Origin of the sequence: Streptomyces sp. NBC_01013 (genome assembly GCF_045162765.1) — a bacterium.
In the GTDB taxonomy this organism is placed as follows: Bacteria; Actinomycetota; Actinomycetes; order Streptomycetales; family Streptomycetaceae; genus Streptomyces.
Genome location: NZ_CP108687.1, coordinates 1894398 through 2009740 on the forward strand (window position 1 = coordinate 1894398; position 115343 = coordinate 2009740).

Below are 115343 nucleotides of genomic sequence, written 5' to 3' on the forward strand. Positions count from 1 at the left end.
TGGTGCGGATGAGCATCGGTTCGCCGTCGTGGCTGGTCTTCACCTTCGAGGTGACGAGCACCGGCATCCGCTGCCCACCGGCGGTCTTGAGGTCCAGGGCGATGCCGCCGACCTCGCCGTTCATCTGCAACAGCGGGGCGAAGTGCGTCTCGTGGTAGAGCCTGCCGCCCACCGTGAGCAGATCGGTGAACCGCATCCGGCCCGCCACCTCCCGCCGGGACCGGCCGAGCCAGTCCAGCAGGGTGCTGTTGATCTTCGCGATGGTGCCGTCCATCAGAGTCGACAGGTAGCCGCACGGAGCCTGGTCGTACAGCTCCTCCGCGCTGTCCTCCAGCAGGTCGGTGAACTCCGCACCCGTGGCCTCCACGCCTTGGTCTTGCTCCCCGTCCGGGTCCTGGTCCGTGCGGCACATCAGCGGGCCGCTCCTATGAAGTCGATGATCGCCCCGGCGGTGGCCTGCGGCGCACTCAGCTGCGGGCAGTGGCCGGTCGCCTCCAGCGTGACCAGGCGGCTGCCCGGGACAGCGGCGTGGACATAAGCACCGACCTCGCGGGGGGCGATCACGTCCTGCCTGCATTCCAGCACCAGCGTCGGCACCGCGACCGTCTTGAGGTCATCACGGCTGTCGGACAGGAAGGTCGTACGGGCGAAGACCCGGGCCATGTCGGGGTCGGTCGCGCAGAACGACGCGGTCAGCTCCTGGCCGAGTTCGGGTTGGTCCGCGTTACCCATGATCACGGGGGCCATCGCCGCTGACCAGCCCAGGTAGTTCGACTCCAGCGACTCCAACAACTCATCGATGTCTTCTGCGCTGAACCCGCCCCGGTACCCGTCCTCGTCGATGTAGCGGGGCGACGGAGCAACCATCACCAGCCGGGAGAACCGCTGGGGAGCCCCGGCCGCCGCGAGGACCCCGACCATCGCGCTGACCGAATGCCCCACGAAGGTGACTTCCCGCAGATCGAGCTCCTCACAGACCTCCAGCACGTCCCGGGCGTAGCCCTCCAACGAGCTGTAGCGCCGCTCATCCCAGGCGGAAGGGTCCGAGCGGCCGGAGCCCACGTAATCGAAGAGAACCACGCGGAAGTCCTCTGCCAGCATCGGGACCACCAGGCGCCACATGTTCTGGTCGCAGCCGAACCCGTGCGCCAGCAGGAGCACCGGCCCGTCCTCGCGGCCGGTGACGGTGACGTTGTTCCTGCGACGGACGTCGGTGCCGTCCGGTTTCACGTCACCCGGGGCACTCGCGCCGGAGCGGCTGCCCCGGCCCGAAGCGGCGTCCGAGCGGGAAGCGGGGCCGGCCGGCCGGCCGCTGGAGGAGTGATCGTCCGTAGGCATGGGGTTCATTCAGAACCTTCCTTGGTGGGTACGGTTCAGGAATTTCCGCCGCTCGGGAGTCGTGTCGGGATCGCGAGAACGAGCCGAATGAAATGCGGAAACATATCTGGCAGCAGTGACAGCGGTGGCGAATGTGGGCGAGCGACCGCGACATCGAATGACTGGAAACGGGCGCCCTTTCGGGGCGAGCGCATCGCCGGATGATTCCCGCGGTCGACGTCATTCCCACGCACGATTCCACAACGCGGCATTCCCGCCAGGGGAACCGCACCCCGAAAGGTACGGGTCCCGGCGCTGCAGAGTGCTCTTCTCGGTCAGGCGGGAACGATGTTCTCAGCCATCGGGCCCTTCTGGCCCGAAGCGATGTCGAAGGTGACCTTCTGGCCTTCGAGCAACTCACGGAAGCCCTCGGCAGCGATGTTCGAGAAGTGGGCGAACACGTCGGCCCCGCCGTCGTCCTGCTCGATGAAACCGAAACCCTTTGCCGCGTTGAACCACTTCACAGTGCCGGACGCCATGTCATATCTCCTTGGGGCAGTACGCCGGGTCCCGCGAAGTGCGGACACCGGGTCGCCGCGATGATGCCCTCCCGGAACTACCGGAAATACAAAAGCGCTCCCAACGACTGAACGTAGCGTTGGAGGCGCTTGAAGTGGGGAACCAAGACTGCAACTGAGGCCGACGGTAGCATGCCGCAGTGGCGGGTGTACGTTGTACAATTCCGTTCTGCTCGTTGCGGCAAAAACACTCCGAGGGCGGCGCAATGAACCCTCACTTCGCGGCCGTAACTATTAATTCATCCGGAGCGCAGCATCTCGGCGGGAGCGGCCGTCATTCACCAACGCCTCCAGCCGTGATCCGCGCAGCATGCCGATGGACGGAGCAGCCCACGCATCCGCTGGACAGAGCGCCCCTCACCCCGCTTGCCGCCCATGGGCGCGGGAGCCGCCGGGCCCCGGCCGCACACCCTCAGGCCGCGGGCGGACCGGGCGAGGTCCTGCGGCGTTCGGCGTTGATGCGCTGCGCCTCTTCGAGCTGGTCCTCGAGGATGACGATGCGGCAGGCGGCCTCGATGGGCGTGCCGCGGTCGACGAGTTCCCTGGCGCGGGCCGCGATGCGCAGCTGGTAGCGGGAGTAGCGGCGGTGGCCGCCCGCCGAGCGGAGCGGGGTGATCAGCCGGGCCTCACCGACGGCTCGGAGGAAACCCTGGGTGGCGCCGAGCATTTCCGCGGCCCGGCCCATCGTGTAGGCGGGGTAATCGTCGTCGTCGAGACGGTCGAACGAGTCGTGTGCTGCCATGGTGCCTCTCTGTGGAACACGTGGAGGGGCCCTGGTGCCATTGGCACCAGGGCCCCGAAGGAACTGCTACACCATCTGCCGGCTTTCGAACTGCGCCGGCCTTCTCGTTCCGCACCAGCTCACGGGGGCTGAGAGGGCGTGCGGGGATCGCGGTTGCTTGACCGGAGACCACCTCACTATCGATGTCCTGCGGTACCCGGGCTCACGACTTCCACCCGGGCGATCCTGATGGCGCCTGGCTCCTCCGTTCATCCCTCTGGGATCACTGCTGATCTTGCTGGTACTGCTTGTGCGTACTGCTTCGTGGCCCGTACCGGCACCACCCTTCGACAGCCAGCCCCGTCGCCCGTCCTGCGTCTGCTCCGGCTTGGAACCCCACTGCCGAACCTCCTGGTGCGCGCGCCCCAGCAGGCGCCTTCACCAAGGTGCTGCTCACTTGCTTCGCTGGGAGTGATGCCACTGCACGTGGCGGACTGCGGTACTGCTTACGGCCGCCCCTGATCACTGCGGGCCGCCCGGTCCGGTCGTCAGTCCCGTCGCCGTCCTGCACCAGCCCTGGCTTCGAAACTCCACCACCGCACCGTCCTGCGCCTTGCAACTGCGGGTTCTGCATGTACTGCCACCTGGCAGTTCGTCCCTGCCAGGCCTTGTCGCCTCTCTTGGCTACGAGAGAAACCATAGCCACACCGCCCCCCAATGTCTACCTCAGCTGGCATAGATTTTCGGGGGCCCGGCTGCGAGATAGTCGACCTCGGCCATCGAGTGGATGCGCGGCGGCCCACCTGCCGAGGACGCCCCTCTCCGCCCAGCACCGGCCGACACGGGACGCACCCCTCGATTCGGGAGAGGCGGCCGCCTTCGCCCCCGTAGCACCGCCGCTCACACGGCTGGAGCACTGGTGAATAGAATCTGTCTCATGTCGAAGCCTGACGAGCTGCTCGTAGACCTCGCCGCCCTGGTGGAATCCGGGCAGAGCAACCAGATGTCCCTGACCGTGGTCACCGGTGGTGCTGTCATCACCGGCCGGCTGGCACCCGAAGCCGTGTGGAGGCTGAGGGTGTCGGATGTACTCACGGATTCGGACCGCTTGAGCGACTTCTCCGCCGTCTTCAAGGCCCCAGCGAAGAGCGACGGGGCGCCCACGCACCTGCACTTCCATGTCGCCCGGATCCTGCAGGGCACCGTAGGGATCCCGGAGACCGGGGGGATGTACCGCGTCGCGATCGAGGACGTCAGCGCCTGGACCGTGGGCGACTTCAGCTATTCCGACCACTGAGCAACCACCGCGAAGGGAACCCCTCGCACCGGTGGGGGCCCGACCGGCGCGCCCGGTCGGGCCCCCACCGGTGCCCGGATCACGTCCGGTCCCACGCGGTCGAGGATCACTCGCGTCCCTGGCCTGAAGGTTCGAGGTGCCAGACGCGGGCACGCTCCAGCTTCACCGATCCGTTCTCGGCGAAGACCTCCACTCCCTGGCTGGAGGGATCGGGAAAGATCTGGTCGGTGATCACCGCTTCGCCGCTGCCGCCGAAGACCTCGACGGAGGACCGGTCGACCAGGATCCGCAGCTTCACCTTGCCGTTCTCGGCCTGCAGGGGCGCGCGCTGGACGCCGGGGAAGGTGTCACTGAAGTCCACGGCGCCGGATCGGGTCCGGTCGACGTACAACTCCTGCGTCGTGGTGTCGTAGCCGATGACGGTCTCGTCTCCGTTGGCACCGGTGCGCACCTTGATGCCGAATCGTTCGGCGTCCCTGAGCGAGAAGGCCGCCTCGATGTCGAGAGCCCTGCCCTCGGCCGCGCCGCGTCCCAGGGGCTGTGACGTGCTGGTGACCGTGGTGTCGGCGGATGCCGCCGGGCGGCCCTCGCGGAGGGAGGTCAGGCTCCTCACCGGCTCGCTGGTCAGCATGATCCGGCCGCCCACGGTGCGCAGCGCCATCTGGCGGGGAATGCTCTGCCCGCCGCGCCAGGGAGACGTGGGGACGGAACTGCTGTACTCCCAGTTGTTCATCCAGCCGATCATGTACCGCTTGCCGCCCGGAGCTCCCTCCCAGGACACGGCCGCGTAGTAGTCCTTGCCGTAGTCGGCCCAGTCGGCACGCTGCACCGCGGACCTGGCGGGCGTCGCGGCAGTGGTGAACTGGTCGGCCATGATCTGGCCCCAGCCGCCGCTGTTCATGTCGACCATCTGGATCTGCGCCTCCTTGCCGGCGTACGGGCGCATGTCGATGGAGGCCCAGTCCAGCGTCTCGCTGTTGGAGCCGGTGGCGCTGCCGACGACCTTGCCGTCGACGAGCAGGTTGACAGCGGTCTCCCGGGAGACGGGCTGGGCCTGGGCGTCGGAGAGCACGATGTGGTCGACGTTGATGTGACCCCAGCCGCCCCTGTTGCCGTCGACGATCTTGATCTGCGCCTTCTTGCCGATGAGTGCGCGGACGTCCCAGGAGTCCCAGTTGAGTGCCTCGTCGTCGTGTCCGGTGGCACTGCGCACCACCTTGCCTTCGACGAGGAGCTCGACGGCGGTGGGATCGGCCTGGTTTGCGGGATGGTTGCCGCCGCCGATGAGGAAGTTGACGTAGTTCTTGTCGATGGTGAATTCGGGCGAGGCGATGCTGCCGGTCGTGGAGTCGCCGTTCAGGAACGAGTTGGCCAGACCACTGCCGAGAAAGCCGGTGACCTCCTGCTGACCGGCATGACTTCCGGTCGCCGGTGCGGTTCCGAAGGCGTCCCCCGTGACCGTCCAGTTGCCGTAGGTGCCGCCTTCGAAGTCGGCGAGGACCGTCCCCTCGGGCACAGGTCCTCGTTCCTGCACGGTGCCGGCCCGGTGGGGGTGCCGTCCGCCGGCGACCTTGAAGTTGAGGTACGGGCTGTCGACGGTGAAGGCCGGGGAGGAAAGGGTTCCGGTGCCGCCGTCACCCGCGTGGAAGCTGTTGGCGAGACCCTTGCCCTCGAAGCCGCCGACGGGTCCCTGTCCGGTCAGCGCCCCGGCCGTCGGCCCTTGTCCGAATGCGGTGCCGGTAGTCGTCCATGCGCCGAAGTCCGGGTTCTCGAAATCCTGCATGACGGTGCCGGCGGGCGGAGTGTAGGAGCCCTTGTCGTCGGCGGTGAACTTCGCGCCGTCGAAGTCACCGACGAAGTACTGGGCGCCTGAACCACCGGCGATACCACCGGGGTTGCTGTTGACCACCAGAACCCACTTGACCTTCTGCTTGTCTCCGTCGACTGCGAGAGGGAACAGGTCGGGGCACTCCCACACGCCGCCCGTCGCCCCGGCCGGCCCGAAATCGCTGAGCAGCGTCCAGTCCTTGAGGTCCTTCGAGGAGTAGAACCGCACCTTGTGCTCGGTGGAGAGCGACACCGTCATCAGCCAGCTCTTGGTCGGCGCGTACCACTGGACCTTGGGGTCACGGAACTCTGTGGAGCCGATGTCGATGACGGGATTGCCGTCGTACTTGGTGAACGTACGACCGCGGTCGTTGCTGTAGGCGAGCGACTGCGCCTGCGTGCCGGTGCCTTTGTCGTGGCTGGTGTAAATCGCCACCATGGGCGGGTTCTTCCTCGTGCCGAATCCGGTGGTGTTGTTCCAGTCGATGACCGCACTGCCGGAGAACACCATCTCCTCGTCGTCGTGGGAGAGGGCGAGCGGCAGCTCCTTCCAGTGCACGAGATCGGTGCTCACCGCGTGCCCCCAGGACATGTCGCCCCACGAGCTGCCGTTGGGGTTGTACTGGTAGAAGAGGTGGTACTCGCCCTTGTAGTACACCAGGCCGTTGGGGTCGTTCATCCAGTTCTTCTGCGGCGTGTAGTGGAACTGGGGCCGGTACGTCTCGGTGTACGGCCGGGTGCCGGAGGCGATGGCCTGAGGTACCAAGAGGGCTGCGGACAGGGCGCATGCAGTCGCCGTCGCGGCGATCATCCGCGTGCGGGCGTGCCGGGATACGCGTCTGGAGGTCATGGTGTCTCCTGGGCTGCGGCCGTCTCCGCAGCCGGGTGCTTCCCGGTGCGGCGCGGACGGAACGAGAAGGGCCTGCCGGCGCTGTGGCATCGCGTCGGCCATGGGTGTCATCGTTGACTTATGTCAGCGATGACACCCGGGTGGCCGATGATGGACGCACTCCGGCCGACGCGTCAACGGCTTGGACGCGTTTCCCCCGGCTCGACCGGACCGCCCGTCAGCTGATGATCTGCTGCTGCGATCTGAGGCAGCTGGCTCTGCCACGGAGGGTTCGGACCGACGACCGAGCAGGTCAGGGCCGCGACATGGGCGGCGAACACGCAGGATTCCGCCACCTCACCCATGCGGAGACCGGTCAGCCGCCCCCCGAGGAGTCCGCGCGTACCCAGGTGGTGCAGCAGACCCGCCGTGAAGGAGTCGCCCGCCCCGACCGTGTCGACGACCCGCGTCATCACGGCCGGCACCTGCACCCGCTCGCCGTCGAGTGAGACGAGAGCACCACCGGCGCCACGCGTGACCACGACGAGCCGTGCGCCGGCAGCGTGCCAGACGTCGCACGCCTGCTCGATGGGCGTCTCCGGCAGAAGGAGCCTGAGGTCTTCCTCGCTCAGCCGCAGCACGTCCGTGAGGTCGCACCAGTGCCGCATCTTCGCCCGGTAGGTCGCGGGATGCACCAGCAACGGCCGGACGTTGGGATCGATACTGATCGTGGCCCGGGATGAGGCCGCGGCCAGGAACTCCTCCACCGCCGCCGCCCCGGGCTCCCGGACCAGGGCGAGCGAACCCGTGTGCAGGCACGCGGTGGCGGACAGGTCCACATCGGCCAGTTCGGCGCTCGACCACTGCCAGTCGGCCGTTCCCTGCGCATGGAACGAATACGCGGCCTGCCCCTGCGCGTCCAGCTCCGCCACCGCCAACGTGCTCGGCTCCGACGCCACGACAGCGTGCGAGAGGTCCACCCCCGAAGCCTCGAGGTGGGCCCGGAACAGCCGGCCGAACACATCCCCGGACAGCCGCGCGAGGAAGCGGGACGGAGTGCCCAGACGGGCCAAGGCCACGGCCGTGTTCGCCGGGCCGCCACCAGCCAGTACACGCAGGTCGAGCTCGTTCGGGGCGCTTGCTGGCCGGGCGAACGCGTCCGCGACGCATTCGCCCAGGACGGTGATCTGACGCGGACTCATGGGCTGCTCTTCTCTGACGAACGGACGGGCAAACCGAGTACGTCACCCCACGGGCGTTGCCACTGCAGGTGAGCGACGACCGAGGACGTTGCCGATTTGTAACAGCGGTAAGGCATTGACGTGCCCAGGAGACGGAGTCCATCATCCTCGGCAAGCAGTGTCAACGATGACATAAGTCAACGATGACACCCCGGGACGGCATGCTTCGATGCCGGCCGAGCCGCACGCGATCCCGCAGGAGTCGTTCATGCCTCGCACCATTCGTCTGACCCCGTCCCTGATCAGAGCCGCCGCATGCACGGGTATCGCGGCTCTCACCCTGACGGCCTGCGGATCCGGTTCCGGATCGGATTCCGCGGGCGACGGCTCGAACGGCGTCAAGGTCGGTCTGATCACCAAGACCGACACCAACCCGTTCTTCGTGAAGATGAAGGAGGGAGCGGAGAAGGCAGCCAAGGAGAGTGGCGCCCAACTGATCTCCTCAGCAGGCAAGTTCGACGGGGACAATGCCGGTCAGGTCACCGCCGTCGAGAACATGGTCGCCTCGGGGGTGAAGGGCATCCTCATCACCCCCAGTGACTCCAAGGCGATCGTGCCCGCCCTCGAGAAGGCACGAGCCAAGGGGGTCATGGTCATCGCCCTGGACTCGCCCACCGATCCCCGGAGCGCGGTCGACGCCCTCTTCGCCACCGACAACCTCGCGGCCGGCAAGCTGATCGGCGCCTACGCCAAGGCTGCCATGAAGGGCAAGGCGGCCAGGATCGCCACCCTCGACCTGGCGCCCGGCGTCGCCGTCGGCATCCAGCGGCACGACGGCTTCCTCAAGGGCTTCGGCCTCGGCGAGAAGGACCCGGCGATCGTCTGCTCCCAGGACACCGGGGGCGACCAGGCGAAGGGCCAGACCGCTATGGAGAACTGCCTGCAGAAGTCTCCCGGCATCAACGTCGTCTACACCATCAACGAGCCGGCCGCGCTCGGCGCGTACACCGCGCTGAAGGCCAAGGGCCGGGAGAAGGACGTCCTGATCGTCTCCGTCGACGGCGGCTGCACCGGGACGCAGGCGGTCAAGGACGGCAAGATCGCCGCGACCTCCCAGCAGTACCCGCTGAAGATGGCTGCCGAAGGCGTCAAGGCCGTCGTGACGTACGCCAAGGACGGCAAGAAGGCGACCGGTTACACCGACACCGGCGTCAGCCTGATCACCGACAAGGCACAGGCAGGGGTCGCAGCGAAGGACACCGCCTATGGCCTGGACAACTGCTGGGGCTGAGCCCACCCCGGGTCGCCGCCGTCCGACACCCGTTGGCGGGGTCGCCGGCCCCTACCCGAAAAGGGACGGCCGCGCTCTGTCCTCCCACAAGGACCTCTGTTCTTCCGACAAGGACTTCGCATGACAGCCACCACCACGCCGTACGCCGAGCTCAAAACACCGACCACGGCCCGCAGACTGCTCACCGCGCCGACCACCGGCCCCCTTGCCGCCCTCCTCCTTGCCTGCGTGTTCTTCTCCACCTCCACGGACCAGTTCCTCACGGGCGGCAACTTCTCGCTGATCGTGCAGCAGGTCATGGTCGTCGGCACCCTCGCCATCGGGCAGACCCTGATCATCCTTACGGCGGGCATCGACCTGTCGTGCGGCGCCGTGATGGCGTTCGGCAGCATCGTGATCGCCAAGATGGCGGCCGAGGGCACCCTGCCCCCGCTCCTCGCCATCACCCTGGGCCTGGCCGTCTGCGGTGGCTTCGGCCTTCTCAACGGGCTTCTGGTGCAGAAGATCCCGCTGCCGCCGTTCATCGTGACGCTCGGCATGCTCAACGTGGCGTTCGCCCTGACCCACATCTACTCCGAAGAACAGACCGTCACCAGCCTGCCCGGCCCGCTGACCGCCCTCGGAGAGACCTTCCCGCTCGGCCGCACGGACATCACCTACGGCTCGCTGGTCACCATCGCCCTCTTCCTCCTCCTGGCCTACTCCCTCGGCAACACCGGATGGGGCCGGCATGTCTACGCCCTGGGCAACAGCCAGGAAGCCGCACGGCTCAACGGCATCCGCACCTCCCGCCTGACCATCGGCATCTACACCGTCGCCGGCGTGCTGTACGGGCTCGCAGCCCTGCTGCTCATCTCCCGCACCGGCGTCGGTGACCCGCAAGCGGGACAGACCGAGAACCTCGACAGCATCACCGCCGTGGTCCTCGGTGGCACGAGTCTCTTCGGCGGACGCGGCTCGGTCCTGGGCACCTTCATCGGTGTCCTCATCGTCGGTGTCTTCCGCAACGGCCTCCAGCTGATGGGTGTGGCCTCCATCTACCAGACCCTGATCACCGGGATCCTCGTGATCCTCGCAGTGACCGTCGACCAGATGTCCCGGAGGAAGGCCCGATGACCACCACCACTCCCACCCCCGTTCTTCAGGCCCGCGGTCTGGTCAAGCGCTACGGCCAGGTCACCGCCATCGACGGCGCGGACTTCGACCTGCTGCCCGGCGAGGTCCTCGCGGTCATCGGCGACAACGGCGCCGGCAAGACCAGCCTGATCAAGGCCCTCACCGGTGCGGTGGCACCGGACGCGGGCGAAATACGCCTCAACGGCGAACCCATCCAGTTCACAGGGCCGCAGAGCGCCCGCGCCCACGGCATCGAGACGGTCTACCAGGACCTCGCGGTGGCCGCCTCGATGGACATCGCCTCGAACATGTTCCTGGGACGTGAACTGCGCCGGCCCGGTGTCCTCGGGAGCGCCCTCCGCATGCTGGACAAGAAGCGCATGCGACGGGAAGCTGCCGAGCACATGGCCGACCTCAAGATCGGTCTGCGATCGCTCACGCAGGCGGTGGAGACACTCTCCGGCGGACAGCGGCAAGCCGTGGCGGTCGCGCGTTCCGTCGCCTGGGCGCGCAGCGTCGTCGTCATGGACGAGCCCACCGCCGCCCTCGGCGTCAAGGAATCCGGGCAGGTCCTCGACCTGATCCGCCGGGTCCGCGACAAGGGCATGCCCGTGGTCCTGATCAGCCACAACATGCCGCACGTCTTCGAGATCGCCGACCGGATCCACGTCCACCGGCTGGGCCGTCGCGCCGCCGTGATCAAGCCATCCGACCACACCATGGCGGAAGTCGTCGCCATCATGACCGGCGCGCTGACCCTCGACGAGGCCGGAGGTACTGTCATAGCGGATTCCGAGGCCGCCAAGGCAGCGGGGGTCCAGGCCACCTGACACCCGACGCAACACTCACAGGTTCCGGCCGAGGCCGCGGCCGGAACCGACGAGCACAGGGAGACCCCCGCTCCATGGCAGCGAACCGCCGCCCCACCCTGGCCGATGTCGCCCGCGAAGTAGGCGTCAGCGCCAAGACGGTTTCCCGGGTACTCAACGAGGACGGGCCCGCCTCGGCCCGGACCAGGGAACAGGTTCTCGCCGCCGTAGCCAAACTCGGCTTCCAGCCGAACCTCATGGCCCGCAACATCCGTGTCGGCGGACCCGACACGACCATCGGACTCGTCGTCCCCGACCTCGGCAACCCCTTCTTCGGAGCGGTGGCCGGCGGCATCGAGGACGTCGTGCGGGACCGCGGCCTGACCCTGCTCATGGGGGCATCCGCGGACGAGCCCGAGCGAGAACGCGCCCTGAGCGACACGTTCCTGGCCCGCCGCGTCAGCATCCTGATGGTCATCCCCGCCGTCGGCTCCGACCACTCCCACCTGCGGACCCACCGGAGCTCGGGACTGCCGGTCGTCTTCGTCGACCGGCCGGGAGCCGGGCTGGCCACGGACAGCGTCGTCAGCTCCAACCGCGCGGGAGCACATGAGGGCGTCACCCACCTGATCGCTCACGGCCACCGTCGCATCGGCTTCGTCGGCGACCTCCCCACCAGCCTCTACACCCGCCGTGAACGCCTGGCGGGATACCGCTCGGCCCTGGCAGAAGCCGGCCTCCCTCACGACCGCTCCCTGGTCATCAACGCCCACGACCAGCACGGGGCCGCTGTCTGCACCTCCCACCTGCTGGGGCTGGCCGATCCCCCCACCGCTCTGTTCGCCGGCAACAACATCGTGGCGCTGGGGATGGTCGCCGAACTGGCCCGCAGCAGGCGGAAGGACGTCGCCGTGGTCGCCTTCGACGACGTGGCGCTCGCCGAGGCCCTCGAACCCGGCCTGACAGTCGTGGCCCAGGACCCCGAGGAGATCGGCCGGAGGGCAGCGGTCACCGCCCTGGCGCGCCTGGACGGTGACCGCTCCCGTGCCCGTACCATCACCGTCCCCACCCGGCTGATCGTCCGGGGTTCGGGAGAACTCCCTGCTGCGAAGGCGCAGAGGGACTGAGGCGGACATCGCATCGTCGAAGGCCCGCGCGCTCTCGCACCCCACCGCCGCCTCCGCACCGGCCACACGTACACGCTGCCGGTCGGGGACGTGGTCGTGGTCCCGCCGGCAGACTGGCAGGACGCCGCTGTCGCGGCCGCCCACCGCGATGGCAACGCGCAGCGCTTTCAGCCCTGGTGGCGTCGCCGACGCTGGTGCCGGCTCCTTCGGAAGGAGCAGGGCGAGCGTCACGACCGAGGGAGCCGGCGGCATCGTGTACCCGGGCAGCCGACTGCCCGGGTACGCACGGGGCCGGGGGCATTAGGGTCGGCCTTCGGCCGCAGTGTGCGCGGCCTGCGAAGCTAAGGGCTGTCCCGCAATTCTTGGTGGATCAGCGTGCGGCGTCGGATGCGGTGCATCGCAAGGCGGAGAGGCGCCCGCATACTGGATGTATTCGGGTGTTTCGACAACGCGGCGAGGTGCCGTAGCTGTCGTCGTGCGCCCGCCAGGAATTGCGGGACAGCCCTTAGGCCTCGGCCCAAGAGGGGTACGTGTGAACAGTGGTGTGCAACGTGGTGCGATCGCCGCGGTGCAAGTGCTCGGCCTCGCTGTGTGGTTCTCCATGTCGGCGGTGGTTCCCAGCCTCCGGAACGACTGGGGACTCACTGCCGGCGGGGCGGTATGGCTGACGGCCTCCGTACAGATCGGTTTCGTCGCCGGGGCGGTGGCGTCGGCCGCCCTGAATCTGGCTGACCGCGTCCCGCCGCAGCGTCTGCTCGCCGCCAGTGCCGCAGCCGCTGCCGCCTGCACCGTGGTGCTGGCCCTGGTCGCCGACCAGTTGGCCGTCGCCATCCCGCTGCGGTTCCTGACCGGGATGTTCCTGGCCGGGGTCTACCCCACCGGCATGAAGCTCATGGTCTCGTGGGCCGGGAGCGCCGGACGGGGCAGGACCATGGGGGTCCTCATCGCCGCCCTCACCCTTGGCTCCACGCTTCCTCATCTGATCGCCGGGGTGGGATCGCTGCGCTGGCGCGATGTCCTGCTCGCCGCTGCGGCAGCCGGGTTCGTGGGTTCCGTCATCGCTCTGCTCCTTGTCCGGCCCGGCCCCTACGCAGCGAAGTCCGCGCCGGTCCGCAATCCCAGGTATGCGCTGAACATGTTCACCGAGCGCGGGCCACGGCTGGCGAACCTCGGCTACTTCGGGCACATGTGGGAGCTCTACGCCCTGTGGACGTGGATCCCGTCCTTCCTGCTGGCAACCTCCGCCTCGCGGGGACTGCCCGGCTCGGTGGAGATCACGGTGTTCCTCACCATGGGACTCGGAGGAGCTGCCGGCTGCCTGATCGGCGGCTGGGGCGCGGACCGCTTCGGCCGTCCGCCGGCCGCCATGACAGCTCTTCTGCTCAGTGGTCTGTGCTGCCTGGCCTCCCCCTTCTTCTTCCATGCTTCGTCGCTGCTTCTGTTCGCCTTCTGCACGCTGTGGGGTGCGGCCGTGATCGCGGACTCGGGGGTGTTCTCGACATCACTGAGCGAGGTCGCCGACCACCGCTACATCGGAACGGCCCTCACCGCCCAGACCGCGATCGGATTCGCCCTGACCGTCATCACCATCCAGCTCACCCCCCTGCTGGCCGATGCCATCAGCTGGCGTTACGCCTTCCTCCTCCTGGCACCCGGGCCCCTGGCCGGCGCCCTCGCCATGCGGGCGTTCGGCAGAGGCGTCGGCGCCCCCGCTGCAGTTCCGCAGGCCGACTCCTGAGGTTCGGCGGCCCGAGAGCTGTCCCGCGATTCGTGGTGGATCAGCGCGCGGCGTCAACTGCCGTGCATCGCACAGCGGAGAGGCGCCCGCATACGGGATGTGTTCGGGCGTTTCGACAACGCGGCGAGGTGCCGCGGCTGTCGTCGTGCGCCCGCCAGGAACTGCGGGACAGCCCTTGGGCAGTCCGACACCGGCCTGCCTTTCGCAGCGACAGACCGGAGCGACCCGGGCGAGTTCGTGCCGGCGTGTCACATCCCCGCCAGTCCCCCGCGCGCACCCTTCGAGCCGACAGCCACCCTTGCTCACCCCCGCACCGCGGCACTCCCGCATCGCGGCGATCTGCCGCGGCCGACAGCCGGCCGCATGAGTCATGACGCTCACCCGACCGGACCCCGCCGCTCCGGCGTCCGCTACCGCTGCGGCGCTGAACCCGGTCCCAGCCGCTGCGCCGCGTTCGACGCGAGCCCTGCGGGCGCCCCGTGACAGGCCAGGAACTGTGCCACCGTGCCGTGCCGTTCGGTGATCCAGTCCAGAGCCTGCGCCATCGCGGGGACCGACCCGGTGTTCATGGCATCGAAGTACTCCACATCCTTGCCCTTGGCGGACCAGGACGCCCGCCGGCGGGCCACAACCGGGGCGACCGCCTCGGCTGCCTCGGCGTGCTGGGCCATGACGGCCTGCCGGTCCCACCCCGCCAAGCCCAGCGCGAGAGCCACGACGAGGCCGGTACGGTCCCGGCCCGTCCGGCAGTGCACCAGCACGGCCCCGCCATGGGGCTCCACGACGTACTCAACCGCCTCGGCCAGTGCGGGGCCGTTCACCGAGAGGTGCCGGAGATACAGATCCGAAAGCGTGGCGCAGTTGTCCGGCAACGGTCGTGACGCCTCGTCACCGATGGGTATCCGGCGGTAGCTCACCCCCGCCGCCGCCGACAGGTCCTGCGCCAGCTTGCCGGCCTCCCGGTCGCTTCGCAGGTCCAGGACGGCCGCCATGCCGTGCGTGCGGAGCACCGCGATGTCCTCGGCGGTGTAGCGAGCGGTGAAACCTCCCCGCAGCAGCAGGCCACGCACGGGCTCCCCGCTGCCGCGCTGTCCGAGGACGTCATGTACCAGGTGGGGCAGCGCGAGTTCAATCGTGCGCATCAGATCCGCTCTCCCGCCCCGCAGGTGCCGGTGTGGACACGGTCGGAGCGACATCGTCTGTCCTGTTGCCGGGCGGGCGGCATGCTCACGCGTCCCGCCCGGGGAGCCGCAGGTCCTCGACCCCTACCAGGGACCGGCCCGGGTCCGTCCCGTCGCCGAGGAAGTACTGGTGGGCCTCGTGGTTGTCGGGGTCGCCGTAGGCGCCCAGCGCCGTGTGCGGCGGAACGGCGTCGTACTCGGCGAGTCGCGCCCGGATGCGCAGGCGTGCGCGGTGGTCCGCGCCCCCGACGGTGTCGAAGGACGAGCGTGACTGGACGACGGCGGTCCACGCGGGTCCCAGGTTGCGGCTGCGCCGGTCCTGGTGGCCGGGCGTGCTGAAGTTGAAGAAGAAGTCGACGCCTTCGAACCAGAACACCCAGCGGGGGTCCTCCGGGTCGAGCGGTGTCGCCTCCGGCCAGTCGTGCCGGTCCATTCTCCGCAGCAGGCGCAGCACCCCCGCCGAGAATTCCCGCTCCGCCCGGAGCGATCCGGTCCCGGGCAGGTCGGCGAAGATCACGACGATCTGCTCGGGTTCCTTCGAGATCGCCCCCGCGGCTTCGGCAAGCAGGTCCGCCGCCTCGGCCGCCTCGGCCGCCTCGGCCAGACCGAACAGCAGGGTGTCCTCGAGCACGGGGCGGGGAGCGAAAATGCAGGGAAACGCCGGGTCCAGCACACGGTGGGTGAACTCCTCGACGAGTTCCCCCAGCCGCCGTGCCCCGGTACTTTCGCTGGCTGCGACCTGTGAGGCCCGGTACAACACGTTCGTCCACCTCCAGTAATCGATGTCGGCGTGAGGCGATCAGTGGGCCGTCATCCGACGGGCCGTGCCGTGGGCCTCCCGCCGGACATGCAGTCGCGGAGGAACGACAGCTTGGAGTAGAAGGTCTTCTCGGATGTCACGCCGGCCTCCGCCAGCCACTCCCCGACCGCGTCCGCGAGCCGGTACAGCTCCGCGTCGATCGATGCCTGGTCCAGCCCGTCGTGCACCCGAGAGCGGTGGTACTCGATCTCGACCTGCTGGAGAACCGCGTCGTACTCGGGTACGACCACCTCGTCGATCTCGATCCCGAAGAAGTGTCCGGTGGACGCCGACTCCACGTTCACGTCGAAACGGCACCGGGTGAAGGAGGGGAGCCGACGACACGTCAACTCGCCGTAGTCCCGCGCCAGAACCTCGGCGAACTCACCCGTCGGGATCTCAAGGCCCTGCCGGAACGTTTCGGTGCGCCGCATCGCGTCGGCCGCGAAGACCTTGTGCTTGAGCTCGTAGCTTCCCGAGGGCTTCCGGATGAACGCGATGTAGCCGCGCTCGGCGACCGGGTCGAGGACTTCGAAGGTGTGCTGCTGGAAGTGCCAGCGCTGCAGTTCGTTGCCCACATCGGGAAGGAACCCCGGCAAGCGACCGTCACTCACGACGGACGCGATCCGTGAGGCCAGCCCCCAGGGGGACACCCGCTCCTTCAGACCGAGCTTGAGTTCGATCTCCGTCTCGGGCTCGAAGTGCGTGAACTCCTGCCATTCCACGGCTACATGGTCACGCAGCTCGTGCGCCCGGGTCAGCGCCTCGCGCGCGATCTCCGGCACGGTGGCGCCGTCCTTCGGCTCCACCGTGGCCACCCGGGCGAAAACGGCGCCCACCTCGCGCATCCGGGTGCACATCAGGACCTCGGTGCGGTCGCACCCGGTGCCGCGATGCACCCGCAGCACCGCCAGCGGTGTGATCGTGTCGAGGTCTGCCGCCCGGCCCCCGTCCGTTCGCCACGTGGCCAGGACCCGAGCGAAGTCCGGATCCATGGACGTCCCGCGCCAGACCACCAGCGGTTCGGTGAACTCCCTTGTCGCAGCCTCGCGTTCGCCGTCCAGGAGCAGCGCCCACCGCGTCGCGGTCGCCGGGGGCTTCAGGTACTCCACAGCCTGGGGGCCTGCCGAGCTGAAGGGGCTCGGTGCGATCCGCACGACGACCAGGGGCGTGCCCGGCCGGGGCGCGAGCGGATAGTGGAGACCGACGTCGCCCAGCACCAGGTAGTGCTCCGGCTCGGTTCCGACGGCGTCTTCGACCGTGATGTCGATCAAGTGGAATCCCTTCCCCTGTGTGTGTGCCGGTGCGTGCCGCCGTAGGTGTGAGCGGACCAGCGGCAAGTCGCCCATGGCGGGCGAGCCCGGCTGGACGCGGACGGCCGAGGGCGTACACCCCCGCGCCAAGGAGGCTTCAGCGAGTGACCTGCGGTGCGGTTGCGGTCAGCCGGACCGAAGGAACCGGTCGGAAGATTATTCGGCGACCGACCTCAGAAAATGACAATGCATGGATGATTGACATCGCTCCACAGCCGCTGCCGCCACAATTCAGAAAAGCCCCATGTCCGGATAGGGCATCGATCAGGAATTCAACAGCACTTTGTTTCGGTCACGACTGCATCACGGGTCATGATCGCACGTCAGGTTAGGTGGTCGCAGAGACGGGTGTCAACGGGGACCTTTGAAGTCGAGTGGAATCATTCATCCCGCCGAACAAAGGCCGCCGACCAGGGGCTTTACCTCCGCCGTGGGCCGACTGCAATTGTCCGGTGCGCCCCGCGACGACAGGATCGCCCCAGCTTGCCCCGGATCGTTTCACTGAGCAGTATCAATAGGCAGGGAGTGACTCATACACCCCAACTCCGCACTCTTCCGAGGGAAAAATTTGCCGGCAGGAGAGTCTTGAAATCGCGGTAATCACTTCGCTAGGGTCGCGCCACCGACAGCTAGCCGATTGGCTGCCCTTCCATGGAGGACTTCGTGACGCAGAGCTCGACGGACGCAGCACAGTTGGGGCAGTTCAACTTCGGCGCGGATTACATTCGCGAGCACTTCGGCAACAATGTTGCCCTGGCAACCCAGCAGATGACGCACAGCGTCTTTCGGCAGAACAGCGAAGCCCACATCGACCACCTTCTGCGCTGCCTCGCGCTGAATGGGGACGAGTCGCTGCTCGACCTGGGCTGCGGCAACGGGTTCATCCTCCGCGACGTGGTCAGCCGGCTCCGTCACGGCGGTTACGCGGTGGCGGTGGACGTCTCCCCCGCGATGCTCGAACTGGCGAAGCGCAACGTCAACGTCGCCTGGGTGCCCCTGACTTTCCAGGAGGGCCGGGCCGAGGACCTTTCGGGGTTCGAGGAGGGCACGTTCCGCCGGGTCATGGCCAACTACATCTTCCACTACATCGAGGACCCGGCCCTCGTGCTGGGCGAGATGGCCCGGGTCCTGCACCCGGAAGGGCACGCCATCGTCACCATCGAGGCCCGCCACTCAATGCCCGAAATGTATGACCTGCATTTTGAGACGATGAAGCGCGTCGGCTTCCCGAGCGACTTCATCGAGCGGCTTCCGCAAGGCCGGCGCGGTGTCATGGTGCTGGACAACGCCAAAGAGATCCTGAGCCGGACCTTCACCTCGGTCGAGGAGAAGCCGTACGTAGACGCGCTGCGTTTCGACAAGGCGGAGCAGTTCATGAATTTCTACGGCAACGGGCACCGGCTGCTCGGCGTGAAGGCCCACGCCGGGGACACCATTTCCCAGACGATGATCGACAGCCTGTACACAGCCGTGGAAGAAGCAGTCGCCAAGCAGATCTCGAATGTCGGGTACTTTGAGATCAGCAAGCAGGCTTCGGTATTCGTCTGCCGGAAGTGAGTGAGTCCACCGTGGCACTCACTGAGCGTGCAATCTCGCGGGTCGCCCTTTTCGGGCTGCCGGGTGCGGGGAAGTCGACGACCGTCTCATTCCTCACACCCGTCCTTGAGGCGGCCGGCCTCAAAGTCTCGGTGGTGAAGCTCGCCCAGCCACTCTACGACGTGCAGCACGCCTTCTATGGGCGACTCGGTGAGGAACTGGCCCCGGGGCAGCAGGACGGTGCGCTGCTGAATTTCCTCGGTTCCCATTTCCGGCGCATCTCCCCCGATTTCCTCGTGGCGGATTTTGCCCGCAGGTGTGAGGCCGCGGCTCTGTCGGGAGCCGATCTCCTGCTGTGCGACGACGCTCGGCCGGTGGATCTCGGCCCGCTGGCGGCCGGAGGGTTCCGGCTGGTGCGGGTCTCGGCTCCCGACGCGCTGCGCTCCGCGCGCAAGGCGCAGCGCGGGGACCAGACGGCGGGCCGGGACGACCACCCCACCGAACTCGGAGGTGAGTCGGTGATCCCGGACTTCGAGCTGGTCAACGAGGGAAGCCTGGCGACTCTCGAACGGCAGGTGGTCGCCCTCGGCGAGGTGCTTGCCGGTCAGTAGCGCGACATGGCGGGGACATCAGCTGACCGCAGATGATCTGACACTCTGTCGCTACTTCGCGGACAGCCTGCGCCGGGCAGCGTGGGGCGCCTCGGCGGAGCAGGGCGCCAAGGGCTGTTCCGCAGCAGAATATGAGAGCAAGAACGGGAGTTCATGTGGGTGCATTCCGGAAGTTCCTCGAGAGCGAGTTTCCCGATGCGCAGATCACGCAGCTGAGCGACACGAACAACGTCGTCTTCCAGGTTTCCTCCCCGGAGGCCGGTCGCATCGTCGCCAAGCACGTCACTGATACGGACATCCCGCTGGGCTACCTGGCCCGGGTGAACAAGGCGCTCATGGACCACGTTCCCGTACAGCGTGTCCTGAAGGTCTTCGAGACGGACCAGGGAGATCCGTTCGACGCGACGTTCTGCGAGTTCGTCGAGGGGCAGAACCTCGCGGACCAACTGGAGGCCGGCAGCGCCCCGTCCGACGACGAGATCGTCGCCAACCTCAGCCGTTACGTCAGCGCCTGTGCCCATCTGCCTCGCCTGTACGAGGGGTTCGGTCTCTACAAGCGGTCCGCCACCCCCTGGCCCACCCATCGTGAGTTCGTGGAGTACTACGGGCGCCGGTACTGGAACCGGGCGCGTCCGTTCTACGACGGCACCGATGTGGCTGTCGCGGTGGACCGGTGGCTGGACGGAGGATTCGCAGCGGCGGCCGAGCGCAACCCGGCTCCTTTCAGGGTGATTTCCGCCGACGCCAATCTGAAGAACTGGATCGTGGAACCGGACGAACGCCTCCGGGTGCTGAACGTCCCGATCGCCGGGCTGTCCACACCCGCCCACGCGGTCGGGGCGGTCAGCCTGCATCTGCGAGGCAGTGAGCTTCACAAGAAGTTTCTCGACACCGCCTCCGCAACGCTCTGCGAGGGCGACGCCGAGATGGTCCCGCACTTCGAACTGTGGGGGCTGCTCGGCATTCTCTCCTTCTACGCGGTCCGCGAGCCCGACCGGCAGGAACACTGGGAGAAGTGGGGGTCGGACGTACCGCTCGACGTGGACTTCAGGAACCTGGTGGAATCCGAGATCATGCCCGTGGTCATGTGATGATCCTCACCGGACAGGCCATCACGGAAGCCGTCTCCAGCGGCGACATCGTCATCGATCCGTTCGACACCGAGCGGATCAATCCCAACAGCTACAACTACCGCCTGGGCGAGGAGATCTACCAGGTGCACGCGGACTCGGACAGCGACGGGTTCAGTCAGGAACTGCTGGAGCCGGCGGACGGCCGGGTGCTGCTGCGCAAGGGTCAGCTCTACCTGGGGCACACACTCGAGCAGATCGGCAGCGGCCAGTACGTCACCTCGCTGATCGGCCGCAGCTCAATCGGCCGGCTGGGACTGTTCGTCCAGCTGTCGGCGGACCTCGGCCATCAGGGCGCGGTCCACCGCTGGACGCTGGAACTGCTCCCCGCGCTCGACATCTACGTCTACCCCGGCCAGATCATCGGCCAAGTGTCGTTCTGGGACAGCCAGGGCAGTGGCGCCCTCTATGTCGGCTGGTACGGGCGCCACGACCGCCCGATGCCGTCCAAACTCCACCAGGTCCCGTCGGCGATGCGAGAGTTTCAGTGATCCTTACCGGCCCAGAGATCAGACGGCAGGTCGGACGTGACGGCATCACTGTCACTCCCTTCGATCCCGACCACCTCAACCCCAACAGCATCGATCTGACGCTCGGTGACACCATCCTGCGTTACCGCAACGAGGTCATCGACCCCAGGGAGGAGCAGGAGGTCGAGGAGATCACCATCCCCCACACCGGCCTGCTGCTCGAACCGCTCGGCTTCTGCCTCGGTTCCTCGCGGGAGATCGTCGGCAGCACGGAGTTCGTGCCGATGGTGCACGCGAAGTCCAGTACGGCGCGCGCCGGCCTGTTCGTCCACGTCACCGCCGATCTCATCGACATCGGATCGATCGGCACCGTGACGTTCCAGCTGTTCTCCACCCTGCCGCTCAAGATCTTTCCCGGGATGCGTCTCGCCCAGATGACCTTCTGGAAGCCGCAGGGCGACATCGCCCTGTACTGCGGTAAGTACCAGGGCTCCAAGGGGCCGAGGAAGTCGATGATCTTCCGGGATCCGTTCTGGCAGTCCCTGCCCCCCGTCGGATGACCGTCCGAGCAGCTCGCCCTACGAAGGGATCCCGTCCATGAGCGGCGACCGACAGGTGGTTGCCTCTGCCTACGGTGCCTCGGTCCACGTGAGCGCGCCCACAGGCGTGATCGCCGGGCTCACGCAGTTGATCTCGCCCTACATCGATGTGCTGCCCGCCGAAGGCCCGGTGGATGCGCCGCACGTCCGGGTCTGTGACTCCCCCCCGTCCGAGGACGTCTGGCGGCGCATGGTCCTGGAGTCGGAGTACGAACCGGACCGCGTGGTGTGGGTCGACGACACCCGGCGACGGATGGCGCTGACGAACGAGGACGAGGGCTGGACGGTCCAGCAGCTCCTGCGCTCGGTGAGGTACCTGCTTCGCTGGCAGGTGTACGAGCGAGGAGACCTGTTCCTGCACGGCGGTCTGGTCCGTGCCGGGGACACCGGCATCGCGTTCCTCGGGCACAAGCGTTCCGGGAAGACCTCCAGCATCCTCAGCGCCCTGCTCCATGGAGGAGCCGACTTCGTCTCCAACGACGACCTCGTCCTCACCGATCCCGACGTCGGTGCCCTCATGGGTTACGGCTCTCCGCGCACCGTGAACGTCCGCACCGACGCGCTGCTGGCCCTGGCTCGCGACACCCCGGCCCTCCTGAGTCTGCTGTCGGACACCAGCCACCCCACCAACGCCTTCCCCGGCCGTCACCACACACGCGACGCCGTCCATTCCGACACCGGCAACCGGCTGCCCGGCTCCGTCTGGGTGCGCTGCGCCGAACTCGCCCACGTCACGGGGCGCTCCCTGCTGCCCGAGTCCCGGGTCGACCTGGTCGTCCTGCCCCGGTTCGACTCCACCACGGACGGTCCTGTCATGACCCGGCTGACCCCACAGGAGGCGTACCGGGCGCTGAGCGAGCACGTCGAGGACAACGCGACCAAGTACGACCCCTACCTGGCCGCTTGGTTCCCGGCTACGGACGCCGACCGCCGGACCCGGCTGCTGCGACGACTGGCGGACCGGACGCCCTGCTACCGGCTGACACAGGACATGGGGCGTCTCGCCGACGCGACGTCCCTCCTGCTCGCCACCCGTGCCACCGCCGGCCCGGTCTCGTGACCGGGCCGTGCGGGGCCGGGCACCCGCTCATCCACACCCTGGGCTGAGGACGTTCATGAACAGCGCTCCAGAAGCGGGCTCCGTAGAGGTCTCGGCGCTCGTCACGGACACCGGCGGGCGCCTCCTGCTGACGGCTTCCTCCGCCGGGGCCCTCATGCTGCCCACAGGCCGCACCGGCGCGGACACGTCTCCGCGCGCAGCGGCCGCGCGGGCGGTCCACCGGACCACCGGCCTCACCCCGCGGCTGGGCGCACTGCTGGTGTGCGACTGGCGGCCGGACGGCTCGGTCCGGCACGTCCTGGACGCGGGGACCGTCAGCCCTCGCACAGTCGACCGCCTCCGCGGGGACGGCCAAAACGAGTTCGTCGCCCCCGAGGACCTGTCCTCCGCCCTGTCCCCCGCCGACACCCGCTGTGCGCTGGCCGCTCTCCGGGCGCGGCGCGACGGACGCGCGGCCCAGACGGAGCACGGGCACATCCCTCCGGTACTGGAGGTCATGGACCGATTCGGTATCGCCCCCGCCCTGCACAGCGGCGGCGCGTGGGCGTGGCACGAGGCCCCCGTCCCCGCTGGGCTTCCGGTCCGTCAGGCGTGGGTGTGGCTGTTCGTACCGGACGGACGCGTGGTCGCATACGTCGACAGCAAGGGCACGGTGGGTCTCCCCGGCGGCACCCCGGAGATCGAGGAACGGGGGGACCCCGCCAGGGCCGCGGTCCGCGAGGTGAGGGAGGAGACGAACATCGAGATCACGCAGCCGGTCCACTTGGGCTATCTGATGGACCGGCGACCGGACGGCCAGGCCGTCGCCCGGGTGCGATTGGCGGCTGTGGCCACGGCCGTCGGTCCCGTGACGACCGATCCGGCCACCGGCACGGTCCACCGCCGTCTGCTGGTGCCTGCCCACCTCGTGCCGGACCTGTGCGGATGGGGGGCGGCTGCCGACCCCCAGGCTCACGCGGCGGTGAGGGCGGTGTCGCGCCTGGGGGTGAGGCCCGAGTCCGCGCCGGAAGCCGTCGAGGAGCTTCCTGTCGCCGGACTTCCCGCCGCCCGCCCGCCGTCCTGAGGGCCCGATCCACCGGGAGCAGCTCTCGGACACCCGTGGACGAGGGGCTCCCCGCTCCACGTCACAACCGGAGGAGACACATGGCTCTGTTGCTCATCGGGGCGTCCCCCAACATCCTGCGTGCCGGGCAGGCGGTCAGCCCTCGGCTGCTGATCGTCGACCGGACCGCTCCCGACCTGGTGAACGTGCTGCGGGGGGAGGACGACCAGTTCTACCTCGTGGACTACCCGGACCCGGCGGCCGTCGACGCATTCGCCGACGTGCTGGCGGTCGGACCACGGCCGACCGCCGTCGTCTCCGTGACCGAGCAGGGCCTGATACCGGCCGCACGCCTCGCCGACCGGCTCGGGCTGCGTGGACCGGGCGAGGACGTCGTACGGAGCACACGCGACAAGCGCCGGATGCGCGAGCGCCTTGCGGCACACGCCCCGCACCTGTCCTTGGCCTCCGCGCCGGGGACCGACCGCGAGGCGGTGGGCCGGATCCTGAAGGACACCGGTCAGGCCGTGCTGAAGCCGGCCCTGGGGACGGCCAGCCGCGGCATCCGGCGCCTCGGTTCGCTGGAGGACCTGGACCGCCTCCCCGGGGACGAGCTCCGCGACGGCCTGGTGGAGGCGTTCGCTCCCGGCGTCGAGGTGAGCGTGGAATCGCTCAGCGTCGACGGCGAGCACCGGGTCGTCTGCATCGCGGAGAAGCGCATCAGCCCCGGATTCGTCGAGGTCGCGCACCTGACACCACCGCCGTCTCTCAGTGAGGCCGACGTGGCGCGGGTGACACGGGCCACCACCGAACTGCTCGACGCCCTGGGGATCACCGACGGACCGGCGCACACCGAGCTCATGGTCGGCTCCGGACGAGTGAGCGTCATCGAGACCCACAACCGACCCGGCGGCGACGGGATCGTCGACCTCGCCGAAGCCACCACCGGTATCGACTGGAGACGCGCCTCGCTGGCGTGGTCGCTGGTTCCGGAGGGATCGGGCCGCGCGGCAGTCGACCACGTGATCCGGGACTGCACGGGACCGGCCGTGGCCGGCGCGGCGGCCATCGTCTTCTTCACCGCGCCGCCCGGCACCGTCACCCGCGTACTCGAACGACCCGACCGGGTGGGAAACGCGGACATCATCTCCTGGCGGGTGGACGTGGAAGTGGGCTCCGAGGTCGGCCCGCTGCTCAGCTCGGCCGACCGGCTCGGCGCGGCCGAAGTCCGCGCCGCCGACGCCCGCACCCTGCGGGACGCGGTCGACCACCTGCTCACCGTCGGCGTCATCGAGGTAACGGAGGGGACGTCAGCATGAAGCCACTCGTGGTCAACCGGCACCGGCTCGACTGGACGGTGGGAACCGGCGGGACCCACGTCCCAGGCACGGGATGGGACCGCGCCCTGCTGACCCGCACCTACGCGGGCGGCCTGGCTGCCTGGTCCCGGGAAGCCTTTCCCGATGTCGTCGTGACGGACATGACCAAGCCCCGGCAGCTGGAGGCGGTCTGTGACTGGATGGTGAGGACCCGGCACGCCACCCACATCGTCTCCCTGCACGAGAAGGATTTGCTCATGGCAGCCCGGGTGCGCGCCCGGCACGGGCTGGAGGGACCCACCGAGAAGCAGATCCTTCCGTACCGCGACAAGCTGTTCATGGCCCGGACCGTGGCAGCGGCCGGATTGCCCTGTCCACCGGTCACCGAGGCCACGCACGGCACCGCGGAGCTGCCGTGGACGGGACGCACGGTGGTCAAGAGCCGCTGGGGGCTGGGTGCCACGGAGGTCGTGGTCGTCGACCGGGCGGAGGACATTCCCCGGGCGGTGGACCGGCTCGGCGGTCAGGCCGAGAACCTGCTCCTGCAGGAGTTCGTCGAGGGCACGATGGCCCATGTCGACGCGGTGGTCCACGACGGCCGCGTCGTCTTCGCCTCGGCCAGCAGATACCTGCAGCAGCCCGGTCACTTCGACCGCATGCCCTACCAGGGCTCGGTCGTCCTCACCGACGGGCCGTTGCGCAGCGCGCTGCTGAACCTCAACGAGCAGGTCCTGCAGGCTCTGGGACTGCACGACTGTGTGACACACGCCGAGTTCTTCGTGACCGAGGACGGTCTGCTCTTCTGCGAGGCCGCCGCGCGCCCCGGCGGAGGCGGGATCGACGACATCGTCGCCCGGACCCACGGCGTCGACCTCGTACGCGCCGCGGTACGCCTCCAGTGCGGCCTCGATCCCCTGATCCGGCCGGGTGCCGTCGACGGGGCGACGCATGGTGTCATCGGCGTGTTCCAGAACGTCAACGACCAGGACCTCGCCGTACCGCTGAGCGAGGTGCCCGGTCTGGTCTCCTACCGGCGCGTCGTCGCGGACATCCCGGGACCGGTGCAGCACGCGACCGACTACGGACACGTCGTGGTGCTGCGCGCCGCCGGGCAGAAGGAGTTCGACACCGCACTGGCGCAGGTGCTGGCCGTCGTCGGGAAAGAAGGATCACGTGCCTGAGAGCGGCAGGGACACCGACTCACCGGCCACCGGCCAAGAGGCCGCTGAACGCCCGGTGCTACGCGTCCTGATCGGCACCTCGGTGATCGGGAAGATCGCGGACTACGGGCTCATGCTGGTGGCACCACTGGCGGTGCTCAGCGCCACGGGCTCCGTCGCCGGCGCGATCCTGACGTTCGCGCTCCGCGGCATCGCGTACGCCGTCTCCCCGGTCATCGGTGTCTACCTGGACCGGTACGAGCGCCGCGGCATGTTCGCCGCGGCACAGGTCCAGCAGGCCGTGTGCGTGGCGGTCGCGGCACTGTTCCTGGACCAGGCGTGGGTGGTGGCCGGCGCCCTCTTCCTCTCCGGCCTCGGCGGCGTCGCGGCGTCGCTCAGCAGCCAGTTCGTGCTCATCCCCGAGCTGATCAGCCCGGCCAACCGTGTCCGTGCGGTCGCGCGGGTGTCGTCGTCGATCGAGTTCGCGAAGGTTCTCGGCTTCCTGAGCGGCGGCGTGGTGCTGGTGGCCCTCGACGCCCGCGCCGCGGCGCTCGGCATCGCGGTGCTCTACGCCGGCGCGGGAGCCTGGGCGATGCGGCTCCCTCGGGTTCCGGTCGAGCCGGCGGACACGAGCCTGCGCGATGACCTCGCCGTCGGCTTCCGATGGCTGGCGAAACCGGAGATCGGGTGGCTGGTCCTCAGCATGACCGTCTCCAATCTGGCCCTGGGCGGACTGGGATCGGTCCTGGTGACCCTGATGGGTGACCGCGGCACGAACCCGACCGTGATCAGCGCGACCCTGGCGATCGGCCTCTTCATAGGCGCATGGGGTGCGCAGCTGACCCCCAGAGCGCTCCCCTCGTGGTCGCTCCAGTCCCGCATCCTGGTGTTCCAGGCGGTGGCCGCCGCAGGATTCGGACTTCTGGTGCTGGAGCCACCGATCTGGGTCATCGTCCTGGCCTGGTCGGTCAACTCCTTCGCACTGGGCCTGAGCAACGTCGTGTCCATCACCTACCGGCAGGAGACCATCCCGGTTCATCTCTCGGGCCGGATCAACAGCGTGATCCGCATGTTCATAGCGGGGGCTGTCCCGTTGTCGGGCATGACCTACGCCCTGGCGGCGATGCAGGGGTGGTGGCTGTGGGGGCCGGCAATCCTGCTGGAGGCTGCGGCCCTGCTGATCTGGCTCTTCCATACCGTCCGCGTGAGCGACAGCCGGCCGCTCGGGCCCGAGGGCTCACCCGACTCGTGAACGGGCGCGGGAGGAAGTGGGGCCGGCTCCATAGGACCTGCGACTCGGCCGCAGCCACGGGCCGGTCGTGGACCTGGTGCTCGAACTCCGCCCGTTGATCCGTCCGTTGCTCCGTCCGTTTATCCGTCCGTTTATCCGTCCGTTTATCCGTCAGGCCGGTGGAGGCTGCCTCGTCGAGTCGGCGATGGAGGCAACTCGAGACCTGCCGGCCCTGTCCCGCCGGGGAGCGTGCTGGTCACCGCAATTCCTGGCTGGCGCAGGCCGACAGCTACGGCACCTCGCCGCGTTGCGATGCACCGCATCCGACGCCGCGCGCTGATCCACCAGGAATCGCGGGACAGCCCTTAGGTGGTCGCACAGGGTGGGTCGTACGGCAGTTCGGGAACGTATCGGGTCCACTGCTGACGGCTCAGGGCGCCGGAGCTCGCGGCGCAGATGCGGCTGATGGCGGACTCGACCTTCAGGTCCCAAAGCGTGGCCACGCCGTCGTCGGTGGTGGCGGCCAGGGTGTGGCCGTCCGGGCTGAACGCCAGAACGGCGACGTATCCGGTCTCCACTGTCAACGGTCGGCCGATGGCGGCGGGGTGATCGGGATCGGTGACGTTCCACAAGTGGATGGTGCCGTTCCCGGTATGGCCGGCCGCCGCGAGGGTGTGCCCGTCCGGGCTGAACGCCACCGACCACAGGCTGCCGCCGGGCACAGTCAAGGGAGTGCCCCTGCGCGTGAGGTGGTTGGGGTCGGTGGCGTTCCACAGGGTGACGGTGCCGCGGCTGTTCCCGGTGGCGAGCGTGCGGCCGTCCGGGCTGAACGCCACCCAGGTGCTGACGGTGATCGGCTGGTCGATCGGCTCGCCGATACGGACCCCCTGGTCCGTCGTGCTCCACAGTCCGACCGTGTGCTCGCTGCCGTCACCGCCAGCCGCCAGCATTGTGCCGTCGGGGCTGTACGCCAGGGAGAAGACGGACTTCGTGTCCGAATTGGAGATGCCGGGCTGAGTGCCGGGCTTCGCGGGGTCGCTGACGTCCCACAGGGCGATGGTGCCGTGCACGTTGTCGTCGCCGGCCGCGGCCAGGGTCTTGCCGTCGGGACTGAACGCCAGGGAGAAGATGAGCCCGTTCGCTCCGGTGAGGGTCTCCGGGAGGGGAACGGGATGGCTGGGGTCGGCGGTGTTCCACAGGTGGACCTTGCCGACGCTGTCGCCTGCGGCCAGGGTGCGCCCGTCCGGGCTGAACGCCACGGCGTCGACCGCGCCCTTGGGGCCGGTGAGCGGATCACCGCGGGGAGCGGGGTTGCCGGGATCGTCGGTGTTCCACAGCGAGACGGTCCTGTTCTGGTTTCCTGCGGCCAGGGTGCGCCCGTCGGGGCTGAACGCCACGGATGCCACATTGCCGCCGTCGCCGATGATCCGGGTGGACGGCAGACTCCACAGATCGACGTTGCCGTCGCTGTTCCCGGCGGCGAGGGTACGGCTGTCGGGGCTGAACACCACGTCGGTGACCGCGATGCCGGGGCCGGTCAGTGGCCGGCCCAGCGGGCCGATGGCCCCGGGGCGCGAGACGTTCCACAAGCGGATGGTGTGGTCGGCGCTGCCGGCCGCCAGAGTGTGACCGTCGGGGCTGAACGCCACCGACATGACGGCCTGGGCGGGGCCCGTCAGCGGCTTGCCCAGGGGGGCGGGGTGGCCGGGGTCGGCGACCTTCCACAGGTGGACCTTGTTGTCGGTGGATCCGGCAGCCAAGGTGTTGCCGTCGGGACTGAACGCCAGGGAGTTGACGTCATGTCCGGTCTTCAGGGAACGGCCGTGGACGGGGTGGCCCGGATCGGTGGTGTTCCACAGGCTGATAGTGCCGGCGTCGTCGTCGCAGGCGGTGGCCAGGGTGTGCCCGTCGGGGCTGAACTCGACGCGACGGGAGAAGACGTCGGGGCAGTGGAGGTTCAGGGGCGCTCCCGCGGGCTTGACGTCATCGGGGCGGGTGACGTTCCAGAGGCTGACGAGTCCGGCACTCCGTCCGGCGGCCAGGGTTCGGCCGTCGGGACTGAACGCCAGCGATTCGACGGAACTCAAGGCATCCCAGTCCTGAATGCCCGGACTCTCCGGCCGACCGAGCAGAACGGGGTGGCTGGGGCTGGTCAGGCTCCACAGATCGACGAATCCGCCGGAACCGGCGTCACCGTTGTGGCTGGTGTGGCCGCCGACGGCCAGCACCTGCCCGTCCGGGCTGAACTCGAGCGACAGGATCGAATTGACGGAACGGTCCACGGGCACGGGCCGGCCCAGCGCGACCGGACGGCCGGGATCGGAGACGTCCCACAGCCGGACCAGGTTCTGGTGGACGTTCCCGGCCGCCAGCATGTGCCCGTCGGGGCTGTAGGCCACCGTGTACACCGCGCCGCTTGGGCCGGGAAGCCGGGTGTCCAGCGGGGTGTTCTGGGTCGTGATGAGCCGGGAGGCCGCATCCGGGGTCGGGTCCATGCGGTAGGACGTCATCGCAAGTTGGGCGGACAGCGAGGGATCGGTCGGGCCCAGTTGCACGGACGCGGAGGTGACGGCGGCGTTGATGGCCTGGTCGCGGGAGAGCAGGGCCTTGGTGGCGGCGGCCCGGGCGTGGGCCTCCTGTCGGAAGGCGAACACCGCGGCCAGCGAGGCGACCACGGCCAGGGCGGTGATAGTGGCGACCGCGCCGCGCCGGAGCCGTTGCCCGCGCCGCTGGTGGTGGCGGGCGGCCGCCAGGAAGGCCCGGGCGACGTCGCTGAGTTCCGGACCGCGCGTCTCGGCCCAGGCGAGGGAGGTCTCCAGACGGTTACCGCGGTACAGGGCAGCTGCCTCCCGGCCGGCATCCTCCCAGAGCGCGGCCGCGTCTTCCAGATCCTGTCGTACGAGGTTTCCGGGGCGGTCGTGCCCGATCCAGTCCCGCAGCCGGGGCCAGGCACGGATGAGCACCTCATGGGTCATCACCACCATGTCCTGGTCCAGGGTCAGCAGCCGGCCACTGGTGAAGTCGTTCAGGACTCTGGCGGCCGCAACGCGGTCCGGCGCCTGGCGCAGCAGCTCCTCGTAGCGGACGCGTCGGCGGGTGTCGTCGGCGTCGCGCCCCACGATGACCAGCCGCAGGAACACCCACCGTGCGGCCTCCTGGCAGGGCGGCGGCAGGGTGTCGTAGAGCCTGTTCGCCGTCATGGCGATGGCGCCCTGGATGCCGCCGGTGACGCGGTACCCGTCCACGGTCAGCGTGTGGCCATGGCGCTGTTGCCAGGTGGCCCGCAGCGCGTGTGCGAGCAGCGGCAGCCGGCCCGTGGTGCTCGCCCCGAGGGAGCCGCCGACCGTGCCCAGCTCCGTCAGCAGCACCTCGACCAGGCCCTCTTCGACGTCGAGTCCCACGCTGCCTGCCGGGCGGCGGATCGCGTCCTTGAGTTCGCCCTCCGTCATCGGCTCCAGCAGGACCGGTCCGGCCCTCAGCGCCGCCCGGAGCTGCGGATGGGCCGTGCACTCGGCATAGAAGTCCGCGCGTATTCCCAACACCACGACCGCACCGCCCGTGGGCCGGGCCAGACGGTCGAGCACGTCGATGAACCACTGCCGTTCGGTCTCGCCGCAGGCCGTGAAGATCTCCTCGAACTGGTCGACCACGACGACCAGGCCCGTGGAGGGGGGCTCCTCGGCGGGCGCCGGATCGCCGGCTCCGGTGATCCGGCGCAGCTCGGCCAGGCACTGTGCGGGATCTTCCTGCCAAGCCGATGCCCTGCGCGCGGCGGTCTCGGTGTCGAGGCCGGCGGCGGCCGCCAGGGCCAGGGCCGGGGTCGCCGTCGGGGTCAGCAGCAGCCGCGGCCAGGTACTCGACCCCGCCACCGGAAGCCGGCCGTCGCCCAGGGCCGGCAGTACCCCGGCCGCGAGCAGCGACGACTTCCCGGCCCCCGAGGGGCCGATCAGCATCAGCGGGCCGCCCTCACGCATCCGGGCGTCCATTCGCTCGCACACGAGGTGAACCATGCGCTCACGGCCGTAGAACCACTGCTTGTGCTTCGCGTCGAACGGGACCAAGCCCGGGTACGGGCAGGGCACCTTGTCGGCACCGGGGCCGGGCTCGGTTGTGCGCCCCTCGTCGCCGAGCCGGACGTGGAGATCGCGGCCGGCCATGAAGGCGCTGCCGCCGCCGGTCACCCGCGCCTCCTGACGTCTCGGCTGCCAGATTGGCGGCTCGTCGGGGGTCGAGGCATCGGTGCTGCGTTCGGTCACGCCTGTCCGTCCCTGGTGACGTTCATGTCCCGGCCGGCCAGGAACGCGTCGCCGCCGGAGACATGTGCCTCCAGCGTCATCGAGCCCGTGACCTGCTGTTCCGGCCTCCCGGCAGGGTGCGGTTCCCCGCCGAACAGCGCGCGCAGTTCGTCGACTGCGTCCGGCCGCGTGGCCACGAGCCGGATGATCCGGGCCTGCCACTCGGCGGCCAGTAGACCCTGGAGCTCCTCGCCCCCGCCCGCCTGCCGCGCCTGAAGCAACTCGGCCCGTGCGTCGATGAGATCCTCCTCGACGCGCTCCGGGTGCGCGGAACGCCACAGGGACAGGACCGAGGACTTGACCGCGCCCCAGCCGTCCGTCGCCAGCAGATCGATCAGCCGCGCCGCGGCTGCCGATGCCAGGCCGGCGAGTTCCACACTCGTCTCCATGTCTTCTCCTTGTCCCTTACCGCCCGTGGGCCGCGATGGCGGTCATGGTCAGGTGGGAGGCAATGAACACGTGGTCGCCGCCCACCGTCCACATGAATCCAACGTCCGGCTGCCCGGGGTCCGTGTATCTCCACCGGGCCCTGCCGGTGGCCGCGTCGATGGCCCACAGTGTTTTGGCGCTGTCGGTGGCGAAGACGGTGTCGGCCGAACACTGCGCGTTCTTGCCGCCCAGCTTGAGGGAGGCGTTGAACAGGTTGGAAGTACCCATGTCACTCTCCCCGTCGAGTACCGCGACCCACTGGATCGTGCCGTCGGCCGCGGCCAGGGCGGCCAGATCGCTGCCGACCGGTACGTAGACGGTCGCGCCGTCCTGGCTGGAGAACGGTGTGCCGATCTGGACCTGGTCCCCGTTCTTGGCGTCGAAGCGCTGATGCCACTTCTCGCGGCCCGTGGCCGCGTCGACGGCGAACAGTGTGTTGCCGTTGCCTCCGGCGAACAGGAACAGCCCGGCGGCGTAGCACGTCAGCGGCCAGCCGGTGGAGAAGTAGTACGAGGCATGCGGGATGGACACTTTCCAGCCACGGGCACCTTTCCTGCCGGCGTCGATCATCTGGACGCGGCCGGGCTTCTTGCCCGGAACGGCCGAGGTGGCCAGCAGGTGAGAACCGGATGCCGGCACAAGCACGTTGTTGATGTCCGTGCCCTCGACCTGCCACAGCCGCCTGCCGGTCGCGGCGTTGAACGCACGGATGTAGCCGGTGGTCGGATCCTTGGCCGAGAACTCCCCGTCAGTCTTGCGTACCGTCCCGCATACATAGACCGTGTTCCCCGCGACCGCCACATAGGTGCTCCGGTACATCGATATCAGCGTGGCGCCGCCAGGATCGGAAGCGGCAAGGTTGGTCGCCCACTTCGCCTTCCCGCCGACGGCGTCGAATGCCGCCAGCACGCCTGGCTGACTCGGTGTGTCGCAGAGCAGGTAGAACACACCGTCCGCGTAGGCCGTCGGGTACGTGTAGCTGCTCGCGCGGAACTCGTTGGTCGTGTTCAGTGGGGGGAACATGGATTTTCCGGTTGCGGCGTCCAAGAAGGACGTGGCCGTGTCCGTGACCACCATGACCACCTTGTCGGACGCCTCCAGGCAGGTGGGAGGGTTCTTTCCGGCTCCGGACCAGGCTTTGACGGCGTCGGGTCCGGCCAGAACGACCGGCTCCGGTCCGTCCGTCGAGGACGGCGACGCGGAGGCGGGCGCCGTGGATCGCCCGCTTGACGGAGAGGCCGGCCGCGCGGTGGACCCGGGCCTGGCCCGGCCCTCGGGCGCCGGTGACGAGTCGCCGGAGAAGGCGAATGCCGCCGCGGTCCCGCTGAGCACGGCCGCACCCCCGGCCAGAGCGATGATCAGCTTCCTGCGGCTGACGCCCGCGTCGGCAGCGGTCTCCGGCGGCGAGGGAAGCGTGCCCCGGCCGCCGCCTCCGGCGGACTCCGACCCCACCGCCGCGGTTGCGGCGGCCATGTCGGCGGTCACGGCCGGCGGCAGCCAACTACCTTTCAGTGAAGGCAGGTTCTGATGACTCAGGTAGGCGATGAGTTGCTGCGCGGTGGGACGGTCCGACGGTTCCGGGTAGAGACAGCCGCCGATCACGTCGCGCAGTGACACGGGGAGTGCATCCGTGTCGGGTTCACCTCCGGAAGACGCGAACTGCACGGTCGACCCGAGGTCGAGCATGTCGTCCGTCGGCGAGGGGGCCGGGCTGCCGGTGGCTCCTCTCATTCCCAGGGCGGTGATGCGGGGCCCGTCCATGGTGAGCAGCACCGAGTCCGGGCTCACCTCGCCGTGGACCGTCCCGGCCGCGTGGAGCGCGGTCAGCGCCCGGGCGAGGCCGTCTGCGAGCACCCGCAGTGCCGGTTCGGACAGTGGGCCGTGCCGGTCCACCGCCTGCCGGAGCGGCAGCCCAGCGGTGAACCGGGTCGCCAGCCAGGGAACCGGCGCTTCGGCGTCGGCATCCACCACCGGTATGAGGAAGGCATCGGACAGCGTCCGCGCCGCCTCGACGGCGACTCGGAACCGGTCCCGGAACCCCGGTTCCGCGGCGAGTTCAGGCCCCACGACCGTGACCGTGATGAGGCTCCCCTCGTCCGTGCGGGCCGCGAAGACTTCGATCCCGCCGACCGTGCGCTCTCTTCCGAGCAGTGCATATGGCCCGATCCGATGGGTGCCGTCTGCTCCGGGATGATCCATAGTCCGCTCCTCACGCCAGCCTGATCGTCTGATCACGGGCCGCCTGGTAGGCGCTGCCGCCGCCGGACACATGGGCCGTCATGGTCATGGACGGCTCCGGATCGGAGGCCCGCGCCGTACTGAGCCCGGGTCCGTCAGCGGGGTCGGTATCGGACAGGAGAGCAGTCAGCTCGTCGCCCAAGTGCACCAGCCCATCCGGCAGATGGGTCTCCGGAACGCGAAGGAACTGCAGGCGCGCCAGCTCGGCGATCTCGTGCGGCAGAGCCGAGGCGTCGGGCAGCGATGTCGCGTCCCCCAGAAGGACCGGGACGACGCGGTTTCCTGCCCGCAGAGCTGTCGCGATCTCCACGCGGACCCAGTCGTGATCCCGGTCCAGAAGCCGCACGCCGTCTTCGCCCCGCAGGTCGAGCCATCCTGGACCGATCAGTACGCACATGACCTCGCATTCGGCTGCCTGGCGCCGCAGAATCTCGGCGAAATCCGCCCCGGGCGGTATCGACTGGCCCGACTTGAAAATGGCGTCGGTGCCCAAGCGTTCGGACAGTGCGCGGTAGACACGGTCTCGCATCCATCGGGAGTCCGGTTTGCGAAAGCTGAGGAAGATGCGCGGCACAATTGCCCCCTCTCTGGCAAGCCTTGATGTCAGGGATCGTGCTCACCCTAGGGGTGGAGTACCCACGCGGTGGCTATTCGCCGGGGATTGAATAGCGGCCGCACGCCTTACGCTGACGGGTATGGATCCGTCGGACAGCGCGGCAGGAGCGGGCTCGGCAGGGAGATCGGCCGGCACGCGTCTGCCACCGGGCGACTTCGGCGTCGTGCTGGCCACACTCCGGGCACGTCGAGGGTGGAGCGTGCGCGAGCTCGCTCGGCGTACGAACGTGTCCGAGGGGCAGATCTGCAACCTGGAGAGCGGATTGCGCAATCCGACGCCCGCTGTGGCGGCGGCATGCGACACAGCTTTCGGCGCAGGCGGGGAACTCGTCGAATTGGCCGGCGCCGGCCGCCGCGATGCCCGGTCCGAGGATGTCGTTGAGGCTGGCCCCGTGGTCGCCGGATACGAACGGGTCCTGTGGGAGCTGAAGGACATCGGCAGATCCACCGGACCGAGGTTCGTCACCGCTTCGATGAGATCGATCACGCGGATCCTGACGGACGCCGGTCCGCACGCCGTTGGCGAGCAGCGTGCCGAGATCTGGCTGCTGGCCTCAAGGTTCGCCGAATACACGGGGTGGATGGCACAAGAGGCCGGAAATCCCGCCGAGGCGTTGCGCTGGACCAGTCTCGCCGTCCGCTGGGGCGCACAGGGCGGGGACGAAACGGTGGCCGCGTACGCCCTGGTCCGCAAGGCGTTCATCGCCCAGCACCGCGGCGACACCGGGGCGGCGATCGGATTCGCCGACCAGGCGGCCGGGCACCCTGCGGCCAACCCGGTGATCCGCGCGCACGCCACGCGACGCGCGGCCCAGGGGCATGCGCGACGTGGCGATGCGGGGGCCTGCCGGGAGGCACTGGAGCGCTTCAAAAGCCACGCCGCCGAGGTCATCGGCGACCGGACCCCTCGCTGGGGTCCGCGCATCGAGAACGGCAACCCCCGGCTCATCGAGGCGTCCTGCATGCTCAGCCTCCGCCGCTTCGAGCTGGCCGCCGACCTTTTCGCAGCGGAGCGCCGACGCAGGCCGGCCGTCCCGGCGGACAGCAACTCCCAGGCCCGTTTCGCGGTCCGGCAGGCGACAGCCCTGGCCGGTGTCGGCCGCCTCGACGACGCCTGTCAGATCGTCGAGGCCACGCTGCCCGTGATCAAACGCATCGACTCGGCCACCGCCCGCGCGGAGTTGGGCCGTTTCGTGGAACAGGCCCGGATCCGGAGAGCCAGCCCGGGTCAACTCGCGGTCGTCGACGCATCGGCCGCCCTCACGATCGGCTGACAGCCGCGACGGCACCCGTCAAGGCAACGAGACGAATGTGATGCTATGAATCTCTTTCGGTTAGGGTCAGCTCGCCACATCGATGACGTCGTGGAGGTACTGCACAGCCAGCTTTTCGGCGTGGCGGCGACGTTCGATCGCCGCTCCTGTTTCGCCGAGCCACCGCCGGTAGAGCTCGATACTTGCGAGGAGTGCCTGACCGGCGTCGTGCCGGTTGTGACCGCACAGCGTTGCCTGAAGGTCACCTGCCTCATCCGGAGCGATGGATTCGAGGTGGCGCACGCCGCGGGGTGCCGCACCCACCCGTACCGCGGCCAAGGGGCCCAGCACCGTCTCGCGCAGGTAGCTGAGAAAGCCGATGACCTCGAGCAGTTCACCGCGTCCGAGTTTCGTCGCACCGTAATGCACCCAGATCCAGAATCGGTCCTCGATCCACTGGAGGTCGGGCGACGGGGATGTCGGCGGATGCTCCGCAAGCACGTCGGCCAGGCCGCCGTCTCGGTCCCACAGGATGTCGGATTCCTCAACGCGCTCGGCGAAGTCGGCGGCCCGCACGAACTTGAAGTCGACATGGAGGAGGGGCGGCCCGACAAGTGTGATGATCAGGCGTGGTTCGCCGACGTGTTCCCCGGTGAACCCGGCCACAAGCGAGGCCCATGAGCCGATCAGCATGAAGCGTTCCTTCATGACCGCGTCGAACGCATCGTCGTCGATGACCACGATCAGGTCGACATCCGAGTAGATGTCGACCTGGCCCCCCACGATTGACCCCGCGACGGCAACACCGGTCACACGCGGATCCTGCTGGATGCGGGGAAGCACGTCGCTGAGGAACCCGCTGTGGAGGGAGGGTAGGGGCATGGCATTCCTTCCGGTCGGAACAAAGTTTTGCAACGTACCACGCCGCAAAGCCCGATCCACCAGGAAATAACGACACCGAAGGCCGCCGGACCTGCACACGGCTCCCTCGGACGGAAAACGACAAGGCCGATCGGCAGAACGGCCTGCACGAGCCCATTCCGGGACAGCCCTTGGGGAACGCAGCATGTGACGCGTGCAGAGCAGGTCGGTTCCGCATGGCTCAGGAACCCGCCGCAGCCTTTGCCGGCCTCTTTTCGGAGGGCGGAGCGTGGACGTGGTCCTGGCCGGTACGGCTCTTCGCCCTCAGTAGATGTCGGAGTGCCCGCACGAGAATGCACTCAGCCGCGTACCCAGGAACGCGCTCGTCGAGTTGGGACCGGGGACCGGCAACGGTGTGCGGTTTCAGAGGACGACAACCACCTTGCCGCGGATCAGGCCGGCCTCACTGCGGCGGTGGACTTCCGCAAGGTCGGCCAGCGGATGTGACGCGCTGATGTCGAGTGCGACCTTCCCTGCGTCGACGAGTTCCACGAGCGCCGCCAGGTGCGTCGCGTCGTTGCGGGCCACCATGTGTATCGCTTCCACTCCGGCGTCTGCATGGGGTTCGACAGGCGTGGCGATCGAGACGATTCGCCCGCCCGGCCGTACGGCGGATGCCAGAGCAGTGGCATCACGCGGACTCAGCGGAACGAGATTGAGCAGAGTGTCCACGGGGGCATCGAGAGCGGTGGCGACCGGTCCGGCGGTGTAGTCGATCACGTGGTCCGCCCCGTGCAGGCGGACTGCCCGGTCGCTGCGGGCACTGGCCGTGGCAATCACCTCAGCGCCGGCATGCTTGGCGAGTTGCGTCACGAAGCTGCCTACCCCTCCTCCCGCGCCGTTGACCAACACACGCTGGCCGGCGATCACTCTCCCGTGCTCGAAGACCGCCTGCCAGGCCGTCAGGCCCGCAACCGGCAGGGCCGCAGCGTGCACGAGAGGAACACGGGCCGGTGCCGGTACCAGCAGTGCGGCCGGCGCACGAGCGAAGCCGGCGGCCCCGCCGGCTTCGTCCAGCCGTCCCACGACCCTGTCCCCCATGGTGAACCCCTCGGTCCCCGGGCCGATCTCGGCCACCGTGCCGGCGACGTCCCAGCCCAGCGTGTAGGGGAGATCCACGGGCAGGAACGTCTGCAGCATGCCGGCGCGCAGCGCGGCCTCGGTGGGGTTGAACGAAGTCGCCGCGACGCGGACAAGCACTTCACCGGCGACGGGTCGCGGTTGAGGAACTTCGTCGAAGCGGATGATGGAGGCATCGCCGAAGGCGTGGATACGCGCGGTCTTCATCTTCATATCCCTGAACTTACGGTCGCCGACGGAGACGATCCATGTGTCAGGGTGTCTCGTATATACGCGTGCGTCTCATACGTACGCTGGTCCCGTGGATGTACTCAGCGACGTGATCACGGTGGCGCGCACGGGTCGGCCCCGGTCGGCGTACGTGCGATGGCATGCACCATGGAGGCAGCAGTTCGCGTCGGTACCGGGTTCGGCCGGCTTCCAGGTGATCCTTGAGGGCCGCTGCTGGCTCCTGTCGCCGCACTCGGAGCCGCTCCAACTGGCCGCGGGTGATGTCCTGTTCCTGCCGCACGGCAGCGGGCACACTCTGGCCGACAGCCCGGCAACCGCGGCTACAGGTGCGGTCTGCAGCCCCGAGGACGCCGAGTTGCCGGGGCCCTACACCTCGGACAGTGTTGACCGGCTCGGTCGGAGAGGTCCCGCTACCGTGGTGCTCTGCGGTGCCTACCGGCTCGACCCGTCCCAAACCCACCCGCTGCTGCTGACCCTGCCCAACCTGATCCACCTTCCGGCCGATCAGGACCGCCATGCCGAATTGCACGCGGCGGTGCGACTCCTGGCCGCCGAGGTAGGAAATCCGCGCCTGGGTACCAGCGCAACCGTGCCAGCGCTCCTGGACACGCTCATGATGTACATCCTGCGCATCTGGCTTGCCGAACAGCCCGCCCGCGACAACACCAGAGGCTGGGCCGCAGCACTCAACGACCCGGCGGTCGCCGCCGCCCTCCACGCAATCCACCGGGACCCTGCGGAACCTTGGACCGTGGCGACACTCGCCGTGGAAGCCGGCCTGTCCCGGGCAACGCTCGCCAGGCGATTCGCCTCGATGGTCGGTCAACCACCACTCAGCTACCTGACCTGGTGGCGACTGACGACGGCAGCCCGGCTACTGCGGGAGACGGAAGCGCCCTTGAGATCCATTGCCGCCCGGGTCGGATACACCTCCGAGTTCGCCTTCGCCAACGCGTTCAAGCGCGCGCACGGGCTGGCCCCCGGCGCGTACAGACGCCGGAGGTGATGCGGCCGCAAGGAAAGCAAGGAGTTCGTCACCTCTTCGGCGCGAAGTCCGCCCGGACGGAGGGCGGGTGCGGCGGGAACGCGGGCACAGTCCTCAGTGTCGGCGGCCTCGTCGGGTAGGCGGAACGCCGCACCGACCGGTTCCCGGCCGTACCGGTCGAACCAGAGCTCGTCGGGGTCGTCCCACAGCCGCTCCTGGCTGCCGAAGGTGTCCCCGAGGGATCGCTGCCATTCCTTCAACGTCCGCGTACTCCGCGACGCGCATGCACCGGCCCCGGGAGTCGAGGCACGGGGAGACGCACAGGGCGTTGTCCGTCACCGTCGCACTCCAGTCGCCGTCGCGGAGGAGTTTCATCGCCCGTCGCCGTACGGGTCATGAGTCGCCCGGCGCCCGGCGCCCGGCACAGCACCGTACACATCTCGTGGCGAAAATCCCGGACCTCGTCCGCACGGAGTCCGCCCGGGCGAACCTCGGGCATGACGGGGACGTGAGGCACAGTCTCGGCGTTCGCGGACACATAGGGCAGCCGGAATTCGGTCCCGGCCAGTTCCCGGCTGTCCGGGTCGAACCGGAGGACATCCGGGGCGTCCCACAGCCAGTCCTGGCTGCCGAAGGTGTCCGAGTGAAACCGCGCACGCCCCTTCACGTCCACGTACGTGGCCACATCCAGGGAGTCGCCCGTGAAGCGGGGAGTAATGCACAGCGGGTCGTCCGTCACCGTCGCATACCAGTCTCCGTCGAACGACGGTTTCATGGCCACTGTTGCCTCATCCGATCCGTTGGCCGTGCGGGCGATGGTCAGATTCCCGTCGATCTGGAGGTGCCGCCCTTCCGTCACTTCAAGTAGTCCAGAATCCCCGCATCGCTGTCCATCAGCTCGGCCAGCACGTCATCGACTTTCAGCTCGGCCCGATTCCGGGCGTCGCGAAGGCCTCAATGGCGGGCTCCTGCTTGCTGCGGCGCTCCCGACGAGCCTGAGGCCGGGACGCCGCATGCAGCAGAACAGGCAGAGCAACCCACCCGGACCTCAAAACCGCAGATCAGGCACCCTTGTCAGGCTCCAGAATCGCCACGCCCTCCACGTGATGCGTCATCGGAAAGGTGTCATAAGCAGCGTCCTCCTCAACGTAACCGCAGGTCAGTTGACATTTGACGGCTCCATCGAAGGGCCCTTGAATGCTCGGAGCGTCAAACGAACGTCACGGCCGAGGTACGTTCCGGAGACCCATCCACCGCGGTACCGCACCGGGTGTCGACCGTCCATCCCAGCTGTGCCAGGGACTTCCGCCGGCACCGGTGTGCAGTCGAGCCATGACCCCGTGATCTTTCAACGCTCGTGTGATCCTCATGAGCATCGAGCGGAACAAGGAGATCGCCCACCGGCTGGTGGAGGGCTTCTCCGCAGACGGCGACATCAACGCGACCTTCGCCCTGCTCCCGCGAGGACGCCGTGTGGACCGAGGGTCCCCCGACGGCCCGTGGTCACGAGCTGTCCGGCCTTGGTGGACAGGCGGAGCCGTAGTCGGCGGGCTCCCGGAGCCTGGCCCTGCCGGTCAGGGCGAGCATCGGCATCCAGGCCAGCAGGTCGAACCGTCACCACCAGCTGGTAGAGCTCGGCGCCGTCCACACCACGCTGGTAGGCCTTGACGTGCTTGCGCCCGGTCCGCAGGACGAGGGCGTCCTGCCCATCGGCTCCCGCCGCTGGCTACCCGTCACCACCCGGATCACATGTTCTCTTCAGGCGGGCAGCGCACGTCGTCGCCTCTCAGCCCGTCGCGTGCCATGCCGTTCTGCCGGGGGTGGTCACCGGCTCCGGGCAGAGAGAGGGCGGTCCGGAATTCATGCCGCGCCTCTGCGCGACGGCCTGCCGCCGCGTACGTGTTACCGAGACGGATGCGGACCTCCATCTCCAGCCATGTGCTCGCGCTCTCTGTAAGGGTGGACAGGGCTTCGTGATGGATGTCGACGGCAGAGTGCAGACTGCCCTGGACATGTTCCGCAGTGGCGAGACGGGACAGGCTCGCCGCGTGCAGTGGCAGGTCTCCGGCCTCGCGGGCCAGTTCGACCGCCCGCCGCAGCAGGTCGGTGGCCTCCGTGTGCCGGCCTAGAGCCAGGTTGGCATCGGCGGCGAAGCACAGGGCGTTGCTGATCGTTCTGGGTCGGCCGTTCCTTTGAGCGATGGCGACGGCGACGGTGTAGTGCTCGAGCGCCTGCTCGTGCCGCCCTTGCTGGGATCGGATCGCGCCGAGATTGCAGAGCGCGATCCCGGTCAGCCAGTCGTCGCCGAGCCGGGCCGCCAGCTCCACCGCCTCACTCAGGTGAGCAACCGCGTCCTCGATGCCGCCCAGCATCCACTCCGCGGCCCCCATCCCGGCGACGGTCCGAGCATGGTTCCGCAGATCGTCGTGGCCGCAGCCGTGGCGCCGCGCTTCGGTGAACCATGTGTGCGCCTGCCGGAACCGCCCCTGGTAGATGTCGACCATTCCCATGCAGTTGCGCAGCGAGGAGTACATCCGCCGGTCGGCGGCCATGTCCGCGCACGGCAGCGCAAGCTCCAGGGCTGCACGGCACTCGTGGAACCGGCCCTCGTGGACCAGGTGGTCGACCAGGGCTTCGGCGATCCGGCAGGCGTGGTCGAACTGCCCGGCGGCGGCCGCGTAGGCCACCACGTCGACCAGTTCTGCGCCCGCCGCCTTCAGCCATGCCGAGGCTTCCCGCCAAGTCGGGAACGGGGAACCGCCCGTGCCGTCGTCGGAGCCGGTTGAGAAGCCTTCGGGGCCCCAGTCGCTGGCGATGCGGCCTGCGGCCGTATAGAGGTGCAGGACAGCGGCGCGGTCTGCGGCCGCCTCCTCGGGCGCTTCGGTGGCGAGTCGCCGCGCGTGTGCCCGTACGAGATCGTGCAGCCTGTAGTGGCCGGGATGCGGCTGCTGCAGCAAGCTCGCGTCGACCAGGTCTTCCAAGATGTTCCCGGCGTCCTCACGGGAGTTGCTCAGCATGGCGGCGAGGGTGAGCACGTCGAAGCGTGCGGTCGGAGCCAGCCCCAGTGCGCGGAATCCGCGCCGCTGTTCGGGCGTGAGCTGGTCGTACGACATCCTGAAGGCGGCTTCCACGCTGCGGTCCTCGGCACGCAGCTCGCCGAGGCTGCGTGCATCGTCGGACATCCGGCCGGCCAGGAAGGCCAGAGTCCAGGACGGGCGGTTCTGCAGCCGAGCGCTCGCGATGCGCAGCGCCAGGGGTAGGCCGCCGCAACGCCGGGCAAGCTCGAGTGCTGCCTGGGGCTCTTGGTCCGCGCGGAACTCCCCGATGAGCTCTCGGAGCAGGCCGACGGCCTCGCCCGTGCCGAGTGGCTCGACGGTGAGCCGCAGATCGGCGTCAAGGCCGGGCAGGTGTTGCCGGCCTGCCACCAGAACCCGGCTCCCCGGCCCGGCGGGAAGGAGCGGACGCACCTGCTCGGCACTGCGGGCATCGTCGACGACCAGCAGCAGCCGTAGTGCACTCGTGGCCGCACGCCAGGCCGTGACCAGGTCCACCACGTCATCCAGGTCGTCCGGGATCTCGTCACCGCTGGCGCGGACCGCGCGCAGCAGCCGCCGCAGGGCCCGCTGCGGGCCGACGCTCTCGTGGGCGGCGCCGTGCGTGTGCAGGTCCACGAACAGGCAGCCGTCGGGGTAGGCGTCGTCGAGCGCCCAGGCGGCGCGTACCACTAGGGCGGTCTTGCCGACACCCGCCGTGCCATCGACCGTCACCACGGACACACCCTCTGCGGACACCGGTGCGGTGAGCAGGGCAAGTTCCCGTTCGCGGCCAACCAGACAGGCGGTGTCACCGGGAAGGTCGTTTCGACGGGGGCGGGGGCCGCTCGGGTGATCGGATCCGTCGGGGAGGCGTTGCTCGGGCGGAGATTCCTCGGGCTGCGTGTCATGGGGAGTCGGGGTGCCGGACGCGGGCGACCCCACCGAACGGGTGGGCAGCAACTGGTTGTCCCGGCGCAGGACTGCCTGGTGCACGCCGCGCAGTTCCTCTCCGGGCTCCATACCCAGCTCGTCGAGGAGCCGGCGCCGCATCTCCTGGTAGACGGCCAGCGCCTCGGCCTGCCGGCCGGTGCCGTACAGCGCGCGCATCCGCAGGGCGGCGAGCGGCTCGTCGTGCGGACGGGCCAGGGGCGCTGCCATGAGCGCGTCCAGGGCCTCCGGGTAGCGCCCGAGCAACACCAGACACTCCGCCCGGTCCTGGTGCAACGTGCGTCGCTGCCGTGCCAGCCGCTGCCGCTCCGTGTCGGCGAGCGGCCCGGGCAGACCCGGCAGCGGCTCGCTGCGGAGCAGGTCCAGGGCCCGGCCGCCGTGGTCGAGCGCCGCGTCGAAGTCACCGTCAGCTTTGGCGCCTTGGGCACGGGCGACCAGTTCGACGAGGTCTTCGAGGTCGGTCCGGGCTCCGCCGGGCACGAAGCGGTAGCCGCCGCGCCCACCGTGAATCACCGAGTGGACCGGCCCGGTGCTCGCCCCGTTCAGCGTCTTGCGAAGCGCATAGACATAGCTCGACAGGACCCGGTGGCCCGTCCCCGGGGGCTCGGTTCCCCATACGTCGTCGAGGAGTTGCCGGTATGTCACGAAGGCCGGTGCCCGCAGAATCAGGGCGGCGAGAACCGCCTGCCGTCGTACCGGTCCGAGTGCGAGCGGCGAATCGCCGCGTCGGGCCCTGACCGGCCCGAGCAGGTCGATCCGCAGGTGCCCCCTCGGATCGACCGGGCTCGCGCCCGAATCCACTGCGTCCACGCCCACTTCGAAGTCCCCACGTCCCCGTGCGCCCCGTGCCGGGGCAGATCTCAAGTCCCTGCATCAGCAGGATTTCACCGGCATTTCAGCGCGTCGCGAAAGAGTTTGCCAGGTTGCTTCGGTGCCGGCGCCCGGACGGGGGGTGAGCTGCCCCATGCGTCACCGAACGGTCGGGCATCGGCGGAAGGGTCAGCCAACAGACCCCCTCGTGAGCGAGGTTGCGGACGGCAGACGCCCGGCCGACACGACATCAAGAGAGAAAGAACACCATGTCGCATATCAATCGCACCCCCGGCACACAGCCCACCCGCCGCGGTGGGCGTTGGGAACGCTACCGGGTCGCCCACCCGTTCTCCGCCCAGGACCAGGCGGGCCTGTGGGGCTTGATCCTGGGCGTCGTAGCACTGGCCGCCCTGCTCGGCTGGGCGCTCGACATGAAGGGTGGTGTGGTCATCGTCGCGGCGGTCCCCTTCATCATCACCTGGTTCGAAAAGCGACGCACCGCGTTCCAGTTCGACGCAGCTGGCGCCCGGTTCGGCCACGTCCTGCTGCCGTGGACGGACGTCACCCAGTTCGTCGTGGCCACTCCGCCGAACGACCAGCACGCGCTGATCGGCGCACGCCTGCGTCCCGGCGCGACCTTGCCGGCGGGTGCCGTCGGCCCGTCGCAGAACCCGGCCATGCCCGCACCGATCCATGTCGCCGTTCCGCGTACCAAGTTCGATCTGGCGAAGATGGTCCGCAAGGCGCGTAAGTACGCCCCGCCGCACATCGAGATCGTCGTCGCCGATCCGTCCGGTGAACGCGCAGCAGGCTAGGAGCCGCCCCATGCCCGCTAATCATCAACATGCCATTGCGACAGGAGAGAAAGTCGTGACGTTCCGAGTGCGGCGGGGCAAAGACTGATGCCTCGCTCGCCACAGCCCTGGGACATGCCACCCCCGGAGCAGCGACCGGTGCCGGGCAACCCGTACGCCACTGATGGCTACGGCCCTCCGGTGCCGCCGGGCCACCGCAGGCGCTTCGGCACGATGCCGGCGATCGCCGCGGCCGTCGTCCTTATGCTCCTGGTGGCAGGTGGAGCGGTGTACGCCGGCTCCGGCGGCCGGTGGGGCGGCTCCACCGCGCCCGAGGCGGAGAAGGCAGCCCGTCCCTCCGGGACGCCGACCGCTCCCCGTACCCCCGCGGTCCGTACACCCGAACCGAAGCGGATCCCGACGTCGAAGGAGATCAACGCCGCGCGCGAGCCGGGGGATGCCACAGCGTGGATCGTCGACGACCGGACCGATCTGCCCGGCCGGAACATTCATCTCAACGATCTGTGGATCGTCGGCGACACCGTCGTCCAGGCCGTGTACAGGAAGGTTACCGCCCACCGGCTCTCGGACGGTGCCGAGCTGTGGAGCGTGCCGTTGCCCGCGCCCGTCTGCGAGACACCGGTCAACCCGACCCCTGACGGCAAGGTCGTCCTGGTGTACAAGAACAGCCAGGCCCGGAACGGGAACCGGTGCAACCAGCTCCAGATGATCGACCTGCGGACCGGGAAGGCCGGGTGGCACAAGGAGCTCACCGAGACCGGCTCCGGGGACGACACGATCATCGTGCACACCGCCATCAGCGGGGGCACCCTCGCGGTCGTGCAGGACATGAGTGCCGCCGCGTACGGGGTCGGCGACGGCGCCAAGCTCTACGACATCCCGATGGAAAACCCTGGGAAGTGCTACCCGGACGACGTGGCGGGCGGCTCCCGGCTCCTGGTGAGCTCCGACTGCGCGATCAGTTTCGACCGCAGCAAGACCTACAGCCAACTCCGCGAAATCGACCCGCGCACCGGCAGGGTTCTCTGGCGCTTCCGGACCCAGCCGGGCTGGAAGGTCGGCAAGGTGCTCTCCGTCGCCCCTGTCGTCTTCACGACGCTCCACACCGAGGAACGCACCGACAACTGGCGGATCGTCGCCCTGGGACCCGGCGGAAAGATCCGCACCACCATCGACGCGAGGCAGAAGGGCTTCAAGTACTGCGCCGACATGGGAGACGCGGGCGAGGGCATCCAGAACTGCGACGGCACCGCTGTCAGCAAGGACACCGTCCATCTGGGGGGCACCGACCAGGTCGGCGCGTACGACCTCACCACCGGGAAGTTCCTCTGGGGCGTGAAGTCCGATGACAGCACCCTTCACCCCCTGTGCGCGGATGGCGGCACGTACGCGCTCGTATACGAGGCGGCCTCGCTGCGCCGGCCGGGCGGGATCATCCGGTTCGGCCCAGGTGGCGTGGACACGGACAAACAGGTGCTCCAGCATCCCGAATCGGCCCGGGCCTCGGAGTACGGGATGCTCGCCGGGAACCTGGCCTACGCGAACGGCCGGATCGTCATCACGCCGTCGTTCGTGAACGGCGACGAAGCGCGGCCCGCGGCCCGGATGCTGTCCTTCGCCCCCGAGGTCCCGTGAGCGAGCCGGCCGTACGGGCGCTGGTGTCTGGCACCGGCACCGCGCCGCGTTCTGGAGGCGGGCAGATGATGGACCACCTTGCCGATGGTCCGGTCCGCAGGACCCGAGCCACAGAGAGTTCCGGGCGGTCAAGAATTCCTGTTCAAGCGTCATATGAGCGTCAAGAGTCTCCGACGAGACCCTGAAGGCGTCGCCGACGCAAGCGCCTCCCTGATGAATTCGCAGGTCAAGAGACTACGAGGGACAAGCCGCCCGCTCGACCCGCCGCACGGAGGAAAACAGGTCGAGCGACCCACCCAAACCACGAAACCGCAGGTCAGGCACCCTTCTCGGCAGGCTCAAGAATCGCCACGCACTCAACATGCGACGTCATCGGGAACAGATCGAACGCCCGCAGCGTCCGCACCTTGTAGCCGCCCTCGGCGAAGTACGCCAGGTCCCGCGCCAGCGCCGCCGGGTCGCAGGCCACGTACGCGATCTTGCGTGCCCCGAGGCCCGACAGGCGCTTGACGACCTGCTTGCCGGCGCCCGCGCGCGGCGGATCCAGGACGATCAGGTCGCACTCCGTGATGCCCGTGCGCGGCAGGACCTGGTCGACCTTGCCGTGCTCGATGCGGACCCGCTCCAGGTCCTTGAGGTTGTGGCGGGCGTCCTCGACCGCACGCTTGCCGGACTCGATGCCGAGCACCGCGCCCTTCTCGCCGATGCGCTGACCGATGGCACCGGCGAACAGTCCGACGCCGCAGTAGAGGTCGAGCGCCGTGTCGTTCTTCCGGGGCAGCAGGCCCTGCATGACAGCGCGCACGAGCGTGTCCGCGGCCTGCGGGTGGACCTGCCAGAAGCCGCCGGAGCCGACGCGGTAGGTGCGGTCGTCGGCGCGCTCGCGGACGAAGCCTCGGCCGTGCACGCGGTGCACTCCGCCGTCGCGCTCGTCGACGCGGAGGACCGAGACGGGCTTGTCGAGCTCGACCAGGGGGAGGCGGCCCCCCTCGCGCGGGGTGAGGATGACCTGGCGGTCGTGGGAGCCGGTGGCGGCGATGGCCTCCACCGTGGCCATCTGGGGCCAGTCCTGCTTCTCGATGCCGAGCTCGGTGACACCGGGCGCGGCGATCATGCACTGGTCGATGATCTCGATGTCGTGCGAACGGTGCTTGCGCAGACCGACGCGGCCGTCCGCGTCGATGGCGTACTGGACGCGTGTGCGCCAGGCGGGCACCTCGCCCGGCGGGAGCTTGTCGCCCTCGGCCGGCATGACGGTGCCGTCCCAGCCCGCCTCCTCGGGGGTAAGGCCCGCGAGGCGCTGGAGCTGTTCGGCGATGACCTCGCCCTTGAGCCTGCGCTGGGCGCCCGGCTTGGCGTGCTGCCAGTCGCATCCACCGCACTTGCCGGGGCCGGCGAACGGGCACGGGGCCTTCACGCGGTCCTTGGACTCCTCGATGATCCGCACCGCGTCGGCGCGCAGGAAACGGGAGTCGGTGGCGCCGTCGGTGACCTTGGCGACGACCTTCTCGCCGGGCAGCGTGTGGCGTACGAAAAGCACCTGGCCCTCGGAGGTGCGGGCGATGCAGTGGCCGCCGTGGGCGACCGGGCCCACCTCTACCTCGTACTCCTGCCCCACGAGAGATTCCCCGGCCTGCGCGTCTTCAGCCTGCGTGTCGTCGGCGGCCTGCGCCTCCTCGGCCTGCGTCTCCTCGGCCTGCGTCTCCTCGGCCTGCGATTCCCCGGTCTGCGGCGAAGTGGATTCGTTCTGCATGAGGGGGTGGCTCCAGAGAGAGAAGGGAATTAGGGGAACGGCGCAAAAGGAGAAGTGGCCGGACAACAACCTACGAGTCTACGTGGGTGTCGTCCGGCCGCTTACCAGGAGCAGAGGATGCGGGGGTCAGCCCTTGTGCGTCGGCTCCTTCTGCCTGCGCTCCACAGGGCCGCGTCGCACCGAACCCGGGGCGCTCCAGTCAGCGCGCTTGCGGGCACGCTTCTTGGCCGCCTCGGAGGACTCCAGCTGGTACGGAACGGAGGTGACCATCACACCTGGGGTGAAGAGCAGCCGGCCCTTGAGCCTGAGGGCGCTCTGGTTGTGGAGCAGGTGCTCGTACCAGTGGCCGACGACGTACTCCGGGATGTAGACGCTCACGACATCGCGCGGGCTCTCCCGGCGCAGGCCCTTGACGTATTCGATGACCGGGCGGGTCACCTCGCGGTAGGGCGAGTCGAGGATCTTCAGCGGGACGTTGATGCCGCGCCGCTCCCAGTCCTCCCTGAGCGCCTTCGTCTCGTCCGGGTCGACGCTGATGGAAAGCGCCTCCAGGTGGTCCGTGCGGATCAGCTTCGCGTACGCGAGTGCCCGCAGGGTGGGGCGGTGGAGCTTGGAGACCAGGACGATCGCGTGGACCCGGGAGGGGCGGACGCTCTCGTCGGACGGTGTCTCGTCGGCGGCGATCTCCGCGGCGACCCGGTCGTAGTGCTTACGGATCGCGGTCATCGTGCCGTAGAAGATCACCATGCCGAGCAGAGCGACCCAGGCGCCGTGGGTGAACTTCGTGGCGAGGACGACGACGAGCACCAGGCCGGTGAAGAAGGCGCCGAAGGTGTTGATCGCGCGGGAGCGGATCATGTGGCGGCGCTTGAGCGGGTCCTTCTCGGCCCGCAGATGCCGGTTCCAGTGCCGGACCATGCCCGTCTGGCTGAGGGTGAAGGAGACGAACACGCCGACGATGTAGAGCTGGATCAGCCGCGTCGAGTCGGCCCCGTAGATGACGACCAGCAGGATCGCGGCACCGGCCAGCAGCACGATGCCGTTGGAGAACGCCAGCCGGTCACCGCGGGTGTGCAGCTGGCGGGGCAGGTAGCGGTCCTGGGCGAGGATCGAGCCGAGCAGCGGGAAACCGTTGTACGCGGTGTTCGCGGCCAGGAACAGAACGAGCGCGGTGGCCGCGGCCAGGATGACGAAGAAGAACGTGCCGTCTCCGAAGACAGCGGCCGCGACCTGGGAGATCACCGGGTCCTGGACGAAGCTCGAACCGACCGGGGATCCGTTGCTGATCAGGTCCTTCGCCGGATTCTCGGCCATCTTCACATCGGTGGCCATGGCCAGCCCGATGATGCCGCAGAACATGGTGACGGCCAGCAGGCCCATCGCCGCGAGCGTGGTGGCGGCGTTCTTGCTCTTGGGCTTGCGGAAGGCCGGGACACCGTTGCTGATCGCCTCGACACCGGTGAGGGCCGCGCAGCCGGACGAGAAGGCACGCAGCAGCAGGAAGACGAGGGCGAAGCCCGCGAGGCCCTGGTGCTCGGGCTTGATCGTGTAGTCGGCGGTCGGGGCGTGCATGGTGTCGCCGAGGACGAGTCCGCGGAACGCACCCCAGAGGATCATGATGAAGACGCCGGCCACGAAGAGGTACGTGGGGATGGCGAAGAGCTTGCCCGACTCCTTGACGCCGCGCAGGTTCATCAGGGTCAGCAGCACGATGGCGGCGACCGCACACGCCGTCTTGTGCTCGACGACGAACGGGATCGCGGAGCCGAGGTTCTCCACCCCGGAGGCGATGGACACCGCGACGGTCAGCACGTAGTCGACCAGCAGGGCGCTGGCCACGGTCAGTCCGGCCTTCGGGCCGAGGTTGGTCGTGGCGACCTCGTAGTCGCCGCCGCCACTCGGATACGCGTGCACGTTCTGCCGGTACGAGGCGACGACGGTGAACATCAGGACCACGACGGCGACCGCGATCCACGGGCTGAAGTGGTACGCCGACACGCCCGCGATGGACAGCACCAGGAGGACTTCTCCGGGTGCGTACGCCACCGAGGACAGCGGGTCGGATGCGAAGACGGGGAGGGCGATGCGCTTGGGGAGGAGCGTCTCCCCCAGTTTGTCGCTGCGCAGGGCCCGGCCGATCAGGATCCGTTTGGGCACGTCGGTCAGTTTGGACACGCTGAGGATCGTAAGGGTTCCGTATGGGAGCCGCCCACGCACCACCCCCGTGGCCCCGCAATCTCCTGCACCTGGCGGGAAAAGCCACGAAATCCTTAACGGAATCCTTGCACCTGTGGCCTCGGAAATGGCTTCGAACGCTCTCCGAACGCCTTTCGAAAGGCCTCCTGAACACGTCGGGGGACGTCGCCTTTGCCACAGCGCCCCCGGGATGAGCACACTCGAATGAGGCAACGCACCCGGCGCCGCTTAAGCTCATCCTGGGCAACGGGACGAACCGTTGCCCCATTGTTTGCCCGGCCAGCCGAGGAATGAGTGTGAGCAGGGTGTTTTCGCAGGTCAGCCGGACGACCAGGACTGCGAGGTAGGCGCAAGGTGCACATCGTCATCATGGGCTGCGGGCGAGTGGGGGCCGCTCTCGCGCAGACCCTGGAGCAGCAGGGGCACACGGTCGCCGTCATCGACCAGGACCCCACGGCGTTCCGGCGCCTCGGTTCCGGCTTCGGCGGCCGTCGCGTCACGGGGGTCGGGTTCGACCAGGACACCCTTCGTGAGGCGGGGATCGAGGAGGCCGGCGCGTTCGCCGCGGTGAGCAGCGGCGACAACTCGAACATCATCGCGGCCCGCGTGGCGCGGGAGATGTTCGGCATCGAGAACGTCGCGGCGCGGATCTACGACCCCCGGCGTGCCGAGGTGTACCAGCGCCTCGGCATCCCCACGGTCGCCACCGTGCGCTGGACCGCGGACCAGATGCTGCGCCGGTTGCTGCCCTCGGGCGCCGAGCCGCTGTGGCGGGATCCGAGCGGGGGCGTGCAGCTCGCCGAGGTGCACACCACGCCGTCCTGGATCGGCCACAAGATCAGCACCCTGCAGGAGGAGACGGGCGTGCGCGTGGCCTTCCTCACCCGGTTGGGCGAAGCCATACTGCCGTCGTCGCAGACGGTGCTGCAGGAGGGCGACCTCGTCCACGTGATGATGCGTACGGACGAGATCGCGAAGGTCGAGGCGGCCTTCGCCGAGGGCCCCGAGGAGGGCGGTCACTGATGCGTGTCGCGATTGCCGGGGCCGGTGCGGTGGGCCGTTCCATCGCGGGCGAGCTGCTGGAGAACGGGCACGAGGTGCTGCTCGTCGACAAGGCGCCGACCGCCATCTCGGTGGAGCGGGTGCCGATGGCCGAGTGGCTGCTGGCGGACGCCTGCGAGATCACCTCGCTGGACGAGGCGGCACTGCAGAGGTGCAACGTCGTGATCGCGGCGACCGGCGACGACAAGGTGAACCTGGTCGTCTCGCTGCTCGCCAAGACGGAGTACGGCGTGCCACGCGTCGTCGCCCGGGTGAACAACCCGAAGAACGAGTGGCTGTTCAACGAGTCCTGGGGCGTCGACGTGGCAGTGTCCACGCCGCGTCTGATGTCGGCCCTGGTCGAGGAGGCGGTGAGTGTCGGCGATCTGGTCCGGCTGCTGCGCTTCAGCCACGGCGACGCGAACCTGGTCGAGTTGACGCTGCCGCCGGAGTCGGCGCTGGCGGGCACCCAGGTCGGAGAGGTCGCCTGGCCGGAGGACACCTCGCTCGTCACCATCATCCGCGGGCAGCGGGTGCTGACTCCGAGTACGGAGGAGACCCTGGAAGCCGGGGACGAGCTGCTGTTCGTGGCGGCCCAGGCACGCGAGGAGCAGTTGGAGGACCTGCTGTCGGTGCGCAAGGGCGACCCGGAGAGCTGAGCAGCTTCGCGCCGCACGCGAGAGGGGCCTGTCACCGGCGGTGACAGGCCCCTCTCGCTCGGTCCGTGACTCAGAACTCCTGGCTGCGGGCCGCTGCTTCGGCGGCAGCCGCTTTACGGGCCTTCTCGGCCTGCTCCTCGGCCTCCATCTCGGCGAAGACGTCGATGGGCGGCGGCGCCTTGGCGAGGAAGACCCAGGTGAGGTAGACCGCCAGCAGGAACGGCGGGATCTTCAGGGCGATCAGGACCCAGCCGAACTGGGTGGTGTCGGCCCACCAGTACAGCGGGAACAGGATCGCGCACTTGGCGAGGAGGATCAGCCCCCAGGCGTAGCTGGCCTTGGCGTAGGCCTTCTTCCGGCCGGGGTTCCGGGTGCGCCAGGAGAGGTTCTCCTTGAACACCGGGCCCAGGATCAGGCCGATCAGCGGGAGACCGGCGATCGTGCTGACCAGGTAGGCGAGGGCCAGTCCGAGCGTGTAGATCATGCCCGGGAGATAGAAGTCCTTGGCGTTGCCGGTCATCTTCGCGAAGACGACGCCGAAGGCCACGCCGAAGACACCACTGAAGGCGTGCTTGACGGTGTCCTTGCGGATCAGCCGGACGGCCACGAGTACCAGCGACACCGCGACGGCCGCGATGGCCGAGTTCGTGAGGTTCTTGTCGATGGTGAAGATCGTGACGAAGAGCAGTCCGGGCAGGACCGTCTCCACCATGCCCCGGATGCCGCCGAAGGCCTCGAAGAGAGCGGCCTCGGTGACCGCCTTCGCGTCGGCCTCCTGCTGGTCGGTGGTGCGGTCCGTATCGGACGTCGGCTTGTCGAGAGACGTCACCGGCTACTCCTTGCCGAGCGGTCGGAGTTCGTATTTGGGGTTGAACAGCACCCGGCGCCCGTGGCTCATGGCGATGCGGCCGGAGGCGATGAGCTTGCGGCCCGGTTCTATGCCCACGATGGAGCGGCGGCCGAGCCAGACCACGTCGAGCGGCGCGGTGCCGTCGAAGAGCTCCGCTTCGAGGGCGGGCACTCCGGCGCGCGGTCGCAGGGTGACCGTCCGCAAGGTACCAGTGACCTTCACGATCTGGCGGTCGGTGCACTCGGAGATCCGGGTGCACCCCGATGCCTGCGAGTCCTCCTCCAGCTCCTCGCACTCCAGGTCCTCCTGGGAGCTGGAAAGCCGGTCGAGCATTCGCCGGAAGCGCCCGGACGGCCGCTCGGCCTTCTGGGTCTTCTCGAATCGAGGCACAGCACTCATACCCGAAGGGTACCGGTCTCCGGAGGTCCTGGAGGGTGGCCGCCGTCTCACTCGAAGGGGTTACGCGGGGAGCCGCCACTCACCTCAGGCGCGCTCGAAGCGGTAGCCCATGCCGGGTTCGGTGACGAAGTGCCGGGGGTGCGAGGGGTCGGCCTCCAGCTTGCGCCGCAGCTGGGCCATGTAGACCCGCAGATAGTTCGTCTCGGTGCCGTACGAGGGCCCCCAGACCTCCTGGAGCAGCTGCTTCTGGCTGACCAGCCGGCCGCTGTTGCGGACCAGGACCTCCAGCAGGTGCCACTCGGTGGGGGTGAGCCGCACGTCGCGGCCCTCGCGGTGGACCTTCTTGGCCGCGAGATCGACGGTGAAGCCCTCGGTCTCCACGAGCACGACATCGTCCCCGCCGTCCTGGCCGACGGGCTCGGCGCGGCGCACCGAGGCGCGCAGCCGGGCCAGCAGTTCGTCCATGCCGAACGGCTTGGTCACGTAGTCGTCGGCGCCCGCGTCCAGTGCCTCGACCTTCTCGTCGGAGGTGTGCCGGGCCGAGAGCACCAGGATCGGCACCCGGGTCCAGCCGCGCAGCCCCCTGATGACCTCGACGCCGTCCATGTCGGGAAGCCCGAGGTCCAGGACGACGACGTCGGGGTGGCGCGCGGCGGCCAGCTGGAGCGCGGTGGCCCCGTCGGGCGCCGCGTCCACCTCGTACTTGCGCGCCTTCAGGTTGATCACGAGGGCGCGTACGATCTGCGGCTCGTCGTCGACCACAAGCACCCGGGTCATCGCGGTCCTGCCTTTCTGCTGTACGTGGATGTGCGGAGCTCCCCGCGTCTGCTGCACGCCGTCGTACGGAGGTCCCCGCGTCTGCTGCACGTGGAGGTGCAGGGCTCTTCGCGGATCACGAGGTGACCCGTGCGGGCAGGTCGGGGCTCACCGGAACGTATCCCGAGGCCGCCTTGAGGGTCAGGACCATGGTGAGGCCTCCGCCGGGGGTGTCCTCGGCGTCCAGCGTGCCGCCCATGGACTCCACGAAGCCGCGGGCCACGGCCAGGCCCAGGCCCACTCCCGCACCGCGCGGGGCGTCGCCGTAGCGCTGGAAGGGCTCGAAGATGCGTTCCTTCGCCTCGTCGGGGACGCCGCGGCCGCCGTCGGCCACCCGTAGCTCGACCCGGGCGCCGAGCGCGCTGGCGGCCACGGTGACGCGCTCGCCGTCGGGGCTGTACTTCACGGCGTTCTCGACGATGTTGGCGACGGCCCGCTCCAGCAGCCCGGGGTCGACGGCGACCATCGGCAGTGTCTCGGGGATGTCCAGCTCGACGCTGTCCTCCGGGACGCCGCCCAGGGCCATGGGCACCACTTCGTCCAGGTCGATCTCGCGGATCAGCGGGGTGACGGTGCCGGTCTGCAGGCGGGACATGTCGAGGAGGTTGCCGACGAGGTGGTCCAGGCGGTCGGCGCCGTTCTCGATGCCTTCGAGGAGTTCGGCCTCGTCGTCGTCGGACCAGGCGACGTCGTCGGAGCGCAGGGAGCTGACGGCGGCCTTGATGGCGGCCAGCGGGGTGCGCAGGTCGTGGCTGACGGCAGCCAGCAGCGCGGTCCTGATCCTGTTCCCCTCGGCGAGCCGGCGGGCCTTCTCGGCCTCACCGACCAGGCGCTGGCGGTCCAGGACGACGGCGGCCTGGGCGGCGAAGGCACCGAGTACCCGACGGTCCTCGGCGGGCAGCACCCGGCCTGAGAGGGCCAGGGCCATGTGGTCACCGACGGGCATGTCCACATCGGCGTCCTCGGGCCGGGCGACCGGCGCCGGGCCGACGCTTCCGGCGCACGTCCACGGCTCGACGTCGCTCTGCCGCTCCAGCAGGGCGACGGACTCCATGCCGAAGGTCTCGCGGACCCGGTCCAGGATCGCGTCCAAGGTGGTCTCGCCGCGCAGCACACTGCCGGCCAGGAAGGAGAGGATCTCGGACTCGGCGCGCAGCCTGGCGGCCTGGTGGGTGCGCCGGGCCGCGAGGTCGACGACCGAGGCCACAGCGACGGCCACCGCGAAGAAGATCACGATGGCGACGAAGTTCTCGGGGTCCTGCACGGTCAGGGTGTGGGTGGGCGGCGTGAACCAGTAGTTCAGCAACAGCGATCCCGCGGCGGCCGACGCGAGGGCGGGCCGCAGCCCGCCGAGCAGGGCCGCGGCGACGGTCATGAAGAGGAAGAGCAGGACGTCGTTGGCGAGCCCCGGGCCGTTCTCCATGCCCTTGAGGAGGAACGCGAGGAGGACCGGGCCGCCCACACCGACGAGCCAGCCCCAGATGATGCGGGCCCGGCCCAGCCGGGCGCCACGGGCTATGGGCAGGCCGCGCCCCTTGGCGACCTCGTCGTGGGTGACGATGTGGACGTCGAGGTCGGTGCCGGACTCGCGGGCGACGGTGGCGCCGACGCCGGGTCCGTAGATGTACTGCCAGGTCTTGCGGCGGCTGGAGCCGAGCACGATCTGGGTGGCGTTGACGCCCCGGGCGAACTCGAGGAGCGCGGAGGGTATGTCGTCGCCGATGACGTGGTGGAAGGTGCCGCCCAGGTCCTCGACGAGCGTGCGCTGGACGGTCAGCTCCTTGGGCGAGGCGGACGTGAGTCCGTCGCTCCGGGCGATGTAGACGGCGAGGATCTCGCTGCCCGAGCCCTTGGCGGCCATCCTGGAGGCGCGGCGGATGAGGGTGCGGCCTTCGGGACCGCCGGTGAGTCCGACGACGATGCGTTCGCGGGCCTGCCACGTGGTGCGGATGTTGTGCTCGCCGCGGTACTGCTGGAGGTATTCGTCGACCCGGTCGGCGACCCAGAGCAGAGCCAGCTCGCGCAGGGCGGTGAGGTTGCCGGGGCGGAAGTAGTTGGAGAGCGAGGCGTCGATCCGGTCCGGCTTGTAGATGTTGCCGTGGGCCATCCGCCGGCGCAGGGCCTGGGGCGACATGTCGACCAGTTCGAGCTGGTCGGCGCGGCGGACCACTTCGTCCGGCACCGTCTCGCGCTGGCGTACTCCGGTTATGGACTCGACGACGTCACCGAGGGATTCCAGGTGCTGGATGTTGACCGTGGAGACCACGTCGATGCCGGCCTGGAGGAGCTCTTCGACGTCCTGCCAGCGTTTGGCGTTGCGGGAGCCCGGCACGTTGGTGTGCGCGAGTTCGTCCACCAGGGCGACCGCCGGGGCCCGCTCCAGGACGGCGTCGACGTCCATCTCGGTGAACACCGCGGAGCGGTACTCGATCTCGCGGCGCCGGATCTGTTCGAGGCCGTGCAGCATGACCTCGGTGCGCGGGCGGTCGTGGTGCTCGACGAAACCGACGACGCAGTCCGTGCCCCGTTCCGCCCGGCGGTGCGCCTCGGAGAGCATCGCGTACGTCTTGCCGACGCCCGGTGCCGCACCGAGGTAGATCCGAAGTTTGCCGCGCGCCATGGCCCCATTGTCTTCCTGAAACCGGTTCTGTTCACGGAGACCGGCGGCCGCCGGGCGGCAGCCACTGTCGAAACTACCCCGAGATTTTCCGGCAAATCGGACGCGGGGTGCGGCTGCGGTCCGTATTGACGCAATTCTGATGCCTTCGCCCGCGGGGGCCCGGACGACCCAGGCCCTGCGGGCGAGGGCGGGGTCGTCGGTGGCGCGAGAGCCGTGGACCGGGGCGCGCGGGCGCGATCTTGTGGGGGCGGCGGGATTCCGCGACCTCGTCCGACCGGTTCGAGCCGCCGGGCTCCGCGACGCAGGTCACGGCGCTGGGCAGTCCGGCTCATCCACGCCGACTCCCCCGTCAGTGCTCGATGATGTGCCCGTCGCTGAGCTCCAGCACCCGGTCGGCGAGGCCGAGCAGCTGGGCGTCGTGAGTGGCGACGAGTGCGGTGACGCCCTCGCTGTGGACGACGGCGCGCAGCAGTTCCATCACCGCGAGGCCGGTCTCCGCGTCGAGCTGCCCGGTCGGCTCGTCGGCGATCAGCAGGGCGGGCCGGTTGGCGAGCGCGCGGGCGATCGCCACACGCTGCTGCTGGCCGCCGGAGAGTTCGCCTGGGCGCTGGGCGGCGTGGTCGGCGAGGCCGACCAGGGAAAGGAGCAGGGACACCCGCTCCTCGCGCTCGCGCGGATCGGCCTTGCGCAGCCGCATGGGCACGCCGACGTTCTCCGCCGCGGTCAGGATGGGAATCAGGCCGAAGGACTGGAAGATGAAGCCGATGCGGTCGCGGCGCAGCTCCAGCAGTCCGTTCTCGCCGAGCGAGGAGAGGTCGGTGCCGTCCACGGTGATCCGGCCGCTGTCGGGGGTGTCGAGGCCGCCGACCAGATTGAGCAGGGTCGTCTTGCCGGAACCCGAACGACCCTTGAGCGCGACGAGCTCACCACGCGGCACCTCGAAGGAGACGCCACGCAGCGCGTGCACGGCACCGGCGCCGGAGCCGTAGGAGCGGTGCAGGCCCTCGATCCGGACCATCGGCCGCTCGGCGACGGTCGTGCCGCTCTCCTGTCCGGCGCCCGTGGCGGCAGTGCTCTCGGTCATGTCGCTCCCCGTATGTCGGTCCTGTCGGCCGCCAGTATGTGCATGCGGCACGGGGTCGGGCAATGCCCGGGCCGGCCGTAGGGGCCGGACCCGGGCATGCGGTGCGTTCAGCGCGTTCCGGCGTCGTTCACGAGGTGCCGCAGCGCGATGTTCAGCTGGAGGACGTTCACCCGGGGTTCGCCGGCGAAGCCGAGGATGCGGCCGTCGGTGTGGTGGGCGACGAGCTTCTCGACCTGGGCGGCGTCGAGGTGGTTGCGTGCGGCGACGCGGTTCACCTGGAGCTGTGCGTAGGCCGGGGAGATGTCGGGGTCGAGGCCCGAGCCGGAGGAGGTGACGGCGTCGGCCGGCACCTGGGAGGGGCTGACGGGGTGGCCGGGGACGGAGTTGTCCTTGACGACGGCGGCCTTGGCGGTGGTGACCCGGTCGATGAGTTCCTTGTTGTCGGCCGAACGGTTGGTCGCGCCGGAGAGGATCAGCGAGTACCGGGTGTTGACACTGTTGGCGCCGAGGCCGTGGGAGGGGCGTGGCTGGAACCACCTGAGGTCGGGGGCCGCGGTCTCCTGGCCCCTCTTCAGGGGCAGGTCGTAGCGCTGGCCGATGAGTCCGGAGCCGACGACCTTGCCGTTCGCCGTGACCTCGGAGCCGTTGGCGTGGCCGGGCATGAGTCCCTGGGCGACGCCGGTGACGGCGAGCGGGTAGATGACGCCGCAGACCAGGGTCAGGACGAGCAGGGCGCGCAGTCCCGCCCAGAGCAGTCGGGCGGAGTTTCCTACGGAGTTGTTCATGGCAGGTCAGCCGATTCCGGGGATGAGGGAGATGATCAGGTCGATGATCTTGATGCCGATGAACGGGGCGACCAGGCCGCCGAGTCCGTAGACGCCGAGGTTCCGCCGGAGCATCGAGTCGGCGCCGCTGGGCCGGTAACGGACTCCCTTGAGGGCGAGCGGCACCAGCGCGACGATGACCAGCGCGTTGAAGATCACGGCGGACAGGATCGCGGACCGCGGCGAGGAGAGGTCCATGATGTTGAGCTTGTCCAGGCCCGGGTAGACCACGGCGAACATCGCGGGAATGATCGCGAAGTACTTCGCGACGTCGTTGGCGATGGAGAACGTCGTCAGTGCGCCGCGGGTGATCAGCAGCTGTTTGCCGATCTCCACGATCTCGATCAGTTTTGTGGGGTTGGAGTCCAGGTCCACCATGTTCCCGGCCTCCTTGGCGGCCGAGGTTCCGGTGTTCATGGCCACACCGACGTCGGCCTGGGCGAGCGCCGGGGCGTCGTTGGTGCCGTCGCCGGTCATCGCGACCAGCTTGCCGCCCGCCTGCTCCCGCTTGATGAGGGCCATCTTGTCCTCGGGGGTGGCCTCGGCGAGGAAGTCGTCGACGCCGGCCTCCTCGGCGATGGCCTTCGCGGTGAGCGGGTTATCGCCGGTGATCATGACCGTGCGTATGCCCATCCGGCGCAGCTCACCGAACCGTTCCCGCATGCCCTCCTTGACGACGTCCTTGAGGTGGATGACGCCCAGGACGCGGGCGCCGTCCGCATCCTGGCGGGCCACCAGCAGCGGGGTGCCGCCGGCCGCCGATATGCGATCGGTGAGAACCTGCGCATCCGCGCAGACGCTGCCGCCCCGCTCCTTCACCCAGGCGACGACCGACCCGCTCGCGCCCTTGCGGACCTTGCGCCCGTCGACGTCCACGCCGGACATGCAGGTCTGGGCGGTGAAGGCCACCCATTCGGCGTGTGCGAGTTCGCCCTGGTGGCGCTCACGCAGGCCGTACTTCTCCTTGGCGAGGATCACTACGGACCGGCCCTCGGGCGTCTCGTCGGCCAGCGAGGAGAGCTGGGCGGCGTCCGCCAGTTCGGCCTCCGTCACTCCCGCCACGGGGAGCAGGGCGGCGGCCTGGCGGTTGCCGAGGGTGATGGTGCCGGTCTTGTCGAGCAGGAGCGTGGAGACGTCTCCGGCGGCCTCGACCGCGCGCCCGGACATGGCGAGCACGTTGCGCTGGACCAGGCGGTCCATTCCGGCGATGCCGATCGCGGAGAGCAGGGCGCCGATGGTGGTCGGGATCAGGCAGACCAGCAGCGCGGCCAGCACGATCATGGACTGCTCGCTGCCGGCGTAGATCGCGAACGGCTGGAGGGTGACGACGGCGAGCAGGAAGACGACGGTGAGGGATGCCAGGAGGATGTTCAGGGCGATCTCGTTGGGTGTCTTCTGCCGGGCCGCGCCCTCGACCAGGGCGATCATCCGGTCGATGAAGGTCTCCCCCGGCCTGGTGGTGATCTTGACGACGATGCGGTCGGAGAGCACCTTCGTACCACCGGTGACGGCACTGCGGTCACCGCCGGACTCCCGGATGACCGGGGCCGATTCGCCGGTGATCGCGGACTCGTCGACGCTGGCGACGCCCTCGACGACGTCTCCGTCGCCCGGAACGATGTCGCCGGCCTCGCAGACGACCTGATCACCGATGCGCAGTTCGGTACCGGGGACCAGCTCCTCGTTCGTGCCGGCGATCCGGCGGGCGACGGTGTCGGTCTTGGCCCTCCGCAAGGTGTCGGCCTGGGCCTTGCCGCGGCCCTCGGCGACCGCCTCCGCCAGGTTGGCGAAGATCGTCGTCAGCCACAGCCAGACGGCGATCGCCCAGCCGAACCAGTCCGTCGGATCCTGTGCCGCGAGCACGGTGGTGAGCACCGAACCCACCAGCACCACGAACATCACCGGCGACTTGACCATCACCCGTGGGTCGAGTTTGCGCAGCGCGTCGGGGAAGGAGGCGAGCAGCATCCCGGGATCGAACAGGCCGGCGCCGACGCGCCCTTGGGGAGCGGGGCCGGCCGGCGGGTCCTGGTGCGGTGCGCGGGCCGGAGTGACTGTGGACATCGCGTCCTCTTGCTTCGTACGGATGGTCATGACGCCAGCCCCTCGGCCAGCGGCCCCAGAGCGAGGGCGGGGAAGTAGGTCAGACCGGCGATGATCATGATGGTGGCGACCAGCAGCCCACTGAAGAGCGGTTTGTGGGTGCCGAGGGTGCCGGCCGTCGCCGGTACGGGCCGCTGCCCGGCGAGCGAGCCGGCCAGGGCCAGGACGAACACCATGGGCACGAACCGGCCCAGCAGCATCGCGAGTCCGATCGTGGTGTTGAACCACTGGGTGTCGGCGTTGAGCCCGGCGAACGCCGAACCGTTGTTGTTGGCGCCTGAGGTGTAGGCGTAGAGGATCTCCGAGAAGCCGTGCGCGCCGGAGTTGGTCATCGAATTGCCCGGCGTGGGCAGGGCCATCGCGACGGCGGTGAAGCAGAGCACCAGGGCCGGGGTGATCAGGATGTAGCAGGCGACGAGCTTGATCTCGCGGACGCCGATCTTCTTGCCCAGGTACTCCGGCGTACGGCCGACCATCAGACCGGCGATGAACACCGCGACGACCGCCATGATCAGCATCCCGTAGAAGCCGGAGCCGGTACCACCGGGCGCGATCTCACCGAGTTGCATGCCGAGCATGGTGATGCCGCCGCCGAGACCGGTGTACGAGGAGTGGAACGAGTTGACCGCACCGGTCGAGGTGAGGGTGGTGGCCACCGCGAAGATGGATGAGCCACCGACACCGAACCGGTTCTCCTTGCCCTCCATCGCCCCGCCCGCGATGTCGAACGCGGGCCCGTGGTGGGCGAATTCCGTCCACATCATCAGCGCGGTGAAGCCGAGCCAGATGACGCCCATCGTCGCGAGGATCGCGTACCCCTGCTTGAGCGAGCCGACCATCCGGCCGAAGGTGCGCGTCAGGGCGAACGGGATGACGAGAATCAGGAAGATCTCGAACAGGTTGGAGAGTCCGTTGGGGTTTTCGAAGGGGTGGGCCGAGTTGGCGTTGAAGTAGCCGCCACCGTTCGTACCCAGCTCCTTGATGGCCTCCTGCGAGGCGACCGCGCCACCGTTCCACTGCTGTGAGCCGCCGGTGAACTGCCCGACGTCGTGGATGCCGGAGAAGTTCTGGATCGCTCCGCAGGCGACCAGCACGATCGCGCTGATCACCGCGATCGGCAGCAGGATCCGTACGGTGCCGCGGACCAGGTCCGCCCAGAAGTTTCCGAGTTCACCGCTGCGGGTGGCGGCGAAGCCACGTACGAGTGCCACCGCGACGGCGATGCCGACGGCGGCCGAGACGAAGTTCTGCACCGCCAGGCCGCCGGTCTGCACGACGTGGCCCATGGCCTGCTCGCCGTAGTACGACTGCCAGTTGGTGTTCGCGACGAACGACGCCGCCGTGTTGAACGCCTGGTCGGGGTCGATCGAGGCGAAGCCGAGCGAACCGGGCAGGGACCCCTGGAGCCGCTGCAGCAGATACAGGAAGAGGACGCTCACGGCGGAGAAGGCGAGAACACCGCGCAGATAGGCGGGCCAGCGCATCTGCGTGTCGGGGTTGGCGCCGATGGCCTTGTAGATCCACTTCTCGGCCCGCAGATGACGGGGCGAGGTGTAGACGCGGGCCATGTGGTCACCGAGCGGGCGGTACGCCAGACCCAGCGCCACGACGAGCGCGAGTACCTGGAGCACACCGGCGAGGACGGGGCTCATATCGGGCTCAGAACCTCTCCGGGTACAGAAGGGCGAGGACGAGATAGCCCAGCAGGGCTACGGCCACGACGAGGCCGGTCACGTTTTCGGCAGTCACAGCTTCGCCACCCCCTTGGCAATGAGTGCCACCAGCGCGAAGACCGCGATCGTGGTGACGACGAAGGCCAGATCGGCCATCGGGTGCTCCTGGATGAGGTGCGGATTTCTCGGACCTCATGAGCTAACCTCCCGCCGGCGCCCCTGTGACCTGCGTTGATGCCTTCCTTACGGGGACGGGCCCGGCCTTGACGGTGCCCGTACGTGCCCGATACGCGTCCCATACGGCCGCCCGCCCCCGGACGCGGAGAAGCCGGTGGCCCGTACCCCAGGGAAGGGGTACGGGCCACCGGCCGGTGCTTACGGGGTGCGGGTCAGCGCACCTCGGTGATCTCGGGACCGCGCTGAAGGCCCGCCATGCCACCGGAGAACTTCGAGCCCTCCTGCTCCTCCTGCTGAACGCCCTCGGGAACCATCTGGGCGTCGTTGGGCAGCTTGAGGACGATCGGGTCGCGCGGGGCCATCGGGCCGTCACCGCGGACCACCACGGTGTCCCGGAAGACCGTCTCCAGGAGACCGGCGGCCTCCGGCTGCACGGCGCCCTGGCCGGAGATCACTCCGCGCAGGAACCAGCGCGGACCGTCGATGCCGACGAAACGCACCATCTGCACGCCGTTCGCGCCGTCGGGGAGCTGTACGGGGACCTGCGCGCGCAGCTCCCAGCCCAGCGGGCCCTCGACCTCGTCGATGATGCCGCCCTGCTGGGTGATGCCGGAGGCGATCTCCTCGCGGACCTCGCCCCAGATGCCCTCCTTCTTGGGGGCGGCGAAGGCCTGCAGCTGGATCGCGCTGTCGCGCAGCACGACCGTCGCGGCGACGATCGCGTCGCCCGCGACCTCTACGCGCAGCTCCATGCCCTCGACACCGGGCACGAAGATGCCGCCCAGGTCGACCCGGCCCTCGCCGGGCTCGGAGACCTCGTCGATGTCCCACGGCCCGTCCGGTCGCGGCGCCGGCGGAAGGTTCGTCCGGCGCGATCCGCTGCCGGCGTCATCGTGCTCGTCGACGACCTGCTCGGCCTCGCGCGCTTCGTCCGCCGTGTCATCGGCGGAACCACTGTTCTTGCGACGTCCGAACACGTCACTTTCCTTCCCGGTCGGATTCGACCGAAGCGTAGCTGTTCCCGCCCTGGGGAACCCCGCCCCGGACGCCATCAACATCAACGGCGGCATGACCGCCGGTGGACCCGAAGCCCCCTTCGGCCCGCGCCGAACCGGGGAGCTCCGACACTTCGTGGAAGCGCACCTTCTCGACCTGCTGCACGACCAGTTGGGCAATCCGGTCGAACCGCTCGAACCGCACGGACTCGCGCGGGTCGAGATTGATGACGATCACCTTGATCTCTCCACGGTACCCGGCATCCACCGTCCCCGGGGCATTCACCAGGGCGACTCCGCAGCGTGCGGCAAGGCCGGACCGTGGGTGCACGAACGCGGCGTACCCGTCCGGCAGGGCGATCGAAACACCGGTCGGCAGTACGGCCCGCTCGCCGGGCGCCAGCTCGGCGGCCTCGGTGGTGACCAGATCGGCTCCGGCGTCGCCGGGGTGCCCGTAGGCCGGGATCGGCACATCAGGGTCGACCCGGCGGATCAGAACGTCGACGGGGTGGCGCATCAGGGGTTCACCTCGAAGGCGCGGGCCCGCTTGACCTGGTCGGGGTCGGCCATCGCCGCCCGGATCTCGGCCGGGCGGCCGTTGTCGATGAAGTGATCGACCTTGACCTCGACGAACAGGGCCTCGGCGCGGACCGCCACGGGCCCGTCCGGGCCGCCGATCCGGCCGGTCGCCCGGGAGTAGATCTTCCGGCCGTGCACGGCGGTGATCTCGGCGTCCAGGAACAGCACGGTGTCCACCGGTACGGGGCGGACGAAGTCGGTCTCCAGCCGTCCGGTCACCGCGATCACGCGCAGCAGCCAGTTCAGCGAGCCCAGCGTCTCGTCCAGCGCGGTGGCCAGCACTCCGCCGTGGGCGAGGCCCGGGGCGCCCTGGTGGGCGGCCTGCACGGTGAACTCGGCGGTGACGCCGACGCCCTCGCCGGCCCGCGCCTGGAGGTGCAGCCCGTGCGGCTGTCCGTCGCCGCAGCCGAAACAGTGTTCGTAGTGCGCGCCGAGGAGCTCGCCGGGTGCCGGGGCGTCGGGATGCCGGACCGGTTTCACCGCGTCGGCGGGGGGCTTCAGAGCCGCAGATGTTCCACTCACAGCCGCAGACCTTACCCGCGCGGGTACCCGCCGGTCGCGCCGTGCCAAGCTTGGGTTCATGCAGCCCTCCACCCCGCCGTTCGACGAACGTCTCACCGCGCCCCGTTCGTGGTGGCTGATCGCCGCCCTGGTCGGCATCGCCTGCGCGCTGATGCTCCTGCCACTGGGCACCCTGCCGCTGCTGGCCGGACTCGCGGGCGGCACCGCACTGTCGGCGGTGGCGGTCAGTTCGTACGGCTCCGCCCGGATCCGGGTGGTGGCCGGTGCCCTCGTGGCGGGTGACGCGCGGATCCCCGTGTCGGCGCTCGGCGAGGCCGAGGTGCTGGACGCCGAGGAGGCGCGCGCCTGGCGCTCGTACAAGGCGGACACCCGGGCGTTCATGCTGCTGCGCAGCTACATCCCCACGGCGTTGCGCGTCGAGATCACGGATCCCGAGGACCCGACTCCGTACGTCTATCTGTCGACCCGCGAGCCGCAGGCACTGGCCGCGGCGCTGAAGGCGGCCACCCCGGCCTGATCGGAAGAGGGCCCTGAGCCGGGCGTCGAGTCCTGGGGCCTGTTTCGAAAGTAGCGCCGTCCGCCCGGCGGGCGGGCTAGGCGGCGTCTGGTGCGTGCGATCGCAAGGCGGAGGGTCGCCCCGCTACTGGGTCTATCGGGGTGATCCCGACAACGCGGCGAGCCTGCGTGCCAGGCGTCGCCGACCGGGCGGGACTTTCGAAACACGCCCTGGAGTCTCCGCGCCGCGCGGGGCTCTGATGCCCGCGGTCCTACGGGTTGCCGGGGCCCGCCGGGCGCTCGGGCAGGGCCGGGTAGGGGTGTGCGGGCCGTTCCAGCGGCGGCAGCTCCGGCAGGCGGTCCCAGGGGACCTGGCGCTTGCGCAGGTCCTTCCTGACCCGTTCGGCGAGTTTCCTGGTGTCGCGCCGGTTCATCATCGCGCCGACGGCGGCGCCGATCATGAACGGGATGAGGTTGGGCAGATCGCGCACCGTGCGCTTCATGATCTGCTGGCGCAGCTCGCGCTTCATCTGACCGCCGAGCGCAGCGTTGACCGTCGTGGGGTGGGCGACGTCGATGCCGCGCTCCTCCGTCCACGACGTGAGGTAGGCGGTGGAGCGCTGCGCGATGTTGCCCGGCGGGCGCAGTCCGTAGACCTCGTGCAGCTCCGCGACGAGCTTCATCTCGATCGCGGCCACACCGCTGATCTCCGCGGCCAGCTCGGCGAGCATGGCCGGCGGTACGGGCATCATGGCCGCCGCGCCGATTCCGGCGCCGACGGTCGCGGTGGCCCTGCTCGCGCCGGCGATGAGCCGGTCGGCGATCTCCTCGGGCGCCAGGCCCGGGAACTGTCTGCGCAGGGTGGCGAGGTCGCGTACAGGGACGCGGGGAGCGATATCGATAATCAGGTCGGCGATATGACCGATCGCCGCCTTGGCGCTCTCCCCGCCCTTGCGTACGCCCCGTTTCACTGACTTCAGACGGCCTGCCCCGGTCACGGGCTCCGTCCTGTCGACCTGTCCGGCCCTCTCGGCCGTGTCGACTTCCGCCGCCGCCTCAATGGCCGCGACAGCTGCTTCGACTGCTTCGAGCGAGGCCGACCGGCCCCGCTCGTCGTCGTGTTCGCCCGGCTCGGGTGGCAGGGCGGACCGCTCGGCAGGCGCTGCTACGCCCTCTGCCGGGCCTGTACCGCCCTGTTGCGCCTCCGGCCCTTCCTTGCGCCGACGGCGCCGCTTCCGGAACGGTGCGTCCCCTGCCACGGCCGACCGGACCTCAGTCGCAGTCGCGGCAGATCGGCTGGCCGTTCTTCTCGCGGGCCAGCTGACTGCGGTGGTGCACGAGGAAGCAGCTCATGCAGGTGAACTCGTCGGCCTGCTTGGGCAGGACCCGTACGGCCAGTTCTTCGTTGGACAGGTCTGCGCCGGGCAGCTCCAGTCCTTCGGCCGCGTCGAATTCGTCGACGTCGACGGCTGATGCCGTCTTGTCGCTCCGGCGAGCCTTGAGCTCTTCAAGGCTGTCCTGATCGACGTCGTCGTCGGTCTTGCGTGGGGTGTCGTAATCCGTTGCCATTGTCGCTCTCCCCCTCTGGGTGTCTGCGGTGTCTCAGCGCTCGTAACGCGTGAGAGGCCGGACTTGTGCCCGACCCGAGGCGGAGATTTTGCCTCACATCAAGGTCTGTTACTCAATCGACACCCAAAAGGACCGCTCGAGAGTGATCGGCTTGGGTGGCGATGGGGACCGTACACGGTCCCGGCGGCGTCGTTTACCGGCGCCACCCCGTGTACTTCCCGTGATATCGGGCCCCGAAAACCCGACTTTTGCCGGTTTTTCGGAGGGATCCCTGATCACGGAGCGTGGATGGGTGGAAAATCGCTCCTGTGATCGATCACACACGGCCCCTCCGGGACTGAGTCCCGAAAATTCCGCTCAAAGCGAACAAAAATAATCCGTTCGCGGCTCGCCCCGCCCGGCCTCTCAGACCGGAAGTGAGACGCGCATCACAAGACCACCGCCCTCGCGGGGCTCCGCGATGATACGGCCTCCGTGGGCGCGCGCGACGGAGCGTGCGATCGACAGGCCGAGACCGACCCCCTTGTCGCTGCCCGTCCGCTCCGTACGAAGCCGTCTGAAGGGCTCGAAGAGGTTGTCGATCTCGTAGGCCGGCACCACGGGTCCGGTGTTGGTGACGACCATCAGGGCCTGCCCGGGCATCAGCTCGGTGCTGACCTCCACCCAGCCGTCCGCCGGCACGTTGTAGCGCACCGCGTTCTGTACGAGGTTCAGCGCGATCCGCTCCAGCAGGACGCCGTTGCCCTGGACGACGGCCGGGGCCAGCTCGCTGCGCATCTCCACACCCTTGGCCTCGGCCTCACCCCGCGCCTGGTCGAGCGCACGCGAGGCCACCTCGGCCAGGTCGACGGGCTTGCGCTCGACGATCTGGTTGTCGCTGCGGGCGAGCAGCAGCAGGCCCTCCACGAGCTGCTCACTGCGTTCGTTGGTGGCCAGGAGTGTCTTGCCCAGCTGCTGGAGCTCCGGGGGCGCCTGAGGGTCGGAGAGGTGGACCTCCAGCAGGGTGCGGTTGATCGCCAGGGGGGTGCGCAGCTCGTGCGACGCGTTCCCGACGAACCGCTGCTGCGCGGTGAAGGCCCGCTCCAGCCGGTCCAGCATGTCGTCGAAGGTGTCGGCGAGCTCCTTGAGCTCGTCGTCCGGCCCGTCCAGTTCGATGCGGCGGGACAGATCGGTTCCGGCCACCCTGCGGGCGATGCGGGTGATCCGGCCCAGGGGCGAGAGCACCCGCCCCGCCATGGCGTAGCCGAAGGCGAAGGCGATGACGCTCAGCCCCACGAGGGCCAGCAGCGACCGGTTGAGGAGCGTGTCGAGCGCCTGCTGGCGCTTGTGGTTGAAGCAGGCGTTCACCGCGGCGTTGAAGTCGTCCGGGGTCGCCTTCTCCGGCAGGTTGCAGACCCCGCTGGTGACCTGCCCGTTGACGATCTTGAACGGCAGCTCACTGCCTTCGTGCAGGGCCTGGGCGGCCAGCATGTAGATGATCGAGAGCAGCAGGATGCCCGCGATCAGGAACATGCCGCCGTACAGCAGGGTGAGCCGTATCCGGATGGTCGGGCGCAGCCAGGGATACGGGGGCTCCTGCTGCTTGGGCTCCCAGGTGGGTTTGGGGGGCGCCGCCGCGGGCGGCGGGACGGTGGGCACCGGCGTCAGATCCGGTATCCGGAGCCAGGCACCGTGACGATCACCGGCGGCTCACCGAGCTTGCGCCGCAGGGTCATGACGGTCACCCGGACGACGTTGGTGAAGGGGTCGGTGTTCTCGTCCCAGGCCTTCTCCAGGAGCTGCTCGGCCGAGACGACGGCGCCCTCGCTGCGCATCAGCACCTCCAGCACCGCGAACTCCTTGGGTGCGAGCTGCACCTCCTGGTCGCCCCGGAAGACCTCACGGCGGTTGGGATCGAGCTTGATTCCCGCGCGCTCCAGGACGGGCGGCAGGGCGACCGTCGTACGGCGGCCGAGGGCCCGGACGCGCGCCGTCAGCTCGCTGAAGGCGAAGGGTTTGGGCAGGTAGTCGTCCGCACCGAGCTCCAGGCCCTCCACGCGGTCGCTGACGTCCCCGGACGCGGTGAGCATGAGCACCCGGGTAGGCATGCCCAGCTCGACGATGCGGCGGCAGACGTCATCGCCGTGCACCAGGGGGAGGTCCCGGTCGAGCACCACGACGTCGTAGTCGTTGACCTCGATGCGCTCCAGGGCCGCGGAACCGTCGTACACGACATCGACGGCCATGGCCTCACGGCGCAATCCGGTGGCCACCGCATCGGCGAGCAGTTGCTCGTCCTCCACGACGAGTACGCGCACGGTGCTTCCTTCCCTAGGACTTCACAGCAGAACTTCACTACAGAACTACACGGCGGAACTTCACGGCAGATCTCCGCCGCGATCGAGAACCGACCGGCGGAGCGTCCTCACGGACACGCTTTCGTGCCCCGGACCGCCCCTGGGCGCGGTCTGTGCGGCTCCATCCTGCCCGTAACACGTATAAACCGGCGGTAAGGCGGCGCGGCCCGACCTGCGGTTTCAGGGAATTCGGAGGATTTCCGGGCCAGTTGAGGTTTCTCTGAGGGTTGGGCCGGGGAGGACGAATTCACACCCGCGATCACGTCTTGTATGTGGCGCGCCACAGGCCCCTCCGTCCCCCGGAGAGTGCGTGATCACCCGCCCTACCGCCTCGGCGGAGGGAAACCCGGGCACACCCCCGTGCCACCGACCCACGATGAGGGGGCGCTCCATGGACGCTTTCACCGCAGGTCTGCTGCAACGCATCCAGACCACCGAGTCCGACCTCACGAAGGCCCGCGAGACGGGCGACGACTTCCTTGCGGACGTCGAGCAGGGCGAGCTGGACGACCTGCACCGCCTCGCCGCCGAGCACGGTGTTCACATCGGCGCCACAAGCGTCTGAGCCGTTACGAGAAGGCCCCGCGGATGCCGCATGGCATCCGCGGGGCCTTCTCGGTTCCGGTCGCGCCCAAAGGCCCGCTCAGCGGCTCTCGCAGGCCGTGGGAGGCGGAACGTCTCAGTCGTGCCAGGCGCCCAGCTCCTCCAGCAGGGCCTGGAGGGGTTCGAAGACCCCGGGCGCCGCGGCCACCGTCAGTCCGCCGTCGGCGGGCAGCCCGGGGCGACCGCCGGTCAGCGCGCCCGCTTCACGGGCGATGAGGTCACCGGCGGCGAGGTCCCACGGGTGGAGGCCGCGCTCGTAGTAGCCGTCGAGGCGGCCGGCGGCGACGTCACAGAGGTCGATCGCCGCGGAACCGCCGCGCCGGATGTCGCGCAACCGCGGGATCAGGACGCGCGCCACGTCCGCCTGGTGCGCGCGGACGTCGGCGACGTAGTTGAAGCCGGTCGACACGAGCGCCTGGTCCAGCGGCGGGGCAGGCCGGCAGCGCAACCGGGCGCCTTCCCCGTACGCCCCGCCCTTTGCGTACGCACCCGCACCGAGGACCGCGTGGTAGGTCTCCCCGCGCATCGGGACCTCGACCACGCCCACGATCCGCTCGCCGTCGCGCTCGGCGGCGACGGACACGGCCCACGTCGGCAGGCCGTAGAGATAGTTCACGGTGCCGTCGAGCGGGTCGATGACCCAGCGGACACCGCTGCTGCCCGCGGAGCTGGCGCCCTCCTCGCCGAGGAAGCCGTCGTGCGGACGGCGCTCGGACAGGAAGCCGGTGATCAGTTTCTCGGCGGCGATGTCCATCTCGGTGACGACGTCCACCGGGCTGGACTTGGTCGCGGCCACTCCCAGATCGGCGGGGCGTCCGTCGCGCAGCAGCGCGCCGGCGCGGCCGGCGACGTCCAGGGCCAGGTCGAGCAGTTCGGGCAGCAGGGGGTCGGTCACGGCGCTCCCAGGGGTGTGAGGGGTTACTGGTCGAATCGCTCTACGCGTACGGGCTGTCGGCGCCCGCGGCGGCCGGCTTGAGCGCCCGGGCCGGGCAGCAGCCGACCGGACAGAGGTCATGGCTCGCCCCGAGCGTCCCGAGCGCGCACCGCTCCCGGTCGAGGCCCTTTTCGGTGGCGGCCCGCTCCAGCACCAGATCGCGCACGGCCGCCGCGAACCGCGGATCGGCACCGACCGTCGCGGACCGTCGCACCATGAGTCCGAGCTCTGCCGCCTTGGCCGTGGCCTCGGTGTCGAGGTCGTAGAGGACCTCCATGTGGTCCGAGACGAACCCGATGGGTGCCATCACCACGGCGGGGACGCCATCACCGTGCAGCGACTCCAGGTGGTCGCAGATGTCGGGCTCCAGCCACGGGATGTGCGGGGCGCCGCTGCGCGACTGGTAGACGAGCTGCCAGGGGTAGGTGACACCGGTCCGGGACGCGACGGCCTCCACGACCAGCCGTGCCACGTCCAGGTGCTCACCGACGTACGCTCCGCCGTCGCCGTGCCCCTCCACGGGGCCGGAGGCATCCGCGGCCGAGGTCGGAATGGAGTGCGTGGTGAAGGCGAGGTGCGCGCGGGCCCGCACGTCCGCGGGCAGCTCGGCCAGCGAGGCGAGCACGCCGTCCACCATCGGCTCGACGAAGCCCGGGTGGTTGAAGTAGTGCCGCAGTTTGTCGACGCGCGGCACCGGCAGCCCCTCGGCCTCCAGGGCGGCCAGTGACTCGGCGAGGTTCTCGCGGTACTGACGGCAGCCGGAGTACGAGGCGTAGGCACTGGTCGCCAGGACGGCGATGCGGCGGTGCCCGTCCTGCGTCATCTCGCGCAGGGTGTCGGTCAGACAGGGCGCCCAGTTGCGGTTGCCCCAGTACACCGGCAGATCGAGCCCGTGGTCCGCGAAGTCCTTGCGCAGCGCGCCCAGCAGCGCCCGGTTCTGCGCGTTGATCGGGCTGACACCGCCGAAGAGGAAGTAGTGCTTGCCGACTTCCTTCAGCCGCTCCTCGGGGATTCCCCGGCCGCGGGTCACGTTCGCCAGGAACGGAACCACGTCGTCCGGGCCTTCGGGGCCACCGAAGGAGAGCAGCAGCAGGGCGTCGTAGGGAGCGGGATCGCGCAGATCGGACATGACATCGATCCTGCCACCCCCCTGCCTCCCGGATCCCACCGACACCTGCCGCCCGCCCCGGGGCCCGTTTCCGGGGGCGGCGGGGAGCCGGTTCCCGCTGCGGGGCCATCCGCAGCGCACGTAAGCTGTATCGGCCACGTTCACCCCTGACACCGCGTGTGGCCAGGTCGTATCGGAGTCACCCTTGCCCAGTCCCTACCGCGCGATCTTCGCGGCCCCCGGCACCAAGGGGTTCTCCTCGGCCGGTTTCTTCGGCCGGATGCCGCTGTCCATGATGGCCATCGGCGTGGTGACCATGATTTCCCAGCTGACCGGCCGGTACGGACTGGCGGGCGCGCTCTCCGCGACGCTCGCGATGTCGGCCGCGGTGGTCGGACCACAGGTGTCCAGGCTGGTCGACCGGTACGGACAGCGCCGGGTGCTGCGTCCGGTGACGCTCGTCGCTCTGGCGGCCGTGGCCGGACTGCTGGTCTGCGCGCAGCAGCGGCTGCCCGACTGGACGCTCTTCGTCTTCGCGGCGGGAGCCGGCTGCGTGCCCGGTGTCGGGTCGATGGTCCGGGCGCGCTGGGCGGAGATCTACCGGGGCTCGGCGCGGCAGTTGCACACCGCGTACGCGTGGGAGTCGATCGTCGACGAGGTCTGCTTCATCTTCGGCCCGATCGTCTCCATCGGGCTCTCCACCGCCTGGTTCCCGGAGGCCGGTCCCCTGCTCGCCGCCGGGTTCCTGCTGGTCGGGGTGTTCTGGCTGACCGCGCAGCGGGCCACGGAGCCGGTGCCGCACCCGCACGCCCGGCATACCACCGGCTCCGCGCTGGGGTCGCGCGGGCTGCAGGTGCTCGTGGTCACCTTCGTGGCTACCGGGGCGATCTTCGGAGCGGTGGACGTGGTGACCGTGGCCTTCGCCGAGGAACAGGGGCACAAGGCCGCGGCGAGCCTCGTGCTGGCCGTATACGCGCTCGGGTCCTGTCTCGCCGGAGCGGTCTTCGGCCTGTTGCACCTCAAGGGCCGGCCGTCCACCCGGTGGCTGGTGGGAGTGTGTGCGATGGCCGTGAGTATGATCCCCCTCCAACTGGCCGGGAGCCTGCCGTTCCTGGCCGTGGCGCTCTTTGTCGCGGGCCTTGCCATCGCACCGACGATGGTCACCACCATGGCCCTCGTCGAACAGCACGTACCGCGCACCAGACTGACCGAGGGCATGACCTGGACCAGCACCGGGCTCGCCGTAGGCGTGGCGCTCGGCTCCTCGGCCGCGGGCTGGGTGGTCGACGCGTCCGGGGCGAAGGCGGGGTACGCGGTGCCCGCCGTTGCGGGAGTGCTCGCGGCCGCGGCGGCGTTCCTGGGGTACCGCCGGCTCAGAGGGCCGGTTCCTACGGAAGGGCGCGGGGAAGATGACCGACACCTACGCACGGACGACGACGAGCGCGTGGCGTAACTGGGCGGGCAACGTCACCGCCCGCCCGGCACGGGCCGTGTCCCCCGCCTCCGTGGACGAACTCGCCGAGGCGCTGCGCAGGGCATCCGAGGACGGCCTGAAGGTGAAGCCGGTCGGCACCGGCCATTCGTTCACCGCCACCGCCGCCACCGACGGGTTGCTGATCCGCCCCGATCTGCTCACCGGCATACGGGAGATCGACCGGGTGGCGATGACGGTGACCGTCGAGGCCGGCACGCCGCTGAAGCGGCTCAACACCGCGCTGGCCCGCGAGGGACTCTCGCTCACCAACATGGGCGACATCATGGAGCAGACGGTGGCCGGGGCCACGTCGACCGGCACCCATGGCACCGGCCGCGACTCGGCGTCCATATCCGCGCAGATCCGCGCCCTGGAACTGGTCACCGCCGACGGCACGGTGCTGACCTGTTCGGAGACCGAGAATCCCGAGATCTTCGCCGTCGCCCGGATCGGGCTCGGAGCGCTGGGCGTCATCACGGCCATCACCTTCGCCGTGGAGCCGGTCTTCCTGCTGACCGCCCGTGAGGAGCCGATGACCTTCGACAAGGTCACGGCAGACTTCGATCAGCTGGTGACCGAGAACGAACACTTCGAGTTCTACTGGTTCCCGCACACAGGGAACTGCAACACCAAGCGCAACAACCGGAGCGCGGGCCCCGCGGCGCCGCCCGGGAAGGTGAGCGGCTGGATCGAGGACGAGCTCCTCTCCAACGGCGTCTTCCAGGTCGCCTGCTCGCTCGGCCGGGCGGTCCCGGCCATGATTCCGTCGATCGCCAAGCTGTCCAGCAGGGCCCTTTCGGCGCGCACGTACACCGACATCCCCTTCAGGGTCTTCACGAGCCCGCGCCGGGTGCGGTTCGTGGAGATGGAGTACGCCCTGCCGCGCGAGGCCGCGGTGGAGGCGTTGCGCGAGGTCAAGGCGATGGTGGAGCGTTCCCCCCTGCGGATCAGTTTCCCCGTGGAGGTGCGCACCGCCCCCGCGGACGACATCGCACTGTCCACGGCCTCGGGCCGGGAGAGCGCGTACATCGCCGTCCATCTGTACCGGGGGACGCCCTACCAGGCGTACTTCACGGCGGTGGAGCGAATCATGACCGCGCACGGCGGTCGTCCGCACTGGGGCAAGGTCAACACCCGTGACGCCGAGTACCTGGCCGGGGTGTATCCGCGCTTCGGCGAGTTCACGGCCGTACGGGACCGACTGGACCCGGACCGGCTCTTCGCCAACGACTACCTGCGGCGGGTCCTGGGCGACTGACCTCGTGTCCCGCTGCGACGACATCGGCCTCCGCCCTGGTGGGGGCGGAGGCCGATGTCGTCGCGGCCGGGGAGGGGCCGCGTCCACTCACTCGCCGGTGTCCGGTCCGGCCGGCGCGTTGTCCTCCTGTGCCGGAGCGCTGCCACTGGCCGTCGGGCCGGGGGCGGAGCTGCTGCCGTCGCCGGTGGCCGTCGGTGTCGGCGCGGTCGTCGGAGCCGTTCCGTCCCCGGCGGAGGCCGACGGGGTGGGGGTGGGCGTCGGGTCGACCGTGGAGCCGCTGCTGCGGTCCGGGTCCGGGTCGGCGCTCTTCCCGTCCTGAGGGTCGGCGCCGGGGGCCGTCCCGTTGTCCTCGCCGGGCGCCGTGCCGTCCCGCTCGGGCCCGGTGCTGGAGGACGGCGCCGGGTCCGAGGAGCCCGAGCCCCGCTCGCCGCGCACGACGGAGCCGACGGTGGTTCCGTGGCCGCCGCTCAGGTCGCTGCCGGAGACCAGCTCGAACGTGGTGATCCCGATCATCGAGACGACGAACACCACGGCGGCCCCGAGGGCCGAGCGCTTCCAGCCGCGGATCCGGGTGCCGTGGGTCGTCGCGTGCGAGAACTCGTCGTCCGGCACCGGGGCGGCCGTGAGCCGCCGGGTCCCGTCCGACGACTCGGTCGACCGCGTGCGCTCCCGGTCGGCGTTCACCGTCCGCAACACGGTGGTGGCGTCCACCCGTCGCAACATCGTCGTGGCGTCCAACGGCCGCAGGACCGCTGTGGCGTCGGCGTCCTCCGAGCCACCGTTCCTGGGCACGTCCGCAGCGTTCACCTGCCGCAGGACGGTCGTGGCATCCAGCGGTCGCAGCATCGCGGTGGCATCGGCGGACCCCTCGGCCTCCCGCAGGGCCACCCGCCTCTCGGCCGTCTCCCACGGCGCGTCCGGGTCCCCGCCGTCGCGCGTCTGGCGCGTATGAACCGTCACCTCGCGGCCCGGGTGCTTCACCTGGACCGTCACCTCGCGGATCTGCTCGCCCGTGCGACGGAAGAAGTGCTGGAAGACCGAGCCGCCGCACGTGGCGACGATGCTCATCACCCCGGCGCCGAGAATCGTCCCGTACACGCCCAGTTGGGAGGCCGCCACCGCCGCCGCGACCGCCGCCACAGCGCTGCCCGCCACCTGGGGCAGGCTCAGATCTATCCGCCTTTCTCTGGGTTCTATGTCACTTTCCGGCTTCTGCACCATTTCCAGCCCTTGATCGACATCTCTCCCACCATGCACCAACAAGGGACATATGAGCGAAGTGGATAGTTCCGAATACGGCGATTCTGTGAAGGAGGACACGCATTGCGGGCATCCCACCTTCAAGTGGGTATCTCAACTCCCGCGCCTCACGAGAAGTTCGGCGGCGCGGCGGTCCACCCCCATGGCCCGAATGGAGTACTGTGGCGAGCCCTGGGGCCGGACTCCCGCACGGAAGTCCGGAACCTTCGGGAGGGGGCCGAAGGAGGCACTCGATCCGGCGGCGCCGCGGCATCGCACGGAGGCCGGCTACGCGGAGTGACCATCGGTCACTTTGTGTTGCGCAAGAGGTCACCGTGTCACACCGGCGATCAAGGGCTCACGCCCGACACGCCGGGCAACACGGCAATGTTGTGGCAGGCTGCACCCGGGCAGGCCACACTCGACTAGCGGAAGCAGCGACGCACGTGACGTCGGCAGGCACCACCCGGGAGGTTCCCATGCCCGAACTGCGTGTCGTGGCCGTCTCCAACGACGGCACACGACTGGTGCTCAAGGCTGCCGACAGCACGGAGTACACACTTCCGATCGACGAGCGGCTGCGAGCCGCCGTGCGCAACGACCGCGCACGGCTCGGCCAGATCGAGATCGAGGTGGAGAGCCACCTCCGCCCCCGCGACATCCAGGCCCGGATACGGGCCGGCGCCTCCGCGGAGGAGGTCGCTCAGTTCGCCGGCATTCCGGTCGACCGCGTCCGCCGCTTCGAGGGCCCCGTTCTCGCGGAGCGCGCCTTCATGGCCGAGCGGGCCCGGAAGACTCCGGTACGCCGCCCCGGCGAGAACACGGGCCCCCAGCTCGGCGAGGCGGTACAGGAGCGCCTGCTGCTGCGCGGCGCCGACAAGGAGACCGTCCAGTGGGACTCGTGGCGTCGCGACGACGGCACCTGGGAGGTCCTCCTGGTGTACCGCGTCGCCGGCGAGCCGCACTCGGCGAGCTGGACCTACGACCCGCCGCGGCGGCTGGTCCAGGCCGTCGACGACGAGGCCCGCTCGCTGATCGGCGAGACCGACGATGTCGCCGCGCCCGAGCCCAGCTTCCCGTTCGTCCCGCGGATCGCCCGGCTGCCGCGCGACCGGCCGCTGGACCGCGCCCTCGACCGCCAGATGGAACGTCCCGCACCCCCTCCGCCCCCGGAGCCGGAGGAGCGCATCGGCGGGGTCACCGCGAGCGAGCGGGACTCACTCACCAGCCTGCTGGAAGCGGTACCGAGCTTCCGCGGCGACATGGTCGTACCGGAACGCCCGGCACCGCCCGAGCCTCCGGCGCTCGAACCCGCCGCCCACGAGCCGGAGGCGGAGGAGCCGCCGGCTCCCGCGGCCTCCGCGGGCGCGGGTTCCGCCTACGCGGACGTCCTGATGCCGCGCGCGGTCGCGGGCCATCGAGACCGGCTCACCGGGACCACGGACCGGCAGGCGGAGGCGGACGGGGTCCGGCCCGGCCGCCGGGCGGCGGTCCCGAGCTGGGACGAGATCGTCTTCGGCACCCGCCGCAAGAAGCAGGACTGAAGGCCCGGGTGACAGCAGCATGACGAGGGCCCGTACGCAGCCGCGTACGGGCCCTCGTGCGCTGTCCCTCCGCGACCCACGACCCAGGCACGGCCAGGCGGCTCCCCTCCTGCGCGGAACCCCTGGTGCGCCCCGCCAATTCGCTCGCACATTCGGATGCGGTGATGATGGGCTTCATGCGTGCCGTCCTCGCAAAGAGGCCGACACACTCACAGCAACACCAAAACGGGATGTACCACCACAAACCGGAACTCCTCTGTCGAGATCACGGGAAAAGCGGCGCGGCCGGGACGCATCACGCGCCAGGTGGTGCAAGCATCTGCACGGGGCGTACACATCCCGTACCGCACAACGGCGCGCCGGCCCCGTTCCCCCGTACGACCACCACGATGGTCCGAGGAGAGTGTGACGATGACCGAGGCTGCCGCTCGGCGTACACCCGGAACACCTTGCTGGGTGAGCCTGATCGTGCACGGCCTGCACACGACCCAGAACTTCTATGCCGAACTGTTCGGCTGGGAGTTCGGCCCCGGCCCCGAGCAGCTCGGCCCGTACGTCCGGGCACTGATCGACGGGAAGGAGGTCGCGGGCATCGGACAGCTGCCGCCCGACCGGCATCTCCCGATCGCCTGGACGACCTATCTGGCCACCGACGACGCCGACCTCACCGCGGAGACGATCCGCGCATGCGGCGGCACGGTCGGCGTCGGGCCGCTCGACGCCGGGGACGCGGGCCGCATGGCCATCGCCTCCGACCCGAGCGGCGCCGTGTTCGGGATCTGGCAGGCGGCCGAGCACATCGGCACCGAACTGGCGGGCGCGCCGGGCGCCCCGGTCTGGAACGAGCTGGTGACCCGGGAGACGGCGACGGTCGCCAAGTTCTACCAGGCGGTCTTCGGCTACGAGACCGAAGCGATCGTCTCGGCCGACTTCGACTACCAGACCCTCCACCTGGACGGACACCCGGTGGCCTCCCTGCACGGCGTCGGCCATGCCCTGCCGCGCGACCGGGGCCCGCACTGGATGACGTACTTCGAGGTCGACGACACCGACGAGGCCGCACGGCGCGTGGTGGAGCTCGGCGGGCACATCCTGCAGCCGCCCAGGGAGGGGTCCAGCGGCAGGGTGGCCACGGTCGCGGACCCGGAGGGCGCGGCATTCACGATCGTCCGGTCGGCCGGTCGCTGAGCAGGGCCTGCGAGCGACGGTGCGAGGGCCGGCGCAGACGGTGTCGATGACGGCGGCGCCGGTGCGTGCTGCCGCTGCACCCTGCGGCGGCGGCACGGGACTTCGAAGGGCTTGACCGCCTTGCCCACCAGCCGCCCGACCCCCCGGGGGACGGCGGCTCGTTTCGCTCGTTACGGCACCGGGCAACTCATCCCGCCGCGAGACGATCCCACGACAGCCCAACCGGACACAGCTCGGCGGCCGGCCGCTCCTGGCCCTCCTCGATGTCCGCCCTGAACCCGCGCACCTCCCCTTTCTGCCCCATCCGCCCCACCCCCTCGGTCATCACCCGTTCAGCTCAACGAGACGGCCAGGACGGGGACAACGAGCGTGTGGCAATTGCCCGGTGCCACACGCCACCTGGCGGCAGCAGCACCAGAACAGAGCCGGGCAGACGGAGAGGATCGGCACGGCTGCTGTCCGGGAGCTGTCTCAAACGGGTGGCGTCCCGTGGGCGAGCCTCATAGCTTGTGCGTTCGTGACTGATGATCCGAAGGGGCGCCCGAACCGCCAGGACCTCGGCAAGGTGTTCAACGAGGTGTCGGAGCTCTACGACCGGGTCCGCCCCGGCTACCCCGACGAACTGTTCGTGGACCTTGGCGCCGTCACCGGCATGGACGAGAGGTCGTCGGTGCTGGAAGTGGGCTGCGGCACCGGTCAGGCGACGCGCTCGCCGGCAGCGCTCGGATGCTCGGTGACCGCCGTCGAGCCGGGCGAAGAGATGGCCGCACTCGCCCGCCGGCGTACCGCCGCCTTCGGCAACGTCGAGGTCGAGACGTCCACGTTCGAGGAGTGGGACGACCGAGGCCGACGCTTCGATGTCCTCGTGGCCGCGTCGTCATGGCACTGGGTCGACCCGTCGATCGGCTGGCAGCGGGCGCACGACGTGCTCTGCTCCGGAGGTTGGACGGCGCTGCTCGGCAACGTCGTTGTCCGCCGGCCGGGAGAGCCGGAGGTGTACGCAGAGACCGCCGATCTCCACGAGCGGTTCTGCCCCGGAAACCCCGACTGGGGGCATCCGCCGCTGGAGGACGATGCACGCGCCCCTCATGGAGGGTGGGGCACGGTCGACGATCCCGGAGAATTGTTCGGCCCGACGACCGTGCGCCGGTACCCGAGCGTTCAGTGGTTCAACGGGGACGACTTCGCTGATCACCTTCGCTCGTTGTCGCTGTACCGGAGGCTCGACCGCGATGTCCGTGAGCCCCTGCTCGACGCTGTCGCCGAGCGCATCCGCACGCGGATGGGCGACCGGGCATCACGCCGTTACCTGAGCGTCCTCCGCGTCGGACAGCGCACCGAGTGAGGCCGGCGGCGAACGAACCCACCGCGCGCTTGCACGGGGCAACCGGAGGGGAGCACAACTGCGGGATTCCTTCCCTGCCCTGGAGCGGCCTTCGATCACGCCACCTCGGAAGCGGAGCTTGTCCTCGGCTACCGGACTCCGACCGACGAGACCGCCGCCCGGCCGGTGACGGAGCCGGCGGAAGCCGGCGTCGACATGCGCCCCTGACGATCACGTGTGCTGTTCACCCGGGGCGGTCCGGCCGTCGTCTCACACGACCGATGCCCGGAAGGGATCAGTGGGAATGATCTCCGCCTCGTCGAAGAGCTGCTCCAACGCCTCGTGCCCGCGATGCCTGCGGAACTCGATTTCGGCGGCCGTCACGGGCAAGGCCCACAGGATGCGGGCGTGCCCCCGGGGCAGCGGACAGTGTTCGAGGTCAGGTCCGTGGAGATAGGGCAGGCTGATCAGCAGGTGGTCGCAGGCCGAACCCGGCACCCATGGTTCACCGATCGGCATGCTGTGTTGCAGGTCGAGCGGGTGCCCACCGCAGTGGTAATAGGCGATCATGGCCATGAGGTCGATGAACCGCTGGTCGCGGACGAGGGCGGTCATGACGAACTCGAGCCCGTGCCCCTCCTTCTCCCTCGCGCCCCAGCACCCCGCGGTGACATAGGCCCAGCCGTCGCTGCGAGGGCCTGGCGCCACCACGAGAACGCGCAGCCCGGCTACGGCTTCTCGCCGATCCGGCCCGAGGTCGTACTCGACGACCTCGACGGAGTGCCCTGCGAAGAACGCCCGCACATGTGACTCGATGGCGTCCACGGGCGGCAGCTTCACGTCACTCACCTGCCGATCATTCCAGACCCCGGTCAGCCCTCCTTCCCCCAGCGTCGTGATCCATGGCCTCATCCGCGCCACCTCGGCATGCGGAACTGCGCACTCCTTCACGCCGTCCCGACCGCGCCGGCCACGACCGCCGCCGCCCCCATGAGCAGCAGGGCGATCACGAAGGCGACGCTCCTCGCGCCGGACCGGCGGTCGGCCGCGCGGTCGGGTGTGCAGACGGACGGGTCGGTGGGGGCGTAGTGGATGGTCAGGGTTCAGTGGAGGGAGTGGCCGGGGTCGGGTATGTGCTCATGGGTCAGGACGGTGACGTGCGTGCCCTCGCGGGTGATGAACGTGACGACGGGGGTGTGGACGACGATGTCCCCGGCCTCGGCATCGGCGTAGACATGCGTGCGGACGGCCACGACCTCCGCCGGGACGGCGACCGCCGAGTCCAGCAGGGCGTTGCGGGCGCGCACCGTGCGGATGTCGGGGCTGCGCGCAGCGGCAGCGGTCAGCAGGGCACCGAAGGCGAGCAGTGCGCACGGGTATCCCCAGCGGACGGTCGCGTGGACCGCCAGCCCGATGAGCAGCACCATGACCGCGCAGTCGGGGCCGTGGCGTCCGTTCTTCTCGCCCATGACGTCGAGCACGACGGCGAACCGGTGCGGTCGGCCGGGCGGGTAGCGCACCTCGAACTCCCGGCCCACCCAGGCTTCGTTGATCGGGTCGCCGTGCTTTCCGGCGTTCGACAGGGTGAACTCCTGCCCGGTGGCCGGGTCCTGGAACGTGATCGTCACCGGTATGCCGGGCCACTCGGAAGGGCCGTGGGCCGGCTGTCCCACCGCCACGACTCTCGCCTTCACCCATGTCGCGCGCTGGGCCCGGGTCACCCCGGCGAGTGAGCGACCGTAGCCGAGCACGGCCAGTCCGCTGGGCACCAACCACCAGATCTCCCACATCTCCTGGCCATTCATCAGAGATCCACCCGGAACAGGCCGTCGACCGGATCGACGACGGCGTCGATCCGCAGGCCCACGCGGAGGCCGGGATGGTTGCTGCCGTGCCAGGTCGTCTCGAACGTCCGGAACCCCGGTCCGCTGACCCGCAGACCGACCGCCACTCCGGGCGTCTCTCCGTCCCGGTCGACGTCGGTCGGTCCGGCGATCTCCGCAGTCGCCGGAACCCCGACGGCGTCGAGCCGGCTGTTCTGTTTCCGCTCGGTGACGGTGTGGCCCCAGAGCCCCAGGCCCAAGGGCGGGAAGACCACCGTGAACACCGTGCCGATGATCAGGAGGTCCGCCCCGGTGAAGACGTAGAAGCCCGCCATGACCGGTCCGCACAGACACATCAGGGCGGCCACTTCGTACTGCCCACGGCCGGTGCCGGATATCCGCGTCCACTGGATCCCGCCCCCGTCGTCGCCCATGTCAGCGCTCGGGTCTCTCGGCCGCGCTCCGCGCCGGCTGTTGCGCCAGTGCCTCAAGGGCGGGGCGCAGGTGGGCGTCGCTCGGGGTGGAGTGGCGTCTGCCGTGCCGGGAGACGATCGGCGGTCTTCGCTGCCGGCCGTGGCGGGGCTCCGGGCGCGGCCGGTCCCGAAGGTGGTTCCTGGCGTCGTCGACGTCACCGCGAACTTCCGGACCGGCGGCCTGTCGGTCGCGGCCCTCCAGCTCCCGGCCGCCAGTGGAAGGCAGGTGGTGTTCGTCCGCCGATTCCTCGTACGGCGATGGCGACGTCACGGGGTCACGCCGTCCCCGGCGTAGAGGTAGCCACCCGGGCGGGCGGGGTCGGCGATCAGCAGTACCTGGTCGCCGGCGCGGGGGATACGCAGCTTGGAGACGATGGTCCGCAGGGTGATCCGTCCGGTGGTTCCGGCCGGCTGGAGGACCAGATCGACGATCGGGTCGAAGTTGACGAGCCGTCCGGTGTCGCTGATCGACTCGACAAGGGCGGGGGTGGTCGGCGCCCCCGTGGCGAGCAACTGCTGGACGTCGTGGCTGGACTGGTACGCACCGATCGAGTGCTGGACCTTGGCGAAGTCCTCCGCGCCGAGGAACGCGCGCGTGGTGCGCCCGTAGAAGCCCTTGCCACTCGCCACCTTGCCGGCGATCTCGGCGGCCCGCTCCTCGCGGTTCTTGCCCCGCTTCCCGAAGATTCCCATGACTGCTGCTCCTTGTGGTGATGAACGGATGCCCGGTGCAGTGCACGAGGGGAAGGCTAGGAGGGCCGTGTCCCCTACCGATCCCAGGTTCGCCCGCCTGTTCGTGGACGACGTACGCTCCCCCCATGCCGCCCCCGAGCCAGCCGACCGGTGAGCCCCGACCGCGCGCCATGGTCATCGAACAGGCCTGGCGGGACCTCGGACCGGGGCTTGAGGCGCTGAGCGGGCCCGCTGGGGCGCCGCTGACCCGGACGGTCAAGCTGATCGTGCTGCCGCTGGTCGTCAGGCCCGCTCTGCGTCCCGAACTCGGGGTGGACTTCCTGGACCCCGCCGAGGCCGACCGTCTCGCCGCGCTGATCAGGGGGTCCAGCACTCGTCTCGTGGCGACGGCGCAGTGGTTCACGCTCCTCAAGAAGGCCCGCAGGGCTCTGGGCGTCGTGGCGGGCCACCCCCAGGATCTCTACTTCCAACGGTGCTTCGAACTGGCGACCCAGCACGGCGCGCCCTCGGCCGGTGCGGAAGCGGTGGCCCGGGCCGTCGTCGAGGACGTGGCGGACGCGGACGGCGGACGCACGGTCGAGGCGCTGAAGAAGCATCTGGCGGACCCTGTACGGCGCGCCCGCCTCGACCAGGAGCTGACGGCCGCGTGGGAGAGCCGTCGAACGGTTCCGGCCTCGGACGTGGCCTCGGCAGTGGTGCGGGCGGCCGAGGTCCTGGAGCTGTGCGGGGCGCCGGGGCAGCCGGGAAGATCCCCGGCGTACCTGTCCATGATCGAGGCCGAGGACGGGAGGGCGTACGGCCGGGCCCTGTGGGCGCTCGCCGCCGGGGTCTGGGGCGGTACGGACCAGCCCTCGCACCTGGGACTGACCGCACGGCAGGTGCCGGCGTGCCCGGGGGTCGGCCGGGGCGCCTCGACCGCGACGCTTGCCGCGCCGCTGGACCGCACGCTCTTCGAGCGCCTCTTCCTGGTCCTGCAGTCGTCAGCCCGGCGCGAGGAACTGCCGGCGCTGCCGGAGCTCGTCGGGCGGGAGGTCGGCCGCAGTTGCGCTCCGCTCGGCCTGTACGACGAGAGCCTGCGCGTCACCGTCGTCCTCGGTGGGCGGCTCGCGGTCGGCCTCGATCCCCTGGGCACCGGGGAAGGCGCGCAGGGGCGGACCTCGGCCCACCGGGCCGTCAACAGCCGCTGGCGCCGGGAGGCTTCGGTCCTGCGTGCCCGCAGGATGACCGTCTCTCCCCGCCCCGATCCGGACGGCGGTGCCCTGGAGGCCCTCGCCCAGGACCTCCGTACTCCTTGGGCGGCCTACATGCGGCGCCTGTGGGTACGGCTGCACGGGCGGGATGTCCGCGACGCACCGCTGGGGGAAGTCGCGTCGGCCTGGGCGGTGCTCGACGGGGTCGCGCGCTCGGTGATGATGGATCACCGCGCCAGGGTCCGGTCGGCGCTGCGCGCGCTGTCGGCGACGCCTGGGACGGCGTCGGCCGCCGTGGCTGCGGCCGAGCCGGGGAGCGCGTGATGGCGGGGCCGGGGACGGAGGTCGATGTCGGCCGGGACGGGGACGGTACGATCCGGATCACCGCCGGGCCTTTTGCCGGACCCGACTTCACCCGGGCGGTCCTCGACGTCTCGGGAGCGGTGCTGTTCTGGCCCGTCCTCGCGGGCCCGGCGACCCTGCCGGTGGCCGAGGTGTACGACGTCCGGCGGGCGCAGCAGTGGCTGTGGGCGGTCTACGGCGAGCGCGTCGCCGCGGCAGTGCACGCGTGCGCCGCGGCGGACGAGCCGCCCTCGGTACGGGTGACGGCGTGCCCGACGGATTGTGCCGGCGCCGCTGCCCGGCTCGGCTTCGGGCACTGGGCTGCCCGGTGGTGGCCGGCGTCGTACGCGGACGGGATCGCGATGCTCGAAGCGGACGTGCTCGGACTGGAGTTGGCTGCTCTGACCCACCGATGCCAGCAGTTGTTCGACGACTTCGAGGACCAGCCCGACGACTGCGCGGCCGAACTGATCAAGGAGCACTGGGCCGCCCTCGACGCACTGACCGACTGGTGGCGCTCGGCAGCGCAACCGGCGGATCTGAAGCGTCACTTGGAGAGCGTCCTGCGGATGGTCGACGACGCGGCGGACTGCGCCGGGCTGGATGGGCCCCAGCTGCGCCGGCTCCGCGCGGCCCTCGACGCGCGGCGTTCGACCGGCACCAGGCCCGGCCCCGGCGCGCGGTTCGCCCGTCAGGACGGCTACGCCCTCGCGGCCGGCGTTGCCCCCACCCCCGGCGGCCGGGTGATCGCCCGGGGCACGGGGACCAACGACTGGCGTCGCTACCCGCCCGGGTTCGTCGACGCCGCCGAGGACGCGGTGTCCTGGACCGCACGCGCTCTCGGCGCACAGCGGCAGATCGAGATCGAGGCCGTCGCGCACGAGGCGGCGCCCGCCGCCGCCGCGTCCCTCGTCGCGGAGATCCAGGTGAACGGCGGTCGCCCGCACCGGGTGCCCCTGGCCAGACGGGACGACCTGTGGGTCGGCCGGGCAACTCTGGATCTCACCCCCGGCCCGACTCCGGTCCGGACCCTGCCACTCACGCCGACGCCGCCGCTCGTCGAGGTCGGTGTCCTGCTGCCCGGCTTCGACCCGGGCCCCGGCCTCGGCGGCCGCGACGACCGCGACGCGATCCGCGCCCTGGCCCGGCGCCGGCTGGCCGACGCCCTTCGGCCCCAGGAGTCCGAGACCTTCTCCGGGCCCTTCCTCGCCGAGATCGTCGCCGCCACTGCCACCAGTGAGGACTACTGACGGATGACGGACGAGAGCGACGCACCGGTACACCTGTACGGAGACCCGTTCGACAGCGGCTTCGCCCTGGCCCACGAGCATCACATGGCTGCGGACTACGAGACCGCGTACGCCGTCTACGAGGAGCTGCTCGCCCTGGCCGAGTCCCTGGAGGACTCCCCCGACGTACGGTTCCTGCGCGCGCACCTGCTGACCGATTTCACGAGCGTCCTCCTGGACGCCTCGGACTTTCCCGGAGCCGAGGAAACCGTCCACCGTGCTCGCGCCCTGCTCGACGGCATCGCGTCGGCGCCGATGGGGCCGCACGGGCGGCAACTGTGGCTGGAAATCCTCCTGCGGACACTGCTAGCCGGATCCGACCTGCTGCGCAGGACGGGACGTCTGGACCAGGCCCTGGCACGCCTCGACGAGGCGACGGCCCGACTGCCCGAATTCGATGATCCCGACGGACTGCGCGGCTCCGAGATCGGCCTGGGCCGGATGCTCCTGCTGATGGACCGGGGCGAGTGGGGAGCAGCCGAGGAGCAGGCCGCCCTCCTGCTGTCCACCACTGCGGCGACCGCTGCGGAGACCGTGCCACGCCTGCTGACCTCGCTCGGCGTGATCTGCTCCGCGACCGGCCGGTTCGACGAGGCCGAGGACTGCCTCGCCCGGGCGGACGACGCCTTCCGGGCGTTGGGGGACACCGGTGAGCAGCAGACACTGCTCGTGCACCGGGCGGGCATCGCGATACGCCGGGGCGAACTGGACCGCGCGGAGCGCCTGCTCGCCGAGGCGTCCGCGTTCTTCGAGGAACAGCGCAGGTCCGGCGAACTGGCGGTCTGCGAGCAGTCCCGGAGCTTCATCGCCGCCCAGCGCGGCGACACCGCGGGAGCGAGCGAGCTCATCGCGGCGAGCCTGGAGCGGTTCGCGCAACTCGGCGCCGCGGTCGCCGCCGCCGACGCCATGCTGCTCGGCGCCCAGCACTCGTACGAGCGGGGCGACATCGAGGCGATGAAGCGGCTGGCCCAGGATGCCCGCGATGTCTACCAGGCACGCGAGATCCACGAGCGGTGCGCCCAGGTCGACCTCCTGCTCGCCCGAACCCTCGAGGACCACCTGAACCGGACCGACCACGGCGACCACGAGCCCCGGTCCATCGACCACGCGCTCTCCCTCGCCGTCCCGGCCGCACTGACCCTGGCCGCCGCACGCCACGACTTCGTCACCGCCCACGCGCGCAGCCAATGGCTGGAACTGGCCGACGACGCCATGCGGTTGGCCTTCCGCCTCGCCGCACGCCGCCAGGACCAAGGGCTCCTCTTCGAACTGGTGGAACACCGGTGTGCGGGCGCGGCACTGGCCCGGGGCGGTCCGTCGGCCTCCGCCGCGTCCCCCGGGGGCACGGCCCTCTTTCCGGACGCGGGCAGGAAGGTGCACGGCTGCACCGACGGCGGTGCGATGACGCTGGACGGTGCGGCAGCCGAGGCGGCCGCCTCCGCGGGCCTGCGCGTCGCGCCGCCGCCGAAGGTGCGGATGTCGTCGGAATCCGGCCGGGTCGCGCTCCAGGAGTACATTGCGGCAGCCGAGTTCCGCTACCGGCGTCGCATCGTGGACGAGGACGAGGTGCCGTTCTGGACCACCGACGAGCTGACGAGCCGCCCGGTGGTCCAGATCCGGCTGGCCGACGCCGGTGACCTGTTCATGACCTGGACATGGGCCGGTGGCGCTCAGGGGTTCGGCACCGGCCAGGGGCCCGCCGCCGAAGTCGACCGTGCAGTGGCCGAGTTGGCCCACGCGCTGCCTGGGGCGGGACAGGGTGCGGAGGCCTTGCGCCGGGCGCTCACCACGGGCGCGCTGGCCGGACACGACACCGAGCACCGCCTCGCGCACACGCTCGCCGGGGCACTGTGGCCGCAGGAGCTGACGACGCAGATACGCCGCGTGTCCGAGCGTGCGGGCCGCCCGCTGGTACGCATCCAGCCCTCGCCCCGGGTCGCCCAGGTCCCCTGGGAACTGCTGGCCGTCGACGAGGGCGATGTCCGACTCATCGATCTGGCGGACGTGGTGACCACCGCGCCGACGTCACTGCGACGACAGAACACCGCCGGCCGTCCGGCGCGGGACACCGGCCCGGTCGTCCTCGTCCTCGACCCCCGGGTGCCGGGATTCCGCGCCGACTCCCCGCTCGGTTCGGTCCTGGGACCGCCCGGCTCGGATCCGGAGCTGCTGTCGCTGGTCCAGGACCGTCTCGACGCGGGCGCCGTCGAGCCGTCCCTCGGCGCCCCGGCGGAGGCGTTCCGCCGGACCGATCTGGACCGGGACTGGCTGAGCGGCGTGCTCCGCGCAGGGGCACGCCGGCTGATGTACGTCGGGCACGTCAGCGGGGCACCCGTCGAGGGCGGGCAGAGCGAGGACGGCACCCTCCATCTGTGCTGCGGCCCGGACAGCGCCGGCCTGACCGAGCCGGTGCGCACCCACCGCCCGCTGTCGGCCAAGGACCTCCTGCTGGGCACGCTTCCCGTGCGAGCGGACGGGGAACCGGGGGCGCTGATCTGGCCCGCGCCACCGCGTGTCGCTCTGATCGGCTGCGAGAGCGGCGGCGATCTGCGGTTCGCCGAGTCGTTCGGCCTGGCCACGGCCATGCTGCACAACGGTGCCGAACTGGTCACCGCCACCCGCTGGGTCCTGCCGACCAGCTTCGCGTTCCACCGCCTGGCCGGTCTGCCCGAGTCCCTCCGCCCCCTGTCGGAGGCGATCACCGCGGTCGACACCGCCCACGAGCACCTCGACCCCGTTCACCGGCTCGGCCGCTGGCAGCGCGAGCAACTCGACCGCTGGCGTGCGGGCGGCAGGATCGAGCACTCGCCCCTGCTGTGGGCGGCCCTGACCTGCATCGTCGTGTGACCGCGAGCGAGACGGCGCGGCGACGCCGACCTGCGCCGCGGCCGGGGAGTCCCGCCGGGAACCGGTACGACGGAAAGGTCCGGGACTCAGGCGGGGGCGATCGGCAGGACGTCCGGCGAGAGCGCGCCGGCATGCGCGGCAGCGCTCGTCATGCGGCGGCGGTGGTGACGCCGGCACAGCACCTCGTAGCCGACGTCCGCGGCAAGGCGGTTCACATCGCCGACGACGACCTGCTCACCTTCCATCACCATCACGCCGCCCACGGTTCGGGCATTGTGCGTGGCACGCGCCCCGCACCAGCACATCGCCTCCACCTGGAGCGCCTCTATCCGGTCCGCCAGCTCGATCAGCCGCTGCGAGCCCGGGAAGAGCCTGGCCCGGAAGTCGGTCGTGATGCCGAAGGCGAAAACGTCGAGGCCAAGGTCGTCCACGACCCGCGCGAGCTGGTCGACCTGCTCCGACGCCAGGAACTGCGCCTCGTCCACGACCAGGTAGTCGACCCTGTCGCCCTGCGACATCCGGCCCACGACGTAGGCGTACAGGTCCATCCCCGGCGCCGCCTCCACAGCATCCGTCACCAGACCGAGCCGCGAAGAAAGCTTTCCCTCCCCCGCCCGGTCGTCGCGCGTGAAGATCACACCCTGCAGACCCCGCGCCGCTCGATTGTGGATTCGCTGTAGCGCAAGTGTGCTCTTTCCGCAGTCCATCGTTCCGGAGAAGAACACAAGCTCGGGCATGAGGGGTTGAGCACCTTTCGGGACGGGCTGGAGGGTGGTGGAGGGGCTGGTACGGCCGGGGCTAGGTACGTACTTCGAGGAGCGGGACGAGCTGCTCGACGGGCGTCATCGAGCCGTGCATGCCGACCATCGCGGACTCGTGCGGCTCGTTGACGGACGCTGTGATCACCACGTCGTCGTGGGCCGCCGCGACCACGTCGCCGATCCTGCCGAGCACCCGCTCGTCGATCCGCGGGCCGAACCAGCCGGCCTCGACGGCCTCGTCACGGCCGGCCACCCAGAACTGTTCGCCGAGCACCTCGCGCCAGACCGTCAGCACATCGGCCTCGGCGCCGGGCACGGCGTAGACGTGACGGGCGCGGCCCTCGCCGCCGAGCAGGGCGACGCCCGCGCGCAGTTCCCAGTCCTCGTCGAAGTCGATCCGGGACTGTTCGTCGAACGGGATGTCGATCATTCCGTGGTCGGCGGTGATGTACAGCGCCGAACGAGGCGGGAGCTGCTCGGCAAGGCGTCGGGCGAGCCCGTCGACGTACATCAGCTGCCCCCGCCAGGCGTCGGAGTCGACGCCGAAGCGGTGCCCCTTGCCGTCGACCTCGCTGTAGTAGGTGTAGACGAGGGACCGGTCACCGGCGGCCAGCCGTTCGGCGGCGACGTCCATGCGTTCCTCACCGGTGAGCCGGCCGAGGAACGAGCCGCCGCTGAGCGCGACCTTGGTCAGCGGGGTCTGCTCGAAGGCGGGGGCGGAGACCTGGGCGGTACGTACTCCGGCGGCGTCGGCCAGCTGGAAGACGGTGGGATACGGCTGCCAGGCCTTCGGCGGTGTCCACGGCTTCCAGCGGAGCTGGTTCATCAGCTCGCCGGTCTCCGGGTTGCGGGCCGTGTAGCCGGGCAGGCCGTGCTCGCCCGGCGGGAGACCGGTGCCGACCGAGGCCAGCGACGTCGCGGTGGTGGCCGGGAACCCCGCCGTGACCGGGCGTCCCGTGCCGCCACGGGACGTGGGCAGGAGGGAGTGCAGGAACGGCGCCTCGTCCGGGTGCGCCTTGATCTGCTCCCAGCCGAGACCGTCGATGAGGAAGACGCAGTTGCGGTCGGCGGGGGTGAGCTCGGGGATCGCCGCGGTGAAACCGGGGACGCCCTGGCCCGCGACGAGGGTGGGCAGCAGGTCGGCGAGCGAGCCGCTGCCGTACTCCGGGACGGGAGCCGTGTCGACGGGCAGCAGCACCGGGTCCTGCCAGGCGGACTGGGCCATCAGCGCCCGGCCGCCGCGATGACGGCCGTCGCCTCGGAGAGTGCCTGGGCGAACGCGAGGGTCTGACGCACGGTGTCGGGGCCGTCGCCGGCCTCGCTGACCCGCAGGCTCAGATCGTCGGCGGTGGAGCTGCCGGTGTAGCCGTGGTCGGCCTCGCAGTTGGGGTCACCGCAGGCGGCGGGCTCCAGGTCGATCCGGGAGACCGCTCCCCAGCCGATCGTCAGGACGACCTCACGGGGCAGCGTGCCCGGGACGTACTTCTCCGGGTTGGCCACGACGCGGCTGACCACGACCGAGGAGATCCGGTCGAGCTTGACCGACTCGGTGGAGGTGGTCGCGTACGGCGTCGGGGAGCTGGTGTCGGCGTTCTGCTCGTCGGTGTGGCTGACGATGAAGCGGGTGTCGGTGAGCACCAGCACCGTGACGTGCCTGCGCACCTCGTTGGAGTCGAAGGTCGTCTCCTGGTGCACCAGGTACGAAGCGACCGGCTCACCGCCCACGGCGGCCTCCACCGCCTCGGCCACGAGGGCCGGGTAGTAGCCGCTGCGCTCGATCGCCGCGCGCAGCCCCTGGGTCGTCGTACCGGTCTTAGCCATACGCACCATCCTACGGGGGGCTGGTGGCTGCCGGGGACGTCCTGCCGCCCCCCGCCGGATGGGGGACGGGACGCGGCACGGGTCAGTAGTTGGACAGGCGGCGGGGGCCGAGGTCGGTTCGGGCGGGGGGCGGCGCGAGGCGGACGCTCGCCCCGAGGACGGTCAGCCCGTGGGTGGCGACCACGACCGGTTCCAGGGCGATGGAGACCACCTCGGGGTGGTCGTCCACCAGCCGCGACACCCGCAGCAGCAGTTCCTCCAGTGCGCCCGTGTCCACCGGCGTCGAACCACGCCAGCCGAAGAGGACCGGGGCCGCCCGGATGGACCGGATCAGGTCGGCGGCGTCGCGATCGGTGGCGGGCACCAGGCGGTGCGCGGTGTCGCCGAGGAGTTCGGAGGGCGCGCCGGCCAGGCCGAAGGAGAGGACGGCTCCGGCCGCCGGGTCGATGGTGGCCCGCACGACGGTGTCGACGCCGCGCGGGGCCATCGACTGCACGACGGGCCGGAGCTCTGCGGGCTTGCCGAGCAGGTCGGTCAGTTCGCCGTACGCCCGGCGCAGCGCGGCCTCCCCGTCGAGGTCCAGGCGGACTCCTCCCAGGTCGGCCCGGTGACGCAGATGGGGTGCGGTCGTCTTCAGCGCCACCGGGTAGCCGAGCCGGGCCGCCGCGGCCACGGCCTCCTCGGGGCCGGGGGCCGGGAGGGTGGGCCGGACGGTGATCCCGTAACAGGCCAGCAGTTCGCGGGCCTCGTCGTGGTCGAGGGGCCTGCCGCGCGGATCGGGGTTCCGGCCGAGCAGGGTGGCGATGAGGGCGCCCGCGGCCGGTCCGTCGATGGTGTCGTCGAGAAACTCGGGCACCTTTCCGGGTACGGCGGCCTGGCGTCGCCACTGGGCGTACCGCACGGCTTCGGCGAGCGCCCGGACCGCGCGTTCGGCGGCGGGGTAGGCCGGGATCCGGCCTGTGGCACGGGGGGCCCCGGGGCCGGCCGTGCCATCGGGGGCGGGGGCGGCTTCCTGGCCCGTCGCCCCGGAACCCTGCCCACCCGGCGGTGACGGGGCCGCGGTGGCGGGGCGCCCCGCCACCGCGGCGCCCGGCGGCATCGGGGCCGGACGCTGTTGCGCCACCGTGCTCGTCGCGGCGGCCAGGGCCTCCGCGAGGCCGCCGATCTCCACATGGACCACGGCCACCGGCTTGGCCGGACCGGCGGCGGCTGCCGCGTGCAGGGCGGTGGCCAGCACCTCCCCGTCGCCCGACTCCGCCTCGCCGTTCTCGCCCACCCACGGGATCGCTGTCACGACGACCGCGTCGCAGCCGTCGTCGGCAAGCGCCTCGGCCAGCGCGCCCCTGAAGTCCTGCGGAGTGGCGGCCGTGGTGAGGTCGATGGGCGGGCGCGGGCGCAGCCCCTCCGCCAGGCAGGCGTCGTACGTGAGCAGCCCGAGGGACTCCGAGTTGCCGAGGATCGCGACCCGTCCGCCGGCGGGGAGCGGCTGGTCGGCCAGGAGCAGGCCCGCGTCGACCATCTCCGTCACCGTGTCGACGCGGATCACGCCCGCCTGCCGCATCAGCGCGGAGACGGTCGCGTCCGGGATCCGGCTGGCGGGGACCGCGTGGCCGGGCGGCGCGGAACCGCTGTGCCGGGCGCCCTTCACGACCACCACCGGCTTCACGGCCGCGGTCCGCCGGGCGAGACGGGTGAACTTGCGGGGGTTGCCGAGCGACTCCAGGTACAGCAGGGCAACGTCGGTGTCCGGGTCCTCGTACCAGTACTGCAGGAAGTCGTTGCCGGAGATGTCGGCGCGGTTGCCGGCCGAGATGAAGGTGGAGAGCCCCGCGCCGCGCCGGTAGAGGCCGGAGAGCAGCGCGATGCCGATCGCACCGGACTGGGTGAACAGGCCGATGCGCCCGGAGGCGGGCCGTTCGGGTGCGAGGGAGGCGTTGAGCCTGACCGCCTCGGAGTTGTTGATGATGCCGAAGGCGTTGGGACCGATGATCCGCATGCCGTACGAGCGTGCCTGGCGCACCAGTTCGCGCTGGCGCTCGCGGCCTTCGGCGCCCCACTCGGCGTAGCCCGCGGACAGGACGACGAGTCCCTGGACGCCGTGTTCCCCGCAGTCCGCGACGGCTTCCGGCACCCGGCCGGCGGGTACGGCGACGACTGCGAGATCGACGGGTTCGCCGATCTCGCCGAGGGAGCGGTGGGCGGGCACGCCGTCGATCGTGGCCTGATCGGCGGCGAAAGCGCTGTTCACGGCGTAGGTGCGGCCCGTGAAGCCGGCGCCCAGCAGGTTGCGCAGGACCGTGCGGCCCACGCCGCCGGGGGTTCGGCCCGCGCCGATGACGGCGACGGAGCCCGGGGCGAGCAGCCGCTGCACGGAGCGGGCCTCCGCCCGGTGTTCCCGGGCGCGCTGGACGGCCAGGGATTCGGCGGTCGGTTCGAGGTCCAGGGTCAGATGAACGGAGCCGTCCTCGAAGCTGCGTTGCTGGGTGTACCCGGCGTCCCGGAACACCTTGATCATCTTGTTGTTGGCGGGCAGCACCTCGGCGGCGAAGCGCCGGATGCCGCGTTCACGGGCGACGGCCGCGATGTGTTCGAGCAGGGCCGAGGCGACTCCGCGCCCCTGATGCGCGTCCTGGACGAGGAAGGCGACCTCGGCCTCGTCGGCCGGGGCCGAGGCGGGCCGGCCCTGGGCGTTGATCCGGTCGTAGCGGACGGTGGCGATGAATTCACCGCCCACAGTGACCGCCAGACCCACCCGGTCGACGTAGTCGTGATGGGTGAAGCGGCGGACGTCCTTGGCGGAGAGCCGGGGGTAGGGGGCGAAGAAGCGGTAGTACTTCGACTCGTCGGAGACCTGCTCGTAGAAGCTGACCAGCCGGTCGGCGTCGTCCGTGGTGATGGGCCTGATGCGCGCCGTGCCGCCGTCGCGGAGCACCACGTCCGCCTCCCAGTGATCGGGGTAGGCGTGATGCGGACTCTGCTCCGGAGAGGGCTGCATGGGCAAAGCCTACGGCTCCGTCAGCGGTCGCGTGGGGACTGGGTCCGGGGCAGTCTGAGGGTGGCCGGGAGACGGTGGGACGCGGGCGGAGAAGGGCCTGCGGGTCGGCCCGGAGCATCGCGCACTGCATGAGAGACTGGTCTAGACAACCATTGATTCGTGAAGGGCAGAACCATGGCTGAGCGCCGCGTCAACGTCGGTTGGGCCGAGGGCCTGCACGCCCGCCCCGCTTCCATCTTCGTCCGTGCCGCCATGGCCTCCGGCGTGCCCGTGACCATCGCCAAGGCCGACGGCAACCCGGTGAACGCGGCCTCCATGCTCGCGGTGCTCGGGCTCGGCGCGGAGGGTGGCGAGGAGATCATCCTCGCCTCGGACGCCGACAACGCCGAGGCCGCCCTGGACCGCCTGTCCAAGCTGGTCGCCGAGGGGCTCGACGAGCTCCCGGAGACCGTCTGATCCCGCCGGATCACGGCTGCGCATTTCCCGCGAAAGAGCCGCGGCACCCTTGACGGGGGCCGCGGCTCTTTTTGTTCAGGCAGAAGCACGGGCCGCGTAAATCAATCCACAGCGGCGAATTAGGGCAGCGGAAAGAAGGCCCTCCGAAATGCCGGTTCTTTGTATACGGCGCAATTGTTAATGCCGGCCGCTCGGGGTGTTTACGGCATGTTGCGAAGTCCTCACCCGCCCGGGGCGGGAGACCGCGGCCGCCGGACGGCCGGGGCGGCGCAGCCGGTATTCGGCAATGGCCCGCTCGGCGTGCTGGGCGGTCAGGGCCCTCGCCCGGTCCGCGTCGCCGCGCGCCACGGCGTCCACGATCGCTCCGTGCTCGGCCCACGAATCGGCCGGACGGGCCGGCTGCTCGACCGCGTACATCCAGGCGGTCTTGTGCCGGAGCTGGGTGAGCATCGCAATCAGGCCGGGACTGCCGGAGGCCTGCGCGAGCGTCTCGTGGAACCAGCCACCCAGGGAGCGCAGGTCGTCGCCCTCCCCCCTGCGGGCACGCTCCTGACCGAGCCTGACCAGGCCGCGCAGCACCTTGAGGTGGGCATCCGTACGGCGGTGCGCGGCCCGGGCCGCACCCAGGGGCTCCAGGAGCATCCGGACCTCCAGGAGGTCGGCGGCCTCCTGCTCGGTCGGCTCGGCGACGCAGGCTCCGGCGTGCCTGCGGGTGACCACGAACCCCTCGGATTCCAGGGTGCGCAGCGCTTCCCGCACCGGGACGCGGGAGACCCCGTAACGGCGCGCGAGCACCTCCTCGGTGAGTCGGCTGCCGCGTTCGAAGACACCCGAGACGATGTCTTCACGGATTGCCGTGCATACCGAATGCGCCGGAATGCGCATGTCCGAACCTCCGCCTTAATCCCCGCGAAACGCGGCCGATCGACGCCTGTCCTGCGACTCTATTGCAATGCGGTCGCATTTCCGACGGCGGGTGGAAATTCATGAATATCTTTTGGTCCCCGGCCGTTCCCGCACGGCCGGTGCGGACCGGTGCGGCACGCGGACACGACGAAGGCCCCGGCGTGACGCCGGGGCCTTCACCGAGGGGTCCTGCGGTCGGTCAGACGGAGAGGCCGTGCGCGCGCAGGTAGGCGACCGGGTCCATGTCGGAGCCGTACGAGGGCGTGGTGCGGGCCTCGAAGTGGAGGTGCGGGCCGGTCGAGTTGCCGGTGGAGCCGGAGAGGCCGATCTGCCCGCCGGCTGCGACGGTCTGGCCGACGGACACGCCGATCGAGGAGAGGTGGCCGTACTGGGTGTACGTACCGTCCGTCATCCGCAGCACGATGTTGTTGCCGTACGCCCCGCCCCAGCCGGCCTCGACGACCGTGCCGGCGCCGACGGCCACGACGGAGCTGCCGGACGCGGCGTGGAAGTCGATGCCGGAGTGACTGCCGGAGGACCAGAGCGAGCCACTGGACTTGTATCCGGTGCTCACGTACGAACCGGCGACGGGGAGCTGGAAGGAGCCGAGCCGGGCGCGCTCGGCGGCGCGGGCGGCGCGGGCGGCGCTCTCGCGGGCCTCCTCGGCGCGGGCGGCGGCCTTCGCCTTCGCGGCAGCCTTGGCCTCCGCCTGCTTCTTCGCCTCGGCCTTCTTCTTGGCCGCGGCCTCGGCCTTCTTCGCGGCGACGTCGGCCTGGTGCTGCTGTGCGTCCGCCTGCGCGTCGATCCGGTCGGCGAGGGTGTCCTCGATGGCGATGACCTGGGTGAGGCCGGTGTCGCTGACGGCGGGAGTGCCGGATTCGGCGGCGAGGGCCGGGGAAGCCAGTCCACCGATGACACCGGTGGTGGCCAGGGTCGCGATGCCGACGGCCTTCGCGCCGCTGCGCGTCAGACGGTTCGGGGCACGGTGCTTCCCGGTGGCACGGGTGAACGCCATGAAGTGGCTGGTCCTTTCCTTCCTTCTCGCCTACCGGGTTAGCTGACGGGTTCGGAGCAGGAAGGTCTCCTACGGATTCCCCGGCCTCGTGGGAGGCACGCGGGCGTCCGATTCACCCCAGGGACTTCATGGGTCCCCGGCTCCCCAGGCTCGCGCCTGACGGGGACTCGGCGATGACTGCCCGGTACGTCACGGATGCGGCATACGAGTGGCGGACAGCCGAGCCGACGCTAGACGGGGGCGCTTCCCCCCACCAAACGGACAGGGCGCTTTGTAGCGCATCCCACAGGGCAGACAGGCAACCTCCCCCATAAAGCAGACAAAGCGGAAGGCCCTGGCGGAGACTGCTCCGCCAGGGCCTTCCGATTGCCTCGGTACCAGCCGAAATATCTGCCGGCTCAGCCGGTGACGACCGACACCTCACCGATGCCGAGTGCCCGGACCGGGTCGGCGATCTGCGCGGCGTCCCCCACCAGGACCGTCACCAGACGGTCCTCCGGGAAGGCGTTGACCACGGCCGCCGTCGCTTCCACCGTGCCGGTGTCGGCGAGGCGCGCGTAGAGCTGCGCCTGGTAGTCGTCCGGGAGATGCTGCTCCACCTGGTCGGCGAGGGTGCCCGCGACGGAGGCCGCCGTCTCGAACTTCAGCGGGGCGACACCCACGAGGTTCTGCACGGCCGTCTCGCGCTCGGCGTCCGTCAGCCCTTCGGCCGCCAGGGTCCGCAGGACCTTCCACAGGTCCTCCAGCGCCGGGCCGGTGGACTCCGTGTCCACGGAACCGCTGATGGCGAGCATCGCGGCGCCCGTCGCCCCGGAGGCGGAGTCCGGGGCGGAGGAGCGCAGCACCTGACCGAAGGCCCGCACACCGTAGGTGTAGCCCTTCTCCTCGCGCAGCACCCGGTCGAGCCGGGAGGTGAGCGTGCCGCCCAGGCAGTACGTGCCCAGCACCTGGGCCGGCCAGACGCTGTCGTGCCGGTCGGCGCCGATCCGGCCGATCAGCAGCTGCGTCTGCACCGCGCCGGGGCGGTCGACGATCACCACGCGGCCCGCGTCGTCGGCGGTGATCGGCGGGACGGGGCGGGGCTCAGCGGTGTTGCCCGACCAGTCGCCGACGGTGTCGGCGAGCAGCGCGTCCAGCTCGATGCCCGTGAGGTCCCCCACGACCACGGCCGTCGCGGTGGACGGGCGGACGTGGGCGTCGTAGAAGGCGCGCACGGCCGCGGAGTCGATCCGGGCCACGGTCTCCTCGGTGCCCTGCCGGGGGCGCGACATACGGGCCGTGGCGGGGAAGAGCTCCTTGGAGAGCTGCTTGGCGGCGCGCCTGGCCGGATTGGCCTGCTCGTGCGGGATCTCGTCCAGCCGGTTGCCCACCAGTCGCTCGATCTCGCTCTCGGCGAAGGCCGGCGCCCGCAGCGCCTCGGCGACCAGGCCGAGCGCCTTGGCCAGCCGGGAGGCCGGAACCTCCAGGGAGACCCGGACACCGGGATGGTCGGCGTGGGCGTCCAGAGTGGCGCCGCAGCGCTCCAGCTCGGCGGCGAACTCCTCGGCGCTGCGCTTGTCGGTGCCCTCGGACAGGGCGCGCGACATGATCGTGGCGACTCCGTCCAGGCCCTCGGGCTCGGCGTCCAGCGGTGCGTCGAGGAAGATCTCGACGGCGACGACCTGCTGGCCGGGGCGGTGGCAGCGCAGCACCGTGAGGCCGTTGGGCAGGGAGCCGCGCTCGGGTGCGGGAAAGGCCCAGGGCCTGGCCACACCGGGGGCGGGCTGCGGGTGGTACTCCATCGAAACTCCAGTCGCGGCAGCGTCGGTCACTTGTCCGCTCCTTCGTGCGCGTCGGTGTCGGTGGCGGCCTCGTCCGCCTCTTCGGCGGACTCGGCGGGCTCGAGGGGCTCGTAGACCAGCACCGCCCGGTTGTCGGGCCGCAACTGGGCCCTGGCAGCCGCCTTGACCTCCTCGGCGGTCACGTCGAGCACCCGGTGCACGGCGGTCAGGGCGAGCTGCGGGTCACCGAACAGCACGGCGAACCGGCACAGTTCGTCGGCGCGGCCCGAGACGGTACCCAGACGGTCCAGCCACTCGCGCTCCAACTGGGCCTGGGCCCGCTCCATTTCCTCGGGCGTGGGGCCCTCCTCGGCGAACCGGGCAAGCTCCTCGTCGACCGCGGTCTCGATCTGCGCCACCTCGACACCACCGGACGTCTTGACGTCCAGCCAGCCGAGCGAGGGCGCACCCGCGAGCCGCAGCAACCCGAATCCGGCCGCGACGGCCGTCCGGTCGCGGCGGACCAGGCGGTTGTGCAGCCGGGACGACTCGCCGCCGCCCAGCACGGTCAGCGCGAGGTCCGCCGCGTCGCACTCGCGGGTGCCGTCGTGCGGCAGCCGGTAGGCGGCCATCAGCGCACGCGCCGGGACCTCCTCGCGGACCTCCTCGCGCAGCTGGCCGCCGATGATCTCGGGCAGTGCCCCGTCGCGCGGCGGCTGCTTGCCGTCGTGCGAGGGGATGGTGCCGAAGTACTTCTCGATCCAGGCGAGCGTCTGCTCGGGGTCGATGTCACCGACGACCGAGAGCACCGCGTTGTTGGGCGCGTAGTACGTACGGAAGAAGGTCCGCGCGTCCTCGAGCGTTGCGGCGTCGAGGTCGGCCATCGAACCGATCGGGGTGTGGTGGTACGGATGGCCCTCCGGGTAGGCGAGGGCTGTCAGCCTCTCGAACGCGGTCCCGTACGGGACGTTGTCGTAGCGCTGGCGGCGCTCGTTCTTGACGACGTCGCGCTGGTTCTCCATCGACTCCTCGTCGAGCGCGGCGAGCAGCGAGCCCATCCGGTCGGCCTCGAGCCACAGGGCCAGCTCCAGCTGGTGCGTCGGCATCGTCTCGAAGTAGTTGGTCCGCTCGAAGCTGGTGGTCCCGTTGAGGGAGCCGCCGGCGCCCTGCACCAGTTCGAAGTGTCCGTTCCCCTTGACCTGGCCGGAGCCCTGGAACATCAGGTGCTCGAAGAGGTGAGCCAGACCGGTGCGTCCCTTGACCTCGTGGCGCGAACCGACGTCGTACCAGAGGCACACCGCGGCGACCGGGGTCAGATGGTCCTCGGAGAGCACCACGCGCAGGCCGTTGGCCAGACGGTGCTCGGTCGCTGTCAAGCCGCCGGAGCCGGCCTGGGCTGTGGCCGTGTGACCCATGGGCATGTACGTCCCTTCGATCGCGATACTGGTTTTACTGCGAGACCTGCCACTGTAAGCAAGCGCACCGACACCTGGCGAAGTTCCCGTGCCGCGAAAGTTAGCGGGAAAGAGGGTTCCGACCGCCTCGGGACGGGTGGAGAACGCCCTTTGGGACGGGTCGAGGTCCGGGTTGTCAGTGGGGCGGTCCACAATGGTGCGCGTCAGAACCTGAGGTTGCCCGAACAGAATCCGTGAAGGAGTCGCAGCAGCGATGGCCCGCCGCAGCACGAAGACCCCGCCGCCGGTCGACTTCGAGGAGAAGATCCTCGACATCGACGTCGTCGACGAAATGCAGGGCTCCTTCCTCGAGTACGCGTACTCGGTGATCTACTCACGGGCCCTGCCGGACGCCCGTGACGGCATGAAGCCGGTGCACCGCCGCATCGTCTACCAGATGAACGAGATGGGCCTGCGCCCGGACCGCGGCTTCGTGAAGTGCGCCCGCGTGGTCGGCGAGGTCATGGGTAAGTTGCACCCGCACGGCGACGCGTCGATCTACGACGCCCTGGTGCGGATGGCACAGCCGTTCTCCATGCGGCTCCCCCTCGTCGACGGGCACGGGAACTTCGGCTCGCTCGGCAATGACGACCCCCCGGCCGCCATGCGGTACACCGAGTGCCGGATGGCCGACGCGACGTCGCTGATGACGGAGTCGATCGACGAGGACACCGTCGCCTTCCAGTCGAACTACGACGGCCAGGAACAGGAGCCGGTCGTTCTCCCGGCCGCCTATCCGAACCTCCTGGTCAACGGGGCGACCGGGATCGCCGTGGGCATGGCGACGAACATGCCGCCGCACAATCTGGGCGAGGTCATCGCCGCCGCCCGCCATCTCATCAAGCATCCGGGCGCGGACCTGGAGACCCTGATGCGGTTCGTCCCCGGTCCCGACCTGCCGACCGGCGGCCGGATCGTGGGCCTCGGTGGCATCAAGGACGCGTACGCGGCCGGCCGCGGCTCGTTCAAGATCCGCGCCACCGTCGCCGTGGAGAACGTCACCCCGCGCCGCAAGGGCCTGGTCGTCACCGAACTGCCGTTCACCGTGGGTCCGGAGAAGGTGATCGCCAAGATCAAGGACCTGGTCTCGGCGAAGAAGCTCCAGGGCATCGCCGACGTCAAGGACCTCACCGACCGCTCGCACGGACTGCGTCTGGTGATCGAGATCAAGAACGGCTTCGTCCCCGAAGCCGTTCTTGAGCAGCTCTACAAGCTGACGCCGATGGAGGAGTCCTTCGGCATCAACAACGTCGCGCTGGTCGACGGGCAGCCGCTCACGCTGGGCCTCAAGGAGCTTCTGGAGGTCTACCTCGACCACCGCTTCGACGTGGTGCGCCGGCGCAGCGAGTTCCGCCGGACCAAGCGCCGCAACCGGCTGCACCTGGTCGAGGGCCTTCTGATCGCCCTGATCGACATCGACGAGGTCATCCGCCTCATCCGCTCCAGCGACAACTCGGCTCAGGCCAAGGAGCGGCTCATCGAGCACTTCTCGCTGAGCGAGATCCAGACCCAGTACATCCTCGACACTCCGCTGCGCCGGCTGACCCGGTTCGACCGGATCGAGCTGGAGAGCGAGCGCGACCGGCTCGACGCCGAGATCGCCGAGCTCACGGCGATCCTCGAATCGGACACCGAGCTGCGCAAGCTCGTCTCCACGGAACTCGCGGTGGTCGCCAAGAAGTTCGGTACGGACCGGCGCACGGTGCTGCTGGAGTCGGCCGGTTCGCAGGTCGCGTCGGTGCCGTTGGAGGTGGCGGACGACCCGTGCCGGGTGCTGCTGTCCTCGACCGGTCTGCTGGCGCGTACGGCCAACGACGAACCGATCGTCTTCGCCGAGGACGCCAAGCGGGCCAAGCACGACGTGATCGTGTCGGCGGTGCCCGCCACGGCGCGTGGCGACGTCGGTGTGGTGACGTCCACCGGGCGGTTGTTGCGGCTCGCGGTGATCGACCTCCCCCAGCTGCCGGACACCCATGCGGCACCCAACCTGTCGGGCGGGGCCATGGTCGGGGAGTTCCTCACGTTGGAGGCGGACGAGGAGGTCGTCTGCCTCACCACGCTCGACGAGTCCTCGCCGGGGCTGGCGATCGGCACCCTTCAGGGAGTCGTGAAGCGCGTGGTGCCCGACTACCCCGCCAACAAGGACGAGCTGGAGGTCATCACCCTCAAGTCCGGTGACCGGATCGTCGGCGCCGCGGAGCTGCGCACCGGCGAGGAGGACCTGGTCTTCATCACCTCCGACGCACAGCTGCTGCGATACCCGGCGGCGCAGGTGCGTCCGCAGGGGCGTCCGGCCGGGGGGATGGCGGGCGTCAAGCTCGCGGAGGGTACGGAGGTGCTCTCCTTCGCTGCGGTGGATCCGGCGGCGGACGCCATGGTGTTCACGGTCGCGGGCTCGCACGGCACGCTGGACGATTCGGTGCTGACCTGCAAGCTCACCCCGTTCGACCAGTATCCGCGCAAGGGCCGGGCCACCGGCGGGGTCCGCTGCCAGCGGTTCCTGAAGGGAGAGGACGTGCTGGTGTTCGCCTGGGCGGGGGCGACGCCGGCCCGGGCCGCGAAGAAGGACGGCACACCGGCCGCGCTGCCCGAGCCCGATCCGCGGCGCGACGGTTCGGGGACGCCGCTGGAGAGCCCGGCCGCGGTGATCGCCGGCCCCGTGTAGACAGCTCGCCCGGCGTCACGTCTCGTCGTCGCCGGGCTGTCGCACGTACCGCAGGACGCCCCACATGGCCCGCTCGTGTGCGGCGTCCTGCGCCGTTTCCGGACCCGGCTCCCCCGCTGCGCGGCAGCCTTCCAGCTCCTTGCCGAGGGCCTGTGCGTCGACGCCGGAGCCGATCAGTACGAGCTGGGTCAGCCGCGGCTCGCCGCGGGCCCAGGGCCTGGGGGCGAACCGCAGGAACCTCCCGACGGCGTGCACCGCGTACGCGTGGTCCGCATCGCCCGCGCCGAAGTCGACGTAGCCCTTGAGCCGGTAGAGGCCCACGGGCCGGGAGTCGAGGAACTCCATCAGGCGGCGGGGGTCCATCGGCACGTCGGAGGTGAAGTCGACGCTCTCGTACGCCGTGTGCAGATGGCCCCCGTGCTCCTCACCCGTCTCCCGTGCCCGCTCCTCCAGGTACAGGTCCTCGAAGGTGAGCTGCCGTGACTTCTCCTCGCCGTCGGGCCGCAGCGCCGGATCGAAGAGCAGTTCCGGGGCGACGCGCCCGTACGTGGTGGGAACGACGGCCGCCACGCTGCCGGTCGCCGCGACGGCCCGATGGATGAGCGCCCGCTCCTCCTCGCCGGCCCGGTCCGTCTTGTTCAGCACGACCAGGTCGGCGACGGCGAGATGGCGGACGATCTCCGGGTGGCGCTCCCGGGTGGCGCCGAACTCGGCTGCGTCGACGACCTCGACCAGTCCCCCGTACAGGATGTGCGGGTTGTCGCTGGCCAGGATCATCCGTACGAGTTCCTGGGGTTCCGCGAGGCCGCTGGCCTCGATGACGATCACGTCGAGGCGCGAGGAGGGCCGGGTCAGGGTCTCCAGGTAGGTGTCCAGCTCGCCGGCGTCGACCGCGCAGCACAGACAGCCGCCACCCAGCGAGACGGTCGAGCCGACCTGCCCGGAGACGGTCATGGCGTCGATCTCGATGGAACCGAAGTCGTTGACGATCACACCGATGCGGTTTCCCGCGCGATGGCGGAGGAGGTGGTTGAGCAGTGTCGTCTTGCCGGATCCGAGGAATCCCGCGAGGACGATGACGGGGATCTGCCGGGTACGGGGCGGGGGCGGCACGCTCAACGGGGACCTTCCTGCGGTGTCAGACGGCCGGGACCGGCTGCGGCGGGTGCGGACCGACGTAGCGGGCCGCCGGGCGGATGATCTTCGAGTCCTCCGCCTGCTCCAGGATATTGGCGCTCCAGCCGACGACCCGTGCGGCACAGAACGTCGGGGTGAACATCTCGCGCGGCAGCCCGCACAGTTCCATGACCACCCCGGCGTAGAACTCCACGTTGGTATGCAGCTCACGCCCCGGCTTGAGCTCGGCGAGGATCGCCTCGACCTGCCGTTCCACCTCGACCGCGAAGTCCACGAGCGGCCCGCCGAAGTCCAGCGCGATGGACCGCAGCATGCGCGAACGCGGGTCCTCGGTGCGGTAGACGGGGTGACCGAAGCCCATGATCCGGTCGCCGGCGAGCACTCGCTCACGCACCCATCCGTCGATGCGGTCGGGGGTACCGATGGCGTCCAGGGTGTCGAGGGCGCGGCTGGGCGCTCCGCCGTGCAGGGGTCCGGAGAGCGCTCCGATGGCAGCCACCAGGCAGGCGGCGACGTCCGCGCCGGTGGAGGCCACGACCCGGCCGGTGAAGGTCGATGCGTTGAAGCCGTGGTCGATGGTGGAGATGAGATACTGCTCGACTGCCCTGACCCGGCCGGCGCCGGGTACGGAACCGGTGAGCATGTAGAGGTAGTTGGCCGCGTACGGCAGGTCGTCGCGCGGCTCCACCGGCTCCAGCCCCCGGCCCAGCCGGTGCAGGGCCGTCAGCACAGTGGGGACGGCGGCGCACGCTGCCAGGGCGTCGCCGCGGCGCCGGTCCGCATCGATGTCGTACACCGGCTGGAAGCCGGCCGAGGCACCGAGCAGGGAGAGTGCCGTGCGCAGGCCCGCGAGGGGGCCGGATGCGGCACCCGCACGAGCTATGGCGGGCAGGGCGTCGCGGACCTCGGAGGGCAGGCGGCGCAGTTGGGCGGTACGGGTGGCGAAGTCGGCGCGGGCGGCCGCACCGGGCAGTTCGCCCTCGGTCATCAGATACCAGACGTCCTCGAAGCTGCGTGTCTGCGCGAGCTCGATCGCCGAGTACTGCCGGTAGTGGTAGAAGCCCTCGCGGCCTCGGACGTCACCGAGCGCGGTATCGGTGACGACGACTCCCGCGAGGCCCCGGGGGACATCGAGCGGTGCGGTGGCGGTGGTGGTCGTCATTGCTTCCTCCATGGACATTTCGGTGACTGGCCTGCCGGTGACGCCCATTTCCTGGATACTCCCGCGACCCGGTGGCATTGATTCGACTGTCCATGCTTGACTTGAGTTCTGTCAATGTTGATCCAATCAATATGGATACGGTGGAGAGCATGACGGATCAAGCAGACGCGGCCGTATTCGGAGAGCCCTCGACACCGCGGCTGACCACGCGGGAGACGGCGGAGCGCCTGGGCGTGAAGCCGGAAACGGTGTACGCCTACGTGAGCCGGGGCCAGCTCAGCAGCAACCGCGCACCAGGTGGACGCGGAAGCACGTTCGACGCGGCGGAGGTCGACGCCCTGGCCCGGCGCACAGGACGCAGGGAGCCCACCGCCCCGGCCGGCGGCCTGTCGTTCCCCACCGGCATCACGCTCATCGAGAGCGACCGGTACTACTTCCGTGGCGTGGACGCCTCGGAACTGGCCCGGCGCCACGCGTACGAGGAGGTCGCGGAGTGGCTCTGGACCGGGGAGCTGCGGCCCGGCATCCGCTTCACGGCTCCGGCCGAAGCGCTCGCTGCGGCTCGCCGGGCGGTCGGCGCGCTGCCGTCGCACTGCGGCTCGACCGACCGGCTGCGGGTCGCGGTCGTCGCAGCGGCGGCGGCCGATCCGCTCCGTTTCGACCTGTCGCGCGAGGCGGTGCTCGGGGGTGCCCGAAGCCTGATCCCGACCCTGGCTGCCGCACTGCCGGTGGTCGCCGGGGACGGCAGCGAGGAGGCCCCCGAAGAGGCCGCGCCGCCCTGCCTCGCGCGTCAGCTCTGGCCGAAACTCACTGGCCGCCCGGCCGACGAGGCGTCACTGGCCGTGCTGGACACCGCGCTGGGACTGCTGATCGACCACGATCTGGCCGCCTCCACCTTGGCGGCGCGGGTCGCCGCCTCCGCACGCGCCCATCCGTACGCCGTGGTCTCGGCGGGCCTCGGCGTGCTGGAGGGCCCGCTGCACGGCGCCGCGAGTGGGCTGGCGCACCGCATGCTGGCCGAGGTCCTGGAGCGGGGCGGGGCCGCTCCGGTGGTGGCGGACCATCTGCGCAGCGGACGGCGGGTACCGGGACTCGGCCACCGGCTCTACTCCGGCGAGGACCCTCGGGCCCGCGTCCTGTTCGAACTGCTGGCCGAGGTCCCGCGGGCCGCACCCGCCCTGGCTGCCGCCCGTGACGTCGTCACCACGACCGCCCGCCACACACCCCTGCACGCCAACGTCGATCTGGCGCTCGCCGTGCTGTCCGTCTCCTCGGGCATGGCCGTGGAGGCGGGCGAGACCGTGTTCGCGATCTCCCGCACGGCGGGCTGGATCGCCCACGCGCTGGAGGAGTACGGGGAGCGTCCGCTGCGGATGCGCCCCAGCGGTCAGTACACCGGTCCCCAGCCGCCCCAGCCGCTGCCCGTCGCCCTACAGCAATAGAAGCTACCTGTGGCGCAAAATTGCGACGGTCAACGGGAAGCGCCGCGCGGGGGCTGCGCCGTCGAGCCGCGCACCACCAGCTCCGGTTCGAAGAGCAACTCGTCCGACGGCACCGTACGGCCTCCGATCTGCACGGAGAGCAGTTCGACGGCGGCCCGTCCCATGGCCTCGATCGGCTGACGGACAGTGGTGAGCGGCGGCTCGGTGCAGTTCATGAACGCCGAGTCGTCGTAGCCCACGACGGAGACGTCCTCGGGCACCGAGAGTCCCCGGCGGCGTGCCGCCCGTACCGCCCCCAGGGCGAGCGGGTCGCTGGCGCAGATGAACCCGGTGACCCCCTGGTCCAGAAGTCGCATGGCGGCCGCCTGGCCGCCCTCCAGCGAGAACATCGCCCTGGCCACCCACTCGTCCGGGATGCTCGCGCCCGACGCTTCGGCGAGCACCCGGGCCGCGGTCAGCTTGCGCTGCGAAGGCATGTGGTCCGAGGGGCCGAGCACCAGACCGATGCGCTCGTGGCCCAGCGAGACAAGATGGCGCCAAGCTTGCTCGACGGCCACGGAGTCGTCGCAGGAGACGCACGGGAAGCCGAGATGGGCGATGGCCGCGTTGATCAGGACAACGGGGATCTTGCGGTCGGCCAGCACTTTGTAGTGGTCGTGCGGGGCGTCCGCCTGGGCGTAGAGGCCACCGGCGAAGACCACGCCCGAGACCTGCTGCTGCAGCAGCAGCTCGACGTAGTCCGCCTCGGAGACACCGCCCTTGGTCTGGGTGCACAGGACGGGGGTGAGGCCCTGCTGCGCGAGCGCACCGCCGACCACCTCGGCGAACGCGGGGAAGATCGGGTTCTGCAGCTCGGGCAGGACCAGCCCCACCAGGCGGGCACGTTCACCGCGCAGCTGGGTCGGGCGCTCGTAGCCGAGGACGTCCAGCGCGGACAGGACGGCCTGCCGCGTGGCGTCGGAGACACCCGGCTTGCCGTTGAGCACCCGGCTGACCGTGGCCTCGCTGACTCCAACCTTCTGTGCCACCTGAGCAAGTCGTCGCGTCATACACGCAAGATTAGCGCAAGAAACGCAAGTGGATTGCGTGGATCTGGAAACGAGACGAATTTCGGAAAGCACCGGAATGCCCTCTACCGTTCATACGATGAGCGCCCCACCGCCCACGACCAGGAGGCCGCGTCGGCTCGGCTGGCCCCAGCGGGTCTTCTCGCAGGTGCTGCTGATGCAGCTGGCCATCGCCACCGGCGTCACCGTACTCGCCACCGGCCTCTTTCTGGCACCCCTCAGCGCACAACTCGACGACCAGGCGATGCGCCGGGCCCTTGCCATCGCGCAGAGCACGGCCGCCCAGCCGCAGATCGCGAAGGCGCTGCTCACCACCGATCCGGCACCACGGGGCCCTGTACAGAGCGCCGCGGAACGGATCAGGCGGGCCACGGGCGCCGAGTACGTGGTCGTGATGGACCGCCACGGAGTGCGCTGGTCCCATCCCGACCGTGCCCGGATCGGGCGGGTCGTCTCCACCGACCCGGGCAAGGCGCTCGCCGGCCGGGACGTGATGGAGATCGACAGCGGCACGCTCGGACGGTCGGCCCGGGGCAAGGTGCCCTTGCGCGACGGGGCGGGGCACATCGCCGGCGCGGTGTCCGTCGGCATCGCGTACGACAACGTTCGCGCGCGCCTCCTGGCGGCGATTCCCGGATTGCTCGCCTACGCGGGTGGTGCGCTGGCAGTGGGCGCGCTGGCCGCCTATCTGATCTCCCGGCGCCTGCAACGACAGACCCACGACCTCGCCTTCTCGGACATCGCCGCGTTGTTGACGGAGCGCGAGGCGATGCTCCACAGCATTCGTGAAGGGGTCGTCGCGCTCGACCGCGGCGGCCGGATCCGTCTCCTGAACGACGAGGCCCAACGGCTGCTCGGGGTCGGGCCCGAGGCGTCCGGCCTCCCACTGGCCGACGTGTTCGGAACCGGGCGGACCACCGACGTACTGGCCGGCAACGTGGCGGGCGAGGACCTGCTGACCGTGCGCGGCAGCCGGGTGCTGCTTGCCAACCGCATGCCGACGGCCGACGGCGGAGCGGTCGTCACCCTCCGAGACCGTACGGAGGTCGAGCACCTCGGCCGCGAGCTCGACTCGACCCGCGGGCTGATCGACGCCCTGCGCGCCCAGGACCACGAGCACGCCAACCGGCTGCACACGCTCCTGGGCCTGCTGGAGCTGGAGCTGCACGACGATGCGAGGGAGTTCGTGACCGAGGTCGTCGGAGTCCACCGGGCCACCGCGGAGCAGATCACCGAGAAGGTCCGTGACCCGCTGCTCGCCGCTCTGCTGGTCGGCAAGGCAACGGTCGCGGCGGAGCGCGGTGTGGCGCTGCGCATGGCGCCCGGCAGCCTGCTTCCGGACCGGCTCGTCGACCCCCGCGGGCTCGTGACGATCGTCGGCAACCTGGTCGACAACGCATCGGACGCGGCCGCGGGATCGGACGGGGCGCTGATCGAGGTGGGTCTGCGCACCGAGGGCCGTACGGTGGTGCTGGAGGTCCGCGACAGCGGCCCCGGCGTCCCTCCCGGACAGCGTGCATCGATCTTCACGGAGGGCTGGTCGACCAAGGAACTGCCGGCCCACGGCAAGCGCGGCCTCGGACTCGCGCTGGTGCGCCGGCTGGCCGAGCGCCAGGGCGGCAGCGTGGCGCTGGACACGGCGGGCGGGGGCGGGGCCGCATTCATCGTCGTACTCCCCGAGGCCATGGCCGAAGCGGAATCCGACAAGGCAGGAGTGGCGCAGTGATCGAGGTCCTGGTCGTCGACGACGACGTCCGTGTCGCGCGGATCAATGCGGCTTACGTCTCGAAGGTGCCCGGCTTCCGGGTGGCCGCCCAGGCACACTGCGCCGCCGACGCACTCGCCGCGGTCGAGGAGGGTCCCGTGGACCTGGTCCTCCTGGACCACTACATGCCCGACCGCAGCGGGCTGGCCGTGGTGCGGGAGTTGCGCGCTCTCGGCCATCGCACCGACGTGATCATGGTGACGGCGGCGCGGGACGTCGCCACGGTCCAGGAGGCCGTACGGCAGGGCGCCCTGCAGTACCTGGTGAAGCCGTTCACGTACGCCGGCCTGCGGACCAAGCTGGAGGCCTACGCCGCGCTGCGCCGCACCCTGGAGGGCGGCGGTGAGGCCGAGCAGGCAGAGGTGGACCGGCTCTTCGGCGCGTTGTGGGCGGCGGGCGAGACCGATCTGCCCAAGGGGCACTCGGCCACGACGGCGGAGCTCGTCCGCAAGGCGCTCCGCGGCGCCGGAGGGCCACTGTCGGCCCAGGAGATCGCGGAGAGCGCCGGGATGAGCCGGCAGACGGCCCAGCGCTATCTGAAGCTGCTGGAACGGTCGGGACGCGTCCTGCTGACCCTGCGGTACGGCGAGACGGGGCGCCCCGAACACCGCTACGAGTGGGTCGGCGGCGGCCGCTGACAGCCGCGTCAGGGTTCTATGTCTCGGCGTGGTCCGAGTCGCAGGCGGTCTGCCTCCGGGTGCTACGTCTCGGCGTGGTCCGAGTCGCAGGCGGCCTGGCTCCGGGCTCTACGTCTCGGCATGGTCCCAGTCGCAGGCGGTCTGCCTCCGGGCTCTATGTCTCGGCGTGGTCCGAGTCGTAGGCGGTCTGGCTCAGCTCGATGCCGGGGTTGTTGTCGACTGCCCACTCAGCCAGCTTCACCGCGGGTTCGATCAGGGTGCGTCCCCTCGCGGTGAGCTCGTACTCGACCCGTGGCGGGACCTCGGCGAACACGGTGCGGGACACCAGGCCGTCGCGCTCCAGGTGCCGGACCGTGCGGGTGAGCATGCGCTGTGAAATGCCGGGGATCCGTTGCTGGAGCTCGGTGAAGCGCATGCGTTCGCCGTCGAGGGTGGCGACCACCAGCAGGGTCCACTTGTCGCCGATGCGGTCCAGGATGCCGCGGATCGCACGGCCTCCGTCGCCGCGAATGAGGCAGCTGTGGCGGTACTTCATCGGCGTCCCCTGTTCGCAAGGCACACCCGTGTGCCTTTTGTGAGCGCTCCGATAGTCACCGATCATGTGCTTACTTAGGGCTTGCCGGGAATCAACACGTCGGTTTGATCTTGTTTTTGTCGAGGTCGAGGAATCTCGCGATGTCAGTCGGCGTGCGGAAGCGGGCGGTCGAGGCAGGGATGTGAACTCCGTGGGCTTCCAGGAGCGGGCGGACTTCTTTCGCCGCGCGGCTGATGGTCATGGCGGTGGTGTTGAAGAGCTGGCCCAGGAGGTCCATGGTCGCGAGTTTTCGCAGGTGGAGCACGGTGGCCAGGACTCGGTCGGCTGGGGTGAGCTTGGGTTTGGCTCCTGTGCCAGGGGCCACCAGGCGTTGGTGGCCTCTGCGGGTGCGGAGCACTTGCTCGCGTTGAATCTCCATCGCTGGAGTCAGCACGTCGATGAGTTCGTTGAGCTGCCGGCGGGTCATCCCGGTCAGTTCCGGGTCCTGTAGCGAACGCTGCGTGAGGCGGGCCGGTCCGTCCGCCAGGGCCTCGTCCTGTGTGCTGGTGGTGGTCGCCGTGTCCGTCGGGCGCTGGGGGTGGAGGGTGTAGTTCCAGTCGCCGTGGAAGCGGTGGCGGGTGATGGGCAGGGCGGCGATCTCGTCGTCGCTGACGCGGATGCCGGTGGGGTACTCACCGCTGTCGAGTTCGGCCTGGACGGTGAGGCCGGTGCGGCTGGTGGTCGCGGCGATGGTCTGGAGCATGACTTCGTGGCTGGTCAGGGGCCTGCCTCGCCAGTTCATGGTGATGTGGGAGAACAGCCGGTGCTCGATCTTGTTCCACTTCGAGGTGCCGGGCGGCAGGTGGCACACCGTGATCTCAAGGCCGGTCTCGGCGGCGAGATCGGCGAGCTGGGTCTTCCAGCCCCGGGTGCGGTAGCCGTTGGAGCCGCCACCGTCTGCGGTGATCAGCAGTCGGCGGGCGCCGGGGTAGTCGTGCCGGCCGACCGCCTGCCACCAGCGGCGGATCGAGGCGACGGCGAATGCCGCAGTGTCGTGATCGGTGCCGATGCTGACCCAGCCGGTGTTCGCCGTCATGTCGTAGATTCCGTATGGAATTGCCTTCTCGGCCTGGCCGGGGAAGTCGTGCGTCTTGACCCTCACGGGCTGTCCTGCGGGCTGCCATTCGTGCCCGGCGTTCTTGTAGTCGCCGATCAGCTCCTTCTTCTTGCTGTCCACGCTGATCACCGGGTCACCGGCGTCCCTGTGATCTCGTGCCTGCTCGTTGAGGTAGCGGAACTGGGCATCTCTGTCGGGGTGCTGGGCACCTTCAATGGTCTTGGCGTTGGCCTGCAGGCTGAAGCCTTCCTCCCGCAGCAGGCCGGCGACGGTGTCGGCGGAGACCCGGTGCCCCTGGCGGGTGAGCTCTGCCGCCAGTTTCCGGGTCGACTTCGTCGTCCAACGCAGCGGCGACATCGGGTCGCCCCGCTCGTCGGGCTCGACCAGCGCCAGCAGTGCCGGCCGCAGCCCAGAGTCCAGCTCGGCCGCCTTCTTCCGCCCTCCGCCGGGATGGCGCACCCGCCCCAACGGGGCCTGACCGGAGTCCAGTTCAGCCGCCCCACGCGAGACCGTGGCCTCCCGGACCCCGGCTGCAGCGGCGACGATCCTGATGCCGCCATGCCCCAGCGACAGTGCTTCCGCCCCTATGGCCAGCCGACGCTGACGCTCGTCCAGATGCGGCAACAACACCTGGAACTTCGCCGCCAGAACGGCCTCGATCCCCTCCGGTCTCCCCATACCAGACCAACGAGCCCCACAGCTGGAAGCCACGACTTGTTTCCCGGCAAGCCCTTACAAGTCGTAACCATGACACGGAGGACGAAGATGGAGATCGCCTACTGGATCTTCGCGGGGCTCCTGGCGGCCCTCTACCTGTACGCGGGTGGCAGGAAGGCCGTCCAGAGCCAGGAACAACTGGCACCCATGATGGGCTGGGTGGACACGGTTCCGATGTGGCTGGTCCGGGTCATCGGCGCGGTCGAGATCCTTGGCGCCGCAGGTCTGGTGCTGCCGCCCCTCACGGGGATCGCGCCCGCCCTGGCCACGGCGGCGGCACTCGGCCTGCTGGTGCTCCAGGTGCTGGCAGCCGCCGTGCACCTGTCCCGGCGAGAGGTCAGGGAGACCGGTCTGAACGCCGTCCTCATCGTGCTCGCCGCGGTGACGGTATGGCTTTCGCGGGCCTGGTGAGGTGGGGGCGGAGGCCGTGAGCCCCGGTCCCCTCACACCGCGCCGGCTCCGGTCAGAGCGCGGACCTCGGTCTCCGCGTGTTTGGCCTCGTCGGGCGGCTCGGTCGAGGTGACCGTGCCGATCCAGCCGGCCAGGAAACCGAGTGGGATCGAGCCGAGACCGGGGTTTTCCAGCGGGAAGAGCTGGAAGTCCACGCCGGGGAAGAGGGAGGTGGGGCTGCCGGAGACGACCGGGGAGAGCAGGACGAGTACCACGGCTGGAATCAGACCGCCGTAGACCGACCAGACGGCCCCGCGTGTGGTGAACTTCCGCCAGAACAGCGAGAAGAGCAACACCGGAAGATTCGCCGAAGCGGCAACCGCGAAGGCCAGCCCCACCAGGAAGGCCACGTTCAGGTCCTGGGCGAGCAGACCCAGCCCGATGGCCGCCACCCCGATCCCGGCTGCGGCGACCCGGGCCACGGCGACTTCGCTGTGCTGCCGGGAGCCGGTCCGTTTGAGCGAGGCGTAGAGGTCGTGCGCGACGGACGCGGACGAGGCGAGGGTGATACCGGCGACCACCGCAAGGATGGTCGCGAAGGCCACCGCGGCGACCACCGCGAACAGAATCGTTCCCCCCGTCGAGCCCTCACCGCCACCGAGGGACAGGGCGAGCAGCGGAACGGCCGTGTTCCCCGCGGGATTCGACTCCCGCACCTCTGCCGAGCCGACCAGCGCCGCCGCTCCGAACCCGAGCACGATCGTCATCAGGTAGAAGCTGCCGATGAGCCCGATGGACCAGACGACCGAGCGGCGGGCGGCACGGGCTGTGGGGACGGTGTAGAAGCGCGACAGGATGTGTGGAAGGCCCGCTGTGCCGAGCACCAGGGCCAGCCCGAGACTGATGAAGTCCACCCGCGCCGTCCAGCTCCCGCCGTAACGCAGCCCGGGCGAGAGGAACTCCTTGCCATACCCGCTGCGGTCGGCCGCGGAGCTGAGCAACTCGTTGACGTTGCCGTGGAAGTGCACCAGGACCAGCACGGTGAGTACTACGGTGCCGGCCATCAGCAGTACGGCCTTGACGATCTGGATCCAGGTGGTGGCGCGCATTCCACCGAGCGACACGTAGACCACCATCAGCGCCCCGACACCGATGACCGTCCAGGACCGCGCGGCCCCGCTCGTCCCGCCGAGGAGCAGAGCGACGAGACTGCCCGCGCCCACCATCTGTGCCACCAGGTAGAGCACGGAGACGGTGACGGAGGAGGTCCCCGCGGCGATCCGGACCGGGCGCTCCGCCATACGGGCCGCCACCACGTCGGCGAGTGTGAACCGCCCGCAGTTGCGGACGAGTTCCGCCACGAGGAGCAGGACGACCAGCCACGCGACCAGGAAACCGACCGAATAGAGCATGCCGTCGTAACCGAAGAGGGCGATCACTCCGGAGATACCGAGGAACGATGCGGCCGACATGTAGTCGCCGGCGATGGCGAAGCCGTTCTCCATGGGCGAGAACAGCCGGCCCCCGGCGTAGAACTCCTCGGCCGAGCCCTGCCGGTTGCGTCCCACCCAGGTCGTGATGCCCAGCGTGACGGCGATGAAGGCGCTGAACAGCAGGAGCGCCAGGGTCTGGTGGTTCCCGCTCAACGCTCGATCCCCCGCGTCATCTCCTGGGTGTCCCAGCGCAGATCGAGCGCGGCCCGGTCTCTGCGCAACCGTGCATGCCGTGCGTACGCCCCGGTGAGCAGGAACGTGGTGAGGAACTGCCCCAGGCCCACGACCATGGCGACGTTGACCGCCCCGGCCACGGGGCGGGCCATCAGGCCGGGTGCGGTGACCGCCGTGACGACATAGGCGAAGTACCAGACGAGGAAGGCAAGGGTGGCGGGGACAACGAACCGCCGGTACCGACGGCGCACCTCCTGGAATGCCTCACTGCGCTGCACCTCCAGATAGATCTCCGCCGCGCTGTGGCCGCTCCGGGGGGCGGCTGGGCGGGGCACCTCGACAGGCGCGAAGCTCCCCGTACCGTCCAGCTCCCCCCATCCGGAGGCCAGTGCGTCGTACCACGGGTCATCGAGCCGCGTTCTTGCGGTCTCGTGCCCTGCTTCCTTCTCCACCGAACAACTCCCCTTGTCCACGGACCACTTCGGCCGCGTACCCAAGAATGGGCAGATCGGGAAGATCCCGGGCACTTCATTCCCCGGACTTCACCTCTTCAGGTGAAGGATGTCCCGGGTGGCTGTGCGAGCCCTCGAACGTACGCATAGCGAACCGCCTGGGCCCGGTCGCGGATCCCCGCCTTGGCGAACAGATTGTTGATGTGGCTCTTCACGGTGGCCTGCGAGATGTGGAGGCTACGAGCGATCTCCGCGTTGGACATCCCTTCCGCGATCAGGGCGAGCACCTCGGCCTCACGGGGAGTCATCCCGTCGGGCAGTTCCGGCTCACCGCCGTCGGCATGCCGCAGAGGCCCTGCGGTGACCCGCTCCAGCAGACGGCGTTGAATGGTCGGCGAGAGGCCCGCCTCGCCCGAGACCACGGCTTGGATGGCCCGCACGATCTCGTCGCCCCCGGCGTCCTTCGTCAGGTATCCGCGCGCGCCTGCCCGGAGGGCCGGAAAGAGCGAATCGTCGTCGGCGAAGGTGGTCAGCACGACGACCTGTGTGGCGGGAAAGTCCCTGCGGATGCGCCGCGTTGCCTCCACCCCGTCGCAGCGCGGCATGCGCAGGTCCATCAGGACAACGTCCGGAGCGTGCTCTGCCACGAGAGCGACGGCTTCCTCCCCGTCCTTCGCCGATCCGACCACGTCGATCCCCGGCAGCAGCCCCAGCAGCATCACGATTCCCTCGCGCACCACCGACTGATCGTCGGCGACCACCACCCGCGCGGTCACGCGGGCACCCGCAGGCTCACCACGAACCCCTCCTCGCCGGGACCGGCTTCCAGGCTGCCACCCAGCAGTTC

General features: G+C 70.0%; 96 protein-coding genes and 1 riboswitch (2 of these 97 cut by a window edge). Of the genes, 38 read left to right on the forward strand and 58 right to left on the reverse strand.

Annotation, left to right across the window (positions count from 1 at the left end; translation table 11 throughout):
- The 4 genes from OG538_RS08105 to OG538_RS08120 all read right to left on the reverse strand — a co-directional run.
- Nucleotides 1-412, reverse strand: partial view of a PP2C family protein-serine/threonine phosphatase gene (locus OG538_RS08105; protein ID WP_406091570.1) — the start only. 872 nt of this gene lie to the left of the window's left edge; the window shows 412 of its 1284 coding nt (coding positions 1-412); it begins with the start codon at nucleotides 410-412; its stop codon lies beyond the left edge, outside the window.
- On the reverse strand, nucleotides 412-1347 hold the full coding sequence (locus OG538_RS08110; protein ID WP_406091572.1) for an alpha/beta fold hydrolase: 936 nt from the start codon (nucleotides 1345-1347) through the stop codon (nucleotides 412-414). Before OG538_RS08110 ends, OG538_RS08105 begins: the two co-directional genes overlap by 1 nt.
- A gap of 305 nt (nucleotides 1348-1652) precedes the next feature.
- On the reverse strand, nucleotides 1653-1856 hold the full coding sequence (locus tag OG538_RS08115; protein ID WP_406091574.1) for a cold-shock protein: 204 nt from the start codon (nucleotides 1854-1856) through the stop codon (nucleotides 1653-1655).
- 451 nt (nucleotides 1857-2307) lie between these two features.
- Complete coding sequence (locus tag OG538_RS08120; RefSeq protein ID WP_406091576.1) at nucleotides 2308-2637, reverse strand: MerR family transcriptional regulator; 330 nt, start codon at nucleotides 2635-2637, stop codon at nucleotides 2308-2310.
- Between the two features lie 916 nt (nucleotides 2638-3553).
- On the opposite strand from OG538_RS08120, the gene OG538_RS08125 reads away from it, so the two are divergent.
- Nucleotides 3554-3913, forward strand: a complete 360-nt coding sequence (locus OG538_RS08125; RefSeq protein ID WP_406091578.1) for a hypothetical protein — start codon at nucleotides 3554-3556, stop codon at nucleotides 3911-3913.
- A gap of 106 nt (nucleotides 3914-4019) precedes the next feature.
- Here OG538_RS08125 and OG538_RS08130 read toward each other — a convergent pair whose 3' ends face one another.
- Both OG538_RS08130 and OG538_RS08135 read right to left on the reverse strand, forming a co-directional pair.
- Nucleotides 4020-6590, reverse strand: coding sequence for a GH32 C-terminal domain-containing protein (locus OG538_RS08130; RefSeq protein ID WP_406091580.1), 2571 nt, complete (start codon nucleotides 6588-6590; stop codon nucleotides 4020-4022).
- A 173-nt stretch (nucleotides 6591-6763) separates the two neighbouring features.
- A complete protein-coding gene (locus OG538_RS08135; RefSeq protein WP_406091582.1) occupies nucleotides 6764-7771 on the reverse strand; it encodes a carbohydrate kinase in 1008 nt (335 codons plus the stop codon).
- A 247-nt stretch (nucleotides 7772-8018) separates the two neighbouring features.
- Here OG538_RS08135 and OG538_RS08140 point away from each other — a divergent pair, with 247 nt between their 5' ends.
- The 5 genes from OG538_RS08140 to OG538_RS08160 all read left to right on the forward strand — a co-directional run bounded on the left by OG538_RS08140 (nucleotide 8019) and on the right by OG538_RS08160 (nucleotide 13831).
- Nucleotides 8019-9041, forward strand: a complete 1023-nt coding sequence (locus tag OG538_RS08140; RefSeq protein WP_406091584.1) for a substrate-binding domain-containing protein — start codon at nucleotides 8019-8021, stop codon at nucleotides 9039-9041.
- Nucleotides 9042-9161: 120 nt separating this feature from the next.
- Entirely contained in the window at nucleotides 9162-10157 is a 996-nt protein-coding gene (locus OG538_RS08145) for an ABC transporter permease (RefSeq protein WP_406091586.1), read from the forward strand.
- A complete protein-coding gene (locus OG538_RS08150) occupies nucleotides 10154-10987 on the forward strand; it encodes an ATP-binding cassette domain-containing protein (RefSeq protein WP_406091588.1) in 834 nt (277 codons plus the stop codon). Before OG538_RS08145 ends, OG538_RS08150 begins: the two co-directional genes overlap by 4 nt.
- A 74-nt stretch (nucleotides 10988-11061) precedes the next feature.
- Complete coding sequence (locus tag OG538_RS08155) at nucleotides 11062-12093, forward strand: LacI family DNA-binding transcriptional regulator (protein WP_406091590.1); 1032 nt, start codon at nucleotides 11062-11064, stop codon at nucleotides 12091-12093.
- Nucleotides 12094-12625: 532 nt separating this feature from the next.
- Nucleotides 12626-13831, forward strand: a complete 1206-nt coding sequence (locus OG538_RS08160; RefSeq protein ID WP_406091592.1) for an MFS transporter — start codon at nucleotides 12626-12628, stop codon at nucleotides 13829-13831.
- Between the two features lie 410 nt (nucleotides 13832-14241).
- Here OG538_RS08160 and OG538_RS08165 read toward each other — a convergent pair whose 3' ends face one another.
- The 3 genes from OG538_RS08165 to OG538_RS08175 all read right to left on the reverse strand — a co-directional run bounded on the left by OG538_RS08165 (nucleotide 14242) and on the right by OG538_RS08175 (nucleotide 17085).
- Complete coding sequence (locus OG538_RS08165; protein WP_406091594.1) at nucleotides 14242-14973, reverse strand: tyrosine-protein phosphatase; 732 nt, start codon at nucleotides 14971-14973, stop codon at nucleotides 14242-14244.
- 85 nt (nucleotides 14974-15058) lie between these two features.
- Entirely contained in the window at nucleotides 15059-15772 is a 714-nt protein-coding gene (locus OG538_RS08170) for a YqcI/YcgG family protein (protein ID WP_406091596.1), read from the reverse strand.
- A 50-nt stretch (nucleotides 15773-15822) separates the two neighbouring features.
- Entirely contained in the window at nucleotides 15823-17085 is a 1263-nt protein-coding gene (locus tag OG538_RS08175; protein ID WP_406091598.1) for a hypothetical protein, read from the reverse strand.
- 690 nt (nucleotides 17086-17775) lie between these two features.
- Between OG538_RS08175 and OG538_RS08180 the strand changes: the two genes are divergently transcribed.
- From OG538_RS08180 to OG538_RS08225, 10 genes are all read left to right on the forward strand, one after another.
- Entirely contained in the window at nucleotides 17776-18681 is a 906-nt protein-coding gene (locus OG538_RS08180; RefSeq protein ID WP_406091600.1) for a class I SAM-dependent methyltransferase, read from the forward strand.
- 11 nt (nucleotides 18682-18692) lie between these two features.
- Nucleotides 18693-19271, forward strand: coding sequence for a hypothetical protein (locus OG538_RS08185; protein ID WP_406091602.1), 579 nt, complete (start codon nucleotides 18693-18695; stop codon nucleotides 19269-19271).
- A gap of 155 nt (nucleotides 19272-19426) precedes the next feature.
- Entirely contained in the window at nucleotides 19427-20362 is a 936-nt protein-coding gene (locus OG538_RS08190) for a hypothetical protein (RefSeq protein WP_406091604.1), read from the forward strand.
- Nucleotides 20362-20892, forward strand: a complete 531-nt coding sequence (locus OG538_RS08195; RefSeq protein ID WP_406091606.1) for a 2'-deoxycytidine 5'-triphosphate deaminase domain-containing protein — start codon at nucleotides 20362-20364, stop codon at nucleotides 20890-20892. Before OG538_RS08190 ends, OG538_RS08195 begins: the two co-directional genes overlap by 1 nt.
- Nucleotides 20889-21431 (forward strand): dCTP deaminase, encoded by a 543-nt coding sequence (gene dcd / locus OG538_RS08200; RefSeq protein ID WP_406091608.1) that lies wholly within the window; start codon nucleotides 20889-20891, stop codon nucleotides 21429-21431. The genes OG538_RS08195 and dcd overlap by 4 nt, the downstream gene beginning before the upstream one ends.
- A gap of 88 nt (nucleotides 21432-21519) precedes the next feature.
- Entirely contained in the window at nucleotides 21520-22530 is a 1011-nt protein-coding gene (locus OG538_RS08205; RefSeq protein ID WP_406091610.1) for a hypothetical protein, read from the forward strand.
- Between the two features lie 55 nt (nucleotides 22531-22585).
- The gene (locus OG538_RS08210) at nucleotides 22586-23593 is read left to right on the forward strand and encodes an NUDIX hydrolase (RefSeq protein ID WP_406091612.1); all 1008 of its coding nucleotides are present in this window, start codon (nucleotides 22586-22588) and stop codon (nucleotides 23591-23593) included.
- An 80-nt stretch (nucleotides 23594-23673) separates the two neighbouring features.
- Nucleotides 23674-24891 carry an ATP-grasp domain-containing protein gene (locus OG538_RS08215; RefSeq protein ID WP_406091614.1) on the forward strand — a complete coding sequence of 406 codons (1218 nt, stop codon included), beginning with the start codon at nucleotides 23674-23676 and terminating at the stop codon, nucleotides 24889-24891.
- Nucleotides 24888-26072 (forward strand): acetyl-CoA carboxylase biotin carboxylase subunit family protein, encoded by a 1185-nt coding sequence (locus tag OG538_RS08220; protein WP_406091616.1) that lies wholly within the window; start codon nucleotides 24888-24890, stop codon nucleotides 26070-26072. The genes OG538_RS08215 and OG538_RS08220 overlap by 4 nt, the downstream gene beginning before the upstream one ends.
- Entirely contained in the window at nucleotides 26065-27303 is a 1239-nt protein-coding gene (locus OG538_RS08225; protein WP_406091618.1) for an MFS transporter, read from the forward strand. Before OG538_RS08220 ends, OG538_RS08225 begins: the two co-directional genes overlap by 8 nt.
- 344 nt (nucleotides 27304-27647) lie before the next feature.
- Here OG538_RS08225 and OG538_RS08230 read toward each other — a convergent pair whose 3' ends face one another.
- The 4 genes from OG538_RS08230 to OG538_RS08245 are packed head-to-tail and all read right to left on the reverse strand — an operon-like array spanning nucleotide 27648 to nucleotide 34818.
- Nucleotides 27648-31538: an NACHT and WD repeat domain-containing protein gene (locus OG538_RS08230; protein ID WP_406091620.1), complete on the reverse strand. Its 3891-nt coding sequence runs from the start codon at nucleotides 31536-31538 to the stop codon at nucleotides 27648-27650.
- Nucleotides 31535-31966, reverse strand: coding sequence for a hypothetical protein (locus OG538_RS08235; protein WP_406091622.1), 432 nt, complete (start codon nucleotides 31964-31966; stop codon nucleotides 31535-31537). The genes OG538_RS08230 and OG538_RS08235 overlap by 4 nt, the downstream gene beginning before the upstream one ends.
- Nucleotides 31967-31982: 16 nt before the next feature.
- Nucleotides 31983-34205 (reverse strand): PQQ-binding-like beta-propeller repeat protein, encoded by a 2223-nt coding sequence (locus OG538_RS08240; protein WP_406091623.1) that lies wholly within the window; start codon nucleotides 34203-34205, stop codon nucleotides 31983-31985.
- A 10-nt stretch (nucleotides 34206-34215) separates the two neighbouring features.
- Nucleotides 34216-34818: a toll/interleukin-1 receptor domain-containing protein gene (locus tag OG538_RS08245; RefSeq protein WP_406091625.1), complete on the reverse strand. Its 603-nt coding sequence runs from the start codon at nucleotides 34816-34818 to the stop codon at nucleotides 34216-34218.
- 121 nt (nucleotides 34819-34939) lie between these two features.
- Here OG538_RS08245 and OG538_RS08250 point away from each other — a divergent pair, with 121 nt between their 5' ends.
- On the forward strand, nucleotides 34940-36133 hold the full coding sequence (locus tag OG538_RS08250) for a multiprotein-bridging factor 1 family protein (RefSeq protein ID WP_406091627.1): 1194 nt from the start codon (nucleotides 34940-34942) through the stop codon (nucleotides 36131-36133).
- A gap of 66 nt (nucleotides 36134-36199) precedes the next feature.
- Here the strand turns inward: OG538_RS08250 and OG538_RS08255 are convergent, their stop codons facing one another.
- Nucleotides 36200-36925: a nucleotidyltransferase domain-containing protein gene (locus OG538_RS08255; RefSeq protein ID WP_406091629.1), complete on the reverse strand. Its 726-nt coding sequence runs from the start codon at nucleotides 36923-36925 to the stop codon at nucleotides 36200-36202.
- A 471-nt stretch (nucleotides 36926-37396) separates the two neighbouring features.
- Entirely contained in the window at nucleotides 37397-38326 is a 930-nt protein-coding gene (locus OG538_RS08260; protein WP_406091630.1) for an NADP-dependent oxidoreductase, read from the reverse strand.
- An 88-nt stretch (nucleotides 38327-38414) separates the two neighbouring features.
- Between OG538_RS08260 and OG538_RS08265 the strand changes: the two genes are divergently transcribed.
- Nucleotides 38415-39350: an AraC family transcriptional regulator gene (locus tag OG538_RS08265; protein WP_406091632.1), complete on the forward strand. Its 936-nt coding sequence runs from the start codon at nucleotides 38415-38417 to the stop codon at nucleotides 39348-39350.
- A gap of 1724 nt (nucleotides 39351-41074) precedes the next feature.
- Here OG538_RS08265 and OG538_RS08270 read toward each other — a convergent pair.
- A complete protein-coding gene (locus OG538_RS08270) occupies nucleotides 41075-44122 on the reverse strand; it encodes an AfsR/SARP family transcriptional regulator (RefSeq protein WP_406091634.1) in 3048 nt (1015 codons plus the stop codon).
- A 269-nt stretch (nucleotides 44123-44391) separates the two neighbouring features.
- Between OG538_RS08270 and OG538_RS08275 the strand changes: the two genes are divergently transcribed.
- The gene (locus tag OG538_RS08275; RefSeq protein WP_406091636.1) at nucleotides 44392-44940 is read left to right on the forward strand and encodes a hypothetical protein; all 549 of its coding nucleotides are present in this window, start codon (nucleotides 44392-44394) and stop codon (nucleotides 44938-44940) included.
- 114 nt (nucleotides 44941-45054) lie between these two features.
- Nucleotides 45055-46575, forward strand: a complete 1521-nt coding sequence (locus OG538_RS08280; RefSeq protein ID WP_406091638.1) for a PQQ-binding-like beta-propeller repeat protein — start codon at nucleotides 45055-45057, stop codon at nucleotides 46573-46575.
- 316 nt (nucleotides 46576-46891) lie between these two features.
- On the opposite strand, the gene OG538_RS08285 is transcribed toward OG538_RS08280, so the two are convergent.
- A complete protein-coding gene (locus OG538_RS08285; RefSeq protein WP_406091640.1) occupies nucleotides 46892-48328 on the reverse strand; it encodes a class I SAM-dependent RNA methyltransferase in 1437 nt (478 codons plus the stop codon).
- A gap of 126 nt (nucleotides 48329-48454) precedes the next feature.
- Nucleotides 48455-50503, reverse strand: coding sequence for an APC family permease (locus OG538_RS08290; RefSeq protein ID WP_406091642.1), 2049 nt, complete (start codon nucleotides 50501-50503; stop codon nucleotides 48455-48457).
- A gap of 375 nt (nucleotides 50504-50878) precedes the next feature.
- Between OG538_RS08290 and OG538_RS08295 the strand changes: the two genes are divergently transcribed.
- Both OG538_RS08295 and OG538_RS08300 read left to right on the forward strand, forming a co-directional pair.
- Complete coding sequence (locus OG538_RS08295) at nucleotides 50879-51547, forward strand: TrkA family potassium uptake protein (RefSeq protein WP_026242838.1); 669 nt, start codon at nucleotides 50879-50881, stop codon at nucleotides 51545-51547.
- Nucleotides 51547-52224: a potassium channel family protein gene (locus tag OG538_RS08300; protein ID WP_406091645.1), complete on the forward strand. Its 678-nt coding sequence runs from the start codon at nucleotides 51547-51549 to the stop codon at nucleotides 52222-52224. Before OG538_RS08295 ends, OG538_RS08300 begins: the two co-directional genes overlap by 1 nt.
- Before the next feature lie 70 nt (nucleotides 52225-52294).
- On the opposite strand, the gene OG538_RS08305 is transcribed toward OG538_RS08300, so the two are convergent.
- The 12 genes from OG538_RS08305 to OG538_RS08360 form a co-directional block, all read right to left on the reverse strand.
- A complete protein-coding gene (locus OG538_RS08305; RefSeq protein ID WP_406091647.1) occupies nucleotides 52295-53053 on the reverse strand; it encodes a DUF3159 domain-containing protein in 759 nt (252 codons plus the stop codon).
- Nucleotides 53054-53056: 3 nt separating this feature from the next.
- On the reverse strand, nucleotides 53057-53473 hold the full coding sequence (locus tag OG538_RS08310) for an OB-fold nucleic acid binding domain-containing protein (protein ID WP_359085391.1): 417 nt from the start codon (nucleotides 53471-53473) through the stop codon (nucleotides 53057-53059).
- A gap of 84 nt (nucleotides 53474-53557) precedes the next feature.
- Complete coding sequence (locus OG538_RS08315) at nucleotides 53558-54250, reverse strand: response regulator (RefSeq protein WP_406091649.1); 693 nt, start codon at nucleotides 54248-54250, stop codon at nucleotides 53558-53560.
- A 115-nt stretch (nucleotides 54251-54365) separates the two neighbouring features.
- Entirely contained in the window at nucleotides 54366-56909 is a 2544-nt protein-coding gene (locus tag OG538_RS08320) for an ATP-binding protein (RefSeq protein ID WP_406091651.1), read from the reverse strand.
- Between the two features lie 349 nt (nucleotides 56910-57258).
- Entirely contained in the window at nucleotides 57259-57993 is a 735-nt protein-coding gene (locus OG538_RS08325) for an ABC transporter ATP-binding protein (RefSeq protein WP_406091653.1), read from the reverse strand.
- Between the two features lie 107 nt (nucleotides 57994-58100).
- The gene (locus tag OG538_RS08330; RefSeq protein ID WP_406091654.1) at nucleotides 58101-58778 is read right to left on the reverse strand and encodes a potassium-transporting ATPase subunit C; all 678 of its coding nucleotides are present in this window, start codon (nucleotides 58776-58778) and stop codon (nucleotides 58101-58103) included.
- Nucleotides 58779-58784: 6 nt separating this feature from the next.
- Entirely contained in the window at nucleotides 58785-60881 is a 2097-nt protein-coding gene (kdpB, locus tag OG538_RS08335; RefSeq protein ID WP_406100025.1) for a potassium-transporting ATPase subunit KdpB, read from the reverse strand.
- 26 nt (nucleotides 60882-60907) lie between these two features.
- Nucleotides 60908-62572, reverse strand: coding sequence for a potassium-transporting ATPase subunit KdpA (gene kdpA / locus OG538_RS08340; RefSeq protein WP_406091656.1), 1665 nt, complete (start codon nucleotides 62570-62572; stop codon nucleotides 60908-60910).
- Between the two features lie 7 nt (nucleotides 62573-62579).
- Nucleotides 62580-62669 carry a K(+)-transporting ATPase subunit F gene (gene kdpF, locus OG538_RS08345; protein WP_148021375.1) on the reverse strand — a complete coding sequence of 30 codons (90 nt, stop codon included), beginning with the start codon at nucleotides 62667-62669 and terminating at the stop codon, nucleotides 62580-62582.
- Between the two features lie 313 nt (nucleotides 62670-62982).
- Nucleotides 62983-63747: a DUF3710 domain-containing protein gene (locus tag OG538_RS08350; RefSeq protein WP_406091658.1), complete on the reverse strand. Its 765-nt coding sequence runs from the start codon at nucleotides 63745-63747 to the stop codon at nucleotides 62983-62985.
- A 1-nt stretch (nucleotide 63748) separates the two neighbouring features.
- Nucleotides 63749-64282, reverse strand: coding sequence for a dUTP diphosphatase (gene dut / locus OG538_RS08355; protein ID WP_385279983.1), 534 nt, complete (start codon nucleotides 64280-64282; stop codon nucleotides 63749-63751).
- Nucleotides 64282-64866: a PaaI family thioesterase gene (locus tag OG538_RS08360; RefSeq protein WP_406091661.1), complete on the reverse strand. Its 585-nt coding sequence runs from the start codon at nucleotides 64864-64866 to the stop codon at nucleotides 64282-64284. The genes dut and OG538_RS08360 overlap by 1 nt, the downstream gene beginning before the upstream one ends.
- Before the next feature lie 58 nt (nucleotides 64867-64924).
- Here OG538_RS08360 and OG538_RS08365 point away from each other — a divergent pair, with 58 nt between their 5' ends.
- Nucleotides 64925-65383, forward strand: a complete 459-nt coding sequence (locus OG538_RS08365; protein ID WP_406091663.1) for a DUF3093 domain-containing protein — start codon at nucleotides 64925-64927, stop codon at nucleotides 65381-65383.
- Nucleotides 65384-65633: 250 nt separating this feature from the next.
- On the opposite strand, the gene OG538_RS08370 is transcribed toward OG538_RS08365, so the two are convergent.
- From OG538_RS08370 to OG538_RS08385, 4 genes are all read right to left on the reverse strand, one after another.
- The gene (locus OG538_RS08370; protein ID WP_406091665.1) at nucleotides 65634-66620 is read right to left on the reverse strand and encodes a hypothetical protein; all 987 of its coding nucleotides are present in this window, start codon (nucleotides 66618-66620) and stop codon (nucleotides 65634-65636) included.
- Nucleotides 66621-66633: 13 nt separating this feature from the next.
- Nucleotides 66634-66930 carry a DUF4193 domain-containing protein gene (locus tag OG538_RS08375; protein WP_003965732.1) on the reverse strand — a complete coding sequence of 99 codons (297 nt, stop codon included), beginning with the start codon at nucleotides 66928-66930 and terminating at the stop codon, nucleotides 66634-66636.
- A gap of 405 nt (nucleotides 66931-67335) precedes the next feature.
- Nucleotides 67336-68568 carry a sensor histidine kinase gene (locus OG538_RS08380; protein WP_406091667.1) on the reverse strand — a complete coding sequence of 411 codons (1233 nt, stop codon included), beginning with the start codon at nucleotides 68566-68568 and terminating at the stop codon, nucleotides 67336-67338.
- A 5-nt stretch (nucleotides 68569-68573) separates the two neighbouring features.
- Nucleotides 68574-69227 (reverse strand): response regulator transcription factor, encoded by a 654-nt coding sequence (locus tag OG538_RS08385; protein WP_406091669.1) that lies wholly within the window; start codon nucleotides 69225-69227, stop codon nucleotides 68574-68576.
- Between the two features lie 430 nt (nucleotides 69228-69657).
- On the opposite strand from OG538_RS08385, the gene OG538_RS08390 reads away from it, so the two are divergent.
- Nucleotides 69658-69831: a hypothetical protein gene (locus tag OG538_RS08390; RefSeq protein ID WP_187285335.1), complete on the forward strand. Its 174-nt coding sequence runs from the start codon at nucleotides 69658-69660 to the stop codon at nucleotides 69829-69831.
- Between the two features lie 114 nt (nucleotides 69832-69945).
- Here the strand turns inward: OG538_RS08390 and OG538_RS08395 are convergent, their stop codons facing one another.
- Both OG538_RS08395 and OG538_RS08400 read right to left on the reverse strand, forming a co-directional pair.
- Nucleotides 69946-70764 carry an inositol monophosphatase family protein gene (locus OG538_RS08395; RefSeq protein ID WP_406091671.1) on the reverse strand — a complete coding sequence of 273 codons (819 nt, stop codon included), beginning with the start codon at nucleotides 70762-70764 and terminating at the stop codon, nucleotides 69946-69948.
- 40 nt (nucleotides 70765-70804) lie between these two features.
- Nucleotides 70805-71932 carry a ferrochelatase gene (locus OG538_RS08400; protein WP_406091673.1) on the reverse strand — a complete coding sequence of 376 codons (1128 nt, stop codon included), beginning with the start codon at nucleotides 71930-71932 and terminating at the stop codon, nucleotides 70805-70807.
- A 184-nt stretch (nucleotides 71933-72116) separates the two neighbouring features.
- On the opposite strand from OG538_RS08400, the gene OG538_RS08405 reads away from it, so the two are divergent.
- Both OG538_RS08405 and OG538_RS08410 read left to right on the forward strand, forming a co-directional pair.
- On the forward strand, nucleotides 72117-73364 hold the full coding sequence (locus tag OG538_RS08405) for an MFS transporter (RefSeq protein WP_406091675.1): 1248 nt from the start codon (nucleotides 72117-72119) through the stop codon (nucleotides 73362-73364).
- Entirely contained in the window at nucleotides 73321-74643 is a 1323-nt protein-coding gene (locus OG538_RS08410) for a D-arabinono-1,4-lactone oxidase (protein WP_406091677.1), read from the forward strand. Before OG538_RS08405 ends, OG538_RS08410 begins: the two co-directional genes overlap by 44 nt.
- An 87-nt stretch (nucleotides 74644-74730) precedes the next feature.
- Here OG538_RS08410 and OG538_RS08415 read toward each other — a convergent pair whose 3' ends face one another.
- Complete coding sequence (locus tag OG538_RS08415; RefSeq protein ID WP_406091679.1) at nucleotides 74731-75864, reverse strand: hypothetical protein; 1134 nt, start codon at nucleotides 75862-75864, stop codon at nucleotides 74731-74733.
- A 497-nt stretch (nucleotides 75865-76361) separates the two neighbouring features.
- Here OG538_RS08415 and sepH point away from each other — a divergent pair, with 497 nt between their 5' ends.
- The 3 genes from sepH to OG538_RS08430 all read left to right on the forward strand — a co-directional run bounded on the left by sepH (nucleotide 76362) and on the right by OG538_RS08430 (nucleotide 79959).
- A complete protein-coding gene (sepH, locus tag OG538_RS08420) occupies nucleotides 76362-77426 on the forward strand; it encodes a septation protein SepH (RefSeq protein WP_406091681.1) in 1065 nt (354 codons plus the stop codon).
- Between the two features lie 411 nt (nucleotides 77427-77837).
- Nucleotides 77838-78614 carry a VOC family protein gene (locus OG538_RS08425; RefSeq protein ID WP_406091683.1) on the forward strand — a complete coding sequence of 259 codons (777 nt, stop codon included), beginning with the start codon at nucleotides 77838-77840 and terminating at the stop codon, nucleotides 78612-78614.
- Between the two features lie 517 nt (nucleotides 78615-79131).
- Nucleotides 79132-79959: a class I SAM-dependent methyltransferase gene (locus OG538_RS08430; RefSeq protein WP_406091685.1), complete on the forward strand. Its 828-nt coding sequence runs from the start codon at nucleotides 79132-79134 to the stop codon at nucleotides 79957-79959.
- 249 nt (nucleotides 79960-80208) lie between these two features.
- Here OG538_RS08430 and OG538_RS08435 read toward each other — a convergent pair whose 3' ends face one another.
- The 4 genes from OG538_RS08435 to OG538_RS08450 form a co-directional block, all read right to left on the reverse strand.
- Nucleotides 80209-80787, reverse strand: a complete 579-nt coding sequence (locus tag OG538_RS08435) for a suppressor of fused domain protein (protein WP_406091687.1) — start codon at nucleotides 80785-80787, stop codon at nucleotides 80209-80211.
- Between the two features lie 254 nt (nucleotides 80788-81041).
- Nucleotides 81042-81743, reverse strand: a complete 702-nt coding sequence (locus OG538_RS08440; protein WP_406091689.1) for a DUF3592 domain-containing protein — start codon at nucleotides 81741-81743, stop codon at nucleotides 81042-81044.
- Entirely contained in the window at nucleotides 81743-82195 is a 453-nt protein-coding gene (locus tag OG538_RS08445; RefSeq protein ID WP_406091691.1) for a hypothetical protein, read from the reverse strand. Before OG538_RS08445 ends, OG538_RS08440 begins: the two co-directional genes overlap by 1 nt.
- A gap of 306 nt (nucleotides 82196-82501) precedes the next feature.
- Complete coding sequence (locus OG538_RS08450; protein ID WP_406091693.1) at nucleotides 82502-82927, reverse strand: hypothetical protein; 426 nt, start codon at nucleotides 82925-82927, stop codon at nucleotides 82502-82504.
- 125 nt (nucleotides 82928-83052) lie between these two features.
- On the opposite strand from OG538_RS08450, the gene OG538_RS08455 reads away from it, so the two are divergent.
- The 3 genes from OG538_RS08455 to OG538_RS08465 are packed head-to-tail and all read left to right on the forward strand — an operon-like array spanning nucleotide 83053 to nucleotide 88595.
- Complete coding sequence (locus OG538_RS08455) at nucleotides 83053-84441, forward strand: hypothetical protein (protein WP_406091695.1); 1389 nt, start codon at nucleotides 83053-83055, stop codon at nucleotides 84439-84441.
- Nucleotides 84441-85709: a hypothetical protein gene (locus OG538_RS08460; protein WP_406091697.1), complete on the forward strand. Its 1269-nt coding sequence runs from the start codon at nucleotides 84441-84443 to the stop codon at nucleotides 85707-85709. The genes OG538_RS08455 and OG538_RS08460 overlap by 1 nt, the downstream gene beginning before the upstream one ends.
- A 3-nt stretch (nucleotides 85710-85712) precedes the next feature.
- A complete protein-coding gene (locus tag OG538_RS08465; RefSeq protein WP_406091699.1) occupies nucleotides 85713-88595 on the forward strand; it encodes a hypothetical protein in 2883 nt (960 codons plus the stop codon).
- An 86-nt stretch (nucleotides 88596-88681) separates the two neighbouring features.
- Here OG538_RS08465 and OG538_RS08470 read toward each other — a convergent pair whose 3' ends face one another.
- The 4 genes from OG538_RS08470 to OG538_RS08485 all read right to left on the reverse strand — a co-directional run bounded on the left by OG538_RS08470 (nucleotide 88682) and on the right by OG538_RS08485 (nucleotide 94172).
- On the reverse strand, nucleotides 88682-89332 hold the full coding sequence (locus OG538_RS08470) for a thymidine kinase (protein WP_406091701.1): 651 nt from the start codon (nucleotides 89330-89332) through the stop codon (nucleotides 88682-88684).
- A 61-nt stretch (nucleotides 89333-89393) separates the two neighbouring features.
- Nucleotides 89394-90581: an alkaline phosphatase family protein gene (locus OG538_RS08475; RefSeq protein ID WP_406091703.1), complete on the reverse strand. Its 1188-nt coding sequence runs from the start codon at nucleotides 90579-90581 to the stop codon at nucleotides 89394-89396.
- Nucleotides 90581-91177, reverse strand: coding sequence for a DUF5998 family protein (locus OG538_RS08480; protein ID WP_406091705.1), 597 nt, complete (start codon nucleotides 91175-91177; stop codon nucleotides 90581-90583). Before OG538_RS08480 ends, OG538_RS08475 begins: the two co-directional genes overlap by 1 nt.
- Nucleotides 91178-91259: 82 nt before the next feature.
- Nucleotides 91260-94172, reverse strand: coding sequence for a GNAT family N-acetyltransferase (locus OG538_RS08485; RefSeq protein ID WP_406091707.1), 2913 nt, complete (start codon nucleotides 94170-94172; stop codon nucleotides 91260-91262).
- Nucleotides 94173-94346: 174 nt separating this feature from the next.
- Here OG538_RS08485 and OG538_RS08490 point away from each other — a divergent pair, with 174 nt between their 5' ends.
- Entirely contained in the window at nucleotides 94347-94628 is a 282-nt protein-coding gene (locus OG538_RS08490; protein WP_406091709.1) for an HPr family phosphocarrier protein, read from the forward strand.
- Between the two features lie 177 nt (nucleotides 94629-94805).
- Here the strand turns inward: OG538_RS08490 and OG538_RS08495 are convergent, their stop codons facing one another.
- The 4 genes from OG538_RS08495 to OG538_RS08510 form a co-directional block, all read right to left on the reverse strand.
- Nucleotides 94806-95513, reverse strand: a complete 708-nt coding sequence (locus OG538_RS08495) for a GntR family transcriptional regulator (protein ID WP_406091711.1) — start codon at nucleotides 95511-95513, stop codon at nucleotides 94806-94808.
- Between the two features lie 220 nt (nucleotides 95514-95733).
- Nucleotides 95734-96549, reverse strand: a complete 816-nt coding sequence (locus OG538_RS08500) for a M23 family metallopeptidase (protein ID WP_406091713.1) — start codon at nucleotides 96547-96549, stop codon at nucleotides 95734-95736.
- 12 nt (nucleotides 96550-96561) lie between these two features.
- A riboswitch (cyclic di-AMP (ydaO/yuaA leader) is annotated at nucleotides 96562-96732 on the reverse strand.
- 215 nt (nucleotides 96733-96947) lie between these two features.
- On the reverse strand, nucleotides 96948-98330 hold the full coding sequence (locus OG538_RS08505; RefSeq protein ID WP_406100026.1) for a M16 family metallopeptidase: 1383 nt from the start codon (nucleotides 98328-98330) through the stop codon (nucleotides 96948-96950).
- A gap of 26 nt (nucleotides 98331-98356) precedes the next feature.
- Nucleotides 98357-99730: a M16 family metallopeptidase gene (locus OG538_RS08510; RefSeq protein ID WP_406091715.1), complete on the reverse strand. Its 1374-nt coding sequence runs from the start codon at nucleotides 99728-99730 to the stop codon at nucleotides 98357-98359.
- A 247-nt stretch (nucleotides 99731-99977) separates the two neighbouring features.
- On the opposite strand from OG538_RS08510, the gene OG538_RS08515 reads away from it, so the two are divergent.
- The gene (locus tag OG538_RS08515) at nucleotides 99978-102428 is read left to right on the forward strand and encodes a DNA topoisomerase (ATP-hydrolyzing) subunit A (protein WP_406091717.1); all 2451 of its coding nucleotides are present in this window, start codon (nucleotides 99978-99980) and stop codon (nucleotides 102426-102428) included.
- 15 nt (nucleotides 102429-102443) lie between these two features.
- Here the strand turns inward: OG538_RS08515 and OG538_RS08520 are convergent, their stop codons facing one another.
- Together OG538_RS08520 and OG538_RS08525 are read right to left on the reverse strand one after the other, a co-directional pair.
- Entirely contained in the window at nucleotides 102444-103541 is a 1098-nt protein-coding gene (locus tag OG538_RS08520) for a CobW family GTP-binding protein (protein ID WP_406100027.1), read from the reverse strand.
- Between the two features lie 25 nt (nucleotides 103542-103566).
- Complete coding sequence (locus OG538_RS08525) at nucleotides 103567-104727, reverse strand: citrate synthase (protein WP_406091719.1); 1161 nt, start codon at nucleotides 104725-104727, stop codon at nucleotides 103567-103569.
- 149 nt (nucleotides 104728-104876) lie between these two features.
- Here OG538_RS08525 and OG538_RS08530 point away from each other — a divergent pair, with 149 nt between their 5' ends.
- Nucleotides 104877-106169, forward strand: a complete 1293-nt coding sequence (locus OG538_RS08530) for a citrate/2-methylcitrate synthase (RefSeq protein WP_406091721.1) — start codon at nucleotides 104877-104879, stop codon at nucleotides 106167-106169.
- Nucleotides 106170-106198: 29 nt separating this feature from the next.
- Here the strand turns inward: OG538_RS08530 and OG538_RS08535 are convergent, their stop codons facing one another.
- Complete coding sequence (locus tag OG538_RS08535) at nucleotides 106199-107218, reverse strand: LacI family DNA-binding transcriptional regulator (RefSeq protein WP_406091723.1); 1020 nt, start codon at nucleotides 107216-107218, stop codon at nucleotides 106199-106201.
- Nucleotides 107219-107315: 97 nt separating this feature from the next.
- Here OG538_RS08535 and OG538_RS08540 point away from each other — a divergent pair, with 97 nt between their 5' ends.
- Nucleotides 107316-108962, forward strand: coding sequence for an ATP-binding protein (locus tag OG538_RS08540; RefSeq protein WP_406091725.1), 1647 nt, complete (start codon nucleotides 107316-107318; stop codon nucleotides 108960-108962).
- Nucleotides 108959-109639 carry a response regulator gene (locus tag OG538_RS08545; RefSeq protein WP_406091727.1) on the forward strand — a complete coding sequence of 227 codons (681 nt, stop codon included), beginning with the start codon at nucleotides 108959-108961 and terminating at the stop codon, nucleotides 109637-109639. The genes OG538_RS08540 and OG538_RS08545 overlap by 4 nt, the downstream gene beginning before the upstream one ends.
- Before the next feature lie 154 nt (nucleotides 109640-109793).
- Here OG538_RS08545 and OG538_RS08550 read toward each other — a convergent pair whose 3' ends face one another.
- Both OG538_RS08550 and OG538_RS08555 read right to left on the reverse strand, forming a co-directional pair.
- Nucleotides 109794-110174: a winged helix-turn-helix transcriptional regulator gene (locus tag OG538_RS08550; protein WP_406091729.1), complete on the reverse strand. Its 381-nt coding sequence runs from the start codon at nucleotides 110172-110174 to the stop codon at nucleotides 109794-109796.
- Nucleotides 110175-110265: 91 nt separating this feature from the next.
- Entirely contained in the window at nucleotides 110266-111948 is a 1683-nt protein-coding gene (locus OG538_RS08555; RefSeq protein ID WP_406091731.1) for an ISAzo13 family transposase, read from the reverse strand.
- A gap of 87 nt (nucleotides 111949-112035) precedes the next feature.
- Between OG538_RS08555 and OG538_RS08560 the strand changes: the two genes are divergently transcribed.
- Nucleotides 112036-112398: a DoxX family protein gene (locus OG538_RS08560; protein WP_406100028.1), complete on the forward strand. Its 363-nt coding sequence runs from the start codon at nucleotides 112036-112038 to the stop codon at nucleotides 112396-112398.
- A 32-nt stretch (nucleotides 112399-112430) separates the two neighbouring features.
- Here OG538_RS08560 and OG538_RS08565 read toward each other — a convergent pair whose 3' ends face one another.
- From OG538_RS08565 to OG538_RS08580, 4 genes are all read right to left on the reverse strand, one after another.
- Nucleotides 112431-114023: a cation acetate symporter gene (locus OG538_RS08565; protein ID WP_406091733.1), complete on the reverse strand. Its 1593-nt coding sequence runs from the start codon at nucleotides 114021-114023 to the stop codon at nucleotides 112431-112433.
- Complete coding sequence (locus tag OG538_RS08570) at nucleotides 114020-114496, reverse strand: DUF485 domain-containing protein (RefSeq protein WP_406091735.1); 477 nt, start codon at nucleotides 114494-114496, stop codon at nucleotides 114020-114022. The genes OG538_RS08565 and OG538_RS08570 overlap by 4 nt, the downstream gene beginning before the upstream one ends.
- Nucleotides 114497-114594: 98 nt before the next feature.
- Nucleotides 114595-115272 (reverse strand): response regulator, encoded by a 678-nt coding sequence (locus OG538_RS08575; protein WP_406091737.1) that lies wholly within the window; start codon nucleotides 115270-115272, stop codon nucleotides 114595-114597.
- On the reverse strand, nucleotides 115269-115343 hold the final stretch of the coding sequence (locus tag OG538_RS08580) for a sensor histidine kinase (protein WP_406091739.1). Its footprint extends 1089 nt past the window's final position; only the last 75 of its 1164 coding nucleotides appear in the window; its start codon lies beyond the right edge, outside the window — the gene reads right to left on this strand; it ends in the stop codon at nucleotides 115269-115271. Before OG538_RS08580 ends, OG538_RS08575 begins: the two co-directional genes overlap by 4 nt.

Bases quoted from the DNA above. Each gene is read 5' to 3' on its own strand.
- dut (WP_385279983.1), bottom strand. From the start codon at position 64,282: ATGCGCCACCCCGTCGACGTTCTGATCCGCCGGGTCGACCCTGATGTG.
- OG538_RS08515 (WP_406091717.1), top strand. From the start codon at position 99,978: ATGGCCCGCCGCAGCACGAAGACCCCGCCGCCGGTCGACTTCGAGGAG.
- OG538_RS08455 (WP_406091695.1), top strand. From the start codon at position 83,053: ATGCCGCCCCCGAGCCAGCCGACCGGTGAGCCCCGACCGCGCGCCATG.
- OG538_RS08530 (WP_406091721.1), top strand. From the start codon at position 104,877: ATGACGGATCAAGCAGACGCGGCCGTATTCGGAGAGCCCTCGACACCG.
- OG538_RS08215 (WP_406091614.1), top strand. From the start codon at position 23,674: ATGGCTCTGTTGCTCATCGGGGCGTCCCCCAACATCCTGCGTGCCGGG.
- OG538_RS08445 (WP_406091691.1), bottom strand. From the start codon at position 82,195: ATGGGCGACGACGGGGGCGGGATCCAGTGGACGCGGATATCCGGCACC.
- OG538_RS08415 (WP_406091679.1), bottom strand. From the start codon at position 75,864: ATGGTGCAGAAGCCGGAAAGTGACATAGAACCCAGAGAAAGGCGGATA.
- OG538_RS08115 (WP_406091574.1), bottom strand. From the start codon at position 1,856: ATGGCGTCCGGCACTGTGAAGTGGTTCAACGCGGCAAAGGGTTTCGGT.
- OG538_RS08195 (WP_406091606.1), top strand. From the start codon at position 20,362: ATGATCCTCACCGGACAGGCCATCACGGAAGCCGTCTCCAGCGGCGAC.
- OG538_RS08150 (WP_406091588.1), top strand. From the start codon at position 10,154: ATGACCACCACCACTCCCACCCCCGTTCTTCAGGCCCGCGGTCTGGTC.
- OG538_RS08250 (WP_406091627.1), top strand. From the start codon at position 34,940: ATGGATCCGTCGGACAGCGCGGCAGGAGCGGGCTCGGCAGGGAGATCG.
- OG538_RS08210 (WP_406091612.1), top strand. From the start codon at position 22,586: ATGAACAGCGCTCCAGAAGCGGGCTCCGTAGAGGTCTCGGCGCTCGTC.
- OG538_RS08275 (WP_406091636.1), top strand. From the start codon at position 44,392: ATGTCGCATATCAATCGCACCCCCGGCACACAGCCCACCCGCCGCGGT.
- OG538_RS08480 (WP_406091705.1), bottom strand. From the start codon at position 91,177: ATGGCTAAGACCGGTACGACGACCCAGGGGCTGCGCGCGGCGATCGAG.
- OG538_RS08155 (WP_406091590.1), top strand. From the start codon at position 11,062: ATGGCAGCGAACCGCCGCCCCACCCTGGCCGATGTCGCCCGCGAAGTA.
- kdpA (WP_406091656.1), bottom strand. From the start codon at position 62,572: ATGAGCCCCGTCCTCGCCGGTGTGCTCCAGGTACTCGCGCTCGTCGTG.
- OG538_RS08180 (WP_406091600.1), top strand. From the start codon at position 17,776: ATGGAGGACTTCGTGACGCAGAGCTCGACGGACGCAGCACAGTTGGGG.
- OG538_RS08470 (WP_406091701.1), bottom strand. From the start codon at position 89,332: ATGCCCGAGCTTGTGTTCTTCTCCGGAACGATGGACTGCGGAAAGAGC.
- OG538_RS08375 (WP_003965732.1), bottom strand. From the start codon at position 66,930: ATGGCAACGGATTACGACACCCCACGCAAGACCGACGACGACGTCGAT.
- OG538_RS08560 (WP_406100028.1), top strand. From the start codon at position 112,036: ATGGAGATCGCCTACTGGATCTTCGCGGGGCTCCTGGCGGCCCTCTAC.
- OG538_RS08550 (WP_406091729.1), bottom strand. From the start codon at position 110,174: ATGAAGTACCGCCACAGCTGCCTCATTCGCGGCGACGGAGGCCGTGCG.
- OG538_RS08135 (WP_406091582.1), bottom strand. From the start codon at position 7,771: ATGAGTCCGCGTCAGATCACCGTCCTGGGCGAATGCGTCGCGGACGCG.
- OG538_RS08285 (WP_406091640.1), bottom strand. From the start codon at position 48,328: ATGCAGAACGAATCCACTTCGCCGCAGACCGGGGAATCGCAGGCCGAG.
- OG538_RS08320 (WP_406091651.1), bottom strand. From the start codon at position 56,909: ATGGCGCGCGGCAAACTTCGGATCTACCTCGGTGCGGCACCGGGCGTC.
- OG538_RS08260 (WP_406091630.1), bottom strand. From the start codon at position 38,326: ATGAAGATGAAGACCGCGCGTATCCACGCCTTCGGCGATGCCTCCATC.
- OG538_RS08500 (WP_406091713.1), bottom strand. From the start codon at position 96,549: ATGGCGTTCACCCGTGCCACCGGGAAGCACCGTGCCCCGAACCGTCTG.
- OG538_RS08300 (WP_406091645.1), top strand. From the start codon at position 51,547: ATGCGTGTCGCGATTGCCGGGGCCGGTGCGGTGGGCCGTTCCATCGCG.
- OG538_RS08410 (WP_406091677.1), top strand. From the start codon at position 73,321: ATGACCGACACCTACGCACGGACGACGACGAGCGCGTGGCGTAACTGG.
- OG538_RS08165 (WP_406091594.1), bottom strand. From the start codon at position 14,973: ATGCGCACGATTGAACTCGCGCTGCCCCACCTGGTACATGACGTCCTC.
- OG538_RS08325 (WP_406091653.1), bottom strand. From the start codon at position 57,993: ATGACCGAGAGCACTGCCGCCACGGGCGCCGGACAGGAGAGCGGCACG.
- OG538_RS08365 (WP_406091663.1), top strand. From the start codon at position 64,925: ATGCAGCCCTCCACCCCGCCGTTCGACGAACGTCTCACCGCGCCCCGT.
- OG538_RS08495 (WP_406091711.1), bottom strand. From the start codon at position 95,513: ATGCGCATTCCGGCGCATTCGGTATGCACGGCAATCCGTGAAGACATC.
- OG538_RS08485 (WP_406091707.1), bottom strand. From the start codon at position 94,172: ATGCAGCCCTCTCCGGAGCAGAGTCCGCATCACGCCTACCCCGATCAC.
- OG538_RS08110 (WP_406091572.1), bottom strand. From the start codon at position 1,347: ATGAACCCCATGCCTACGGACGATCACTCCTCCAGCGGCCGGCCGGCC.
- OG538_RS08555 (WP_406091731.1), bottom strand. From the start codon at position 111,948: ATGGGGAGACCGGAGGGGATCGAGGCCGTTCTGGCGGCGAAGTTCCAG.
- OG538_RS08425 (WP_406091683.1), top strand. From the start codon at position 77,838: ATGACCGAGGCTGCCGCTCGGCGTACACCCGGAACACCTTGCTGGGTG.
- OG538_RS08235 (WP_406091622.1), bottom strand. From the start codon at position 31,966: ATGGAGACGAGTGTGGAACTCGCCGGCCTGGCATCGGCAGCCGCGGCG.
- OG538_RS08390 (WP_187285335.1), top strand. From the start codon at position 69,658: ATGGACGCTTTCACCGCAGGTCTGCTGCAACGCATCCAGACCACCGAG.
- OG538_RS08460 (WP_406091697.1), top strand. From the start codon at position 84,441: ATGGCGGGGCCGGGGACGGAGGTCGATGTCGGCCGGGACGGGGACGGT.
- OG538_RS08130 (WP_406091580.1), bottom strand. From the start codon at position 6,590: ATGACCTCCAGACGCGTATCCCGGCACGCCCGCACGCGGATGATCGCC.
- kdpB (WP_406100025.1), bottom strand. From the start codon at position 60,881: ATGTCCACAGTCACTCCGGCCCGCGCACCGCACCAGGACCCGCCGGCC.
- OG538_RS08440 (WP_406091689.1), bottom strand. From the start codon at position 81,743: ATGAATGGCCAGGAGATGTGGGAGATCTGGTGGTTGGTGCCCAGCGGA.
- OG538_RS08465 (WP_406091699.1), top strand. From the start codon at position 85,713: ATGACGGACGAGAGCGACGCACCGGTACACCTGTACGGAGACCCGTTC.
- OG538_RS08450 (WP_406091693.1), bottom strand. From the start codon at position 82,927: ATGGGAATCTTCGGGAAGCGGGGCAAGAACCGCGAGGAGCGGGCCGCC.
- OG538_RS08120 (WP_406091576.1), bottom strand. From the start codon at position 2,637: ATGGCAGCACACGACTCGTTCGACCGTCTCGACGACGACGATTACCCC.
- OG538_RS08510 (WP_406091715.1), bottom strand. From the start codon at position 99,730: ATGCCCATGGGTCACACGGCCACAGCCCAGGCCGGCTCCGGCGGCTTG.
- OG538_RS08125 (WP_406091578.1), top strand. From the start codon at position 3,554: ATGTCGAAGCCTGACGAGCTGCTCGTAGACCTCGCCGCCCTGGTGGAA.
- OG538_RS08240 (WP_406091623.1), bottom strand. From the start codon at position 34,205: ATGGATCATCCCGGAGCAGACGGCACCCATCGGATCGGGCCATATGCA.
- OG538_RS08400 (WP_406091673.1), bottom strand. From the start codon at position 71,932: ATGTCCGATCTGCGCGATCCCGCTCCCTACGACGCCCTGCTGCTGCTC.
- OG538_RS08540 (WP_406091725.1), top strand. From the start codon at position 107,316: ATGAGCGCCCCACCGCCCACGACCAGGAGGCCGCGTCGGCTCGGCTGG.
- sepH (WP_406091681.1), top strand. From the start codon at position 76,362: ATGCCCGAACTGCGTGTCGTGGCCGTCTCCAACGACGGCACACGACTG.
- OG538_RS08145 (WP_406091586.1), top strand. From the start codon at position 9,162: ATGACAGCCACCACCACGCCGTACGCCGAGCTCAAAACACCGACCACG.
- OG538_RS08220 (WP_406091616.1), top strand. From the start codon at position 24,888: ATGAAGCCACTCGTGGTCAACCGGCACCGGCTCGACTGGACGGTGGGA.
- OG538_RS08490 (WP_406091709.1), top strand. From the start codon at position 94,347: ATGGCTGAGCGCCGCGTCAACGTCGGTTGGGCCGAGGGCCTGCACGCC.
- OG538_RS08140 (WP_406091584.1), top strand. From the start codon at position 8,019: ATGCCTCGCACCATTCGTCTGACCCCGTCCCTGATCAGAGCCGCCGCA.
- OG538_RS08330 (WP_406091654.1), bottom strand. From the start codon at position 58,778: ATGAACAACTCCGTAGGAAACTCCGCCCGACTGCTCTGGGCGGGACTG.
- OG538_RS08280 (WP_406091638.1), top strand. From the start codon at position 45,055: ATGCCACCCCCGGAGCAGCGACCGGTGCCGGGCAACCCGTACGCCACT.
- OG538_RS08505 (WP_406100026.1), bottom strand. From the start codon at position 98,330: ATGGAGTACCACCCGCAGCCCGCCCCCGGTGTGGCCAGGCCCTGGGCC.
- OG538_RS08310 (WP_359085391.1), bottom strand. From the start codon at position 53,473: ATGAGTGCTGTGCCTCGATTCGAGAAGACCCAGAAGGCCGAGCGGCCG.
- OG538_RS08525 (WP_406091719.1), bottom strand. From the start codon at position 104,727: ATGACGACCACCACCGCCACCGCACCGCTCGATGTCCCCCGGGGCCTC.
- OG538_RS08475 (WP_406091703.1), bottom strand. From the start codon at position 90,581: ATGGCCCAGTCCGCCTGGCAGGACCCGGTGCTGCTGCCCGTCGACACG.
- OG538_RS08535 (WP_406091723.1), bottom strand. From the start codon at position 107,218: ATGACGCGACGACTTGCTCAGGTGGCACAGAAGGTTGGAGTCAGCGAG.
- OG538_RS08315 (WP_406091649.1), bottom strand. From the start codon at position 54,250: ATGACCCGGGTGCTTGTGGTCGACGACGAGCCGCAGATCGTACGCGCC.